Source organism: Blautia sp. MCC270, from assembly GCF_018785605.1.
Lineage (GTDB): Bacteria > Bacillota > Clostridia > Lachnospirales > Lachnospiraceae > Blautia_A > Blautia_A fusiformis.
The window spans coordinates 1-115,343 of sequence record NZ_WQQD01000003.1 but is presented as its reverse complement, the minus strand read 5'-3'; the positions used below and the strand labels follow the sequence as shown (position 1 = coordinate 115,343).

The 115,343-nt window shown below is 46.7% G+C and carries 95 protein-coding genes, 7 tRNA genes and 3 riboswitches (1 of these 105 running past the window's edge); of the genes, 13 read left to right on the top strand and 89 right to left on the bottom strand.

What is annotated here, in order from left to right; genetic code table 11:
- Together uvrC and ftsH are read right to left on the bottom strand one after the other, a co-directional pair.
- Positions 1 to 845: the 5' end (the start) of an excinuclease ABC subunit UvrC gene (gene uvrC, locus GPK58_RS01200; protein ID WP_118608074.1), read on the bottom strand. 1,003 nt of this gene lie to the left of the window's left edge; only the first 845 of its 1,848 coding nucleotides appear in the window; the start codon lies at positions 843 to 845; its stop codon lies off the left edge, out of view.
- A 72-nt stretch (positions 846 to 917) separates the two neighbouring features.
- Positions 918 to 3,056 carry an ATP-dependent zinc metalloprotease FtsH gene (gene ftsH / locus GPK58_RS01195; protein ID WP_021651517.1) on the bottom strand — a complete coding sequence of 713 codons (2,139 nt, stop codon included), beginning with the start codon at positions 3,054 to 3,056 and terminating at the stop codon, positions 918 to 920.
- Positions 3,057 to 3,231: 175 nt separating this feature from the next.
- Here ftsH and GPK58_RS01190 point away from each other — a divergent pair, with 175 nt between their 5' ends.
- Positions 3,232 to 4,716: a DUF1846 domain-containing protein gene (locus tag GPK58_RS01190; RefSeq protein ID WP_215638075.1), complete on the top strand. Its 1,485-nt coding sequence runs from the start codon at positions 3,232 to 3,234 to the stop codon at positions 4,714 to 4,716.
- A 121-nt stretch (positions 4,717 to 4,837) separates the two neighbouring features.
- Here GPK58_RS01190 and GPK58_RS01185 read toward each other — a convergent pair whose 3' ends face one another.
- The 4 genes from GPK58_RS01185 to GPK58_RS01170 form a co-directional block, all read right to left on the bottom strand.
- Positions 4,838 to 7,747: an AAA family ATPase gene (locus tag GPK58_RS01185; RefSeq protein ID WP_215638074.1), complete on the bottom strand. Its 2,910-nt coding sequence runs from the start codon at positions 7,745 to 7,747 to the stop codon at positions 4,838 to 4,840.
- Positions 7,744 to 8,892 (bottom strand): exonuclease SbcCD subunit D, encoded by a 1,149-nt coding sequence (locus GPK58_RS01180; protein WP_215638073.1) that lies wholly within the window; start codon positions 8,890 to 8,892, stop codon positions 7,744 to 7,746. Before GPK58_RS01180 ends, GPK58_RS01185 begins: the two co-directional genes overlap by 4 nt.
- Positions 8,889 to 9,929 carry an aldo/keto reductase gene (locus GPK58_RS01175; RefSeq protein ID WP_092070126.1) on the bottom strand — a complete coding sequence of 347 codons (1,041 nt, stop codon included), beginning with the start codon at positions 9,927 to 9,929 and terminating at the stop codon, positions 8,889 to 8,891. The genes GPK58_RS01180 and GPK58_RS01175 overlap by 4 nt, the downstream gene beginning before the upstream one ends.
- A 161-nt stretch (positions 9,930 to 10,090) precedes the next feature.
- On the bottom strand, positions 10,091 to 11,887 hold the full coding sequence (locus GPK58_RS01170; RefSeq protein WP_015525941.1) for an L-fucose isomerase: 1,797 nt from the start codon (positions 11,885 to 11,887) through the stop codon (positions 10,091 to 10,093).
- A gap of 205 nt (positions 11,888 to 12,092) precedes the next feature.
- On the opposite strand from GPK58_RS01170, the gene GPK58_RS01165 reads away from it, so the two are divergent.
- Entirely contained in the window at positions 12,093 to 12,941 is an 849-nt protein-coding gene (locus tag GPK58_RS01165) for an AraC family transcriptional regulator (protein ID WP_021651531.1), read from the top strand.
- A 615-nt stretch (positions 12,942 to 13,556) separates the two neighbouring features.
- Here the strand turns inward: GPK58_RS01165 and recQ are convergent.
- Positions 13,557 to 15,386, bottom strand: a complete 1,830-nt coding sequence (gene recQ / locus GPK58_RS01160; RefSeq protein ID WP_215638072.1) for a DNA helicase RecQ — start codon at positions 15,384 to 15,386, stop codon at positions 13,557 to 13,559.
- Positions 15,387 to 15,674: 288 nt separating this feature from the next.
- Here recQ and GPK58_RS01155 point away from each other — a divergent pair, with 288 nt between their 5' ends.
- A complete protein-coding gene (locus tag GPK58_RS01155) occupies positions 15,675 to 16,985 on the top strand; it encodes a hypothetical protein (protein WP_215638071.1) in 1,311 nt (436 codons plus the stop codon).
- Positions 16,986 to 17,095: 110 nt separating this feature from the next.
- Here GPK58_RS01155 and GPK58_RS01150 read toward each other — a convergent pair whose 3' ends face one another.
- From GPK58_RS01150 to GPK58_RS01075, 16 genes are all read right to left on the bottom strand, one after another.
- Positions 17,096 to 18,313: a cob(I)yrinic acid a,c-diamide adenosyltransferase gene (locus tag GPK58_RS01150; protein ID WP_215638070.1), complete on the bottom strand. Its 1,218-nt coding sequence runs from the start codon at positions 18,311 to 18,313 to the stop codon at positions 17,096 to 17,098.
- Positions 18,314 to 18,708: 395 nt separating this feature from the next.
- Complete coding sequence (locus tag GPK58_RS01145) at positions 18,709 to 19,860, bottom strand: 1-propanol dehydrogenase PduQ (RefSeq protein ID WP_118752780.1); 1,152 nt, start codon at positions 19,858 to 19,860, stop codon at positions 18,709 to 18,711.
- 136 nt (positions 19,861 to 19,996) lie between these two features.
- Positions 19,997 to 20,761 (bottom strand): DeoR/GlpR family DNA-binding transcription regulator, encoded by a 765-nt coding sequence (locus GPK58_RS01140; RefSeq protein ID WP_173723393.1) that lies wholly within the window; start codon positions 20,759 to 20,761, stop codon positions 19,997 to 19,999.
- A 72-nt stretch (positions 20,762 to 20,833) separates the two neighbouring features.
- On the bottom strand, positions 20,834 to 21,382 hold the full coding sequence (locus GPK58_RS01135) for a BMC domain-containing protein (protein WP_015525948.1): 549 nt from the start codon (positions 21,380 to 21,382) through the stop codon (positions 20,834 to 20,836).
- Between the two features lie 16 nt (positions 21,383 to 21,398).
- Positions 21,399 to 22,727, bottom strand: coding sequence for a 4Fe-4S dicluster domain-containing protein (locus tag GPK58_RS01130; protein ID WP_021977480.1), 1,329 nt, complete (start codon positions 22,725 to 22,727; stop codon positions 21,399 to 21,401).
- Between the two features lie 4 nt (positions 22,728 to 22,731).
- Positions 22,732 to 22,998 carry a EutN/CcmL family microcompartment protein gene (locus tag GPK58_RS01125; RefSeq protein ID WP_015525950.1) on the bottom strand — a complete coding sequence of 89 codons (267 nt, stop codon included), beginning with the start codon at positions 22,996 to 22,998 and terminating at the stop codon, positions 22,732 to 22,734.
- A gap of 69 nt (positions 22,999 to 23,067) precedes the next feature.
- Positions 23,068 to 23,679 carry a phosphate propanoyltransferase gene (locus GPK58_RS01120; protein ID WP_370816971.1) on the bottom strand — a complete coding sequence of 204 codons (612 nt, stop codon included), beginning with the start codon at positions 23,677 to 23,679 and terminating at the stop codon, positions 23,068 to 23,070.
- Between the two features lie 138 nt (positions 23,680 to 23,817).
- Positions 23,818 to 24,096 carry a BMC domain-containing protein gene (locus GPK58_RS01115; RefSeq protein WP_005427721.1) on the bottom strand — a complete coding sequence of 93 codons (279 nt, stop codon included), beginning with the start codon at positions 24,094 to 24,096 and terminating at the stop codon, positions 23,818 to 23,820.
- Positions 24,097 to 24,168: 72 nt separating this feature from the next.
- Positions 24,169 to 24,510: a BMC domain-containing protein gene (locus tag GPK58_RS01110; protein WP_021977483.1), complete on the bottom strand. Its 342-nt coding sequence runs from the start codon at positions 24,508 to 24,510 to the stop codon at positions 24,169 to 24,171.
- A gap of 43 nt (positions 24,511 to 24,553) precedes the next feature.
- Positions 24,554 to 24,829, bottom strand: a complete 276-nt coding sequence (gene pduA / locus GPK58_RS01105) for a propanediol utilization microcompartment protein PduA (protein WP_015525952.1) — start codon at positions 24,827 to 24,829, stop codon at positions 24,554 to 24,556.
- An 85-nt stretch (positions 24,830 to 24,914) separates the two neighbouring features.
- Positions 24,915 to 25,229 carry a BMC domain-containing protein gene (locus tag GPK58_RS01100; RefSeq protein WP_015525953.1) on the bottom strand — a complete coding sequence of 105 codons (315 nt, stop codon included), beginning with the start codon at positions 25,227 to 25,229 and terminating at the stop codon, positions 24,915 to 24,917.
- Between the two features lie 24 nt (positions 25,230 to 25,253).
- Positions 25,254 to 26,486: a zinc-binding dehydrogenase gene (locus GPK58_RS01095; protein WP_059086814.1), complete on the bottom strand. Its 1,233-nt coding sequence runs from the start codon at positions 26,484 to 26,486 to the stop codon at positions 25,254 to 25,256.
- Positions 26,487 to 26,504: 18 nt separating this feature from the next.
- Entirely contained in the window at positions 26,505 to 27,893 is a 1,389-nt protein-coding gene (locus tag GPK58_RS01090) for an aldehyde dehydrogenase family protein (RefSeq protein ID WP_118169838.1), read from the bottom strand.
- A 32-nt stretch (positions 27,894 to 27,925) separates the two neighbouring features.
- A complete protein-coding gene (locus tag GPK58_RS01085; protein ID WP_015525956.1) occupies positions 27,926 to 28,807 on the bottom strand; it encodes a class II aldolase/adducin family protein in 882 nt (293 codons plus the stop codon).
- Between the two features lie 186 nt (positions 28,808 to 28,993).
- Positions 28,994 to 29,785 carry a glycyl-radical enzyme activating protein gene (locus tag GPK58_RS01080; protein ID WP_215638069.1) on the bottom strand — a complete coding sequence of 264 codons (792 nt, stop codon included), beginning with the start codon at positions 29,783 to 29,785 and terminating at the stop codon, positions 28,994 to 28,996.
- A gap of 40 nt (positions 29,786 to 29,825) precedes the next feature.
- Entirely contained in the window at positions 29,826 to 32,351 is a 2,526-nt protein-coding gene (locus GPK58_RS01075; protein WP_021977488.1) for a glycyl radical protein, read from the bottom strand.
- Between the two features lie 354 nt (positions 32,352 to 32,705).
- Here GPK58_RS01075 and GPK58_RS01070 point away from each other — a divergent pair, with 354 nt between their 5' ends.
- The gene (locus GPK58_RS01070; protein ID WP_021651550.1) at positions 32,706 to 33,422 is read left to right on the top strand and encodes a phosphatase; all 717 of its coding nucleotides are present in this window, start codon (positions 32,706 to 32,708) and stop codon (positions 33,420 to 33,422) included.
- A gap of 107 nt (positions 33,423 to 33,529) precedes the next feature.
- Here GPK58_RS01070 and GPK58_RS01065 read toward each other — a convergent pair whose 3' ends face one another.
- The 43 genes from GPK58_RS01065 to argC all read right to left on the bottom strand — a co-directional run bounded on the left by GPK58_RS01065 (position 33,530) and on the right by argC (position 83,182).
- On the bottom strand, positions 33,530 to 33,817 hold the full coding sequence (locus tag GPK58_RS01065; protein WP_173723397.1) for a cysteine-rich small domain-containing protein: 288 nt from the start codon (positions 33,815 to 33,817) through the stop codon (positions 33,530 to 33,532).
- 267 nt (positions 33,818 to 34,084) lie between these two features.
- A riboswitch (cobalamin riboswitch) is annotated at positions 34,085 to 34,254 on the bottom strand.
- 232 nt (positions 34,255 to 34,486) lie between these two features.
- A complete protein-coding gene (locus tag GPK58_RS01060) occupies positions 34,487 to 35,947 on the bottom strand; it encodes a C40 family peptidase (protein ID WP_110104064.1) in 1,461 nt (486 codons plus the stop codon).
- Positions 35,948 to 36,230: 283 nt separating this feature from the next.
- Positions 36,231 to 37,721, bottom strand: a complete 1,491-nt coding sequence (locus GPK58_RS01055; RefSeq protein WP_227588551.1) for an N-acetylmuramoyl-L-alanine amidase family protein — start codon at positions 37,719 to 37,721, stop codon at positions 36,231 to 36,233.
- Between the two features lie 273 nt (positions 37,722 to 37,994).
- Positions 37,995 to 38,981: a diaminopimelate dehydrogenase gene (locus GPK58_RS01050; RefSeq protein WP_015525965.1), complete on the bottom strand. Its 987-nt coding sequence runs from the start codon at positions 38,979 to 38,981 to the stop codon at positions 37,995 to 37,997.
- 193 nt (positions 38,982 to 39,174) lie between these two features.
- Positions 39,175 to 39,822 (bottom strand): J domain-containing protein, encoded by a 648-nt coding sequence (locus GPK58_RS01045; protein ID WP_015525967.1) that lies wholly within the window; start codon positions 39,820 to 39,822, stop codon positions 39,175 to 39,177.
- Positions 39,816 to 40,664: a DUF5685 family protein gene (locus GPK58_RS01040; protein ID WP_015525968.1), complete on the bottom strand. Its 849-nt coding sequence runs from the start codon at positions 40,662 to 40,664 to the stop codon at positions 39,816 to 39,818. The genes GPK58_RS01045 and GPK58_RS01040 overlap by 7 nt, the downstream gene beginning before the upstream one ends.
- A gap of 1 nt (position 40,665) precedes the next feature.
- Positions 40,666 to 41,079 carry a hypothetical protein gene (locus GPK58_RS01035; RefSeq protein ID WP_015525969.1) on the bottom strand — a complete coding sequence of 138 codons (414 nt, stop codon included), beginning with the start codon at positions 41,077 to 41,079 and terminating at the stop codon, positions 40,666 to 40,668.
- A gap of 74 nt (positions 41,080 to 41,153) precedes the next feature.
- Positions 41,154 to 42,356 carry a class I SAM-dependent rRNA methyltransferase gene (locus tag GPK58_RS01030; RefSeq protein ID WP_059086808.1) on the bottom strand — a complete coding sequence of 401 codons (1,203 nt, stop codon included), beginning with the start codon at positions 42,354 to 42,356 and terminating at the stop codon, positions 41,154 to 41,156.
- Positions 42,357 to 42,588: 232 nt separating this feature from the next.
- A complete protein-coding gene (locus GPK58_RS01025) occupies positions 42,589 to 44,292 on the bottom strand; it encodes a DUF1002 domain-containing protein (protein ID WP_129974572.1) in 1,704 nt (567 codons plus the stop codon).
- Positions 44,293 to 44,537: 245 nt separating this feature from the next.
- Positions 44,538 to 45,641 (bottom strand): ABC transporter ATP-binding protein, encoded by a 1,104-nt coding sequence (locus tag GPK58_RS01020; protein WP_059086806.1) that lies wholly within the window; start codon positions 45,639 to 45,641, stop codon positions 44,538 to 44,540.
- Positions 45,642 to 45,644: 3 nt separating this feature from the next.
- Positions 45,645 to 46,664, bottom strand: a complete 1,020-nt coding sequence (locus tag GPK58_RS01015; RefSeq protein ID WP_044961544.1) for a FecCD family ABC transporter permease — start codon at positions 46,662 to 46,664, stop codon at positions 45,645 to 45,647.
- 96 nt (positions 46,665 to 46,760) lie between these two features.
- Positions 46,761 to 47,906: an ABC transporter substrate-binding protein gene (locus GPK58_RS01010; protein WP_195656109.1), complete on the bottom strand. Its 1,146-nt coding sequence runs from the start codon at positions 47,904 to 47,906 to the stop codon at positions 46,761 to 46,763.
- On the bottom strand, positions 47,903 to 48,802 hold the full coding sequence (locus GPK58_RS01005; RefSeq protein ID WP_173758558.1) for a hypothetical protein: 900 nt from the start codon (positions 48,800 to 48,802) through the stop codon (positions 47,903 to 47,905). Before GPK58_RS01005 ends, GPK58_RS01010 begins: the two co-directional genes overlap by 4 nt.
- Before the next feature lie 121 nt (positions 48,803 to 48,923).
- Positions 48,924 to 50,216 carry a sirohydrochlorin cobaltochelatase gene (locus GPK58_RS01000; protein WP_015525974.1) on the bottom strand — a complete coding sequence of 431 codons (1,293 nt, stop codon included), beginning with the start codon at positions 50,214 to 50,216 and terminating at the stop codon, positions 48,924 to 48,926.
- 162 nt (positions 50,217 to 50,378) lie between these two features.
- Positions 50,379 to 50,553, bottom strand: a riboswitch (cobalamin riboswitch).
- 319 nt (positions 50,554 to 50,872) lie between these two features.
- Positions 50,873 to 52,252 carry an NAD(P)/FAD-dependent oxidoreductase gene (locus tag GPK58_RS00995; protein ID WP_110103334.1) on the bottom strand — a complete coding sequence of 460 codons (1,380 nt, stop codon included), beginning with the start codon at positions 52,250 to 52,252 and terminating at the stop codon, positions 50,873 to 50,875.
- A gap of 89 nt (positions 52,253 to 52,341) precedes the next feature.
- A complete protein-coding gene (locus tag GPK58_RS00990; protein WP_252195735.1) occupies positions 52,342 to 54,621 on the bottom strand; it encodes a DNA internalization-related competence protein ComEC/Rec2 in 2,280 nt (759 codons plus the stop codon).
- Between the two features lie 44 nt (positions 54,622 to 54,665).
- The gene (locus GPK58_RS00985) at positions 54,666 to 55,613 is read right to left on the bottom strand and encodes a GerMN domain-containing protein (RefSeq protein WP_215638068.1); all 948 of its coding nucleotides are present in this window, start codon (positions 55,611 to 55,613) and stop codon (positions 54,666 to 54,668) included.
- 10 nt (positions 55,614 to 55,623) lie between these two features.
- Positions 55,624 to 57,054, bottom strand: a complete 1,431-nt coding sequence (locus tag GPK58_RS00980; RefSeq protein ID WP_022426407.1) for a sensor histidine kinase — start codon at positions 57,052 to 57,054, stop codon at positions 55,624 to 55,626.
- A 3-nt stretch (positions 57,055 to 57,057) separates the two neighbouring features.
- Positions 57,058 to 57,747: a response regulator transcription factor gene (locus GPK58_RS00975; RefSeq protein WP_015525979.1), complete on the bottom strand. Its 690-nt coding sequence runs from the start codon at positions 57,745 to 57,747 to the stop codon at positions 57,058 to 57,060.
- A 10-nt stretch (positions 57,748 to 57,757) separates the two neighbouring features.
- Positions 57,758 to 58,585: a ComEA family DNA-binding protein gene (locus GPK58_RS00970; RefSeq protein ID WP_129974578.1), complete on the bottom strand. Its 828-nt coding sequence runs from the start codon at positions 58,583 to 58,585 to the stop codon at positions 57,758 to 57,760.
- 110 nt (positions 58,586 to 58,695) lie between these two features.
- Entirely contained in the window at positions 58,696 to 59,127 is a 432-nt protein-coding gene (locus GPK58_RS00965; protein WP_021651570.1) for a DMT family transporter, read from the bottom strand.
- A gap of 180 nt (positions 59,128 to 59,307) precedes the next feature.
- The gene (locus GPK58_RS00960) at positions 59,308 to 60,624 is read right to left on the bottom strand and encodes a nitrogenase component 1 (protein WP_215638067.1); all 1,317 of its coding nucleotides are present in this window, start codon (positions 60,622 to 60,624) and stop codon (positions 59,308 to 59,310) included.
- Positions 60,621 to 61,964 (bottom strand): nitrogenase component 1, encoded by a 1,344-nt coding sequence (locus GPK58_RS00955; RefSeq protein ID WP_215638066.1) that lies wholly within the window; start codon positions 61,962 to 61,964, stop codon positions 60,621 to 60,623. The genes GPK58_RS00960 and GPK58_RS00955 overlap by 4 nt, the downstream gene beginning before the upstream one ends.
- Positions 61,958 to 62,725, bottom strand: a complete 768-nt coding sequence (locus GPK58_RS00950) for a nitrogenase iron protein NifH (RefSeq protein ID WP_215638065.1) — start codon at positions 62,723 to 62,725, stop codon at positions 61,958 to 61,960. The genes GPK58_RS00955 and GPK58_RS00950 overlap by 7 nt, the downstream gene beginning before the upstream one ends.
- Positions 62,722 to 62,991: a TM1266 family iron-only hydrogenase system putative regulator gene (locus GPK58_RS00945; RefSeq protein ID WP_015525986.1), complete on the bottom strand. Its 270-nt coding sequence runs from the start codon at positions 62,989 to 62,991 to the stop codon at positions 62,722 to 62,724. Before GPK58_RS00945 ends, GPK58_RS00950 begins: the two co-directional genes overlap by 4 nt.
- A 27-nt stretch (positions 62,992 to 63,018) precedes the next feature.
- Entirely contained in the window at positions 63,019 to 64,026 is a 1,008-nt protein-coding gene (gene hypE / locus GPK58_RS00940) for a hydrogenase expression/formation protein HypE (RefSeq protein ID WP_215638064.1), read from the bottom strand.
- A gap of 130 nt (positions 64,027 to 64,156) precedes the next feature.
- Positions 64,157 to 65,200 (bottom strand): hydrogenase formation protein HypD, encoded by a 1,044-nt coding sequence (gene hypD / locus GPK58_RS00935; protein ID WP_215638063.1) that lies wholly within the window; start codon positions 65,198 to 65,200, stop codon positions 64,157 to 64,159.
- Positions 65,200 to 65,409, bottom strand: a complete 210-nt coding sequence (locus tag GPK58_RS00930) for a HypC/HybG/HupF family hydrogenase formation chaperone (RefSeq protein ID WP_022426401.1) — start codon at positions 65,407 to 65,409, stop codon at positions 65,200 to 65,202. Before GPK58_RS00930 ends, hypD begins: the two co-directional genes overlap by 1 nt.
- A gap of 90 nt (positions 65,410 to 65,499) precedes the next feature.
- The gene (gene hypF / locus GPK58_RS00925; RefSeq protein ID WP_215638062.1) at positions 65,500 to 67,872 is read right to left on the bottom strand and encodes a carbamoyltransferase HypF; all 2,373 of its coding nucleotides are present in this window, start codon (positions 67,870 to 67,872) and stop codon (positions 65,500 to 65,502) included.
- 78 nt (positions 67,873 to 67,950) lie between these two features.
- Positions 67,951 to 68,988 (bottom strand): nitrogenase component 1, encoded by a 1,038-nt coding sequence (locus GPK58_RS00920; RefSeq protein WP_215638061.1) that lies wholly within the window; start codon positions 68,986 to 68,988, stop codon positions 67,951 to 67,953.
- The gene (locus GPK58_RS00915; protein WP_215638060.1) at positions 68,985 to 70,289 is read right to left on the bottom strand and encodes a nitrogenase component 1; all 1,305 of its coding nucleotides are present in this window, start codon (positions 70,287 to 70,289) and stop codon (positions 68,985 to 68,987) included. The genes GPK58_RS00920 and GPK58_RS00915 overlap by 4 nt, the downstream gene beginning before the upstream one ends.
- Complete coding sequence (locus GPK58_RS00910) at positions 70,286 to 71,059, bottom strand: nucleotide-binding protein (RefSeq protein WP_215638059.1); 774 nt, start codon at positions 71,057 to 71,059, stop codon at positions 70,286 to 70,288. Before GPK58_RS00910 ends, GPK58_RS00915 begins: the two co-directional genes overlap by 4 nt.
- Before the next feature lie 470 nt (positions 71,060 to 71,529).
- A complete protein-coding gene (locus GPK58_RS00905) occupies positions 71,530 to 71,886 on the bottom strand; it encodes a heavy-metal-associated domain-containing protein (protein WP_173740790.1) in 357 nt (118 codons plus the stop codon).
- Positions 71,887 to 71,904: 18 nt separating this feature from the next.
- Entirely contained in the window at positions 71,905 to 72,252 is a 348-nt protein-coding gene (locus GPK58_RS13015) for a FeoB-associated Cys-rich membrane protein (protein WP_015525996.1), read from the bottom strand.
- A gap of 72 nt (positions 72,253 to 72,324) precedes the next feature.
- On the bottom strand, positions 72,325 to 74,508 hold the full coding sequence (gene feoB / locus GPK58_RS00895) for a ferrous iron transport protein B (protein ID WP_215638058.1): 2,184 nt from the start codon (positions 74,506 to 74,508) through the stop codon (positions 72,325 to 72,327).
- A 58-nt stretch (positions 74,509 to 74,566) separates the two neighbouring features.
- Positions 74,567 to 74,785 (bottom strand): FeoA family protein, encoded by a 219-nt coding sequence (locus GPK58_RS00890; RefSeq protein WP_015525998.1) that lies wholly within the window; start codon positions 74,783 to 74,785, stop codon positions 74,567 to 74,569.
- 103 nt (positions 74,786 to 74,888) lie between these two features.
- Positions 74,889 to 75,101 carry a FeoA family protein gene (locus GPK58_RS00885; RefSeq protein WP_015525999.1) on the bottom strand — a complete coding sequence of 71 codons (213 nt, stop codon included), beginning with the start codon at positions 75,099 to 75,101 and terminating at the stop codon, positions 74,889 to 74,891.
- A 301-nt stretch (positions 75,102 to 75,402) separates the two neighbouring features.
- Positions 75,403 to 76,407: a cytidylate kinase-like family protein gene (locus GPK58_RS00880; RefSeq protein WP_021651586.1), complete on the bottom strand. Its 1,005-nt coding sequence runs from the start codon at positions 76,405 to 76,407 to the stop codon at positions 75,403 to 75,405.
- 15 nt (positions 76,408 to 76,422) lie between these two features.
- Entirely contained in the window at positions 76,423 to 77,862 is a 1,440-nt protein-coding gene (locus GPK58_RS00875; RefSeq protein ID WP_161209767.1) for a sodium:proton antiporter, read from the bottom strand.
- A 300-nt stretch (positions 77,863 to 78,162) separates the two neighbouring features.
- Positions 78,163 to 79,353, bottom strand: a complete 1,191-nt coding sequence (locus GPK58_RS00870; protein ID WP_114002194.1) for an aspartate aminotransferase family protein — start codon at positions 79,351 to 79,353, stop codon at positions 78,163 to 78,165.
- Complete coding sequence (gene argB, locus GPK58_RS00865; RefSeq protein WP_022426393.1) at positions 79,340 to 80,236, bottom strand: acetylglutamate kinase; 897 nt, start codon at positions 80,234 to 80,236, stop codon at positions 79,340 to 79,342. The genes GPK58_RS00870 and argB overlap by 14 nt, the downstream gene beginning before the upstream one ends.
- A 580-nt stretch (positions 80,237 to 80,816) precedes the next feature.
- Complete coding sequence (gene argJ / locus GPK58_RS00860) at positions 80,817 to 82,040, bottom strand: bifunctional glutamate N-acetyltransferase/amino-acid acetyltransferase ArgJ (protein WP_022426392.1); 1,224 nt, start codon at positions 82,038 to 82,040, stop codon at positions 80,817 to 80,819.
- Between the two features lie 101 nt (positions 82,041 to 82,141).
- The gene (argC, locus tag GPK58_RS00855; RefSeq protein WP_015526006.1) at positions 82,142 to 83,182 is read right to left on the bottom strand and encodes an N-acetyl-gamma-glutamyl-phosphate reductase; all 1,041 of its coding nucleotides are present in this window, start codon (positions 83,180 to 83,182) and stop codon (positions 82,142 to 82,144) included.
- Between the two features lie 529 nt (positions 83,183 to 83,711).
- Here argC and GPK58_RS00850 point away from each other — a divergent pair.
- Both GPK58_RS00850 and GPK58_RS00845 read left to right on the top strand, forming a co-directional pair.
- Complete coding sequence (locus tag GPK58_RS00850; protein WP_015526007.1) at positions 83,712 to 84,944, top strand: argininosuccinate synthase; 1,233 nt, start codon at positions 83,712 to 83,714, stop codon at positions 84,942 to 84,944.
- A gap of 124 nt (positions 84,945 to 85,068) precedes the next feature.
- Complete coding sequence (locus GPK58_RS00845) at positions 85,069 to 86,022, top strand: DMT family transporter (protein WP_215638057.1); 954 nt, start codon at positions 85,069 to 85,071, stop codon at positions 86,020 to 86,022.
- Between the two features lie 54 nt (positions 86,023 to 86,076).
- Here GPK58_RS00845 and GPK58_RS00840 read toward each other — a convergent pair whose 3' ends face one another.
- On the bottom strand, positions 86,077 to 86,466 hold the full coding sequence (locus tag GPK58_RS00840; RefSeq protein ID WP_015526009.1) for a metal-dependent transcriptional regulator: 390 nt from the start codon (positions 86,464 to 86,466) through the stop codon (positions 86,077 to 86,079).
- 262 nt (positions 86,467 to 86,728) lie between these two features.
- On the opposite strand from GPK58_RS00840, the gene GPK58_RS00835 reads away from it, so the two are divergent.
- The 3 genes from GPK58_RS00835 (at position 86,729) to GPK58_RS00825 (ending at position 91,572) form a co-directional block, all read left to right on the top strand.
- Positions 86,729 to 88,480, top strand: a complete 1,752-nt coding sequence (locus GPK58_RS00835; RefSeq protein WP_059086791.1) for an ABC transporter ATP-binding protein — start codon at positions 86,729 to 86,731, stop codon at positions 88,478 to 88,480.
- Positions 88,481 to 88,491: 11 nt separating this feature from the next.
- Complete coding sequence (locus tag GPK58_RS00830; protein WP_215638079.1) at positions 88,492 to 90,378, top strand: ABC transporter ATP-binding protein; 1,887 nt, start codon at positions 88,492 to 88,494, stop codon at positions 90,376 to 90,378.
- A gap of 147 nt (positions 90,379 to 90,525) precedes the next feature.
- Positions 90,526 to 91,572, top strand: coding sequence for a transglutaminase domain-containing protein (locus GPK58_RS00825; RefSeq protein WP_215638056.1), 1,047 nt, complete (start codon positions 90,526 to 90,528; stop codon positions 91,570 to 91,572).
- Between the two features lie 131 nt (positions 91,573 to 91,703).
- Here GPK58_RS00825 and GPK58_RS00820 read toward each other — a convergent pair.
- The 7 genes from GPK58_RS00820 to GPK58_RS00790 form a co-directional block, all read right to left on the bottom strand.
- Positions 91,704 to 91,783, bottom strand: a tRNA-Leu gene (locus GPK58_RS00820).
- Between the two features lie 67 nt (positions 91,784 to 91,850).
- Positions 91,851 to 91,923: transfer RNA gene (locus tag GPK58_RS00815), tRNA-Lys, on the bottom strand.
- A gap of 11 nt (positions 91,924 to 91,934) precedes the next feature.
- Positions 91,935 to 92,006, bottom strand: a tRNA-Gln gene (locus tag GPK58_RS00810).
- A 10-nt stretch (positions 92,007 to 92,016) separates the two neighbouring features.
- Positions 92,017 to 92,090, bottom strand: a tRNA-His gene (locus GPK58_RS00805).
- A gap of 5 nt (positions 92,091 to 92,095) precedes the next feature.
- Positions 92,096 to 92,169, bottom strand: a tRNA-Arg gene (locus tag GPK58_RS00800).
- Between the two features lie 18 nt (positions 92,170 to 92,187).
- A tRNA-Gly gene (locus GPK58_RS00795) sits at positions 92,188 to 92,258 on the bottom strand.
- 27 nt (positions 92,259 to 92,285) lie between these two features.
- A tRNA-Pro gene (locus GPK58_RS00790) sits at positions 92,286 to 92,360 on the bottom strand.
- Positions 92,361 to 92,616: 256 nt separating this feature from the next.
- Between GPK58_RS00790 and GPK58_RS00785 the strand changes: the two genes are divergently transcribed.
- On the top strand, positions 92,617 to 93,390 hold the full coding sequence (locus tag GPK58_RS00785; RefSeq protein ID WP_015526012.1) for a hypothetical protein: 774 nt from the start codon (positions 92,617 to 92,619) through the stop codon (positions 93,388 to 93,390).
- A gap of 68 nt (positions 93,391 to 93,458) precedes the next feature.
- Here the strand turns inward: GPK58_RS00785 and GPK58_RS00780 are convergent, their stop codons facing one another.
- The 11 genes from GPK58_RS00780 to pckA form a co-directional block, all read right to left on the bottom strand.
- The gene (locus GPK58_RS00780) at positions 93,459 to 96,002 is read right to left on the bottom strand and encodes a histidine kinase N-terminal 7TM domain-containing diguanylate cyclase/phosphohydrolase (RefSeq protein ID WP_114002197.1); all 2,544 of its coding nucleotides are present in this window, start codon (positions 96,000 to 96,002) and stop codon (positions 93,459 to 93,461) included.
- Positions 96,003 to 96,004: 2 nt separating this feature from the next.
- A complete protein-coding gene (locus tag GPK58_RS00775; RefSeq protein WP_114002198.1) occupies positions 96,005 to 97,636 on the bottom strand; it encodes a GH3 family domain-containing protein in 1,632 nt (543 codons plus the stop codon).
- The gene (locus GPK58_RS00770) at positions 97,633 to 98,214 is read right to left on the bottom strand and encodes a hypothetical protein (protein ID WP_118608104.1); all 582 of its coding nucleotides are present in this window, start codon (positions 98,212 to 98,214) and stop codon (positions 97,633 to 97,635) included. Before GPK58_RS00770 ends, GPK58_RS00775 begins: the two co-directional genes overlap by 4 nt.
- Before the next feature lie 237 nt (positions 98,215 to 98,451).
- Positions 98,452 to 98,931, bottom strand: coding sequence for a metallophosphoesterase family protein (locus GPK58_RS00765; RefSeq protein ID WP_021650292.1), 480 nt, complete (start codon positions 98,929 to 98,931; stop codon positions 98,452 to 98,454).
- Positions 98,928 to 99,512 (bottom strand): XTP/dITP diphosphatase, encoded by a 585-nt coding sequence (locus GPK58_RS00760; RefSeq protein ID WP_059086785.1) that lies wholly within the window; start codon positions 99,510 to 99,512, stop codon positions 98,928 to 98,930. The genes GPK58_RS00765 and GPK58_RS00760 overlap by 4 nt, the downstream gene beginning before the upstream one ends.
- Positions 99,509 to 100,666: a THUMP domain-containing class I SAM-dependent RNA methyltransferase gene (locus GPK58_RS00755; protein ID WP_015526018.1), complete on the bottom strand. Its 1,158-nt coding sequence runs from the start codon at positions 100,664 to 100,666 to the stop codon at positions 99,509 to 99,511. The genes GPK58_RS00760 and GPK58_RS00755 overlap by 4 nt, the downstream gene beginning before the upstream one ends.
- Entirely contained in the window at positions 100,663 to 101,205 is a 543-nt protein-coding gene (yfcE, locus tag GPK58_RS00750) for a phosphodiesterase (protein WP_022426532.1), read from the bottom strand. Before yfcE ends, GPK58_RS00755 begins: the two co-directional genes overlap by 4 nt.
- Before the next feature lie 126 nt (positions 101,206 to 101,331).
- A complete protein-coding gene (locus tag GPK58_RS00745; RefSeq protein ID WP_215638055.1) occupies positions 101,332 to 101,664 on the bottom strand; it encodes a rhodanese-like domain-containing protein in 333 nt (110 codons plus the stop codon).
- Positions 101,665 to 101,776: 112 nt separating this feature from the next.
- On the bottom strand, positions 101,777 to 101,980 hold the full coding sequence (locus GPK58_RS00740; RefSeq protein ID WP_215638054.1) for a hypothetical protein: 204 nt from the start codon (positions 101,978 to 101,980) through the stop codon (positions 101,777 to 101,779).
- A 305-nt stretch (positions 101,981 to 102,285) separates the two neighbouring features.
- Positions 102,286 to 103,215 carry a cation diffusion facilitator family transporter gene (locus tag GPK58_RS00735; RefSeq protein ID WP_059086782.1) on the bottom strand — a complete coding sequence of 310 codons (930 nt, stop codon included), beginning with the start codon at positions 103,213 to 103,215 and terminating at the stop codon, positions 102,286 to 102,288.
- Positions 103,216 to 103,415: 200 nt separating this feature from the next.
- A riboswitch (NiCo riboswitch) is annotated at positions 103,416 to 103,596 on the bottom strand.
- Positions 103,597 to 103,892: 296 nt separating this feature from the next.
- Positions 103,893 to 105,497: a phosphoenolpyruvate carboxykinase (ATP) gene (pckA, locus tag GPK58_RS00730; RefSeq protein WP_015526024.1), complete on the bottom strand. Its 1,605-nt coding sequence runs from the start codon at positions 105,495 to 105,497 to the stop codon at positions 103,893 to 103,895.
- Positions 105,498 to 105,826: 329 nt separating this feature from the next.
- Between pckA and GPK58_RS00725 the strand changes: the two genes are divergently transcribed.
- A complete protein-coding gene (locus GPK58_RS00725) occupies positions 105,827 to 107,155 on the top strand; it encodes a threonine/serine ThrE exporter family protein (protein ID WP_215638053.1) in 1,329 nt (442 codons plus the stop codon).
- A 95-nt stretch (positions 107,156 to 107,250) separates the two neighbouring features.
- On the opposite strand, the gene GPK58_RS00720 is transcribed toward GPK58_RS00725, so the two are convergent.
- Positions 107,251 to 108,006, bottom strand: coding sequence for a DUF4866 domain-containing protein (locus GPK58_RS00720; RefSeq protein ID WP_215638052.1), 756 nt, complete (start codon positions 108,004 to 108,006; stop codon positions 107,251 to 107,253).
- A 15-nt stretch (positions 108,007 to 108,021) separates the two neighbouring features.
- Complete coding sequence (locus tag GPK58_RS00715; RefSeq protein ID WP_173736935.1) at positions 108,022 to 108,669, bottom strand: YoaK family protein; 648 nt, start codon at positions 108,667 to 108,669, stop codon at positions 108,022 to 108,024.
- A gap of 166 nt (positions 108,670 to 108,835) precedes the next feature.
- On the opposite strand from GPK58_RS00715, the gene GPK58_RS00710 reads away from it, so the two are divergent.
- The gene (locus GPK58_RS00710; protein WP_129974591.1) at positions 108,836 to 109,714 is read left to right on the top strand and encodes a LysR family transcriptional regulator; all 879 of its coding nucleotides are present in this window, start codon (positions 108,836 to 108,838) and stop codon (positions 109,712 to 109,714) included.
- 28 nt (positions 109,715 to 109,742) lie between these two features.
- Here GPK58_RS00710 and GPK58_RS00705 read toward each other — a convergent pair whose 3' ends face one another.
- Positions 109,743 to 110,570: a PRD domain-containing protein gene (locus GPK58_RS00705; protein ID WP_215638078.1), complete on the bottom strand. Its 828-nt coding sequence runs from the start codon at positions 110,568 to 110,570 to the stop codon at positions 109,743 to 109,745.
- Positions 110,571 to 110,809: 239 nt separating this feature from the next.
- Positions 110,810 to 113,062, bottom strand: a complete 2,253-nt coding sequence (locus tag GPK58_RS00700) for a PTS transporter subunit IIABC (RefSeq protein ID WP_215638051.1) — start codon at positions 113,060 to 113,062, stop codon at positions 110,810 to 110,812.
- A 437-nt stretch (positions 113,063 to 113,499) separates the two neighbouring features.
- Here GPK58_RS00700 and GPK58_RS00695 point away from each other — a divergent pair, with 437 nt between their 5' ends.
- Entirely contained in the window at positions 113,500 to 115,221 is a 1,722-nt protein-coding gene (locus GPK58_RS00695) for an ABC transporter ATP-binding protein (protein ID WP_215638050.1), read from the top strand.
- Positions 115,222 to 115,343 lie beyond the last annotated feature (122 nt).

Here is a 115,343-nt window from a genome sequence, read left to right as displayed (position 1 = left end):
CTGCCATCCCGGATAAAAAATACCTGGACAACCGCATCCTGATCCCTGAGGTCTTCACTGTCATCCATGGCTACTGCAATGATGTCCCTGTCTTCCTGCCCGTAGCCGGTAATCTTCTGCCGTTCCCCGATCTTCCGGATACTGCTGATCAGGTCCCGGTATTCCATAGCATCTTCGTAGCGCATTTCCTCCGAAGCTTTCTGCATTTTTTCCATCAGCTCACTAATGGCGTCCTGAAAATCTCCATTCAGAAATTTGATCACCTTATTGATATTCTTCCGGTATTCTTCCTGGCTGACATATCCCTGGCAGGGTGCCTTGCACTGCTTCATATGATAGTACAGACAGGGCCGGTCCTTTCCGGTATCTCTCGGAAGACTGCGGTTGCAGGAGCGTACCTGATACAGCTTCCGCACCAGTTCGATCACGTCCTTTACTGCTCCGCCGCTTGTATAGGGGCCAAAATATCTTGCCTTGTCCTTTTTCATTCTCCTGGCAAAAAGCACTCTCGGGTATGGCTCATGAACTGTCACCTTAATAAACGGATAGCTCTTGTCATCTTTGAGCATGGTATTATATTTCGGACGATGTTCCTTGATAAGATTACACTCCAGCACAAGGGCTTCCAGCTCCGAATCCGTAATAATGTACTCAAATCTGGTAATATGTGTAACCATCCGTTCAATCTTGGCACCTTTATTACGACTGCTCTGGAAATACTGGCGCACACGATTCTTAAGGCTTATGGCTTTTCCCACATAGATGATCTCGTCTTTCTCGCCATGCATGATATAAACTCCCGGTTTTGCCGGAAGCTTCTTTAATTCTTCCTCGATTATAAACATAAATTATTCTCCTGTTTTACTATTACAGTAATAAGAAAACCGGGATTTCTCCCGGTTTTCTTATGATCTGTTTTATGCCTGTGATCCCGGCTTTTCTTCTGTTTCTGCATGATCGCTATCTGTTGTCTGAGCAGATTCTTCTGTTTTCTCCGGTGCCTGCATATCCTCTGTCAGTTCCTGTCCGGATATCTCCGGTCTGAACTGAACCGATTCTGTACTTTTTGCAGCCTCGTTATTTTCCGCGATCATTTCAATATCCTGTTTATTGGACACTTCTTTTTCATCCTCGGAAAGTACCAGATCATCCAGATTCTCCGGGATATCCAGGCCCTGCTGAACTGCACGGAGGATCTTCATGAACTCTTTACCTGTAATGGTTTCCTTGCGGATCAGATATTCTGCGATCTTATCCATCTCTGTTCTGTGACTTCCAAGGATCCTCTTGGCTTCCTCATAGGAATGGTGGAGAAGCTTCATCACCTCATGATCGATCTCTGTTGCGGTATCATCACCACAGTTTAAAACTGCTCTTCCGCTGAGATACTGGTTCTCCTGTGTGGCAAGTCCCATCAGTCCGAACTTCTCTGACATACCATACTGTGTGATCATGGCTCTGGCCACCTTGGTAGCCTGCTCAATATCATTGGCAGCACCTGTAGTGACTGTGTCAAAAACGATCTCCTCTGCAGCACGTCCGCCAAGATAGCCTACCAGCATAGCTTCCAGCTCTTTCTTGGTGTTGAGATATTTTTCTTCCTCAGGTACCTGCATAACGTAACCCAGTGCTCCCATGGTACGGGGTACGATGGTGATCTTCTGTACAGGCTCCGCATCCTTCTGGAGTGCATTTACCAGTGCGTGTCCGACTTCATGGTAGGATACGATCCGGCGTTCCTGTTTGCTTAAGATACGATCCTTCTTCTCTTTTCCCACCAGAACTACCTCTACGGATTCTTCCAGGTCCTTCTGTGATACAGCTTTACGTCCCTTCTTGACTGCAAGGATCGCAGCCTCATTGATCATATTGGCAAGATCAGAGCCTACCGCACCGGAAGTTGCAAGTGCAATAGCTTCAAAATCAACGGTGTCATCCAGAAGCACGTTCTTGGCATGTACCTTCAGGATATCCACCCTTCCTTTAAGATCCGGTCTGTCAACGATCACACGTCTGTCAAAACGTCCCGGACGGAGAAGAGCCGGATCAAGAACCTCCGGTCTGTTGGTCGCAGCAAGGATCAGAAGTCCCTTGGATGTATCAAAGCCATCCATCTCCGCAAGCAGCTGGTTCAATGTCTGCTCACGCTCATCATTTCCGCCGCCATAGCGGGAATCACGGCTTTTACCAATGGCATCGATCTCATCGATAAATACGATACACGGAGCATTCTTCTTGGCTTCCTCGAAAAGGTCACGGACACGTGAGGCACCCACGCCCACAAACATCTCCACAAATTCCGAGCCGGAAAGAGAGAAGAACGGTACCTGCGCTTCACCTGCAACTGCCTTGGCAAGTAATGTCTTACCGGTTCCCGGAGGGCCTACAAGAAGTGCGCCCTTAGGTAGCTTGGCTCCGATGGCTGTGTATTTTCCGGGGTTATGGAGAAAATCCACAACTTCCTGGAGAGATTCCTTGGCTTCATCCTGACCTGCCACATCCTTAAAGGAAACGCCCGTTTCCTGCTGCACATATGCCTTGGCTTTGCTCTTGCCTACGCCCATGCCCATGATCCCGCCGCCTTTGTTCATGCGGCGCATGGAGAACATCAGAAGTCCGAACAGAAGCAGTGTCGGCAGAACCACGCTCAGGATCATTGCAACAAATTCACCAAAAACATCTGGCGGATCGGTTTCAAACTTGATTCCCTTTCCTTCCAGTCTCTTGGTAAGTGCTGTACTGTCTTCGGTCTTCGTGGTGTAATAGCTCATATCCTCGTACTTGGAATTCTTTTTCTTGGGTACGATCGTCAATGTACTGGACTGGATCGTTACTTCCTTAACCTGGTCCTTATCCACCATATCGATAAATTTATCATAGGAGATCTCACTGCTGTTATCCTTCAGCATATTGGTAAACAACGCGAAGCACACCAGTGTGACCAGGAGGCATATCAGAAAAGCCAGAATCGACTGATGATTTTTACCTGATCCCTGCCTGGGATCTTTGTTGTCAGGTCGCTTCCCGTCCTGATCATTATTCAGTTGATTATTCATTTTTTTCCTCCTCTTGTCATTTCTTTATTATAAAGAGAAAAACCATATAAATCAACTGCGAGATTACAAAAATACCATCGAAAAAACACCGCATTGGATATTGCCAGTGAACGTAAAGTTGTAGTATACTGTTCCCAGTGAATTGGAAAATTAAAGAGGAGAGGAAATCAGACAAATGAAAATAGGTTTTGATAATGACAAATATCTGAAAATGCAGTCAGAACACATCCGTGAAAGAATCGGTCAGTTCGGCAACAAGCTTTATCTTGAATTCGGCGGCAAACTGTTTGACGACTACCATGCATCCCGTGTTCTTCCGGGTTTTGAACCGGACAGCAAGCTCCGCATGCTGATGCAGCTTTCTGATCAGGCGGAGATCGTTATTGTTATCAGTGCCAATGACATTGACAAGAATAAAATACGTGGCGATCTTGGAATCACCTATGACGAAGATGTGCTCCGTCTTATGGATGAGTTTTCAAGCCGTGGCCTGTATGTGGGAAGCGTATGCATCACACAGTACTCCGGCCAGGAAAGTGCCGATCTCTTCAAAAAACGTCTGGAGAAACTGGGAATCCGTGTCTACAAGCTTTACCTGATCCCCGGCTATCCAAGCAACACTTCCTTTATTGTAAGTGACGAGGGTTATGGAAAGAATGATTATATTGAAACTACCAGACCTCTGGTCGTGATCACAGCACCGGGACCAGGAAGTGGAAAGATGGCGACCTGCCTTTCCCAGCTTTACCACGAATACAAACGAGGAGTAAAAGCCGGCTATGCAAAATTTGAGACCTTCCCGATCTGGAACCTTCCTCTGAAACATCCGGTAAACCTTGCCTACGAAGCTGCCACTGCGGATCTGAACGATGTCAACATGATCGACCCGTTCCATCTGGAGGCTTACGGCAAAACTACCGTCAACTACAACCGTGACGTAGAAGTTTTCCCTGTTGTACAGGCCATGTTTGAGAAGATCATGGGCAGCTGTCCTTATAAATCTCCGACAGATATGGGTGTCAACATGGCAGGTAACTGCATCGTTGACGATGAAGTATGCCAGGAGGCTTCCCGCCAGGAGATCATCCGCCGTTATTATAAGAGCATGAACGCTCTGGTTTCCGGCTCCGGTACAGAGAATGAGGTACGTAAAATCGAGCTTCTTCTCCAGCAGGCTCATGCAGAGATCACTGACCGTAAGGTTGTTCCGGCTGCCCTCGAAAAAGAAAAAGCAACCAATGGCCCTGCTGCCGCTCTGGAGCTTCCTGACGGAAAGATCGTATGCGGAAAAACCTCCGATCTTCTCGGCGCATCCGCTGCCCTTCTTCTCAATGCTCTGAAAGAGCTGGCAGGAATCGATCACGAGCTTCATGTGATCTCCCCGGATGCCATCCATCCGATCCAGCAGCTGAAGACCAAATATCTGGGAAGCAGGAATCCACGTCTTCACATTGATGAGATCCTGATCGCCCTTTCCATAAGTGCCGCAACCAGCGATGCCGCACGCCTTGCCCTGGAACAGATCCCGAATCTCCGTGGATGCCAGGCTCATACTTCCGTAATGCTTTCCGATGTGGATGTGATCAGCTTCCGTAAGCTTGGTGTTGAGCTTACCTGCGAAGCCAAAAAGGAACAGAAGAAAAACTATCAGAAAGTCTGATTCTCTGATAACATACCTTCTGTATAAATAAAAAGCTATATAAGAAGCTCCGACCAGAACGATACATATATATGTCATCCCGGCCGGAGCTTTTTTATCTTATTCTTATTTTATTTCTGCGTTACTGTATCCGGATACTGCTTCCCACACCTTCTCCGCCACATTGCTTGGTAACGATGATCTTATTGTCAATTCGTTCCTTCAGCTCGGAAACATGGGAAATAATCCCTACCAGGCGTCTGCCATCTGCAAGGCTGTTCAGCGCTTTTAATGCCTGCTCCAGAGACTCCTCATCCAGAGAACCGAATCCTTCATCCACAAACATGGAATCCAGCCGGATTCCTCCGGCTGAGGCCTGGATCTCATCGGAAAGTCCCAGCGCCAGGGATAACGATGCCTGGAAGGATTCCCCACCGGACAATGTCTTTACGCTTCGTTCCGTTCCGTTATAGTGATCAATGACATTCAGATCAAGGCCTGCTTTTTCTTTCTGATTTTTGCTTTGTTCCTGGCGTTTCAGCTCGTACTGGCCGCTGCTCATGGTCATAAGACGGAGATTGGCTCTTCGCAGGATCCGGTCAAAATATGCCATCTGGATATAGGTTTCCAGCTCGATCTTTGCCTTTCCGTTCAGTTTTCCATTGGCTGTATCCGAAAGATTCCTGATCCATGCATATTCTTTTTCCGCTATTGTCATTTCCTCCCGGCCCTTTTGCACTTTCTGAAAAATATCCTGGTTTCCACTCTGAACGGAAAAAAGCTCTTTTCTTTTTTCTGTGAGATCTGCTTTCCTCGCAGTAGTCTGTGCATGCTGTTCTCTAATCTCCGCTTCCGGAATCTCTCCGATCTCTTTTTTCTGCGCTTCAAAAGTCTCTATAGAGGAAGCTATCCTTTCTTTTTCTGACTGAAATCTCTGCAGCGTTTCTTTCACTTTTTTGCTGTTTTCCTTCAGTTCCCCGTATTCCTGCTGCTTTTCCCTGATTTCTTTTTCCAGATCTTCTTTTCCTGCTTTCAAGGCTTCCGATTTCGTACTGTCCGCTTTACAGGACTTATCTTTTTCCGTTTCCAGACGGATCTGTCGGATCTCCTCTGCCGCATTTTGCTGCTGTTTCTGATTCTCGGATGCTTTCATACTCAGGCCGGCCTGCTCTCTGTCAAAGAAATTCTTTTTTTCCTGCAGCTCCTCTTTTTCTTTTTCAAGACGCTCCATGGCATTTTCCACTGTTTTCTTTCTTTTTGTATTTTCCTGGGCTTTCCTGATCTCTTTCTCACTTTCCATCAGAAGATCCTCACACTGTTCCTGCGCTCTGTTTACCATGGAAGTCAGCTGTTTCCACACAGTCAGAAAATCCTCTGCCTGTCCGTTCCCGTTTTTATTTTTCTTATGGAATTCCTGAAACTCTTCCAGAAGCTCTTCTGCACTGGCTACGATCTGCCTCCAGGATGCATTGCTCTGTTCCTTTAAGCTTCCGGCTTTCAGGCTTTGATCTACAGAATCCTTCTCCATTTTATCCAGCCTGCTTTTCTCGTTATCCAGTGTTTTCTGGTCAACTGTCTGTTCTTCTGAAAGCATTCTGGGATGTGGATGGCTCAGGGAACCGCACACAGGGCAGGGCATTTCATCCTTAAGCTCCCGGGCCAGAAGACCTGCCTGTGCATCCAGAAAAATGTGGAATATCTGCTGATAATATTCCCTCTGCTGCTGTGCATCTCTGTAAGCAGACTGATACTTTTTCTGCTGCTCTTTGGTTTCATCATAAAGGCCTCTGAATCTCCGGATCTCAGCAATAAGTCCATTCAGTTCTCTCTTTCTCCGCGTCTGTTTTTCTTTCTCTGTGAGCGCTTTCTGCAGGTCAAGCTCAGAATTTCCCAGCTGCTCCCGTTCCGTTTTCAGCTGCTCCATTTCTTTCTGCTGCTGTTCTTCCTGCCGGATGATTTTTTCCTTTTGCGTCTGACAATTTCCCAGCTGTCTTTCAATTTCTCTTCGTTCTTCTTGCAGTTGCTCCAGATCCTGGTATTTTTTCAGCTTTTCCTGTTTTTCCCGGATCAGAAGGCCAAGTTCCTCACATCTCTGATCTGCATCTTTATATTTTTCTGCCTCTTCTGACGCCTTCGCAAGTTCCGAAAGAATCTTTTCAAGCTGCTCCAGAGCAAGCGCTCGTTTCTCTTCCAGGCTTCGTTTCTGTGCAGAAAGATTCAGCATGGTTTCCATTGTCCGAAGCTTCTCTTCCAATTCCTTTTCCTGTTTCTGAAGTTCCTTTTCCCGGAGTTCTCCTCTGTCAATAAACAGTTTCAGAAGCTCAAGACTCCGTTCCAGCTTTCCTTCGAATTTCGCTTTTTTAAGCCTTGAAAATTCCTCTTCTTCCATCCCTGCATCCGGCTGGAACTTCACACCATCCAGATACTGGGCGATACTCCGGCGCATCTCATCATATTCTTTATATCTGGAAATAGCCGCATCCCGGAGCTTTATCTGGAGCTGCTGGTAAAGGCCCGTATGAAAAATCTGCCGGAAGATTTCCCCTCGCTGCAGAGTTCCTGCCAACAGCAGCTTCTGAAAGTCTCCCTGGGCGATCATTGCGATCTGCGTGAACTGATCGTAACTCAGTCCCAGAAGCTGTTCCACTGCCGCAGTAACATCTTTTGCCTTTGTCACCGGCTGACGTTCATCCGGATAGATCAGCTGTGCTTCAGCTTTTCTAAGAGTCTGTCCGGTGCCTCTTTTTTTCGGAGCCATATATTCCGGACTCCGGCGCACGTGATAATTTTTCCCCTGATAGGAAAAAACAAGCTCCACAAAGGTCTCTGTGGAAGGCTCTGCATATTTGCTCCGAAACATGGCCGGATCTCTTACCTCTCCACTGGCTCTTCCATATAACGCAAAGGTGATCGCATCAAAGATCGTAGTTTTTCCCGCTCCGGTGTCACCGGTGATCAGGTAGAGACCGCCCTCTCCAAGCTTTGAAAAATCAATCTCTGTTTTGTCTGCATAGGGCCCGAAGGCACTGATGGTCAGTTTTTCCGGTCTCATTGTTTCACCTCCTGGATCTTACGGATCAGATCTTCGGAATATTTCCGCTGTTCTTCATTCATGGGCTGGTTATTCTGCAGTTCAAAAAATTCCTCAAAATATTCCAGCTCGGATTTCCTTTTCACCGTTTCTGTACCTGCGATCTCCTGGTTTTCTCTTGTGCGTCGGTTATCATATTCCAGCCTCATCAGATTCGGATAAACAGTACGGAGCTTCTGCATTCCATCTACGATATCTTCTTCATCTGTCAGCGTGATCTGCACATAATCCTCTGTGTTTGTGTCCTGATAACTGGACAGTGATGTGATCTCCATGTATGTGCCTTTCAGTTTTCGCATATCCCGAAGAGGCTTCAGCGGAATCTCCCTGATCCTGAGATTTCCTTTTTCCAGAAGCTCCACAACTGTCACGGATTTCTGCTGTCCTGCCTCGGAAAAAGAATATTTCAAAGGAGTTCCGCAGTAGCGGATGTGCTCGCTTCCCACATTCTGAGGACTGTGGATATGGCCAAGTGCCACATAGTCAAAATCCCGGAACACATCTGCCTCCACCTGGTCGATACCTCCAACGGAGATCTCTTCAGAATCGCAGCGCATGGCACCGACCACAAACTGATGGGCGATCAATACATTGCGATAACGTTTATCAATCTCCATATGTGCAACTGCCGCCTGCACTGCCTCCTGGTAGGTACGGATCTCATCCACCTCTTCTTCTCCTTCCAGTCCGTGCCTCACAGTTGCCGGACGCACAAATGGAAGCAGATGGATCCAAACTTCTCCATAGCTGTCCGTTAAACAGTACTTTTCTGTTTTTCCATCGTATACCGGGGACATACAGATCCCGCTGCTGCTCATGATCTGTGAACCGAAAGCGATCCTTTCCGCACTGTCATGATTTCCGCTGATGGCATACACCGGGAGCTTCCGCTTTGCAAGCCTGGTAAGAAACCGGTCAAAAAGCTGCACTGCCTCCGCAGAAGGAACCGGCCTGTCATAAAGATCTCCCGCAAGAAGAATTCCATCCGGTTCTTCTTTATCAATGATTCTCAGAATTTCATTCAAAATATATTTCTGATCTTCGATCATGGAAAACTCATTGACACGTTTTCCTAGGTGAAGGTCTGATAAATGGATCAGTTTCATCGATCACCTCCTGCGCTCACCCAGCCTCCGAACAGTTCCGGTGCAAGGTCGATCTCACAGGCATCCAGCACATCTTTTAGCTGTGAAGGATTGCTGACACCGGTTACAGGCACAGTCTGGAATGGCTGATTGAAAAAGTATGCCAAAGACAGGGCCTGCAGGCTGTGGCCGGTTTCTTTCTGCAACTTTAACAGCTTCTGATAGGTGCGAAAGTTTGTCTCGTTCCAGTAGGATCTTTTCATACTTTCGGAAAGACCTGTGATCTGTGTTTCCTTCTCCCGCATCCAGGATGCATCCACCTCTGCATCTGTACAGGAAAGCCCCATTTTCTGAAGTTTTGAAAAAAATCCCATTGCAGTGGAAGAAAACGGAACGGCAGCAGCGCCTGTCTCACAGTGCCACTGATATTCTTCTCTGGAAAACTCCACAAGTGTAGGATCCGGATTTGTATTTCCTCCGGGATTGATTCCTGCAAGACTCCACTGATTGGATACTGCTGTGATCCCTGAAAGATTTCGTTCCCTCAGACATTGAGCAATTTCTTTCAGCCTCTCTGTGCGGTAATTGGAAAATCCATAATAACGGATCCGGCCTTCTTTTTTCAATTCTTCCAGAATATCCACGATTTCCTCCGCCGGTTTCTCCGGATCATCTCTGTGAAGCCAGTAAAAATCCATCTCATCTTTTCCCAGTGTGCGGCAGCTCTCATCCAGGTCCATGCGGATATCTTCTTTGTTCACTCTGCTGCGGCTCGGATCCTCAAAGGAATAGTGCGCGCCCTTCGTTGCCACAATAACTTTTCCCTGCATGCCACTCTCTTTCAGCCATTTTCCTATGATCTGCTCACTGCAGTTTCCATGTCCTTTTAGCCATTTGCAATAGACATTTGCCGTATCAATAAAATTTCCACCTGCGCGTACAAATGCGTTCAGAATCTCAAAGCTTTTTTCCAGGTCTGATTTATCTCCAAATCCTGCTGTTCCGAGGCAAATAGAACTGATGTTCAGATCTGTATTGTTCAGCTGTATATATTTCATCTACGTAACCTCCCGTATTCATATATATCTTTTTCTATTATAACTTTTTTCCGTAGATCCGAACAGTATATTTCCCAACTATCCATATACCACGGCACAAAAAAATCCTCCGGCACATGCATGCCGGAGGATTTGATATTCCGTTATCTTAACAATATGATTTATTTGTAAAGTGGTCCATAGTTCTTGCAAGCGCGGAAGTCTGCACCCTCTTTTTCCATACCGAATGCGTTCCAAGCTGCCGGACGATAGATATCCTTCTCAGGAACGTTGTGCATGGATACCGGGATTCTCAGCATAGAGCACATTGTGATCAGGTCTGCACCGATGTGTCCGTAGGAAATCGCACCGTGGTTAGCACCCCAGTTGTTCATTACATCGTAAGCTGTTTTGAACGGTCCCTCTTTGCCATCGCATCTTGGAGCGAACCATGTACATGGCCATGTGTAGTCTGTACGTTTCCAGAGCTTGTCAGATACCTCTTCCGGAAGGGCTACTGTCCATCCCTCTGCGATCTGAAGAACCGGTCCAAGTCCTTTTACAAGATTCAGACGGATCATAGTTGCAGGCATCTGAGCACGTGTTTCATAACGGCTGGAGTATCCGCCTCCACGGAAGTATCCGTTGTCGGCCATACACCACTCTGTATTGTCCATGATTGCTTTCTGGTCTGCCTCTGTAACATCCCACCACTGTTTCATAACTGGTGTTCCGTCAGCCTCTTTAGCCTGTCCGTTAGCATCCAGGCAAGCAGCACCGGAGTTGATCAGATGAAGGAATCCGCCAGCTTCTTTGGCAACACCCTCAAGGTCATATCCTGTAGCTTTCTTAACTGCCTCCGGGCTCCAGTATGTACGAACATCAGCGAAGATCTGAGCACGTCCTGTAAGAAGTTTCATGAACAGCATTCCAAGTCCGTTGAGAACGTCGTTCTCTGTAGCAAGGATGTACGGCTCACGAGCGCCATTCCAGTCGAAGGATGTGTTCAGCATAGCCTCTGCGAAGTCACCGTTCGGATAGAAGTCTGTCCACTGTCTCTGGCCCTGGAATCCAGCTGCAAGAGCATTGTGTCCGATCGCTTCCTCGGAGAATTCCGGAGCAAGATTATCACAGCCGTTCATCAGCTCTTTGATGATAACTGCCATCTTAACAACAAACTCGAACTGCTCCTCTTTCTTCTCTGGTGAGAACTGAAGCTCTTCCGGGTTCTTGTCCCAACCGATCTTGCAGGTCTCTTTTGCCCATTTGAGAGCTTTCTCAAACTCTTCGTGATCGTAGATACCCTCTGTCATACGACGGATGATCTCTACCTCATCAACAGACTCAACTCTCATTCCGAGATAGGACTCGATGAAATCAGAATCGATGATAGATCCGCCGATACCCATTGTTACAGAACCGATCTGCAGGTAGGATTTACCTCTCATGGATGCAGCTGCAACTGCTGCACGACCGAATCTTAACAGTTTCTCTTTAACGTCTTCCGGAATGGATGTGTCGTCAGCTTCCTGAACGTCATGTCCGTAGATACCGAATGCCGGAAGGCCCTTCTGTGCATGTGTAGCAAGAACGGATGCCAGATATACAGCACCAGGTCTCTCTGTTCCGTTGAATCCCCATACAGCCTTGATGGTCTGTGGATCCATATCCATGGTCTCAGCTCCGTAGCACCAGCATGGTGTAACTGTAAGAGTGATATCTACACCCTCTTTACGGAATTTATCCGCACATGCAGCGCTCTCACCAACACGTCCGATGGTGGTATCAGCAATAACAACTTTTACAGGCTCACCATTTGAATATTTCAGGTTCTCCTCGAAAAGCTTTGCTGCGGATTTGGCCATGTTCATAGTCTGATCTTCCAGAGATCCTCTTACATCGAGGGCTCCTCTACGTCCGTCGATGGTTGGTCTGATACCGATAACCGGATAGCTGCCTACTAATCTGCTCTTTGCCATAGTAACAATTACCTCCTAAATTTATATTCACTATTATAACTTACAGTTTTTTCACGTTCTGACAACTCCTGTCCGAACTATGCTTTTATTATACGATTGCATCTTTTAAATTACTTGTGTTATAATAGCAAAAAACAGTACAATATTCACTTTTTCATATGAGTTCCTAAAAAATCTATAAAATTTAAGAAAGAAGGGTTGTATTTTGCACGATCTTGGAAGAAATGAGGACAGACTTCGAGGTACCTATGAATTTCCTTTTGAATTCCACCACATTGACAGCAGCCATCCACGCTATGTCATGTCCTACCACTGGCATGTAGAATGTGAAATCATGCGTGTATTACAGGGCACTCTCACCGTCACTTTAGACGAAAAAAGTTTTACAGCAAAAGCCGGAGATGTGATTTTTGTCAATAGTGGAGTTCTGCATTCCGGAATTCCTCAGGATTGTATCTATCAGTGCATTGTTTTTGATATGAACATGTTTCTGAAATTTAATTCCGTCTGCACAGAATATATGCAGAAGATCAGCCACCAGGAGCTGCTGATCTATCACCATTTCACCGAAAAGCAGCCTGATATCCAGAGAGCGGTGAACTCTCTTTTTGATTCTTTCTGGCAGAGGAAGCCAGGATATGAGCTGGTTGTGTTTGGACAATTTTACCACTTTTTCGGATTGGTTTTTGGTAATCATTACTACCTGGAAAGCCTGCGGAAAACCAGACGAGATTACAAGCGCATTGTCCAGCTGAAGCAGGTCGTGGAATTTATTGAAAAGAACTATGCCAGCCCCATTACCCTGCAGGAGCTTTCCGCTTCGGTTTCCATGTCTCCCAAATATTTCTGCCGGTTCTTTTCCGAGATGACGCATCAGACACCAATGGATTACCTCAACCGCCAGAGGATCGAGCAGGCCTGCTGCCAGCTGGCTACCACCGATGATTCCATCACGGAGATTGCCTATCGGAATGGCTTTAATGATCTGAGCTACTTTATCCGTACCTTCAAAAAGTACAAGGGGATCACCCCCGGCAAATATAAAAGACGCTGAAATATTTTTCCACGTCTTAATGGCACATACCAGAGTATTACATGACAAAAAGCAGGATTTCGCACATATTGCGGATATCCTGCTTTTTGAGGAATTGGGCTGTTTTATGTAAATACAGCTTTTTCGGCCTGGCGGAGAACAGTCATGCCGGAACGGATTCCCGTTTTGCAGACGGGCTATGTTCATGTCTTTATGAATACATGCTACTCTTCTGTATGAGAAAAAAAGCCGGCAGGGCAGATTTTCTGCATGAAAAAGCCGACGCAGATCGTGAAGGAGCCTGATCTCTGTTCACGCAGTGACCAGCACCAGATTATGTCTTAATTGAAAGCGGATACGATCATCCACCTCACTGCTTGCTTCTGACCAACGGATATCTCACACAGTCGGTCCATCTACTCGAAGGGATTCCACTGCTGCATAGAACTCTGCTTGCGAAATGCCTGTACGCTGCACCGGAACATGCAGCAGAAATATGATACAGTTAAAAACGATCCGGCCGCATTATAGCCGCCGGATGTTTCCTGCTTGTCTTATTCTAACAAATGCCTCTTTAAAATGCAAGAAATTTCAGAACATTTCGCTCTTCATTTTCCGACGGCAAAAGTCTACTTCCTACAGATTTTTCACCGCGTCTATAAACCTTTTTCCGTATTTTTCGTACTTGTGCCTGCCGACTCCTGTCACATTCAGCATTTCCTCCTCGTTTCCGGGCTTCAGAATGCACATATGGATAAGGGTTTTGTCGGAAAAGACCATATAAGGGGGGATTTTTTCCTCTCTGGCGATTTCCAGACGAAGAGCACGGAGCTTCTGAAAAAGGGGCTCATCCTGTTCTCCCAGCTCCCCGACTGCAGATTTCGGAAGTCTGCTCCGTTTCTCTTTTTTCTTCGTCTCCAGCTCTTTTGACATTTTCATTGTGAGGATATGCTCCTCCTCCAGAAGTGACCTGGAAGCGGCGGTCAGCTTCACAATCGTATATCCGTCATCCGTCAGATGAAGATATTCCTTCAGTACCAGATAATTAAAGATCTGCCGTAGCCGGTGTGCCGGAATCTTTGCACAGACTCCATATTCCGGATTTCCATCCATCTCATACTGCCGGATCTTCGCCGTAGATGCGCCGCGCAGAGTATCCAGGATCACGTTCACTCCGTATCTCTGACCACTGCTTTCCACGCACCGGATCATTGCCCTGGCCTCCTGGCTCACATCCTGCTCTTCAAACTCGGTCTGGCAGTTCAGGCAGTTTCCGCAGTAGCTTTTTCCGTATTCCCCAAAATATTTCAGGATGTACTCACGCAGACAATCATGGGTAAAGCAGTAAAAGGTCATCTGCTTCAGCCTCTCCTGATCACGCTCCCGGACAAGGCGCCAGGCTGCCGCTTCCATTTCCTGGTTATCCTGTCCTCTCTCGATAAGATACTGATTGGTAACCACATCCTTCCCGCTGTAAAGCAGGATACATTCCGCAGGATCGCCGTCACGGCCCGCACGTCCTGCTTCCTGATAATAGCCTTCCATGTTCTTCGGCATATTATAATGAATGACATAACGCACATCGGACTTGTCGATTCCCATTCCAAATGCATTGGTGGCTACCATCACACGACAGCGGTCATAAATAAAATCATCCTGATTGTTCCGGCGTTCCTCATCGGAAAGTCCTGCATGATATCTGGTGGCCGTGATGCCGTCACGGATCAGCTTTCCGCAGACCTCCTCCACCAGCTTTCTGGTAAGACAGTAGATGATTCCACTGTCGTCCGGATGCTCCAGTATGTAATCGTGTACTTCCTTATATTTATCTTTCGGTGTTTTCACTGCAAAATAAAGGTTTTCCCGGTCAAATCCTGTGGTTGTGCAAAAGGGATCCTGAAGCCCCAGAAGTCTTGCAATATCCTCCCTGACCTCCTTCGTGGCTGTAGCTGTAAATGCACCGATCACCGGTCTTTTTGGAAGCTGTGCCACAAACTCTGCGATCTTCAGATAGCTTGGCCGAAAATCCTGTCCCCACTGTGATACACAGTGTGACTCATCCACTGCGATCATGGAAATATCCGCGCTCAGCGCAAAATCCAGAAACGCCTCTGTGGTAAGCCTCTCCGGTGCTACATAGATGATCGGATATCGTCCTGCCTTTGCATAGCGCAAGGCTGTGAAATACTGCCCCTGCGTCAGAGAGCTGTTGAGGTATGCTGCTGAGATACCGACCTGGTTCAGGCTTCTCACCTGATCCTTCATAAGGGAGATCAACGGTGATATTACCAGTGTGATCCCCTTCATCATCAGTGCCGGTACCTGATAGCAGATGGATTTTCCTGCGCCGGTTGGCATCACTGCCAGAACATCTTTTCCTGCAAGAAGCGCATCGATCACCGCTTCCTGCCCTTCTCTGAATGTATCATACCCGAAGTGGGTCTTTAAAAGTTCCTGTTTCGTCATAAATCGACATGATCCTTTCTGTTACGTTCCCACCGGAACTGTAACGCTTCTCTTTTTCATTGTCGAATCGCTGCTGTTTTCCGAATATTTTATTTTAACATATTTACAGATAAATTGCCAATTGATACAAAAAAATCACAAAGCACTTCCTCCCTGGTTTCCTGTTATAATGATATAAGAGAAAGAGTCTGTTTATACTGTTCCGCAGCAGAGGACCATGAATTCATGGAGTACCCGGGCCTCTGTTCAGTAACAGCCGGTATGCTCATAAAAAAAGGAGGGTTCGTTATGTGTAAAAGAAAAATAAAAACCATCGAAGCAATTTTTTTCCTGTTTCTTTTTTCCGTTATTGTGCTCCTGCTTCCCCAGGATGCCCACGCCAGAGTCCGGGTCGTGACCAAAGGAACCACTTCCACTATCCGTGATACCGACGGTGTGATCGAAGATGAGTCTTCAGACATTAATTTCCCGATCAACATCAAAAATGCAAACTGCCAAAAACGGATCTATGCCGTGACAGTCCGTGTAAGCTTTTATTCACCCAAGGGAGTCATCCCAAAAAGCACCACATTTTCCATCGATGGGATCAATGTGGTTAAGCTGAACACTTCAAATTATACACCGCTGGCATACAAGGAAACCTTTTTCACCTACGATGACAACATAGAGGATGGCTACCTGGAGTTCGATTTCGGCAATAAAGAATGTCCGGTACCGGTAGACTGTGACTATGAGGTTACCATCAAACAGGCAGTACCGGAAATTTTTATCACCAACAACAATTATCTGAACCAGAGCATCCGAACCGGAAAAACCACTTCCATCGGAATTGAGATTTCTGATCCTTACGTAAAAACCATCAGCAAATCAAAATTCAAGGTTACTTCTTCCAACAGCTCTGTTCTCAAGGTACAGAGCATCACTCAGAACTCCAAAAAATGCAGCCGTTTCACAGTTACCCTGAAGGCTCTCAAAGCCGGATCCGCAAAGATCACTTTATCCTACCCAAAGGCCACAGCCTGTAAGCTGACCGGAAAAGTAACCTCGCCTTCAAAAACTGTAGCAACCTTCCGCGCTTCCAAAACTACACTCAAGGTTGGTTCCAAGGTCAGCATGCGTTCCCTTATCAATCTGAAGGGCGGTACCAGTCTGACCATCAAAAATGCAAAATCCAGCAAGCCTTCCGTACTTGCCATTTCCGGAAATTATCTTGTCCCAAAGCAAAAAGGGTCAGCCACAGTTACCGCGAATTTAAACGGTGTCAATCGTAAGATCACTATTACCGTATCCGCACCGGCCGCCAAACCTACCGTCAAAAATCTGAAGATCAGTGTTGCCCGTATCAAGTATGGCCCCAATGACATGAAGACCTATTATACCTTAAAATTCACCAATACTTCTGCGAAAACCATCACTACCGCAAAAGTAAAGATCACCACCGGTTCCGGTATCTATGACCAGATGTACTGGACCAAGAACCTGACACTGAACCTAAAGCCCGGAAAAACCATGACAAAGACCTATTTCATCCAGAACATGGTCCAGGCACCGGAAAAAAGTGATATTTCCGTTAAATGTCTGAAGATTAGCTGGAAGTAAATAATTCAAAAGGGACGTGCCGCAGTATTGATTTAAAAATCATCACTGCAACACGTCCCTTTTATTTATTCTCTCTGAGCTGTCTATACGTTTTGTTTTTATCCTGTATCCTACAGTACCTCATTCAGTACCTGCAGTCCATACTCTGCAAGGCTGTTATCCTCTTCGCCGGTACCGCCGCTGATACCGAGACCGCCGATGATGGTGTCTCCAACCTTCAGGGGTACACCGCCTCCGAATATCACAATATTGTCACTCATTTTTCCAAGACCATAAAATGTCTGGCCCGGTTGTGTCAGTCTGGAAAGCTCCATGGTGGACATCTTCACTGCAACCGATGTATAAGCCTTCTTCAAAGCCACCTCAAAGCTTACAAGAAAAGATCCATCCATCACATGAACCGCAACCGGATTTCCATCCGGGCTGCATATCGCAATTACAGAAGGCTTGTTTCTTCTCAAAGCTTCCTGCTCGATCTTCTCAATAAGCCTCTTGGCAGAATCTAATGTGATACGCCCCTGGATACCCATACGCTTCAGCACTTCCTGGATCATCGCCGTATTTGCTGCCATACTGTCATTCTGTGCCATTGCCGTATTTCCTCCCACTGCAGTCGTCACAGTCCCATTCTGCACATCAAAAGCCTGTACATCCCTTTTCTGCACCATCTGCGAATCCTGTGCTCTTACATCCACCGCTGATGTACCCGCTGCAACATCCGCACTACTTCCAACAGCCTCTGCCCCAACATTAGCTACAATCCCAGCAGTTTCTGCTTTCACAGATTCCTGAACACTTTCAGAAATATCTGTCTTCTTCTCTTCGATCTTCGCTGCATCCACATACCTTGCCAACACATAAAAATAATCCGACAATCGATTCATATATTTCTTGGCTCCGGTATCCGATCCAAACTTCACGCTGACCAGCGCAAGCTCTCTCTCAGCCCTCCGTGCCACAGCTCTTGTCACATCGATCTCAGCCGCAACTCGGGAATCCCCCGGAAGAATCGGAAGCCTCTCTCCGGAAAAAATCTCTTTCATCCGGCCAATCTCCTCCTCCAGAAGCTCCGTCCGGTCTTCACTGACCTTAAACTCCCGATTATAAGGATCAGAAACCCCATCTACGATCTTCTTCAAAGTCTCCGAGATCTTCTCCAACATCCGGACAACATCCACATCATCAACCAGAACCCGCACAAGCCCAATATGACTCATCAGCTCCTCAACTGACCCCATCAGACAAATCCGATCATCCGACTTTGAAACATTCTTCGTATGGGAAAGATCCGTCATCCCCTTATCACCATACCCGGTATAAACCTCCATCCCAGCTCAACCTCCCAGCAACTCCTGATAAATAATCCCACCCATATCAGACCAATTTTACAATCCTCGAAATGCTACGCATACCACAATCATCCCGGCAAACCAGGCGCGGCGTCCACAAACGCGCCCACGTATTCCACGCAAACGTAACACACACCACAACCATCCCAGCAAACCAGGCGCGGCGTTCACAAACGCGCCAGCCTCCGCCAAAACGTCACACATTCAAGGCGCCCACGGCGCCCCATCGGCACAACGTTCAACCCGGAACAACCGCAGCATACAGGCACAAGTCAATACCCTTCCGCCCGCCACAGTCAAGCACTCTAAAAAAAGCCCGAGGGGTGTGCAGAGGGGCCGCGGCTTTGCGGCCCCTTTGCGGTTTTACTGTCTTTTTAAAAAGACCAAAGTTTAGTATAAATCTTAATAATATCCTCTTTCTTCGGTACACGCGGATTTGCCGCTGTGCAGGCATCCGCAAGTGCCATATCCGCCATCTTATCAACCGCCGCAAAATAAGCATCCGGTGTGATCGTCTTCATCTCTTCGATGGTAAGCGGGATATTCATCTCTTTCTGCATAAACTGAATCCAGTTTACAAGAGATCTTACGCTCATAACTTCGTTATAATTGCTCAGTCCAAGAAGATGTGCAATATTGGAATATCTCTTTACTGCCGGAAGATATTCTTTCTGGCTTCTGCTGCGTTTGTTGATATTTGCATTATATTCAACAATATGCGGCAACAGCATCGCATTAGCTCTTCCGTGAGGAATATGGAAAATAGCACCCAGCTGATGCGCCATACTGTGAGTAATTCCAAGACCTGCTGCATTGAAGGAAAGTCCTGCCAGACAGGACGCTACATGCATCTTCTGTCTTGCATGCATATCATTACCGTCAACATATGCACGATAAAGATATACGCCACAGATCTCGATTGCTTTCTCTGCAAGTGCAGATGTAAACTCATTATGGTTGATGCTGACATAAGACTCAATTGCATGAGTCAGAACATCCATACCTGTATCTGCTGTAATCGCAGGCGGAACACTACGTACAAGCTCCGCATCCAGAATTGCCTCATCAGCGGTCAGGCTGTCTGAGATCAGCGGATACTTCACATGTGCTTCTGTATCATTTACAACTGCAAAAGAAGTAACCTCGGAACCGGTACCACTTGTTGTAGGAATGGCAACCAGTCCGACTTTTCCGTAATTGTTGATCTTCAGGGCAAACTCACGGATTGCCTTGGAGGAGTCGATGGCAGAACCACCACCTACTGCAACAATAGCTTCCGGCTGATACTGAAGGAATTTCTTAACTCCTTCGGCAATTTTTCCAACCGGTGCATCCGGAACAACATCACAGAAAATATCAAATTCTTTTCCACCTGCCTGAAGCGGTTTTGTGATCATATCGATCATTCCGCTTTTTACAACAAACGGGTCTGTGATAACAAGGACTCTTTTGTATGGAATTTCTTTCAGTCTTCCCAGGGCATCAGCTCCAAAATGGATGGCTGTTTTCATTTCAAATGTATTCATAGAAACTGCTCCCTCTCGTCATACCGGAACACAGGTCTCTTTTGTCTGCCTGTGGCCGGATAAAGTAAAGCGGATCTCCGCATTCCGCATACACTGCATGCTCATGAACACAATCGTTTTCCGATATATGTCCAACCTATTTCGGGTAGATGCATTCGATCTTATGCGCGCTGAAATGCTTCAGCCACTTTTCAGACGGTTTTTTGTCTGTGATGACCGTCTCGATATCCCGCAGCTGTCCTGCCACGGAAAAAGCAGTCTGATCAAATTTCGTGCTGTCTACCACCAGAATACGCATTTTTCCGGAATTGATCATGGCTTTTTTGGTTGTTCCAAAGGCTTCTTTGGATTCCATGATCCCCATATCCTCGTTTAATGCCTTACAGGAAAAGATCACCTTGTCCACATAATAAGAACGGATCACTTCCTCGGTTCTGGCACCAAGAAATGCAAGATACCCTTCCTTCATCACTCCACCGGTGGAAATAATATTCCAGCCGGATACATCCGAGAGCTCCAGAAGGATCTCCATAGAATTGGTAACAACGGTGAGACGTTCTTTTTCTTTCAGCGCCTTGGCCACAAAAACTGCCGTTGTGCTGGCATCCAGAAAAATGTGATCTCCGTCATTCACCATGGAAGCAGCAATCTCCGCCATTTTCTGCTTTCCCTGTACATTCTGGTTTTTACGAACATTAAATGGTAAATCAATACCGACATCTTCGTTGATCACCGCACCGCCATAACTCTTTGTGGCAAGTCCCTCTTTTTCCAGCTTGTCCAGATCACGGCGGATAGTTTCTTCTGAGACATTGTAAAGCTGGCTTAGTTCACTTACAACAACCCTTTTCTCTTCCTGTAATTTCTCGAGAATCAGATTTCTTCTCTCTAACGCTAGCATAAGATGCCTCCTTTTCAGATGTCATTGCAGGGATATCCTTCAAAAGGATATCCCTCAGATATAAAGACAATATTAAAGGATCGTATCGATCATTCTCTTGTCCGGATGAGCGATCACTGAGGAATCCATATACATTCCTTTTTCAGCTACCAGCTCTTTTGCTCTCTCAATGGAAGCCTCTACTGCAGAAACCTCACCTGTAAGAAGCATGTAGGATTTACCGCACATACCTTTTGCGATACGAAGCTCGATCAGATCAACGATTGCTGTCTTTGCAGCCTGATCTGCTGCTTCGATGATGGATGCCGCATCATAGGTCTCCAGGATTCCCAGGGCACTGATCTCCTCAACCTGTGTGGTTCCGTAGATTGCCGGGAAAATGGACTCATGCGGATTGCCCAGTACAAAACTGTCAATGCATTTATCCTCGTATGTTGTTACTGCTGTGTCTACAGCAGCTTTCACTGCGCTTAAATCTCCGGTGATAATTGCAATATATTTTCCCGGACATACTGTCTGCGCCTCCACGATCTCTACTTCAGATGTCTTAACCATGGCATCTGCTGCAGTGATACCAGCTGGTGTGGTTTTAAACTCAATCATTCCGATTGCTCTACTCATTTTGTGCACGTCCTTTCTAATTTCTTGCAATTACAACATGGCGGTCTGTTACTTCTGTAACTTTTCCGCTGATGGTTGCATGGATTCCGACACTTAATCCCTGTGCAGGCTGTGCGATCATCTGACCTTCTGTTACCATATCGCCTACATTTACGATTGCCTGTGCCGGTGCACCAATATGCTGGCTTAAGAGAACTTTTACCTTGGATACATTTACAAGCTCTTCCTGAAGCGGTGCATCCTTGTCATATCTGGTAAGTCCCAGACGTGCCATCAGGCGCTCCTCAGGAACCTTGCGGTATTCTCTTGACTCCTGTACCGGTTTCGGCTGAACACCCTGAGGTGGTCTGATTCCGGCTTTACGAAGTCCGCCTTTCATATCTGCAAGCAGTGTTCTCGGAGCCAGGCTCTGCGGACACGCATACATCTCGCAGACACCACAGGAGCTGCAGAATGCAGAATTGATATAAGGATTTACATTTCTGAAATCCTGGTTTGATGCTGCCATCATGAACATTGCCGGATCGATCGGATGTCCCAGATTATGTCTCGGGCAAAGATCTGTACATGTGTGGCAGTGGCAGCAGATGGATGCTGCTCTCTTTAAATCTATGGAAGAAGTCCGCTGCTTCTTCATGACAATAACATGGTCCTTTGGAAGAACCAGGATTGCGTTCGTTGTTTTGGTAACCGGATCAGAACCATTTCCGATACGTCCCATCATCGGGCCGCCTACGAAATATACTGGATCTTTCACAGTTGTTCCGCCTGCCTGGGCAACAACCTCTTCCAGTGTACATCCTAACGGAACTTTCACTGTAACAGGGTTCTCAACCTCTGCAACAACGGAAACATATTTGCTTGTGACCGGTTTGTGTTCTTCTACCGCGCGATATACATTGTAAAGTGTCTCTACATTAAATACGGCTACTCCCTGCTCAATAGGCAGTCCTCCTGGCCGTACCACGCGTCCGGTTGCCTCATAAATAAGAACAACCTCATCACCCATCGGATAAACCTCATCCAGAAGATGGATCTTAACCCTTGGGAATTCTTCGATATGCTGATTTAAGGCATTGATTGTCTGTACATAAGATTTTTTGATTCCGATGATGGCCTGGGAAGCTCCTACCGTCTCCGCAACCATATCGAATGTTTTCATGATCTCATATGCGTGCTTTTCCAACAACTGTCTGTGAAGTTTCAGTAATGGTTCGCACTCTGCACAGTTCATAAGAATGGTATCCGCTTTGTCTGTCAGTTTCATGTATGTAGGGAAACCTGCACCACCTGCTCCGACAACACCATTCTCCTGCATAATTTTCTGTAATTCTTTGATATCCATGGCGTTACTCCAATCCTGCACCGTCATCTACGATTCCGACGATTGCGGCATCTACCGGTGCTGTTTCTACGCCGCAGCCTATTCTTGCTGCGCTTCCTTGTGCCACCAATACATACTCGCCGATTCCCGCACCGATGATATCGATGGCAACAATCTGGCTGTGCTCGGCTTTCATATGATGCACCGGCTCTACAATCATGAATTTATTTCCTATCAGTTTTTCACTTTTTCGTGTGGAAACAATGCTTCCAACTACTTTGCCTACGATCATATGAGCCTCCGTTTTTCTCCATATCCTCTGTTAGGGATGCCAGAAAGTGGCATCCCCAAAGGAGGAATATTATTTGATTATGGTAACTGTATTGCCTGTGGCAATTCTTGCTGCATTTGCTTCATCTGTATCAATATGCATTTCCAGTGTAAAGCTGTCATCTACACGGATCTTAACCTGATTAAAGATTGTTCCGCGCTCATTGTCCGCTTTAACAGAAACAATATCACCATCATGTACACCCGCAGCCTGGGCATCCTTCGGAGCCATATGAATGTGACGCATGGCCACAATACATCCCTCTTTCAGATAAATAGCACCTTTCGGTCCGACAATGGCGATCGGCGCGCTTCCGGCAAGGTCACCGGACATACGTACCGGAACCTTCATTCCCAGCTTGATCGCATCTGTTGCGGAAACCTCAACCTGAGATTTGCTGCGGACAGGTCCGAGGATTCTTACATTCTCGATCGCACGGAGCTTCAGTCCTACGATGGTAACTGTTTCATTGGATGCAAACTGTCCGCCCATCAGATCTTTTTTCTTGGTAAGCTGATAGCCTTCTCCGAACAGTGCCTCCACATGCTCCTGTGTCAGGTGAATATGTCTTGCGGAAACTCCGATAGGTACAACAAAACCATTGCCCTTGTCTTCGTTTTTGTTGATCGCATCGATCACCATTTTTGTGATCATTTCAATATTATTCGTTTCCAAGAGTACACCTGCTTTCTTTCGGTCTCATAACTGAAAACTGAAAAGCACCGGCCAGAAGCCTTAATGGCCCTTCGGCCGGTGCGTATCAGTAAGAATCAGTTGAAATTATTTAAGAACCGGAAGGATTTTCTCAACATCTGTATGAGGTCTCGGGATTACGTGTGTAGCTACAAGCTCTCCAAGTCTGGATGCTGCTGCGCTTCCGCTCTCTACTGCAGATTTAACTGCTCCTACATCTCCACGAACCATAACAGTTACAAGACCGGAACCGATCTTCTCTGTTCCTACAAGTGCAACGTTAGCTGCCTTGCACATCTGGTCAGCTGCCTCGATAGCTGCTGTAAGTCCTCTTGTCTCAACCATTCCTAATGCTTCCTGTGTCATGATTATATCCTCCTTATGGATTGCTAATGCTTTATTTGTTCTGTTTACTTCTGACTTTTTTGGTGCAGCAGTTTATTTTTCGCTGCTGTTTTTGCTTTCCAGTGCTGTTTCCGGATTCTCTTGCTGTTTCTTTTTCCACCGGCTTGCACTCAGCTCAACCAGTTTGACGATTTCCTCGTGAGGATTGGCAATTACCGCATAACTGGCAGGTTTCTTGATTGCCTGCTCTACTGCCGCATTGACAGCTGCTGTAACTGCTGATACATCGCCTTGTACGATCAGGGTCACCAGTCGTCCGCCCAGCTTACGCTCCCATGACGCCAGCTCAACGTCTGCCGTTTTGCACATGATGTCCAGGGCATTGATCGCCGCAACCACACCTGTGATTTCTATAAATCCATATGATTTTCCCATGAGCGAACTCCTTAATTAATTTCTGTTCCTCTCAAAGCCTGAATTAGAGCTTCGGAAGAATTTTTTCTACATCTGTATGAGGTCTCGGGATCACGTGTGTAGCTACGAGCTCTCCAAGTCTGGATGCTGCTGCGCTTCCGCTCTCTACTGCTGCTTTTACAGCGCCTACGTCTCCACGAACCATAACAGTTACAAGACCGGAACCGATCTTCTCTGTTCCTACAAGCGCAACCTCAGCTGCTTTTGTCATTGCATCTGCTGCCTCGATTGCAGCTGTGAGGCCTCTTGTCTCAACCATTCCTAATGCTTCCTGTGCCATGATTCTATCCTCCTGAATCTTATCTTCGTTACAATTTTATCATATATGATTCCGCCACTTTTGTAAAGTAAACTTCGGAATCCGCTTAATCTTTATCCAGGGCGCTGATCTTCAGCATTTTCTGTGTACCTGGTTCCGGGTTGGGGATTATGTAATGCTGTACCACACCTGTCATGCTCTCTGCGACTTTCATGCCGGCTTCTACCGCTGCCGTGACATCTGACACGCTTCCGCGGTACTTGATGCAGACAAGAAGCGGTACTGGCAGGCTGTCCGCATTCGCCGGTTTATTCTTATCGAATACCTCCAGGTGGACATTTGCAGCCTTGCACCCGGCGTCAGCTGCCACAAAGGCTGTCGCAAGTCCGAAGACCTCCAGAATTCCTACAGCTTCTGCCATGTTGCTTCTCCTTTCCCGTTAAGGTTATTTGTTAACAATCGCGATCTTAAGACCTGTCATTGCCAGGTTTGTCTCAAGTGCCTCGTTGATCTCCTCAAGCGGGAACTTGTGTGTGATCAGCTCAGACATCGGAAGTCCGATTGCTTTTGCTCTCTTAAGGAAATCAAATGTTGTTGCATAGTCTCTCAGGTTGTATACCCAGGAACCAACAAGGTTGATCTCTTTGGAGCAGAGGTCGAAGTGCGGGTTAATAGTTGCGTCTCCACCGTTGATGAAGAAACCAAGCTCGCAAAGACCGCCGCCGTTGCGGATGAATTTATAAATGTTGGAATGTGCATGAGGATTTCCAGTACACTGGAAAGCGAAATCTGCAAGATGTCCGCCCTGAGCCTCTTTAACAGCCTCAGTAAGTGCCTCAATGCCTTTGAAATTCATAAAGTTTACAGTTGTGTTTGCGCCCATTCTCTTGGCAAACTCAAGACGTTTCTCATTTCCGTCTACTGCACAGATATTGTGAACGCCCATTGTATGGAGAACAGCGATGCAGATCAGACCGATCGGTCCGCAGCCCTGAACAACAACTCTGCTGTTGAATTTCAGGATTCCTGTTGTTTTTGCTCTCTCTACTGCATGTACAAGTACTGCACATGGCTCGATGAGGATACGGGAATCAAGATCCAGGTCGCTTACATTGAAGAATGTGGAACCGAATTTTCCGCCTCTGATGAAGATGTAATCAGCGAACCATCCGTTGAATTTTACATCGTCATCTGGAAGAAGTCCGTATACATCAGCGCCGCCTACGTTCTTCTTGTTAAGGTCGAACATTGTGATTTCCGGATCATCTTTGAAGATCATACATGTAACGATCTTGTCGCCGACTTTAACCGGTTTACCAGCTGTATCAACTTTAACGTTTTTACCCATTTTTACGATCTCACCGGTTCCCTCATGTCCGAGAACTACCGGGATAAGACCGAACGGGTCATTTTTGTACTCATGAGCATCTGTTCCACAGACACCGCATCCCTCAACTTTAACAAGGATGTCGTCGTCGCCAACTTCCGGAAGATCATACTCCTGAAGCTCAAAATGTTTCTTCTCTGTCATCATTGCTACTCTTGCTTTTTTCGGAATTGTGTTTCCTGCCGGAGCAGCCGGAGCGCTTGGTGCAGCAGCTGCTGCCGGAGCGTTTCCTGTCATGCCGGAGAGAACCTGTTTAACGATTTCTTCGATATTTACATTGTTCATATCCATGATTTATGTTCCTCCTGATCAACGAATGCAAAGGCTGTCTGTCATTACGCAGCGTCTTCTCTTTGTGAATGTGCTTGCGCTTGTAAGTCCCTCACCTGTACGGCTTGCGATGGTAAATGTACAGAAACCTTCTCCTCCGAATCCAAGTGCGGAATAAGACGGGCCGTTCTTTACAAGGATCGCGGTATCGATTGCTTTCGCATATTTTGTAATGTTATCGATATTCTTGGAATGAATATGTGCGGAATGACGGTTGCCATGCTCAAGCCATACAGCCTGCTCTACAGCATCGTCGAAATCCTTTGCTCTTACGATTCCGAGGATTGGCATCATAAGCTCTGTTGTGATAAGCGGATGTTCCTTCGGTCCCTCGAAGATGATGCAGCGGGTATTGGCCGGTGCCTGAACTCCGATCATGGAAAGAAGGGTCTTCGCATCACGTCCTACACATTTACGGTTCAGCTTGCCGCCTGCAAGTACAGTCTCAACAAGTTTGTCCTGCTCTTCCTTGGATGCAAGGTAGCAGTCATTCTCTGTAAGCATGTAGTGCATTAACTCATCAACTACGGAAGATACTGCAACAACTTCCTTCTCTGCGATACATGGAAGGTTGTTATCGAAGGTACATCCGTTTACGATATCCTGTGCAGCCTTGCGGATATCAGCAGTATCATCAACCAGTGCCGGCGGGTTACCTGCTCCTGCACCGATGCCTCTCTTACCGGAGGAAAGAACTGCTGTTACAACACCAGGGCCGCCTGTTGCTGCGATCAGATGGATATCTTTATGTTTCATCATAATATTGCTGGTCTCAAGAGTTGGTTTCTCAACTGTGACAGCAATATTGTCCGGGCCGCCTGATTCCAGGGAAGCCTCGTTCAGAAGATTGATTGCATAAATAGAAGTTTTCACTGCTGCCGGATGCGGATTGAATACTACTGTATTTCCTCCTGCCAGCATACCCATTGTGTTGCAGAGAACTGTTTCACTTGGGTTTGTACAAGGTGTGATCGCACCGATCACGCCAAACGGTCCCATCTCGATCAGAGTCAGTCCTCTGTCTCCGGACCATGCAGTTGTTGTGATGTCTTCGGTACCAGGAGTCTTATCTGCTACCAGGTGATGTTTGAGGATCTTATCTCCTACATTACCCATACCAGTTTCCTCAACACCCATACGTGCCAGTACTTCCGCATTCTCTTTGATCTTCTTGCGGATGCAGGTGATGATCTTCTCTCTCTGGTCCATAGACATTGTCTTAACTACCTGCTGAGCCTTTTTGGCTGCCTCGATAGCATCATTCATATCCTTGAAAACGCCATGTTTTCCGGCCGGAGCATCTGCAATCTGCATCTTTGCCATAACTTCCTGTACAATTTCCTGTACCATATTCTCACTTATTGGCATGAGATTGTCCTCCTTAATATTCCGTCAAAAAATTATTTCAGGCCAAGCTGAGCCATAACCTGTTTTGTGATCTGAGCAACAAGCTCTGCGTCATTCTTTGCTGTATCTGCTGCAGGAGCTGCATCTTTATCACAATCACAGTCTTTTCCAACGAAATCATACTGATATCCTGGGAACTGTTTGTAGTCCTCGCTGTGGCATGCACCGCCGCAGTTGTGGCAGTTCTTGCCGTCTTTGTTCAGGCAGAGGCTTGCCGGATGTTTTCCAGGCATACCGAATTTACGACGGATCGCATAGAGCTTCTCGATGTTCTCTTTGTCGAATTCCTTCGGTCCGCCAAGGAGCTTGGTCTGATACAGAAGCTGTGCATAGAACTCTACAGACTCCATCTTCATATATGCAGCGTTAAGGTCTGTGCTCCATGTAAGTGCTCCATGGTTCTCAAGAAGTACTGCATCGAAGTATGGAAGGTATTTCTCAAGGTTGTCCGGAATCTCCATTGTGGAAGGTGTGCCGTACTCAGCGATCGGAACACATCCAAGAGCGATAACTGCCTCAGGCATGATCGGCTGTGTAAGCGGGATACCTGCGATTGCGAAAGATGTAGCATAGATTGGATGAGCATGTACAACAGATCCTACGTCCGGTCTCTTCTCATATACTCTCATATGCATCTTGATCTCAGATGATGGTTTGAATCCCGGGTTAGCCTGGATCACATTACCCTTGCCATCTACTTTACAGATGAACTCTGGTGTCATGAATCCTTTGGATACACCAGTTGGTGTGCAAAGATATTCATTCTCAGCTATCTTAACAGAAAAGTTTCCGTCGTTAGCTGCAACCATGTTACGGTTGTAGATTCTCTTACCGATGTCACAAAGCTGTTTTTTGATTTCAAACTCGTTTACCATGCTTAATTTCCTCCTTGAGCATTGGATTGCACTATTTTGTTTCTGAGAACATTTTACCCCATACCACAAAATAAGTCAAGGACAATCCGTTGTTTTATGTTGGTTTCTTGTTGTATTTTGTGTTGTTTTTATTGTTTTTTATATTTTCTGTTTGTAAAGGATCTTTTTTCTGTAATCCTGTATCTCTCAGCCGCCGATCTGGCAGTCCAGGCTGCATACCGCATGCACTGCATTCTTTAACATCTGCATATGTTCTGCTGTAGGCGGAAGGATTCCTTCCATTAAATAGGGTCTGCCAAGTCCTTCATATTTATCCTGCCCCAGTCTGTGGTACGGAAGAAGATGGATCTTGTTTACGCCCGGAAGGGATGCTGCAAATCTTGCGATCGCCTGGATCTCTTCCACAGAATCATTAAATGTGGGGATCACCGGAACGCGGATCACCAATCTGGTTTTTCCGTAGAGCGCAACCCTTCTTGCATTCTCCAGCATCAGTCCGTTGGCCCGTCCTGTGAATTCTTTATGTTTTTCCTGATCCATATGCTTGATATCCATCAGATATACATCCAGGTAAGGAAGAACCTGTTCGATCTTTTCCCAGGGAGCACATGCCATGCTCTCTATTGCGGTATTAATACCACGTTCTTTTGCCGCGCGGAGAAGATCTCTGGAAAAATCCGCCTGACACATACATTCACCACCGGAAAGGGTAATTCCTCCTCCGGAGCGATAATAATATGCGCGGTCTTTCTCCACTTCCTCGATCATCTCGCGAACTGTCACATCACGGCCGATCACCTTGTCCTCACCCAGAACTTTCATGTTCTGGATCCGGTACTCCTGTGATTCCGGATTGCAGCACCAGCGGCAGCGAAGAACACATCCTTTCAGGAACACGATGGTACGGATACCCGGACCATCGTGTACTGAATATTTCTGAATATCAAAGATCCTGCCCTTTGTATCCAAATAGTCCATAATTACCTCTTAATTCCTTGCGTCTGCTGCGCATCCCCGGTTAAAATCCCTGCTCTGTTCTTCGGATGATATCATCCTGCAGAGATCTGGAAAGCGTAGTGAACAGTGCACTGTATCCGGCAACACGTACAACCAGATGTTTGTATTTTTCCGGATGTTTCTGAGCATCCAGAAGTGTCTCTCTGTCGACAACATTGAACTGCATGTGCATACCCTTCTGATCAAAGTATCCACGGATCAGTGCTACAAATTTCTCCAGGCCCTCTCTTCCTGCAAGTGCAGACGGATGGAATTTCTGATTGAACAGTGTTCCGTTAGATACGATAAAGTGATCCAGACGGGATACGGAAGTTGCTGCTGCTGTCGGGCCCTTCACATCCTTGCCTGCTGACGGAGAAACACCATCTGCAACTGGTGTATGTGCATAACGGCCATCCGGTGTAGCACCGGTCTGTCCGCCAAGGGGAACATTTGCGGATACCGGATAAAGTCCGGCCTGATAATGTCCGCCTCTCGGGTTTTTGTATTTCTGAAGTGGTTTTGTGTAAGTATAGGCAACATCTCTTGCAAAATAATCCACATCCGGAATATCGTTTCCGTATTTCGGAACTTCATCGATCAGTTTGTGGATTTCTTCAAATCTTGCCTTTTTCTCCGGAGATGGTTCTGCTCCAAGCGCTGCTGTCATAACAGCCTTGGCTGTCTGCTCATTTACACCGATGCCATTTTCCTGAAGCTTCTGCATTACAATTGTAGTAATATCTGCTGCAGACTGTGCATCAATACCCTTGCCATAGTTCCATGCCAGAGCTTCCTTCATCTCTTCCATGGTAACTTTCTTTTCTTCATAAACAAGTTTACGGATCGCATACAGAGAATCTGCCATGTTTGCAATACCAAATCCCTGAGGGCCGGTAAAGTTATAAACAGCGCCTCCCTCCTGAACGGATTTACCACGTTTCATGCAGTCATCCACCATACAGGAAAGGAATGGAAGCGGACACCTCTCAGCATGTGCCACGTCAATGGCATTGTCTGCATTTACAAGCAGGGAAATAAAATATTCCATCTGTTTCTTATATGCGTCATAAAACTCATCAAAGGTCTTCATCTCTGTGACATCGCCTGTCCTGACACCGATCTGGACTCCTTTATCCATACCATTGGAGAAAACCATCTCCAGCGGGCGGCACATATTGAAGAATGCCGCATCATGCCAGCCGTCTGTCTTACCGGCTTTCTGCGGTTCTACGCATCCAATGATGTTATATTCCCTGGCATCTGCAAGAGAAAGTCCTCTGTTCTGCAGCGCCGGAATGATAACCTCATCATTATAATAAGCCGGAAGTCCGATTCCTGTTCTTGTAAGCTCTGCAGCTTTGATCAGGAATTCATGTGGAGATCCGTTCCATACTCTTACAGAAAGAGACGGTGCCGGAAGATGCACATGCATGGATGCCTGAATACACATAAAGGAAAGATCGTTGGTCACATCCTCACCGTCTTTATTCTGGCCGCCTGCGATCAGGTTCTGGAAAAGGCTGTAGCCTGCAAAACCTTCTGCTGATGCAGCATCACGGCATTTGTTCAGATCGTTTAATTTTACCCAGATACAGTCCATCAGTTCCTGAGCAAACTCTCTGGTAAGATTACCTGCCTCCATATCACTCTTGTAATACGGATACATGTACTGGTCAAAACGTCCCGGTGAAATGGAATGTCCGCTGCTCTCCATCTGGATCAGCTGCTGTACGAACCAGAAAGACTGGCAGGCTTCATAGAAATTACGGGCACCTTTCTCCGGCACACGTGTACAGTTGGACGCAATCTGGAGAAGCTCCTGTTTTCTGGTCGGATCCTGACACTGATATGCCATCTGCTCTGCAAGCTCTGCATAACGATGCGCATAATCAATAACAGCCTGGCAGCTTAAGATCACTGCTTCCAGGAAACGTGACTTCTTCGCATAATCACCATCTCCCACATTACTTTCATCCAGTTCTTTCTGTGCTTTGGCAATGATACCCTCATAACCAATTGCCAGAACTTCCTCATATTTAACCGTTACATGTCCTACACCATTGTAGAAATAATTTCCCGGTGTAAAAATGTTGTGGTCAATGGCAAGGATCGCTTCCGGAGCCATATAGGAAGTCGCAAGCTCGCTGGTAGTCTTACCCTTCCAGTATTTATGTACCTCCCGAAGATCCGCCTTGGTCTCCTCCGAAATATAAAATGGATCAGCAGTTCTGGTAGCCACCGTATCCAGTTCATCCTCCAGCCACTGGAAAGAATACTCCGGGAATGTCTGACATCCTCTTGGTGCCAGGGTGCTGCTTCCGACGATCAGTTCCTCATCACGGATGATGATCGGAATGTTATGCAGGATATGGGCAAAAGCCTTCGCTCTGCGTGTGATGATCGGCTCGTCTTCAGTTTCCTTGTAGGACTCTGTGACCAGTTTCGCTCTGGCAGATTCGATCACCGGCATCTTGGCATAAAGATTATCCACAAGATGTGTGATCCTGTCTGTTTTCGGGATATCTGCTATATGAAATTTCTCCATGATTCTCCTTTCTCATAACCGGTTGTTTCTGGTGATCTGTCTGCCTCCACGCTTCCAGAACCGCTCCTGTCCGGCTATGTGCTCATGTAGTTTTATTATACCTTACCCCTACTTCGATGTCAACGAAATCCAACATGTGTTTCTAGCTGTTTTTGTGGTTTTTATCGGTTGTTCCCTGTTGATTTTATTTGTTTTTTGTATTTTTATGTTTTTCTCTATTGACTTTGTTTTTCTGCTCTGCCATACTTAGATTTATATAGGAATTCCTTTGTTTTTCAGAAAAAATTTATGCAAAGCGGACATTCGTATTCCGCTCTGTCACATGTTCTCAAACAGTAAAAGAGGTGTATTTTTATGTATCTTTCTGATATGCATACCCACTCCATCGCCAGTGGTCACGGCACGGAATGTACCATCACAAACATGGCACGCGCAGCTGCCGAGAAAGGTCTCCGGCTTCTCGGGATCACTGATCACGGTCCCGGCACTCTGGCAGCCGGAACTTCCTCCTATTTCCGCAGCCTTACCTATTCTCCCAAAAAACATTTCGGTGTAGAATTACTCTACGGAATTGAACTGAATATCCTTGACCGCAGCGGAACGGTAGATTTAGATCAGGAATTATTATGTAAACTTGATTACGCCATTGCCAGCATGCATGCCTGGAATTACCGCTGCGGTACCAGAGCCGAAAACACAGAAGCTTTTATCAATGTAATGAAAAACCCCTGTGTAAAGATCCTCGGACATAGTGATAACACTCATTACCCGGTTAATTATGATGCGCTTGCAAGGGCTGCCAGGGAAACCGGCACGATCTTTGAGATCAACGAAGCTTCTCTTGCACCTTATGGCTATCGTGGCGACACAAGAGAAAACTGTTTCGAGATCCTTCGATGCTGCCGCAAATATGATCTGCCGCTGCTTCTTTCCAGTGACAGCCATGGCCCGGAGCATATCGGAGATTTTACCTGTGCTGCTGAGTTTGTTCATCAGGCCATGTTTCCGGAACAGCTGATCCTCAACAACCAGATTCCCAGACTCAAGGTTTTTCTCCAAACCAGAGAATGATCTTCTGTATCTTTTCCGACAGATAACAGATATTGTCCACTCCAAACAAAACAGGCCAGTTCAAACACAGGAATATACATTTTCCTGTATCTGAACTGGCCTGTTTTTTATTTTTCCCGCTGCTTCCGTACAATTTCCGCAAGCTCGCTATATTTACCTGTAACATATCCGAAATTTTCTCTTCTGTGAGGAAGCTTGCATTCGGTGCAGTCTTTAATCCCGCTTTCCGTAAAGCGGAAATTACCACCACATTTATCTCCCAGTGCATATAAAGGACAATAGCAGAACAGACAATTGAAGTTCTCCGGATCTGCTCCTTTATGGCACGGAAAATACTCACAGTTTTTGTGGCTGAAGTAAGAGTATTCTTTGCCTTCCCAGTATGGTTTCTCCATGGCTCTTTTCTCCTCTCCTGACATAACCACACATAACTTTTTCCTATAAAAAAGAGGTAGCGATGCCACCCCGGGGTAGAAATATAATCCGTTCATGAGTGCGCGGAGGGAACGAATGTATCCGGAGTAGTATCGCCTGCCATTTAATCATGTATAATTCATATGAACAGGCGCATTCCATAAAAAAATGCCTACTCTCGTAAAAAAGTAGACAACGTCCCAGGGGTGCGGAGTCCCTGAAATGGTTGTTACACTTTACACGGAAGTTTAACCTCGCCATAACAAGCAGGTTTCCTGGCTCCGGGATCATGGCTCCTCTCTCCTTCTCATACATACGTACAATGGACTATGAAATTCGCTCCTCCGTTACAGTGACCGGATCGCTCAGGTTTCACACCTGATTCCCTTTTCTGTGGACTTCTGATAATCAATATATAACTGTCAGCTATCCTCAGCACTTGCTATGTTCAATATGGAATTATACTGACATTATAATAACATCCTGTTAATTATATGTCAATACTGTTTTCAATATTTATACATTTTTGAGCATATTTTGTTGCTGTTCACTCCGTTCCATGGGTTTTTCAGTATTTTTTCCGACGTTAAAAACAGCCCGACAAACTGCTGTCGGGCTGCTGTATTTTTATTTTCTGTTGTACGTTTTTATTATACAAGACGTCTTACAGATACAATTGTTCTGTATGTAGCATCATTGCTGATCTTGATCCCGTCCTGAGAGTTCGATGCATGAACGATCTGGCCATTACCCATGTAAATAGCCACGTGTCCGCCATAGCAGATCAGATCTCCCGGCTGTGCATCTGCGTAGGATACTTCTGTACCTGCATTCTGCTGCTCATAGGAGGTTCTCGGAAGGCTGACTCCGAAGTTCGCATAGACACTCTGTACAAATCCGGAGCAGTCTGCACCATTGGTAAGGCTTGTTCCACCCCATACGTAAGGATTTCCCACAAACTGTGTAGCATAATTCACAACAGAAGATCCGGAACCGCTACTGTAAGAAGAACTGTCACTGTCTGAAGATGTATCCTCTGCATTAGATGTGTCCTCTGCACTTTCTTCAGATGCGTCTGTGCTGTTATCGTAATCTGCGTCTGCATTATCCTCTGTATTCTCAGTATCCTCGGACGCATCATCATTCTCACCATTGTCTGCATCTTCATCCACATCCTCGGTGTCATCTTCTGCAGTATCCTCATCTGCATTCTCGATCACGTCGCCGTCCTCATCGTACTGTCCGTCTTCGCTCTCGTCTGCCTCATCCTGCTGTGCTTCCTGCTCTGCCTGGCGTCTTGCTTCCTCTTCTGCCTCAGCCTGTGCTCTCGCTGCTGCTTCAGCCTCGGCCTGACGTCTTGCCTCTTCCTCTGCTGCAATACGCTCAGCCTCTAATCTCTGAAGCTCTGCAGTCTGCTCTGCAAGAAGGTTTGCATAATCTGTAGCCTGCTGCTGTGCGTAGGCGATCTCATTATCATAATCTGCGGATGTGGCACGCTTCTCATCCAGCTGTGCCTGCAGGTTCTGGGACTCTGCCTCATATTCCTGCTTCATTCCCTCCAGCTCTGCCTTCTCCTGTGTGTACTGTGCCTCCAGGTTTGCCACCTGCTGGATCGTATTGGAATATTTTTCAAGACTCTTACGGTCCTGCTCATAAGTCTTCTGTGTGTACTCTGCTCTTGTAAGAAGGTCAGACAGGTTCTCTGCATTCAGCATCATCTGGAACCATGCATCGTCTCCACCCTTCTCATAGAGATACTGGATACGTTTCTTCATTGCCTCATACTGTTTCTGCTTGGCATTTTTGGCCTTCTCAAGGTTGGTCTGTGTAGATGCAATGTCGGCTTCCTTATTGGAGATATCTCCCTCCAGTGTCTGGATCGAAACCATCACGTTTACAAGATTGGCATCAAGAGTTGAAATCTCGCCTTCAATCTGTGACTTCTGTGAGGAAAGCTCATCCAATCTGGAATAAGTCGCATTCAGCTGTTCGTTAGTCGCATCCATCTCCTGCTGAAGTGCTGCCTCATCTTCTCTTGTTGCGCTTACGCTGACTACCTGTGCTCCGCTGATGATGAGCGCCAGTGTCAGACATAATATCCTTTTCTTCATGACTGTTCACCCTCGCAATCTGATTCTAATTTAATACAGCGGATCTGACCATCCGCTTCGTTGGTTTTCTTTGTAATACTTTTGCAATATCTTGTTTCAATCTTTTTATATATTAACACAGTGTTATTTGGATTGCAAGGATTTTCTATTAATTAGTTTAAAACTTTGTAACATTTATTAATGATTTTGACATTAAAAAAGGAGAACCCGGGTTATCTCAGATTCTCCTCTCGCGTTTCTTATTGCTATTTGTTACATATAAATTTCTTTCAGCATATCCTGATCAGAAAAGATCTGCAAGGATCTGATTGGCTGTCTTGTTCAGATATCCGTTGGGATCGGAAAGAGTGCTTCTGTTCCATCTGAAGTATGCACCGTTTCGGATATAGTTACCACTGGATTCATGATAGTCATATTTGCTGGCTCCAGGATACCTGGACATGTAAGTTTCTGCCAGCTTGATCGCCTGGCTTCCGTAAGTTCCGCTTGGTGTCGGTGTTCCGGAAATCTGTACGCCGGCATTCGGTGTACAGTGGAGGATCACGACACTCTTATCGGAACACTGTCCGAGAACGATCCAGGTATGTCCGCTGTTGTATCCGATATCCCCAGGATAAAGCTTCCAGTTTGAGCTTGCCAGCTGAGCCTGGGAAACAACGGTACCCATTCCCTTGCCGGAATACAAAGATCCAAGATTTCCGGAAACATCCGTGTACATAGGTCCACCGGATCTGCTCTGCATGATCTGATATACAGACCATCCTACAAAGCCGGAGCAGTCAAGGCCCTTCTGTTCTGTAGCTTCACTGAGATCCATATAATATCTGTAATTATAGGAGCTGGAATTGCTGTCATACCATTGTTTCCATTTTGGACTGATGCCCTTTCTGGTCGCATCCGACCAGTTGTGGCCGCCGCCCCATACGTAAAGAGTCTTTCCTACCGGAAGTAATGCATTGGCAAGGAAATTCTTGATAGTCCTGGAGCTTGTCGCTGTAGTAGTGCTTGGGTTGGTATCCAAGACACCATTGCTGCCAAATGTATACTTCTTGCCATCGATCGTCTTCGTTCCCGTAGCCATGACACCGGTTGACGGATCGAAATAATATTTATATCCTTTTTTGGAATTTGTGACCCAACCGGTAGCCATCACGCCGCTCTTGCTGTAAAAATAATAGGTATCGCTGCCGATCTTCTTGAAGCCCTTATACATAGCTCCCGTGTTTGGATCAAAATAACGCTTCTGCTGTTTCTTATTCGTTGCCCAGCCCTTTGCCATAAAGCATTTGCTGGTAAAATATCTGGTCACATTCTTCTTGTCTGTAAGGAATACACTTCTGGCTGCAGCACCACTGCCTCTGTAAAAATAATATTTCTTATTACTGATCGTGGCCCATTTCGTTGTCATATATCCGCTGGTGGGATTAAAATAGCGGGTATTGTTCTTACTGTCTGTAAGCCAGCCTGTTGCCATATAGCCCTTGGCACCGTTGACATTATAAAAATATCGTTTGCCCTTGGAATCCTTAGCCCAACGCTTCATCTGCACGCCTGTGGATTTATTAAAAAAATATTTCTTCCCGTTCAGTGTAAGCCAGCCTTTTACCTTCTGTCCATTCTGATAATAATAGGACTTTCCTTTTTCTGTTTTAAAGCCGTTTTTGGTCGCAGCCTGTACATCTGTTGCCGTTGTATGTACAGTTGCTCCGGCTGCAAAGAACATCAGAACAAAAAAAAGTCCCCAGAGTTTCCATTTTCTGCTTAATTTTCGCATACATACCTTCCTTTGATAGATAGATCATTGATATTTACTATTTCTTAAGTCCGACTGATCGTAAACGTTACAATTTTGTTACAATTTTACGTCCATATTATATAACATTCTTTACGGTCCGTCAACTCTTTCCTTTTCTTTCAGAAAAATCATCATCCAGGTATTACCAATGTTGATTTTATGCAGAAAAAAGCCCCGAAACATCAGAAATATTCACCGATGCTCCGGGGATATAATCTTTTATGCAGTTTTGCTCCTGTCTGTTACAGATCCTTACAGGAATTTTTTGCGAAGCTCTGCTCCGTCAAGGGCACTTAAATATGCAGGTGCAACATCAAATACGGTCTTGCAGCCCTTCTGTCCTTCCTGGTTCATGCGGTATGCAGCTCTTGCATAGGCAACGATCACAGAAGATGTGAACTCAGGATTGGAATCCAGCTTCAGGCTGTACTCGATCACATGGCTGTTCTCATTGTTCCAGCCTGTTTTTCCGCTGCGGATCACAAAACCGCCGTGCGGGATACCGCTGTGGTCACGGTCCAGCTCTTCCTGGGAAATGAAATGTACCGTTGTATCATACTCGTCAAAGTAGTTCGGCATGGTCTTGATCTCTTCCTCGATGCGTGCAAGATCAGCACCTTCCTCAGCAACTACGAAGCACTCTCTTGTATGTTTCTGGCGTGTGGTAAGCTCCGGATTTTCTCCGTTTCTTACTGCCTCAAGTGCAGCTTCTACCGGAATAGTGTACTGCTTTGCATCCTTTACGCCTTTGATGCGGCGGACTGCATCAGAATGTCCCTGGCTGACACCCTTGCCCCAGAATGTGTAGTCGTTTCCATTTGTAAGGATCGCATTTGCATACATACGGTTCAGAGAAAACATTCCTGGATCCCAGCCTACGGAAATGATTCCTACATGTCCACTCTCTGCTGCTGCCTTGTCAACATTTGCAAAATGCTCCGGGATTTTCTTATGTGTATCAAAGCTGTCCACAACATTGAAATATTTTACATACTCCGGTGTCTGAACAGGAAGATCTGTAGCACTTCCTCCACAGATGATCAGGACATCGATCTCATCCTTCAGCTTCTCCGCATCTTTTACAGAATAAACCTTTGCGGTCTCTGTAAGGATCTTTACAGTCTCTGGATCACGTCTGGTAAATACTGCAACCAGCTCTGTATCCGGATTATGCTTGATGGCGCACTCCACGCCGCGTCCCAGGTTTCCGTAACCTAAAATACCAATTCTTATACTCATAACGATTTCCTCCTCTTTTTCTCTGCAGTATGACATTTTCCGGACAGCATTGTGAATTTCTGTCAGAAAAATCCCTCTGCGATCTATATCGCAAAACGGATCTGCAGGATCCGCCTTACAAACATATGGATATGCTGCCTCAGGATATTCCGATTCTCAATTCCGGGATATCGATGACCGCTTTGTTCCTGCATCAGCAGCAGAAAAAGCCGCCCGGCCAGCACATGAAACAGGCCATGGTCCTGCAGCAGGCATCACACATATCCCCTTCTGCAGTCGGCATTCCCCCAAAGGGATCCTGCCGCTGCTGATACCAGCCGCCACCGCCTTCCATTCTCTGGAGCAGCATACGGTACTGCATATTATCCGGTTCCTGACGGACTGCTTCACGAATCTGATCCAGAGCTGTTACATTATTTCCCATTCCCATATTTGCCATAGCAGCCAGGTAATACCATTCCCCATTTTTCTGACCAAGAGAATCCAGTACATTCATAGCTTCCTGAAAATGACCGCTCTGCACATAATTGGCGGCCGCCCTTCTGCGCATACTTTCCTCATCCTGATAGGCACTGGAACCGGCATTTCCGTAATTTCCAAAACCACCGTAATTTCCGTAGCCGCCATAGCCATTCTGGGAACTACTTCCGTACTCACGCTCTTTCATGATCTGCTCGTAAGCCTGCTGCACTTCTTTGAATTTTTCTTCGGCCTGATCCTTATTCGGATTATTGATATTGGCATCCGGGTGATACTTTCGGCTCAGCTTCCGGTATGCCTTTTTTATTTCATCATCAGATGCGTTTCTGGGAACTCCCAGCACGCTGTATGGATCTAACATTTTTTCTCTTTCTCCCGTTCTTCCCTGCGCTTCTGTCCGATCGCCGCAAAGCGGCACCAGACGCCGGAATATAAAATATTTCGAAGGATATCTCCGTATCGGAGGATCGGCAGCTTTTCAAATTCTCTGCAGCATTCTGCAAGCATCATCATAAGAAGCCGACGTACCTCTTCCTCGAACCCTTCTATCTTATATTTTTCAAGGAAAGGATTGTAATTTCCGTTTTCTGCATCTTTTTCCACATCGTCATAAGCATCCAGGATGTAGATAAATTTTCCGAGATAAAATCCCAGACGGCGCAGGGACGATTCCCAGACATCCTTACGGAAGGCCAGAATCTCTTCCATGATACGTCCGGAACATCCGGCTACACGGTCCACATCGGTTTCCCCCTGTTTTTCCAGGGAAGAAAGCTCCTCTAGTGCGTTTCGGATCCTTTGGATCTTCTCCGGATAAGCGGACATATGCATATTTCCGCAATTCTTCAGAATTCCTGCATATGCATAGCGCAGTGGTTTGTGTTCATCCTGCCAGTCATCCATACATTTGTAATAGGTAAGGATCACATTCATATCCGCACAGTACTCAGTTACTGTATTTTTGCGCACCGGCTGGGGCTTCAGCGGATGGACCACACACCTGGAGGTTCCCTTCTTCGTTGGCGGTTCATAAAGAGCGCTTAAAAGAAGGACCACAAATGTCATATCATAAGTCAGTGAGATCTGTCCCGGTATCCCGTATCTCTCCCGCAATTCTCTGCAAAGACCGCAGTAAAAAGAACGGTACACATCAAAATCCTTGAATTTTATTTCCGGTTTATTAACGGTCACATATCCGAACATGTCAGCTCCTTTTTACGAATTTTGTGTGGCATTTCGGACATTCGATCTCGATCTTGCCCTTTCCCTTTGGAATACGTATCTTCTGTCCGCAGCCCGGACAGCTGTAGATGTGATGGGTCTTTCTCTGCTTCATCAGATCCTTTTCTTTATTAAAGCGAAAACGGAACTTTGACGTCATCTGAAGGAATTTCTGATTTTCGGCATAACGCTGCTGGATATTTCTGGAAAAAATACGTATATATGCATATACGATTGCTGCGACCCCGAGAATGTCAAGGGTGCTGCCGACAGTTCTGCTGAATATATTAGCAAACATTGCCAGAATGATCAGAACCAGTGCGACTCCCATGGTGAACCTGGAAAGATCATCCACTCCATAACGTCCCTGCATAAATTTATTGAATTTGTCTCTCATATGATCTGCATCTCCTTTTCACTGCCAGACGGCACTGCCCAAAAATTTCCGTAAAAAAATCCGGATGGCAGTTCCTAACGGTCATTGCATACCTGGAAAATGTAGAATTTCAGATAATAGGACTCATCTGCTGACCAGAGGATCGGATGATCCGGTGCCTGTGTACGGTACTCTACCTGGCGCAGTCTCTTATGGACATTCTTCGCTGCCTGACCGATGGTCTGTGTAAACAGCTCATACGTCATAAAATGAGAGCAGGAACAGGTTGCAAGAAATCCGCCGTCCTTTACAAGACGCATTGCACGGAGATTGATCTCACGGTATCCCTTGATGGCATTTTTTACAGAGCTTCTGGATTTCGTAAATGCCGGAGGATCCAGTACCACAACATCAAATTTCTCTCCCTTCTCCTCAAGCTCGGGAAGAAGTTCAAAAACATCCTCACAGAGGAATTTCACTGTTCCGTCCAGGCCGTTCAGACTGGCGTTTCGTCTTGCCTGCAGGACTGCAGTTTCCGACGCATCCACACCGAGAACACTCTGTGCCCCTGCAATTCCCGCATTCAGGGCAAAAGAGCCGGTATGTGTAAAGCAGTCCAGAACCTTCGCCCCCTTGCAGAGCTTCTGGATAGCAAGACGGTTATATTTCTGATCCAGGAAAAATCCGGTCTTCTGCCCGTCCCTGATATCTACTTCATATTTCACACCGTTCTCTTCAATCTGAACAAGTGTCGGAAATTCTTCTCCGATAAATCCCTTGGTAAGTTCCATTCCTTCCTGGCGGCGTACCTTTGCATCACTCCGCTCATAGACTCCACGGATCCGGATCCCATCCTCAGCAAGGACTTCCTTCAGTGCATCTAGGATCGTTTCTTTAAGACGGTCGATTCCCAGTGCAAGAGACTGTACAACAAGCACATCTGAAAACTTATCCACAACAAGACCCGGAAGAAAGTCTGCTTCTCCGAAGATCACACGGCAGCTTCCGGTATCTACTACCTTCTTACGATACTCCCATGCGTCGCGGACACGTTGTTTCAAAAATTCCGGACTGATCTCTGTACGCTCATCTCTGGTAAGCATACGGACTGTGATCTTGGAATTGGTGTTGATAAATCCTCTTCCCATTGGATATCCGTCAAAGTCCCGGACCAGAACGATATCTCCGTTCACAAAGCTTCCCATGATGCTTGCGATCTCATTGTCATATACCCAGAGGCCTCCTGATTTCAGGAATCTGCCTTCGCCTTTTTTTAATGTTACTACTGCCAGGCTCATAAATTCTACCTTTTCCCTTTCTCGTTTCCCTATCACGGTTTGCGATGTATGAGTCCACAAAACCGATTTACGGTCAATTTTATCACAGAAAAATCCATTTTTCCAGTGCTTACACAAATCCTTGTCGTAAATCACAAAATTTTCATGATATCTTTCCGGCACGACAAAAAATACCGCAGCAGAGGTTGTTTTCTCTGCTGCGGTATTTTTTATCTCTTTTTCTGTAAATCTTTTATTCTGCTGCGGATTCCTCAGAAGAGTCCGTGTTCTCGCCGTAAAGACCTGCCAGATATTTCATGGTTTCTTTATAAAGTGTCTGCTTATCTTCCTGGGGAACATCTGCAAGAATAGCTGCTGTCACGTCTGTGGCCTCTGTGTCCTCCTGGGAACTGTCAATACTGAACAGCTTCTTCAGCTTCTGATCCATCATATTCAGCTCTGTACTCTGATATTTTTCTGTACCATCTGCCTCATAGGATTCTGTACCATCCTTCAGGATATCATAATAATCCTTCTCAACAGTTTCTGCCACACTCTTCGCTGTCTGCTCATCCAGTGTTACCGTTGCCACTGCCTCTGTATCCTCCGTTGCAGCGAGAAGGGAATCTGCATCTCCCTCATACTCGCCTTTTACAAAGAGGACAAATTTGTCATAATTGTTCTTTGCTTCTTCGCTGAGCACGGAAGTATCGTTTTCTGCACTGTCTGCCTGGTCTGAGCCCTCTGTACTTTCTGAAGATTCTGTATCTTCTGTTGCCTCCGGGATTCCGGTCTCATCGGATGCAGCCTCGTCAGAAGTGCTTTCATCTGTGCTGCTCTCGTCAGATGCACTATCCTCTGTGCTGTTCTCGTCAGATGCACTTTCGTCTGTACTGCTCTCGTCGGATGCACTTTCATCTGTACTGCTTTCGTCCGAGCTTTCCTCATTGCTATAGGTTCCGTCGTCGGTAGCATCCGGGATTCCGGTCTCATTGCTTGTATCCTGAGAATCTGCTCCTGTTTCTTCCTCAAGACCCGGATCCTCTGTGGAGCTCTGGATCACATCGTCACCAAGAATGCTGTCATTTACATTGTTGACGATATCATCAGAAGAATCTGCATCCACATCTACGGTTTCATCACTGCTCTCGCCATCCAACGTATCATCAGAGGAAGAGGTCTGGCCTGTGGTATTGGCATCTACCTGCTCCAGTGTTTCCTTCACATCATCATAATTGTAATCCTGCTGTGAGATCTGCTTCAGAAGAGACACGATCCTGTCAATATCGTCCTGGCTTACGGAAATATTGTTCTGCTCAGCCACATTGATTACAATATTCTGAATCTCATCTGCATTCTGTACTCCGTTCTGGATCACATCCATCTTGGACTGGTTTACAACTGTTGTCGCCTCATTTTTACCAACCTTATCTGCAAGCTCACCGGTGGTTACGATCTCCTGGTTGGCAAGCTTCGTCTTGGTCTCATCCAGCTTCTCTCCACTGGCCTTCTCATATGCCATCTGGATGCCGGTAAGTGCGCCTGTTCCGGATACTTCCATCGGGCAGGCAGCAACTACTTCACAGTTCTTCACACCGGATGTGGAAAGTGTCGTTGCGATCATATTACCTGTCACCCAGTTCAGATTTGCTGTGCGGACCTTAATCCCGCCGGACTGTGTAGGCTTCACATAGGCACAGCTCAAAGTTCTGGAACCGATCTGGGACTGTGGTGCGATATTATCCAGGTGTTTATGCTCATCCTCATTTGTAATGGTCATCACCTGCACCTGATCGGAACTTACATTAAAATATTTCATCATTGTCTGCTTCTGAGCATCCGTAAGATCTGCTCCAAGTGTTACTACCTTCGATGCATCTGCAAATACGGGATTTACACTTCCTGCCACAAGGCATGCACTGCAGAGCAGAGCTGCGATCATGTTTCTTTTTTTCATTGATCTTCCCTCCATATATTTTTTCGGATCGATTGTATCTACTTAACTTTTGCGGTGTAAAGCGGACATTCCTCTTCGTTACTTACATCTCCACGAATGCGAGCGCTTCACGATCTGTCGTTCTTGTCACATTATAACACAGCTGCTGAAATATTTGTAATTTATATTATATAAAAAACGCTGCCGGAAATTATATCACTCATTTCTGACAGCGTTTTATTGCTTTTCTCATTTTCCCAGAGAACTTATCTGATCTGGTTTAATTTTCCGGTTTCTTTTGCTTTTTTCAACAATTCCCGGTTTTTTTCATTCATGATACCAAAATCCTTCAGCGGACAGTACACTTTTTCACATTTTCCCATGAACTCCAGTGCTTCTTCAAAGGCAGACTCCGAAATGCATTCAAAAGGCTTCTCCGTGATCACTTTTGCAGCCAGTTCTTTTGCCACCTGATAATCTGCATCATTGGTATGGAGAACTCCGGTCACAAAAGGAATCCCCTGTCGCTGCAGCTTCCGATATACCGGAATCCCACTTCCATTTCCTCCGATCACAAACACCTCCGGTTTTCCGGCCGGAGGTTCCATTTCCACGCAGCCGAATTCTGCATTATAGCTTCCACGGGTGATGCCATAAAGCTTCCGAATATAATCGGAAGTAAAGATTTCCTCCGGTGCACCATATTTCTCAATGTGATCTCCATGAACACAGATCACCTGGTCAGAAATCTTCTGGGCAAGATCCAGCTCGTGAAGGGACATGATCACCGTCATCTGTTTTTCCAATACCATCTTCTTCAAAATGGCAAGAAGCTCCAGCTTATGCCGGATATCCAGGAAGGAGGTCGGTTCATCCAGGATAATGATCTCCGGTTCCTGGCAGATGGCGCGTGCCAGAAGGATACGCTGTCTCTGTCCGTCACTGATAGCTGTAAAATCCCGGTCCTTCAGATCCCAGGCGTGAACCATCTCCATGGCACTTTTAACTTTTTCCTTGTCCTCTGCGGAAAGGATCCCGAGAGTTCCGGTATAGGGATATCGTCCGGTGGATACCACATCCTCACAGGTCATAAGCTCCGGTCGCATGCGCTCGGTAAGTACTACAGCCAGTTTTTTTGACACTTCCCTGTTGGTCATCCGGCTCATCTGTTCCTGTTCCAGATATACCGTTCCGCTGATCAGGGAAAGCTGTCTTGTGATACTCTTCAAAATAGTAGATTTTCCGGCACCGTTGGGACCGATCAGTGTCAGGATTTCTCCTTTATTCAGCTGAATATTGATTTCTTTGATCAGCGGTTTTCCATCATAGCCTACGGTCAGCTGATCTGTATAAAAAAAATATGATTTCATCGTTTATATCCTCTGCTGTCTGCGAATCATGATATAGATAACTACCGGTGCTCCGAAAACTGCTGTCACAGAACTGATGCTCAGCTCCGTCGGTGCAAATACAGTTCTTGCGATCAGGTCACAGAACAGGCAGAACACTGCACCGCCCAGAAAACAGGCCGGGATCACAAGCAGCGGTTTGGCAGTCTTCAGGAGACTTTTTGCAATATGAGGCACAGCGATCCCCACGAAGGAGATCGGCCCTGCAAAAGCAGTCACACAGGCAGAAAGAATACTGGAAAGCAGGATCAGAAGTATCCGGAAAGCCTTGATATTAACTCCCATATTCTGCGCGTAAGTCTCCCCCAGCTGATAGGCGCTGATCGGTTTTGACATAAAAAATACGATCACCATAGTAAGAAGTACCACAGCAGCCATAGTCTGCACATTCCCCCAGGTCATACCGGAAAAGCTACCCAGTGACCAATTATGAAGATTGACTATATTGGAATCATCTGCAAAGGTCACCACAAAGTCTGTGATGGCCGAACAGATATAGCCGATCATAACACCACTGATGACCAGCATGGACATGTTGTGGACTTTTTTTGCCACAAGGAGCACAAAGCCCATGGAGATCATTGAGCCTGCAAAAGCAGCCAGGATCATGGCGCCGGAACCGATGGACACCGATCTGCTTAAAAAAAAGATCATCAGAAGCGCCACGATCAGCTTGGCACCGGAAGAGATTCCCAGTACAAAGGGTCCCGCGATAGGATTGTTAAAAAAGGTCTGCAGCAAAAATCCGGAAACAGAAAGTGCTCCGCCAAGGATGATCACTGCCAGTATCCTGGGAAGACGGATCTCCCAGACGATATTATAAGAAGTTTCATCTCCCTGATGCCGGAATATGATATTCAGGATCTCCTTCACAGAGAGGTGGATACTTCCGGAATTTACATTCCATATAAATAAAAAGATTAAAAGTACCGCAAGGATCACAAAAGAGATCCCGTATCGGACTGCGCGTTTTCTGTCATTCATTTTTCTGGTACACTCCTCTTCTGTTTTGTTATCCTGTCCTTTCGTTTCCTGCTCACAGGTGGAAACCGGCAAAGGAGTTAAAAAGAACACTGGAATTTATTTCAGTTTATGCATATAGGTCAGATCATCCAGAGAATCATCATCTGTAGTCAGCATGGTGTGGATATCCTCGATCATGGTTCCAAGTCCGGTAGTTTCCTGGAAGAGATTTTTGCCTGTGCACCAGACATTTCCGTTCTTCACTGCCTTGAAATCTGCAAGAAGCTTACTTTTGGAAAGAAGCTCATCAATGGTCTTAAGTTCCCCGTCAATCGTACTGTTATAGATGATATAGTCTGCATCCTTCGCCTTGGCGTAAAACTCTTCCATCTGCATATTCATGGTGGAAAGAGCATTGTCATTTACTCCCGTATCCTCCGGAACATAATTTCCTCCTGCGAGAGAGATCATTTCTGAAACATAGTCGCCGCTTTTTCTTATATTTACCGCACCTACGGAGTTGATATAAAAGAACGCCACGGTCTTATCTGTTTTATCTGCTGTGAGAACCTTATCCAGCTTGTCCGTCTGCTCTTTGAAAACCTTTTCTGCTACATCTTCTTTTCCCAGAAGAACTGCGTAAAGCTTCATCCACTCGGTCCTTCCAAGAGGATGACTCTCATAGCTGGAACGCTCTACCATTACAGGGATCCCGAACTGCTCCAGCTTCTCCTGTACCTCCGGATTGTGATGGATCATGGTGGATTCAATGGCAAGGTCACAGCCCTCGTTCAGGATCAGCTCGTAATCCGGAGCACTGTACTTGCCGGCATAGATCATCTTTTTCTGTTCCATGGCGTCCTTTGCTTCCTGGATATACCATCCGTCTTCCTTGGTTCCGGAAAGCTTGATGCTGTCAATCCCGTCGATAGCGCGGAAAAGATCCATGGCCGAGGTTGCTACCAGATAGATATTGTTTATGGGCTGCTGCAGAACCGCAATGTCAGGATCCAGCCCCTCCGGTGCTTTCTTGCCTTCGGGAACTACAAGAAACTGTCCTTCCTGATCAATGGTGAGCAGCGCATAGCCATCGTTGTAGTAATCCACATTAAATTCCTTTGCGTAGGAAAGATCCATACTGTGGTCAAAGGTAAGGCCTGGAATATCCGCAGGCTTATGTTCTGTCTCTGCTGCCTGCACTGCAAAAGCACACCCCAGGATCAGGGTCAGCGTCAGAAATATGTATGAAATTATTTTTTTCATTTTTCTTCCTTTTTCATGCTTGAAGAATCAAAATTCAGGGTATACTCAATCTCGTGAGGAGTACTCATGGCTACAGTATCTGCAGTCACTTCCATTTCTGCGTCAAAGACTGTGACCGGGATCTCAAATGTGGAGTTTCCGTCTTTGTTCACCGGCTCATATTTTTCGCCGTCCACGATCATGTAATCATAATTCGGACTGCTCCAGATGATGGTTGCCGTAGCTTCTTTGCCCTTGATCTCTACTTTAGCTGGAGATTCTACAGATGCTCTTCCTGTTCCGCCTGTAAGGGTTACATCCGTCTCATAGGTTCCGTCCTCCAGCTTCAGCTCTTCCGGTTTTTTCCCTTCGGATTTTTTGTCGTCAGAGGTTTTTACAGGATTCTTTACGCTGACTTTATGGTCGTACCATTTGCCTTTTTCTCCCAGGATCGCCACGTTAAATTCCTCACCAATGGCCGGTACCGGGATATCAAATCCGTAAACCTCCTCTGTATAACCATCGCTGTACTTCACTGTATCTGTGGTCGGCTCAATGATCTCTGCTCCGTCCTTCTGGGCATCCTCGGCAGTTCCCGCAAACAGGTTAACGATCTTCTTGGAAACCAGACTTACGTGGATGGTCATTTTACCATCTTTGACCGTGAGCTCTCCTTTTTTGTCATTGGCCTCATTTACATGAAACATGCTACTGTCTGTCTCAAACTCTGCTGTATAAACGCCATCTTCCAGGGTATCTGCTTTGGCTGCATCTGTATCCTTTTCTTCGGAAGCTTCTGCTTCCTCACCGGACTCTGTTTTTGTTTCATCTGTTTTTGCCATCGCAGGCACAGAGCCCAGCACCAGGACTGATGCACTTGCCATTGCAAGAATTAAGTTTACATAGCGTTTTTTCATGATAATCTTCTCCCTTCCATAGATACAGCAATCTGCCCGGAAAACAGTCTTCCTGATCTTTCCGGGCAGTTACATTGATTTCTTATAGGTATCTGAACTCACTCAGATATTTTTATATTTATTATTCTGCGGACTCCTCAGCAGAATCAGCCTCTGTATCTGCTGCTGCATCAGAATCTGCGGACTCCTCAGTGCTTCCCAGAGAATCGATGGCTGCCTTTGTATGCTCTACATAAAGCTTCTCAACTGCTTCGATTCTTCCAAGACCCTCGATCTGGCAGTCAACCTTATCGAAGTTTCCGGATGCTACAAACTGGCTCTTCCAGGAATCCTCCTCATCACCGGCCATATCGTTATTTGCATGGTCTCCGGCAACAACCATCAGCGGACGAAGAACAACGTTCTTGTATCCTGCTTCTTTTACCTTCTCGATAACCTTGTCGCAGGCTGTATCTTCCGGCTTACCCTCTACAGTACCGATGAATGCGTTCTTCAATCCAAGGTTTTCCATCTGTGTCTGCATCTGATCGTATGTAACGTTAGCTGTATGAGATGTTCCATGTCCCATGAATACGAATGCTGTGCCAGCCTCAGCTGCTGCATCCATGCTGTCAAATCCGGCCTCTTTGCAAGCCGTATCTGTGATTGCCTGAGCAACGGCTTTCTTGTCATCATTGATCACAGTTGCATCGTCTCCAACCTCACCGAGCATTGGCTCTGCGATAGCTACAGACTCGAATTTATCTTTATAGCCATTGATCGCTTCTGTCATCTCATCGTACTCAGCACCATGCATCAGATGAGTAGGCTGTACAACCAGATTCTTAACACCATTCTCTACTGCACGGTCAAGAGCCTGCTGCATGTTATCGATCACTTCATCATCTCTTGCCTCTACATGGTTGATGATGATCTGTGCTGTAAATGCTCTTCTTACAGACCAGTCCGGATAAGCTTCTGCAAGAGCATCCTCGATTCCCTTGACATCCTCTGCACGGCTGTCATTGAAGGAAGTACCAAAGCTTACAACAAGAAGTTCATTCTCGCCGATCTCATCCTGGTTACGCGGATCGTCCTTGGAAGCATCTCCTGTGTCACGTCCGAAATAATCCGGATCTGCATTCTCACCCTCTACCAGTTCTTTCTGAGCATCTGTCAGAGCATCCCATGCTTCTTTGGCTGCCTTGCAGTCCTCATCTGTTGTGTCGTTTCTTTCCTGTACATAGATCTTGTCGATCAGAGCTGCTACATTATCTGCTGCTTCCTGATCTGCATCAGAAGCCTCTGTGGTATCAGCTGCCTCAGCGTTCTCTTCTGTAGCAGAATCCTCTGCTGCCATTGCTGTTGTAGCCGCACCCATAGAGCATGTCATGGAAACTGCGAGCATCAGAGCTAACATTGTTTTTCTTTTCATTTCTCATTGTCCTCTTTTCATGTATTTCCAGAATACTGATATGTACAAAAAAGCAGCAGCTCTCTGCGGCCGCCTGCTCACACATGATTCTCTGCGCAATACAAATACATAAAAAGAAGTTCTGTATTGTTATGGAGAATACCGATTCGTAAACCGCGAATCCCTGAATCTCACAATAAGGCAGTTCTCCTGACTTGGTTCCACGCTGCTTTCCCTTCCCGGTCTCCCAGTGGTTGTAAAAGCAGCTCCCCTTTCACAGTGACGGTATCGTTCCGGATTCTCACCGGATTCTCTTTTGCACATCCGACTGGATGCAACCTTATCATTATAACATTTGCACATATTTTCTTTTACCTGGTTATCTAACTTTTACCACAAACTCACAAATTTGTCAAGATTGATGTCAGACGATTCACGGTTTTCTGTGATCTTCGCTCACAAAAAACACCTCACGAAATATTACCAGTGAACAGTAACCGGTTTTCTCCCTGTATCTGTCAGTTATTATCAGAATACTTTCTCCAATATTCATGCATATCCTGCATAAAAAACAGCCCCTTTCTGTCATCACCCTGATATCAGAAAAGGACTGTCTTACATCAGATATTCGCAATCCGCTTTGCTACTTGCTCATAACAGATAAACTGCTCTGCAGTTTATCTGTTAAAATACTCCTGCTCCAGGTATCTGGCTACGTAGATTCCGCTGGCAGATGCATGGGACAGAGAATGGGTCACGCCGCTGCAGTCTCCGATAACAAAGAGACCCTTGTGGCAGGTTTCCAGATTTTCGTCGATCTCGACCTCCATGTTGTAGAATTTAACCTCAACGCCATAAAGCAAAGTATCATCATCTGCGGTTCCCGGTGCGATCTTATCCAGAGCATAGATCATCTCGATGATGCCATCCAGGATACGTTTCGGCATAACAAGACTTAAATCTCCCGGTGTCGCAGAAAGTGTAGGTGTTACGAAACTTTCCTCAATACGGGCTTTTGTGCTTCGTCTTCCGCGGATCAGATCTCCAAACCGCTGTACCATAACACCACCGCCAAGCATATTGGAAAGTCTTGCAATGCTCTCACCGTATCCGTTGCTGTCATGGAACGGCTCTGAGAAATGCTTGGATACCAGAAGGGCAAAGTTTGTATTGTTGGTATGCTTTGCCGGATCTTCGTAGCTGTGACCGTTTACTGTGATGATACCGTTGGTATTTTCATTCACGACAACACCTCGCGGGTTCATACAGAAGGTACGGACCATATCCTCAAACTTCTCAGTTCTGTAAACGATCTTGCTCTCATAAAGCTCATCTGTCAGACGGCTGAAAACCTCTGCCGGAAGCTCCACACGGACTCCGATGTCCACACGGTTGGAAAGAGTCGGGATCTTAAGCTCTGTACATACCGTCTCCATCCATTTACTTCCGCTTCGTCCTGCGGAGATGATACAGTAAGTTCCCTCGTAACGCTCATCTCCTACAAAAACTGCATAACCGTCTTCAGTTTTTTCTACTTTGTCAACAGATGCGTCAAAATAGAAGTCCACATGGTCTTTCATTTTTTCATAGAGGTTCTGAAGCACCACATAGTTGATATCTGTTCCCAGATGACGGACTGATGCATCCAAAAGATGCAGGCCGTTCTGAAGGCAGAGCTTACGGATCTCGCTGTTTGTGGTAGAATAAAGTTTGGTTCCTTCACCGCCATGCATCAGGTTCAGTTTATCTACATATTCCATCAGCTCTGTGGCTGTATCCTTGCCGATATGCTGGTACAGAGTTCCGCCAAACTGATTGGTGATATTATATTTTCCGTCGGAGAAAGCGCCTGCACCGCCAAATCCCTTCATGATCGCACAGGTTTTGCAGTGGATACAGGATTTTACTTTCTTTCCGTCGATGGGACATTTTCTTTTTTCCAGAGGATGACCAGCTTCAAAAACCGCGATCTTTTTCTCCGGATCATTATTCATCAGTTCATAGGCCGCAAAGATTCCACCGGGACCTGCTCCTACGATCAGTACATCATATTTCATAAATAAAAACTCCTTATCTTGTATTGCACATTTTCAGTACTTTGTTTTTGCACAAACCCTGTCTATTTTACAACAAACGTGTTCAAAAGTCACCGTTTTTTTCGGAACCTTCCGATCTTAAGCTTTTTTCCATCTGTTTCCACGGTAATAGCACCGTTTTTCATGGTGTATTCCACCTGACTTCCGGCCTCTTTAAGCCGCTCTACGGTTTCCGGTGACGGATGTCCGTAGGTGTTGGTGGAAGAACAGGAAATGATCGCCACTTCCGGCTTTATTTTCTCAAGAAATGCTTCTGTGGTAGAATAACGGGAACCGTGATGTCCCACCTTCAGACAGTCAACATCCTCAAGCCCCTCGGCTGCCAGAAGCTTTTTCTCCGTATCTGCACCGATATCTCCGGTAAAAAGCATTTGAAAATCTCCAAAAGACAACTCCATCACCATAGCTTCCTCATTCACATCTTTTCCTGTGGCATTTTTCTCCGGCCACAGAACAGAAAAAGATACTTTGCCGCAAGGCAATTCATCCCCTTTTCCTGCTGTCACGACCTTAACTCCGGCTGTTTTTGCTGCCTCTGCAAGCTCCCGCCATGCATCTGGTCTTTCCGCCCAGGCAGGCAGGATCAGATATCCGGCCCGGATGGTTGTAAGACCTTTTCCCATATATTCCAGAAGCTCCTTCACACCGTTGATATGATCCTGATCTGTATGGGAAATAAAAATCCCATCCAGCCAGGAAATCCCCTGGCTTTTCAATGCCGGCAAAAGGCAGTATCTTCCAAGATCCGACTGGCTGCTGCTTCCTCCGTCGATCAGAAAATGATGATCCTCCGGGGTCTCCACAAGAATACCGTCACCTTGTCCTACATCCAGGCAGATCACCTTCAGACTTCCTGCTGGATGAAATCCCAGTATCAGGATTCCGACTGCCAGAAAAATACCGGCTGTTATCCGGATAGCATATAGCTTCCAACAACCTGCTTCCGCCCGCTCCTCTGATAACTCCATTTCCTCACTGACTGCTTTTTTCTTCCGGAGCTGTTCTTTTATATACTGTCCCATAAACAGGACTATGATCAAAAAGCCATAATATACCACAATCTGCCATATTTCCGGCTCCCCTCCGATCCAGGTACTCCATCCTGATCTTCCTGCCAGACTGCAGAGATATTCATAAAAAAGCAGCAGTACCCTTGCCGGCAGGATTACCAGTTTTGCCGCAGGAATACTGAGAATTCCCAGCAGCAGCGCCGCCATTCCTCCAGTCAGCACTACCCCCACACTTGGAAGCACCAACAGATTCAGGATAAATCCGGCAATAGAGACTTCTCCGAAAAACTTCAGCATCACCGGCAGAGTCACAAGCTGAAGAGCTATAGGACTTACCAGTGCCTTTGTCCATTTTTTCTCCGCTCCTGCAAGGGCACAGATCTTTTCCGCAGCGAGCCCCATTCCCAGAACACAGCCAAAGGACAGAAGAAATCCACTATCCAGGAGATAGACCGGAGATTCCACAAGAATCATCATGGCAGTTACGGAAAGAGCACTCATCATATCATAGATCCGTCCGGTGATCCTGGCTCCCATGGCGATCAGAAACATAGTTACTGCACGCATGGTGGAAACACTCCCTCCGGTCATGATCCCATACTGCAGCATCACTCCCAGAGAAAAAATCCCGGCAGGCCAGATTCCCAGTCCCATCTTCTTTAGAAGGTTGTAAAGCCCCATTCCCAGAATACTGATATGAAGTCCGCTGATGGCAAGGATATGTATGATTCCGGCCAGCTGATATCGCATCTGTGTTTCCGGATCCAGTTCCTGTTTGTCTCCAAGCGTTATGGCACAAAAAACAGGCGCATCTTTTCCTGCAGTTTCCTTCAGGATCTGTCTGCAGCTTTCTTTTATCTCCAAAAGGAGCTGCCTGTAGCCGGAATACACTGCTGTTTTCTTTTGGAGCACAGCGTTCTTCATAAAATAATAAATATGACGACAGGCGTAAAAGTGTTGGCTGTCAAAGCCCCCCGGATTCGCAGGACCTTCCACTCTTTTCAGCGTTCCCTTGACCCGGATCCGCATTCCCGGTTTCAGATCTTCTTCTTTTTTGAGAAATATTCTTACATTTTCAATTGGAAATTTTTTTGACTGATGGATAAGATATGTTTTTTTCAGATAAACAGACTGGGAAAATTCTGTGTTTTCATACTGTTCCACCTCCCCGCAGATCATGGAACCAGGGTGCGCTTCAATCTGCTCCTGCACATTTAACGGAAGGGGATTCCCCCTGATCAGAGGAATCCCCATAAGCTCCAGTGCGCCAAGACTCAGCACCATAAGAAAACACAAAAGACACATCGGCCTTTTCGCCATAAATGTTCTCCCGTTTTCTGATATTTTGAAATGTTTTATTTTTTCTATTCTTTTTTAGCCTTTGTGTGTGCCAGCAGGCTGTCGTTCCATTCATAGAACTTATAAAGCTGCATATTCTGGCCAAAGGTCACTTCCTTGTTTCCTTCGATGGAAATCTCAACTTTGTCCACATCTGTTGCCGCGATCAGCGTATTTACCACCGAATACACGGCAACCTGTTCCGAAACATCCAGCGCATAATCCTGAAATACGGAATTATAATCCACATAGCAGATTCCGTTTGCTCTCGTCAGGGAAAGTACCTCTGAATTCTCCGGTATTGTAGGATAATGTCCTTTTTCCAGCGGACCTCTTGCAAGCTGCTCCAGAACCACCGTAGCTTTCGGAAGATTTCGTCTGTAGCGGACACTTCTCTGTTCCGCTACCAGTTTATCTCCGTTTTTATTTGTGAAATACAGAGTAAAGGTGTCATAGCTGTACACATCCCCATCGGACCCGGAAAACTCCACAAAGGTGTCGTTGTTCATGGCTCCCACTTCTTCACCCCTGGTATCTGTCAGCGGCTTTTTACCCACATAGATTTCCACAGAATCTACTCCTGGAACCTGTAAAAAGATCTTCACTATACCTGCCCGCACCAGAAGTTCCCTGGTACGTGACATTTTATCATAGGCCTCATTGAATTCTACGTTCAGGACTCCATCCTGTATGGAATAAGAAGAAATCTTTACCCCATCCGGAAAAAGTGAGATTCCGTCTTCCCGGGTCTCACGGTTATTCAGACTCTCGGAAAAATTGCGCAGCATCACTTCTGTTGTTTCCTTCTCCGGAGTATATTTTTCTTCTTTCAGTCTCGTTTCATCGCTGTTGATATAATAAAATCTATACTGTTGCTCTTCGTTTTTATTTCTTCCCGACAATCCTATGAAAGCAACCAGACCAAAAAGGATGCAGGCAGCGGCCACACAGATGATCAAAATCGTTTTTTTCATGCTGTACCTCCTAGGACGGGATATAGGACAGCGGGATCTTCACGGTAAATGTGGTTCCCTCGCCCTCTTTGCTGGATACCTTGATGATCCCATGATGCATGGCTATAGAACTTCTTGTAATAGCAAGTCCAAGACCGGTTCCGCCGATCTCTCTGGAATGGGATTTATCCACACGATAAAAACGCTCAAAGATCCGTTCAATGGAATCTTCCGGTATTCCCAGGCCGGAATCTGCAACTGTCACATAGAAATCCTTATGATCCGCATCCAGTGTTACGCGGACCCATCCCTCATCTACATTGTATTTGATACCATTTTCGACCAGGTTACTGATGGCAAGGGTAAATTTCACCTCATCCACATCTGCGGTTACCGGTCGGAACGAATCCAGGATCAGGTCAATCCTTCTCTGATCTGCAATAGGACGGAGACGCTTTAGAATATTCTCCAGCAGCTCATTGATATTCATATTACTGATATTCATATCTGCTGCTTTTTTGTCCATTTTTACCAGGGAGAGCAGATCGGTGATGATCTTGTTCTCTCTGTCAATCTCTTCTGTGATATCAGAAAGAAATTCCTGATACAGTTCCTCCGGAACCCCCTGCTGTCCTACCAGCGAATCCGCCAGAACCTTCATTGAAGTCATAGGTGTCTTCAACTCATGAGACACATTGGATACAAACTCCTGTCTGGATTCATCCAACGTCTTCATTCTAGAAAGCATCTTGTTAAATGCATCTGTGATCAAAGCTGTCTCTGTATAATCCGGTACCGAGATCTCCTCATTCTGATATCCGTCTGTAAGGTCCTCGATTGCTTTCGTTACCCTAGCAAATGGCTTCACCAGGATCGTGGAAAGAATATAACCCAGAAAAATGGCCAGCACTACAATGATACCGATGATCAGAATCCCTTTCTGCTCCAGTTCATGGATGGTTGCTGTCACCTCACTGGAAGATGCCATGATCATCATGGCACCCTGCACCTGTTTTACATCCGGACTTTTTACCGGAACTGCCAGGATCAGCTTCTGGCTGTCAGAATCATATTGGTAGGCATCTTCTCCTTTAAAACAGTTCAATACTTTCTGGGAAACCAGAGTCCTGCCCTCATCCACGCCATAGGTATCCTTGATGATCCTGAAATCCCTGTCTACAATGAGAATCCTGCCACCATAGCTGTTGGACAGTAATTCCAGCTTGCTGTTCACCGTCTGAGAGCTGGTGTCATTCAGATAATTCTCCTTGATCAGCAGGTCGCACATGATGTCACAGATGTTCTCCATGCTCTGCACACGGTTGGCAATGGCACGATCTTCATAGTTGGCAATGACCATTTCCGTTACGATGACACTCGGTACGATTCCCAGTATGATCAGGATGATCAGAATACGAAAGCGGAGACTTTTGAAAAATTTGCCGTTCTTTTTGAACTTCACAGGTTATGCCTGGAAATAGTAGCCCACACCCCATTTGGTGTGTACATATTTCGGCTCACTGGGATTGGCCTCGATCTTTTCTCTCAGGCGGCGGATATGTACATCTACGGTACGGACATCTCCCGGATATTCATAGCCCCATACGATATTCAGAAGATTTTCTCTGCTGTATACCTTGTTCGGATTGAATACCAGCAGTTCCAGCACATCAAATTCCTTGGCTGTGAGGTTGATCTCTTTTCCGGAGATAAATACGCGGCGTCCTTCGCAGTCCAGCTTCAGTTCTCCGACTTCCACAGTCTTGGCCTTCTCCTGCTTGTCCTGTTTGCTGCCTGCACGGCGGATGATCGCCTTGATGCGGGCTTTGACTTCCAGGATGTTGAAAGGCTTGGTGACATAATCATCAGCTCCGTATTCCAGACCCAGGATCTTATCCATATCTTCTCCTTTTGCTGTAAGCATGATGATCGGAACATTGGAAAATTCACGGATCTGCTGGCATACCTCAAGACCGTCCATTTTTGGAAGCATCAGGTCAAGAAGGATGATATCGTACTCTCCTGCTTTTGCTTTTTCCAGTGCTTCCTCTCCGTCATAGGCACAGTCCACTTCCATTCCGTCCTGCTCCAGACTGAAGCGAAGTCCCTTGACAATCAGTTTCTCATCATCTACTACCAATACTTTCCTGCTCATTTAGCGCTCCTTACTTTATTGCTATTTTATCCTTTATCTTCTCATAGGTTCCTTCTTTGATGCCTGGTACATTCATGATATCCTCTGCTGAAGTAAAGGGACCGTTCTCTTCCCTGTAAGCGATGATCGCCAGGGCCTTGGACTCCCCTACACCTGTGAGAGTAGTAAGCTGGGATACATCAGCGGTGTTCAGATCGATCTTCTGCTCTGTGGAAGATGCAGTCTCAGCTTCACCGGAATCCTCTCCGGCGGATTTCTGTCCGCTCGCCGTTTCGGTACTGTTTTCTGCTGTGACTTCCGATCCATCTTGGGTAGCTGCGATCCGCTGGCTGTCCACCTCCGCCTGGGTAGGCACATAAACCTGCTGTCCATCGGAAAGTCCCTTAGCACGGTTGAGATAGCTTGCCGCAGCTTCCGGAAGATATCCTCCGGCCTGCTCGATAGCCTGAAAAACACGGCTGCCATATGGAAGCTCATAGACTCCCGGGCTGGTCACTGCTCCACATATATCTACATAAATGGTCTGAGGGGTGTCTGAGATCTCCGGCAGCTGTTTTTCAACCTCCGAAGCCGGTTCCTCCGCAGACTCATTCTGTTTCTTCTGTGATATATCTGCCGCAGCCCCTGCGGATGCCTTCCCGGATACTTCACTTTCCGTATCCTTCGGTTCTTCCTGCTCTGCATCCATTTCGGATGCTTCCGTACTTTCTTCCTGCACCAGTTCTTTCTCCAGAAATTCTGTTCCGTCATCCTTACAGCCTGTCAGCCCTGCCAGGATCTGTAACAAAAATATGGAAAAAACAAACCGAACACTTCTGATATGTGATCTTATTTTCATAGGTAGGCGGTTCACTCCTTTCCGCCGATGTGGCGGCAGGTGCCCCATTACTCATGCAAAACCATACCTTATTTTAACGAAGTATTACAAATATTACAATACTTTTATTTCTATTTCCATTTGAAAATAACCACACCTGCAATACAGATCAGCATTCCCAACAGCTTTCTCCACTGAAAATCTGCTCTTTCCACACCGAAAATCCCCAACAATTCTATAAGATAAGCCACCGCAAGCTGAGAAATGACAATAAGCATAACCGCCCGCGCAGGCCCCAGACTTCCCATACTCCGGATCACTGTGATAGTGATAAATGCACCGATCACTCCTCCGAGTAAATTATATTTAGCCTCTACCTGCCACAGCATGCCGATACTTTCTCTGCCTGTAAAAAACCATGCTGCCACACAGACCAGAAATGCAGAAAACTGTACCCAGCCGGTTGAAACCCACAGACTGGTCTGTTTTGTTACATTTGTGTTAAATACCCCTTGAATACTCATCAGTGCACCTGAGATCAGTGCTGACAAAAATCCCCACATAAAAATCCCTCCATATATACTCCATTTCCGGTATTACTGCCGGAAAAAGGCGCTGCATATTTCTGCAACGCCTTTACGGTTTCTTATAATTTAGTTTATGTGATTTTCCTGCAATTATACACACTGCTGCCCTGTTTTCTCATCCGCATAATATTTATATACATGATCACGAAACGCTCTTTATTCCGAAAAATATTTTCTGAGATATATCCTTCCGGAAAACGCAATATGCGGCATCTCATAAAAAATGGCTGTTTTCGGACAAATCGGACGATAGAGTGGGTCTGCCACAATGATCCTGGCTGTTTTCAGCTTTTCTTCCATGGCTTCCTCGCCACAGATGGCCTCATCTCCCTTGCGCAAAAGTCCCTCTGTGATCTCCAGCGGACAGAGCAGCTGAACCTTTTTTCCGTATTTCTGCTCTATGACTGCTGCCAGGGAGCCCATGGTAACCGGTTCTCCGATGATGGTAATGTCCGGTACGGAAAAAAATACCTCATCTTTGTCGGGCATTTCCCTGCTTTCTCCTGAAGGGTCAGATACTGCTGACAGACTGTTCCTTCCCTGAAAATAGATTACCTGCTCCGGAGTTACTTTCCACAGTTCCTCCTGTTTCCCTAAGATCTGCCCTCCGCTTTCCTCCGCGGAGTCATCCTTTTTATTTACCCACTCTCCACAGGATCTATCCGCGATCCGCTCAAGTGCATCTGAAATCTCTTCCTCATAGCCTTCCACAGGAGTCCCCACGAGAAATGGCGTACCGAATTTTTCTTTCAGCACATTGGCCGCCGGAATTCCCACAGAGGATACCACAAGGTTTACCGCTGCTTCACCGGCACGGGACAAAGCTTCCAGCGTATCCCCCATAGCCCAGGTGGAAAGTATCTCCCAGCCATAGTTTTTCAGACGTTTTTTCATGGCATCTACTGCAGACTGCGGGCCAAAATCAAGGGGTGTTGCTCCAAGAAGATTTAATTTTCTGCTTCTCTTCTCTGTAGATCTTTCCGCAGATCCTGTGGGTGCTTCTGAACACCTTCCGGTTTTCTCTGCAGCTCCTGTGAAATGTCCGGCGATCTCTGCCAGCGCCAGCCCTGCTCCGTATACATAGTCATGCATGCCGCTGGTCGGAACCGAAAATGCCGGGATTCCGGTTCTTGCCGTAAGTGCACGGGCCAGTCCCTGAAAATCTGTTCCGTTCATAAAGGGGATCGGTGAACTTGCAAGTGCAATAAATTTCGGTTTCAGCTCCTTTTCCGCCTCTTCGATATCCTGAAGAAATTTCTCATCATTTCCCATAATGGCATCGATATCCGTAAGACCTGAGATAAAGATCAGACTGTCCTGGTCGTACCACCGGATCTCATCATGGGTATTATAGGTAGAATTACAGCCGGAGGGATCATGCATCACTGTCATTCCTCCAAGCTCATACAACGCGGAGCAGACACCCGACACGTCTGCCGTGTAGATTGGTATGATCCGATATGCCTGTCTCATATGCAGCTTTCGCACCCCCATCCCTTTCGAACGAGCAGATCCTTCGGAGCTTTTTCCTCATTAAATGCCTCCAGCATCAGCTGTGCAGTACGTCTGATCCCGTCAAAGCCCCAGAGCCCGCCGCCCTGTACCATATTGACAAAATTCCGGCTTCCGGTAAACCAGGCTGCTTTTTGTCCGACGGCAAGGATTTTTCCGAAATGCTGCCGTGGCCGCACTCTCATCTCCGGGCGAACAGTCGAAATCAGCCTGAGTTCCGGATAATTCTCCTTCAGCCAGAAAAATACTTCTTTTTCTTCCGGGCTGATACTGTCCAGAAAAACGGACTGTACCTGAAATCCATGCGTAAGGAGAAGCTTTGCAAGTCCCAGAGGTCTTGGATGAAAAAGATAATCCACAGCTACGGGAGTGTCACCGATGATCTGGTGTGCATGGAAAAGAGCTTCCTCGCATTTTCGGATCTCCGTTTCGATATCCAGACCATTTTTACCGCCACTTTGCTGATCCAGCAGCTCCAGCAAGTACTTTTCCTGCGTCTCTATCTCCTCATAGTCAAAGCTTCCGGGCAGGTATAAAAACGGCCTTCCAAGTCTCTCCGCCTGCTGCTGTACTCCGAATTTTCCTGCCGGATAACAGTTAAGGATCAGGCTTCCCTCTCCCAGACTCTGATAATCCTCCCAGTTCTTACAGGCCGGTGCTTCACGGAGACGGATTCCGTTCTTTTTCAGGATCCGGCAGATATCTGCACTCTCATCCAACACAAAATCACTGCCCAGGACTGTGACACATTCCGGATCAGCTTTCCTCTCCGGTACTGCATCATACATGGCACGGCGCAGCTTCTGATCCGGAGTCGGGCCTGTTTTCTGCATGATAGGATCCATAAAGCACCGCATAAAAAAGATCTCCGGAAATCTTTCTTCCAGTTCTCCGTAGATGCGTTCCAGATCACTTCCCAGAAAATGATGAAGACACACAGTAAAAAGCAATACTGCCTTTGGCTTCTCATCCAGCCGGTTCAGAATGTCCGTCACTCCTTCAATGGTCACATCCTCCAGATTTCCGCCCAGAAGATCCTTTTCCTCCACGATCACAAAGGAAAAACGGTCTGCCGCATTCATCTCTGCGGCAGTCAGCACAACGCCACGCATGCAGTTATCCGCACAGACGTAGATCTGCCTTGCTTCCGGAACCAGCATTCCCGTATGTACGATATTCCAGTTTCCATGGACCGGTGAATTAAATTCCAGTCCCGGCTGAAAGGGAACCGGAAAAGAGGCTTCCTTTATAAATATTTCTGTTTTTCCCGAAAGCTCTCTGTTACCAACTCTTTTTAACATGAGCCTTCCTCCCTGCATGCACTCAGGATCTGCTCGGCCAGTGTCCGGTACTCCTCTGCCATCTCACAATCCGGATAAGCTTCCAGAAGAGTTTTTCCTCGATTCTCTGCTTCCAGGACCAGTTCACTTCTGGAAAGCGTTCCCACTACCCGCGTATGAAAATCCTCTGCCAGCTCCCGGACTTTTTCTTCCTCTCCCGGCACGTTCCGCCGGTTCAGGATCACGCCGCCAAGAGATGCATATCCTCTGTTTCTAAAATTATCCACTGCCATGGCAATATTTGCCCCTGCATGGATGGCCATGTTTTCTCCGGAGGTGATGATAAATACCTTATCTGCATACCCATTTCGCATGGGCATGGAAAATCCACCGCAGACAACATCTCCCAGTACGTCATAAAAAACAATGTCCGGTTTATAGGTCTCATAGGCTCCGTTTTCCTTAAGCTTCTCGAGAGCAGTAATGATACCTCTTCCCGCACATCCAAGCCCCGGTGCAGGACCGCCGGCTTCCACACAGACTACACCCCCATATCCGATCTGCACCATATCCGTAAGCTTCAGCTCCTGGCGTTTTTCGTTATACAGCTCCAGCACAGTGGGAACCTTTTTTCCATGCCTGAGAAGGATCGTGGAATCTGCCTTGGGATCACAGCCGATCTGCATCACTTTCATTCCTTTTTCCGCAAGGGCTACTGCCACATTGGAAACCGTAGTAGATTTTCCGATGCCGCCCTTTCCGTATACCGCAACTTTTATCATTTTCTGTCCTCCGCTTTTGTGATCACATTGGAATATGCCGTTTTGGCGGAAACTCCACTGAGGCGTCCGATCTTTCCGGATAAGGAGCTGATCACATCCTGTGGTGCGTCAATGGCAATACTGATGATATTGATGCCTTTTTCCCGGTAAGGGATCCCCATTCTCCCGATAATATATTTTCCCGCTTCATGAAGAAAACGGTTGATATCATCGATCACGTCATTGTTTTCCACAATGATCGAGATCAATGCCACTCTTGTCTCCATAAGATCTGACTCTCCTTTCCGATATTATCAGCAGATCCTCGGCAGAAGCTCTCCTCCCGGCTGCGGAAGAAGTGCCTGAGTTCCGATCTCCGTAGTCATGACAACCTTTCCTGGCTGGTCTTCCGTAACTTCACCGATAATGGCTGCGTCCCTGGAATAAGGACATTTACGCAGTGCTTCCACGATCCTTCCTGCCTCTTCCTTTGGTGCCATGATCACCATTCGTCCCTCACATGCCAGATAAAGAGGCTCCAGGCCAAGCATGCCGCAGACACCCTTTACCTCCGGAGCTACCGGAACAGCTGCTGCATCCAGGCGGATCCCTACGTTACTCTGTCCTGCGATCTCGTAAAGAACCGTTCCGACCCCACCTCTTGTGGCATCACGGATCACATGAATGTTATGGGTAGCATCCAGCACCTCTTTTACAGCTCCCCACAGCGGTGCGCAGTCACTTGTCACATCTGCGTCAATGCCGAAATCCTCTCTTGCCAGAAGAATGGTGCATCCATGTCTTCCCACATCACCGGTTATAATAATGGCATCTCCCGGTTTTGCCAGCTCACCGCCTACCTGAACGCCCTCCTGGATCTCACCCATTCCAGTTGTTGTGATAAACACACCGTCAACCTGACCTTTTCCTGCCACCTTAGTATCTCCGGAAACAATACGCACTCCGGCTTCTTTTGCTGTTTTTTCCATGGCTGCGGCGATCTCCTCCAGCTTCTCCATGGGAAAACCCTCCTCAATGACAAAAGCGCAGGTAAGATACATCGGTTTTGCTCCCATACAGGCAAGGTCATTAACGGTTCCGCAGATGGAAAGCTTGCCGATATTCCCCCCCGGAAAAAATGCCGGAGAAACAATAAATCCATCGGTGGATACTGCCATTTTTCCTGCAGGCGGAACCAGCACGGCCGCATCATCGGCTGTGAGATCCGGGTTTGCAAAATGCGCTTTGAATACTTCATCGATCAGTTCTGAGGTCTGACGGCCTCCGGCACCGTGTGCCATGGTCACTGTTTTATTTTCCATAATATTATCTTCTTTCTATGCTGGGTCAAAGGAATTTCATATCGGTTTCATCCTGTCAGATCTTCCGGATACGATCCTTCATTTGTACTATATGTAATGTATCATATTTCGCAGTCCATTAAAGCGGACATCAGTTTCCGTACATAAAATATGCGGAACATGCTCCTTCATTGGATACCATACAGGCACCTACCGGATGCTGCGGGGTACAGACCTTTCCGAATACCTTACAATCTGATGGCCTGCATTTTCCCTGAAGCACATCCCCACAGCGACAGGCCGGATTTGGCCTGCCCTGGATCGGCGGCACTGCATATTTTTTTCTGGCATCAAAGGCTTCCCACTCCTTCCGGAGCACCAGGCCGGACCCCGGGATCACACCCAGACCGCGCCATTCAGAATCGCAGGGCTCCATCAGTTCATCGATCAGCTTCTGTGCCTCCGGGCTTCCCTCACTTTTTACCACACGGGGATAGCAATTCACAAAGAACGGTTTTCCTTCCTGAAAACGTACCAGTGCAACAGCCAGTGCCGTAAGCAGCTCCTTCGCTGTAAAGCCTGCCACCACACCACTGATGCCTTCCTCTGCCAGATGCTCGCAGAGCGCAGTTCCTGTGATCGCATTGACATGTCCGGGATAAAGGAACACATCCGCACTGCCCTTTAATGCCTGATAAGCCTGGGGCATGGTCTTGTTTGCCACAAGGAGCGAATAATTGGAAAGTCCGTCCTCTCCGGCCTTTTTCACGGAAAGACAGCCGGCAGGCGTGGTGGTCTCAAAGCCAACGGAAAGAAATACCACCTGCTCTTTTGGATGCTCTTTCGCATATTTTTCTGCATCTGCCGGTGAATAGACGATCCGTATCCTGGCGCCTTCTGCCCTGGCATCTGCAAGGCTTTTCTTTGTTCCCGGTACGCGGACAAGATCACCGAATGTGCAGATCGTCACCTGTTTTTCCAGAGCAAGATAAACGGCCTCGTCAATAAATCCTACCGGTGTTACACAGACCGGACATCCCGGTCCTGAGATCAGCTCCACCTGCGGCGGCAGAAGCCTGCGGATCCCCAGACGGAAGATCTCGTGGGTGTGTGTTCCGCAGACCTCCATGATCCGCACCGGCGGTCCCTGATATCCTTCTATGATCTCTCTTGCTGTTTTTTTCCTCTCTTCCATCACAGCAGTTCCTCCATCAGCTGGTCTGTCTCTTCCTCGTCATCATCGGTGATCTTTGCAATGGCAACACCTGCATGCACCATCACATAATCCCCCGGCTCCAGGTCTCCCAGGAGCTGGGCGGAAACCTCTCTCTTTGCGCCGCCTGCATCCACCACTGCTGTTCCGTCACTGATCTTTACTACTTTTGCTGATAATCCTACACACATATCTGTGCCTCCCATCCTGCATTTCTGCTGTATGCTCCATGCGTTATCATAAAACATTTTTGATCCGTATCTGCATGATCTCGTCTATATTTATCTGTGCCGCTGCACATAAGCCATCCCATACACCGCCTGTCCCAGTGCGATCCCTCCGTCATTCGGCGGGATCAGGCTGTGCTTCAGAACTTTAAACCCCATTTCCGTAAGGCCGTCATCTACCAGCTCCAGAAGCAGCCGGTTCTGAAAGACACCGCCACTTAATGCCACTTTCCGGATTCCGGTCTGCCGCTCTGCTTCCTCACAGGCTACAAGGATCTCATCTGCCAGTGCCCGGTGAAATCCATAAGCCAGCTTCCCGGGATCCTCTCCTGCAAGCCTTGCCCGGACCAGATATGCAACGATCTCACCTGTATTTAAAATAAATTTTCGTTCATCTTCAGACGCTTCTGAGATGCCTGTGCCTTCCGGAATGTCTTCCTTTTCTGACATCCGTATCTTCAGATTTTCTTCCGGATTTTTCTTCTGCATCTCCCGCTGCTTTCTCCAGGCCTCCGCCGCAAATTCCAGTGCTGTGGACGCTTCTCCCTCAAAGGTGGACGCTCTCCGGATCCCCAGGATCGCACTGACTCCGTCAAAAAGTCTTCCTGCACTGGTGGAAGTCACGGCATTGATCTTCCGCTGTGCCATAGTCACCAGTACCTTTGCTTCCTGACCTGTGCAAAGTCCCAGTTTACGGACAGTATCCAGGGTTTTTTCCAGGTTTCCCATATTCTGCCAGATCAGGGAAACGGCGATCCGCCAGCCTTCTTTTGCGGAAATATCTCCGCCAACCTGGACAAAGGGTTCTATACTTCCAAGCCTTGTAAATCCCTGACAGTCTGCAACCAGGAGCTCTCCGCCCCAGATGGTTCCATCGGTTCCATAGCCTGTTCCGTCAAAGGAAACCCCTATCACCTTTTCTTCGCAGTCATTTTCTGCCATGCAGGATAAAATGTGTGCATAATGATGCTGCACCCTCAGAACCGGAAGCCCTAGCTCCTCTGCCACCACTGTGGAATTATATTTAGGGTGAAGATCACAGACCACTACCTCCGGCTTCACCTCCAGAAGTGTTTCCAACCGCCCGATCGTTTCCTTCAGGGCTTTTACCGTTCGAAGATCCTCCAGATCTCCCACATAAGGGGAAGGATAAAAACGGTTATCCACACCAATGCAGAAGGTGTTCTTAAGTTCTCCACCTGCTGCGATCACCTGGCCCTTCCAGGGTGTGGAGACCATAAACGGAAGAGGCGCATACCCGCGGGAACGGCGGATCATATAGGGTTCACCCTTATAGAAATCCATCACCGAATCGTCGGCCCGGATACGTATCTTCCTGTTGTGGGAAAGAATGCAGTCACAGAGATGGGAAAGCTCCTCTGCCGCCTCCTCATCATCTCTGCAGATCGGCGCCCCGGAAGTATTTCCGCTGGTCATTACCAGAAGCCCGGGCATCCGGATCCCATCATCGTAATGAAAAAGAAGCAGCTGAACCGGTGCATAGGGAAGCATGACACCCACCTTGGGATTCCCGGGTGCAATGCTCTCACAAAGCCCCGTTTCTCCCGGCAGCTTATCCAACAGCAGGATCGGCTTCTGATGACCGGTAAGGATCTTCTCCTGTTCCTCGCTGACCTTACAGATCTTCTTCACAGCTTCCATATCCTGTGCCATCACTGCAAAAGGCTTCACCGGACGCCGTTTCCGCTGCCGCAGCCGCTGTACTGCCTCCTCACTGGTAGCATCACAGCAAAGGTGAAAACCACCGATCCCTTTGATGGCCACGATCCCGCCGGAAGCAATGATCTTCCTTGTATAAGTGATAGCCTCCCGTCCCCGTTCCTCTCTTCCCGCCAGGTATACCTCCGGGCCGCAGTCATTGCAGCACACCGGCTGGGCATCATAACGTCTGGTATCCGGGTTATGGTACTCATCTGCACAGGAGGGACACATGGGAAATTCCTTCATACTGGTCCGTTCACGGTCATAAGGAAGTGAATCCAGGATCGTCAGTCTCGGACCGCAGCAGGTACAGTTGATAAAGGGATGCAGATACCGCCTGTTTTCCGGATCAAACATCTCCGCCTTACATTCATCGCAGAGCGCGATATCCGGGGAGACAAAGATCTCCCCCTTTGTCTTCTCACTTTCGATGATATCAAACTGTGTAAATTTCTCCGGCTCCTCCACCGGTTCTTCGAGAAGCTTCAGGATAGCTGCACGCTTCGGTGGCTTATTCCCGATATCTGCGATAAAGGCATCCACATCCTGCTGCTTACCCTGAGCAAAAATCTCCACATAGGGTCCTTTATTGGACACACTGCCACGGATTCCTCTTGCCATAGCATGACGACTCACCGTAGGGCGAAATCCCACTCCCTGTACGATCCCGTAAACACGGATCATTTTCGTAATTTCCCGCTCCATATGTTTCTCCATTCCCTGCAGCTGTTTCCACTGATCCGGCTGCAGCATGCATGTAACTTTATGTCCTGCCCTTATGGTCTACCTGCATTTTCCGGATACCGCAAAATGCACTGTATCCACAAACACTCCTGAAAAAGCCTTTGTCATCCGCTTCATACATGGATCTGCAAAGATCACGTCATATCCGCCCTTCTCTGCCAGTTCCATGTAATCTTCCTCATCCCTTAATGACACATCGCCCTCCTCCAGGAGATCTTTTTCCATGGAAAACCAGCTTGCCACGGTGAGCTCTCCGTCCGCACCACGTTTCCGTAGCTCCTCTCTTATGGAACCGGCCATCACCTGCTGCTGCACGATGAGAATCTTTTTTCCTGTATAATCCATATCAGGAACCAGCTCTTCCGCCAGAGGATATCCCACCTCATAAGGTGTTCCGAAGGTTTTCTCCAGATATCTGGCACATTCCAGTGCCGCAGGAGAAACCACGATATTTTTTTCCGCCGAGGAGGCTTTTTTTACCTCATCAAGCCCGTCTCCCATTCCGTAGCAGACTGCTCTCTGTCCTCTGGCACGGAATTTTTCACGGATCTTGTCTGCTGCTTTCAGGTCACTGACATCCTGAGGTGTCATTCCGAGAACTCCTGTCTTACCAGCCTCCACAGGCAGCTTTTCCCCGGCAAAGGCTTTAAAAAGCTCCAGATAAGCCTTCCGCTCTCCCGCATCATAAAGCTCCATTCCGTTGGTATTTACTGCAAGCACCGGAAAATCTGTTTTCTTCTCGCACATCCGCCGCAGTGCCTGATGATCCGTTCCGATCACAGCAGGTACCGGTGTTCCGATAATGGCTGCAAAGCCTGCCTCCACCTTTACTGCTGCATCCACAAGCTTGGCAACCAGGCGGTCATCCCGTCCCAGGATGGCATCCATATCCCGAAGTCCTGCGCTGAATACCGCACTTTTCTGTTCAAACCATCTTGGTTCATCAAAGCCGCAGACATTTCCCGCACATCCTCCTGCATCACAGATCACGATGATCCCGCCAAGCTCATACAGCACTGACACAGCTCCGGACTGATCCGGTGCAAAGGGTGTCAGATATTTCCGAAGTCCTCTCATACCTTTTCTCCCTTCTGCAAAACTTTCTCTGTCAGTGTTTCAAACAGCCTGCGTACCCCCGCATAGCCATAGGGCTGCCGGTCCTGATTCCACACGGCATTTGGCTGATCCCGGTGATAATATCCTGCATCCTTTCCTATAGTAAGGTTCACTCCGCTCCCGGACGGATCGTAATACAGCATGGTGGGTTCCATATTGGAAAAAACCTTTGTATCCGGACTCAATTCCGCAAGATGCCGTATGTATACAAAATTCTCGGCTGTGATAGTTCCGTAGATCTCCGGCACCCGGAAACCATACCGCACCAGGGCAAGGGCCAGCTCAAAGGAATCTCCGTTCATGCACTCCCCTACAGCAAAAGACACATCCGGACAGACCTCCCGGAATCGCTCCACTGCCTCTTCTGCTGCTTTTTTATACACTTCCTGATCAAAAGAGACTCCAAGAACCTGTCCCAAGGCACGATACTGATTTTCGATCTTATCTGTCTGGTAGAGCCTCCGAAGCTCAATAAAAGGAATCTTCAGCCGGTCATGAAAATCCTCCGCTGCAAACCTTGCTTCCGGATGAAGCACCAGATTAAAATTGGCCTGTGACATGGTCTGATATTCTTCATAATCCTTACATCTTGAGATTTCATGGATGGTCTTTACGCCTGCCTGCTGCAGCAGCTCATACATCTCGCAGTCATCAACCAGCGGCGAAAAAAATCCCAGAAGATTGACCACATTTCCCTTTTTCTTCTGTGGCTCAAGGAGGGAGTATAAGGACTGGCGCACATGGACCATAGGCGGCTTTCTGCCCTCACGTGTCAGTGCGTACATGTAACAGGGGCGCACCGGAATATCCACCTTTTCCTCTGCCTTCCGGCAGACACGTTCCATATCCGTTCCCAGAAGTGCATCCACACAGGTGATACAGATCATCACCACAGACGGCTTCTTCTCACAGCAGTCGCAGATCTCTTTTACCGCTTTCGGGATCTTTTTCAGGTGACGGCCTGTAACAATATCCGTCTCGTCCATCATCAGATAAAAAAATCGATCATTGTACTCCGGCATGGAGCTGATAAGAGAAGTATTTCTTCCGCAGCATCCCGGTGCCACGATCAGCATAATGGAATCCGGCACTGCAAGCCCGGCCCGCTTTACGCCAAAGCCCTCCGCTCCCGGAGAGTTAAATGCCAGAGTTGCCGGAGAGCTGTAGATCAGATGCTTCCCGGAGATCATCTGCGGAGGGATCGCTTCCAGCCCGCCCCGGGCCAGTTCTTCTGCAGTTGCAAAATATGCTTCCTTTTTCATATATCCTCCTTCTCCGCTTCTTCACTTTCCAATAGCTTCCTCGCCAGTGCAAAAAATTTCTCACTGATCTCAGAATTCTCGTCTCCCTCGATTACCGTTTTGCCCTGATCCTCCCATCGGATGATCTCGTCACTTCTCGGGATCTCACCCACGATCGGGATATTATTTTTTTCTGCAAAAGCATTTACTTTTTCCGTTTCATTCTCCACATTCCTGTGATTCAGCACGATCCCGAAGATTCTCGCATAGCTTCGATCCTCAAAATTCCGCACAGCACTGGAAATATTATTGGCTGCATAGAGTGCCATTTTCTCTCCGGATGTGACAATGAGTACTTTTTCCGCATAGCCCTCCCGGATCGGTGCCGCAAAACCGCCGCATACTACATCTCCAAGAACATCGTAAAGCACTACATCCGGCTTCCAGGTCTCAAAAAGCTTCAGATCCTCCAGAAGCTGAAAGGTTGCGATGATACCTCTGCCTGCACAGCCAAGTCCCGGCGTGGGGCCGCCGGTCTCAATGCAGAGGACTCCACCAAAACCCTCCTTTGAAATATCCTCCAGCTTTTCCGGCTCCTCATCCTCTTCCCGCATATAATTCATTACCGGCCGCAGAGGTTCTCCACCAAGAAGATTGATGGTGGAATCCGCCTTGGGATCACAACCGATCTGGATCACTCTCTTCCCCATGGCTGCAAAAGTCGCCGCCAGGTTGGACGTCACTGTAGACTTTCCGATACCGCCCTTTCCGTATACTGCTACCTTCAGCATAAAATCCTCCCTAATTCATTCTGTCCGCTCCCGCAGGTATTTTTCATAAAAAAAGCTCTTTCACGCACAAGGTGAAAGAGTCCCGTATTCCGCTCACAAAACAAAGTCAAGCGGATATTCGCGATCCGCATTTGCTGCTTGTTCATAACCGAATAACTGCTTCGCAGCTGATTCGGTTAAGCTGTGCCGGATGAACAACGATTCCTGCTCGGATATTCCTTGCCGTCAAAGTCTGTTTCCTGCTGTATTTTGTTTTAATGCCTCATCCGGATAGAAAGAAAATATTTCGCTCCGTCTGAATTTTTCTGTTTTTATTATACAATGGTGTACATTAGTGAGTCAATTGCAACTCTGACTTTTTATACAAAAAAAGACCCCAAGGCGAAATATTTTTAAGCATTTCGCCGAGAAGTCTCTTCTCTGATCTGCCGGCTCAGAAGCCGCGGCAAAGTTATTCTTATGATAAAGCTTTACTGGATAGAAACTACGTGATATCCTCTGTCTTCCACTACCTTCTTAAGCTCTTCGTCGGAAATCTCTCTGTCGTAGGAAACCACTGCCTCACCTTTTTTCAGGCTTACTTTTGCTGCCGCACCGTCAATGCGGTTGATCGCTCTTGTGACGCTGGCCACACAGTTCTCACAGTGCATGCCTGTGATCTTCATGGTTTTCTCACCCAGCTTGGTTCCATCCAGCTTCTTCTTCGGGATCTCCGGCTTGCTGCCGCCTCCGCAGCAGGCGCCTTCGCCCTTCAGATGTTTATATGCGCCTTTTCCGGCAAACAGCATAATGATGATAACAACGATGACAACAATTGCATTTGCCATGATTTCTTTCCCTCCTGGTTACTTATGCATTCCACTGCAGCCGGAGCAGCCGGAACAATGACCGGAGCAGCTACCACCACAGCCACCTGTACGTGTGTTACCGGCACAGCCGACACAGCTGAGCCCCTGTTTCTTTCTTGAATAGAGATAACTGACCACAAATACGCCATATGCGATCACCAGTGCCAGTACAATAATATCCGCTATCATACTCATATCTGTCACCCTTTCTTTCGCTGTACAGCCTGTGAACTGCTGCCAGCCTCTGATGAATACTTTTGTAAAAAAACTTCCATATTTCTTCAGGCTTATTATAGCACAGAAGACCAGGTATTTACATCCCCGGTCTCCTGCATTTCTTATCATTTCAGCTGTTCTTACAGCATCATTTCAAAGCTATCATATGTACCGGATCGTTACTGTATGACCGGTTTTCAATTACTCTGCTGCCTGTACAGATCTCTTTGTAACATCGTTCTGGTTCTTGTACGGATCTGGTCTGAACAGAAGGAAGAGCAGGATCGCTGCAAGGATCAGCGCTACGATCGTTCCAATTCCGAAGGAACCGGCACCTGTGACAACAAGACCGATCTGGTATACACAAAGTGTTACAACATAAGCAAAAATGTTCTGGAAGAGAATTGCAAACCAGAACCATTTTCTGGACTGCATCTCATGTGCCATTGTAGAAATAGCTGCAAGGCACGGAGAGTCAAGCAGGTTGAACAGCAGGAAAGAAAATGCTGCTACTGCTGTCGGGAACCATGCTTTGATCGCTGCACCAACGATCATGGTATCCTCTGCATCATCACCAGCTACATTTGCAAGAACACCCATTGTACTTACGATGGACTCTTTTGCGGAGAATCCGGAGATGGAGGCTGCAACCGGCTGCCATTTGCCGAATCCAAGAGGAGCAAAGATCGGAGCAAGGATACCGCCAAGGATAGCCATGATACTGTCGTTGCTGTCCTCAACAAATCCGATTCCGCTTCCTGTATTTCCGATGCTGGAAAGGATCCACATGATAACGGTTGCAAGGAAAAGAATGGTACCGGCTTTGATGATGAAGCCTTTCAGTCTCTCCCAAACGTGAAGCAGAACTGTCTTTGCAGACGGAATGTGATACTGTGGAAGCTCCATTACGAACGGGGCAGGTTTACCGGAGAACGGTTTTGTTTTCTTCAGGATGATCGCAGATACAAGAACTGCTACAACACCGATAAAGTACATCAGTGGTGTGATGAAACCAGCAGCTACGTAGTCACCGGTTACATAAGCTGTCATGATACCACCCATAAGAGCGATAACAGGAAGCTTGGCACCACATGGAATAAATGTTGCTGTCATGATCGTCAGACGACGGTCATTATCTGCCTCAATCGTTTTGGAAGCCATGATTCCAGGGATTCCACAGCCGGAGGAGATAAGAAGCGGGATAAAGCTCTTTCCGGAAAGTCCGAAATGACGGAATACACGGTCCATGACGAACGCGATACGAACCATGTAACCGCAATCCTCAAGGATGGAAAGGAACAGGAACAGGATCGCCATCTGCGGAACGAATCCAAGCACTGCACCAAGACCACCGATGATACCATCTGATACAAGGCTTACCAGCCAGTCAGCAACACCGGCATTGCCGAGTCCATCCGATACAACACTCTGGATGGTTCCCACAAAGCTGTCGTTTGTCCAGTCTGTTACCATGGTACCAACTGTTGTTACCGATACATAATAAACGATAAACATGGTAAGGATAAAGATCGGAAGACCGAGAATACGGTTTGTTACGATACGGTCGATCTTATCGGAAACTGTCATCTTATTTCCGCTTCTCTTAACGTTTGCAGAAACAACCTTCTGGATGTACTGATATCTTCCATCCGTTACGATACTCTCTGTATCATCATCCTCTGCCTTCTCAAGGCCAGAAGCAATCTCCTCGATCCTGGACTGTGCAGAAGCCGGAAGGTTCAGACCTTCTTTTACCTTGCTGTCTCTCTCAAGAAGCTTTACTGCATACCATCTCTTGTTCTCCTCAGCGATGTTTGCAGGAACAAATCCCTCGATCTCATTTACAGCTTTTTCTACTGCTTTCGGAAATTCCATCTGCTTAGATGGTACTCTGTGCTGGTTCGCACATTTGATTGCCTCATCAACAACCTCTTTAAGGCCTGTTCCTTTAAGAGCAGAGGTCTCAACGATCGGGCATCCAAGCGCGGAGCTTAAGCCTTTTACATTGATATGGATGTTGTTCTTTTTCAGAAGATCCACCATATTAAGAGCGATAACAACCGGGATACCGATCTCAAGAAGCTGGGTTGCAAGATACAGGTTTCTCTCGATGTTTGTTGCATCCACAAGATCGATGATCACATCCGGTTTCTCTTTCAGAAGGTAATCACGGCTGACAACCTCCTCAAGTGTATACGGGGAAAGTGAATAGATACCCGGAAGGTCTGTTACCGTTACATCCTTCTGGTTTTTCAGCTTACCCTCTTTTTTCTCTACAGTAACACCTGGCCAGTTACCAACGTACTGGTTTGCGCCTGTAAGAGCATTGAACATTGTAGTCTTACCACAGTTCGGGTTTCCGGCAAGAGCTATTGTTACAGACATTTTGCATCCTCCTTTTTTCAGGTCAGAGCCTGACGCTCTGTCATTTTTCGAAGCGTATTTACTTTACTTCCACACATGCTGCGTCATGCTTACGCAGGGAAAGCTCATAACCTCTGATGGTGATCTCAACCGGATCTCCAAGAGGAGCTACCTTTCGGATATAAACCTCGCTGCCTTTTGTGATTCCCATATCCATGATACGACGCTTGTAAGCCGGGTCGCCGGTGATCTTGGAAACAACTACTGTAGAACCTACTGCTGCATCACGTAAAGTCATTTCTCTTTTCCTCCCTGTTCATATTCCAATTCCTAATCTATCCTCAACTGCGCCTTCCGCAGTTTGGGGCAAATCCACTACCGGTCACTGCCGCACAGTCCGGTCACACCATAATGTGTCTGGCCATTTCTTTATTGACTGCTACTCTGGAATCCTTGACATTTACGATCAGATTGCCGTCAAACTGGGAAATAACTGTCACTTCCGCATTTTCAACAAAACCAAGGCCTGCAAGAAATCTTCTTGTATCCTCCGCTCCGGAAATACGCTTGATCGTACCAGTATCGCCTGACTGTAAAAATAAAATCGGCTGCATGGAATCCCTCCGTTTCTTTCTATTAATTAACTTGGTCTAATTAGTCAACCCTAACTCATAGGTTAGTTTATACTAAGTTTTTTCGAATGTCAATCCCCTAAATGAAAAAAGTTAATCAAGATTAAGTTTTTATAAACAAAATATAAAAAAAGTTCCTGCATTCTGAGGTATTTCTGTCTGGCAGAAGGTTACCTCAGAATGCAGGAACTCTGTTCTGATTCTTTTTCTGTTTGCAGCCTGTTAAGCTAAAAACCCCTTCCGGAACTTTTTCTTTCTTCCGTGCTGCTCATATTTTTATCTCTTAGTGGATCTGATCATTCAAAAGCTTCAGGATCAGATTCTCCGTTTCATTGATTCCGTAGCTTGCACTGTTGATACAAAGATCGTAGTTATCCGGCTTGCCCCACTGAGCTCCGCCGTAAAAATTGTAATACCGTCTGTGCTGGCTGTCCATCTTCTTCAGGAAACGGACTGCCTGCTTCATATTCATCTTCCGTACATCCATAACATGCTGCACACGGATAGCAAAAGGGGCTGTGATAAACAGACTGATATGCGGAATGTGATTGTTCTTGAGGATCGCATCCGCACACCTTCCCATAATGATGCAGTCCTCTTTTGAGGCCAGATCGCAGATCAGGTCACTCATGTTAAAGAATACCGCATCCTGTTTCGGAAGACCATGGTAACGGTTGAATTCCCGGAACCAGCCCTTGGGATCAAATTTATGCTTCTTCTCATATTTATTGAAATCCGCAAAATATTCCGCATCGTTGACCGCGCCCTTTTCCGCCTCAAGACGCCTTAATACCTGATCAAAGATCTCCACATCATAATAGTTGATCCGAAGCTTGTCTGCCAGTCCGAAACCGATATCATTACCGGCACTTCCCTGTGTACGGCTGATGCAGATGACCAGATGGTCATTCTCAGAGATTTTTTCCCTGTGCTTGATCATATGATTCAGCGCCACACGTTCCTTATCCATGATATCCGTAGCAACAAAAGTCTCCGGCAGCGTCAGGATCTCCTGAAAGATCTCATCATATTTCTTCATGAGACGGCTTTTTTCTTCTTTATCCTTGATGGTCCTGGCCATGTTGCTGATCAGTGCCATCTCGCTTCGAAGAAGATGTCCGTCCGGTTTGGTATACATCAGAGCACTTAAGTTCCGGATAGTGCCTTCTCTGTCACCGGTGAAGGTACGTCCAAGGGAAGATCCTACGCTTTCATAAACCTCGCCATCCAGTTCATAAAGCCTGGTGGCAAGCTCTCTGCATTTCTCTCGAATGTTATTATCCTGCATATTGATCCTCCTCCCTTATAAAAAGAATACCAGCATATCGATGATGAACACCGGTACCAGGAAACAAATGGACCATGCCATATATCCGAAGAAGGACGGCATGTTGATACCATTTTCGTCAGAAAGTGTCTTGACCATAAAGTTCGGAGCATTGCCGATATATGTATTGGCGCCCATAAATACAGCACCGCAGGAAATCGCAGAAAGCAGCTTTACAGGAACCGTTCCCAGCGTTGTTGCGATTCCGTTTGTAAATCCAAGAGTTCCTGCTGTTGTCAGAAATACCAGATAGGTCGGCGTATTATCCAGGAAGCTGGACAAAGCTCCGGTCGCCCAGAACATCTGGTACGGCTCGGTGATACCAAGATTCGGTCCTACTGCTTTCAGAAGCATCAGGGCCGGCTGCATGGTGATAAAAATACCGATGAAAAGTACTGCAACCTCCTTGATCGCACCCCAGGTAAAATGGTTCCGCACACGGATCCTCTTATCCGTTGTCTTAAAGGACAAAAATGCAGCTGCCAGGATCAGGACGATCTCAATGATCGACGGGAAACTTAAAGTAACCTCACCGAAAATATGAATCCCCTTTACATTTCCGGCTGCATCCTGGAATACAGGCATACCTGGAAGCATTCCGCTTAAGATAACACCCACAACGATCATCACAAGGAAGATGATATTATGAAGACCCTCGATCTTAAACTCGGTACCCGGTTTGCTGATATCCGGTTTACGTCCCTCTGCGATATCCTTCTTGTAAGAGCGCATATCCAGATGATAGAACACAAACAGAAGAATCACCATATTAAGGATCAGTACCGGAAAAAGATGAAGACTCCAGAAGAACGGAACTCCTCGCATGAAGCCCATCAGAAGCGGCGGATCACCGATCGGTGTCAGGCAGCCCCCCATGTTGGATACCATAAAGATGAAAAAGATCATAATATGACCTTTTCTTTTTCTCCAGGAATTCATTTTGATCACCGGACGGACCATCAGCATGCTGGCTCCGGTAGTTCCGATGCAGCTGGAAAGCAGGGTTCCCAGTGCAAGAAGTCCTACATTTACTCTTGGTGAGCCCGCAAAATCACCCTCAACTGTAATGTTACCGGATACACAGAACAGTCCGAATAACAGGATGATAAATGTAAGATAGTCATTGATCACGCACTCCAGTACTGTTTCCGCAGTTTTTCCGGCACCGTAAACAACTGCAAACGGAATGATCATAAGAACGATCCAGAATGCAACTACAACGGGCTGATGTGACTCCCACCACTCACCCTTTATCAGCGGCATCACTGCAACACACAGAAGAAGACCCGCAAAAGGGATACAAAGCCACACCGGCACACCAGATCCTGTCCCACCGTTTCCGGCTGCCCATACACCCACAGGACATGCCAGAAATACTGTCAGAAAAGTACACATGACGGTTAATAATTTTTTCAAAATTCTCACCCCTCACATAAATTTTTTTACCAGTGAAATTATAACATATGGCGTTCTAAAATCAACTGTGTAGATGTGCAATTTATACTCGAACCCTCTCTCTTTTTTGTGCATTTTGTCGGTGTATCATAGCAGTTTTTGTTTGTTTTCAAACACACGACCAGATTTTCGAATACTGTTTTCTATATCTGTTATATAATTTATATACATTGTCTCTCTGACAAAAAAGCAGCCGTATTCTCCATCGGCACACTACCCTTTCCGGAAAATACTGCTGCTTTTGTATCTGTTATTTTTTTATTATTCCATACACTCGTCAAGGATCTCTGCCATCTTGTCGATATCCTCTTTTGTGATCACAAGAGGTGGAACAAGGCGGAGAACATCACTTCCTGCTGAGATCACCAGAAGACCCTTTGCAAGAGCTTTTTTCACCACGTCTCCTACCGGACGCCCCTTGATCACGATACCCTGCATGAAGCCTTTGCCTCTTCTTGTTTCTGCACAGTCATGCTTTGCAACCAGTTCGTCCAGCTTCTCCTCAAAATACGGAGTAAGTCCCTGCACATGGGAAAGGATCTGATCTTTTTCAAAAATGTCAAATACCTTGCTGACTGCTGCACATACGAAGGGATTTCCACCGTAAGTGGTTCCGTGGTCGCCTGGCTTCAGGGAAGCTGCAGCTGCTTTTTTATTCAGCACAAAAGCACCTACCGGAACTCCACAGCCAAGTGCTTTGGCACAGGTCATGATATCCGGCTGTACTCCATATGCCTGCCATGCAAAATAATGTCCGGTACGTCCCATACCGCACTGGATCTCGTCCAGGATCAGGATGATATCCTTCTCATCACAAAGCTTACGTAAGCCTTCCAGGAACTCTTTTGTAGCCGGATAAATACCTCCTTCTCCCTGTACGGTCTCGGTGATGATGGCACAGGTCTTATCTGTGATCTGAGCCTTTACACTCTCAAGATCATTGAAATCTGCAAATTTCACCCCACCCATCAGAGGCTCAAAGGGTTCTCTGTAATGTGCATTGCCTGTCACGGAAAGAGCGCCGATGCTGCGGCCGTGGAAGGAATGGTTCATGGCAATGATCTCATGGTCTGCATGGCCATCTCTTTCGTAGGCATATTTCTTGGCAGCCTTCAGAGCACCCTCAATGGCCTCTGTACCACTGTTTGTGAAGAAGGCCTTTTCCATATGGCTTGCCTGTACAAGTTTGGCACCCGCCTCAATGATCGGCTCATTGTAGTACAGGTTGGAAATATGCATCAGCTTGTCGATCTGGGATTTCAGTGCTTCGTCATAGCCCGGATAATGATAGCCCAGGGCATTTACTGCGATACCTGCCGCAAAATCCAGATATTCCTTTCCTTCGGAATCATAGAGGTAACAGCCATCGCCTTTTTCAAAAACTACTGGAAAACGGTTATATGTATGAAGAATACTGGCTTCAGATTCTTCCATCTGTTCATTCATGCTCATTGTAATATTTCTCCCCATCATCTTTTAGAATTGCAGTACCAATACCTTTGTTTGTAAAGATCTCAAGCAGTAAGCTGTGCGGGATCCTTCCATCCAGGATATGGACTCTGTTTACACCATGCTCGATAGCGTCGATACAGTTTTTCAGCTTCGGGATCATACCGCCGCCCACAGTACCATCTGAGATCAGATTCTCAGCCTCATCTACACGAAGCTCGGAGATCAGAGTGGAGGGATCATCTGCATCCCTGTAAACGCCCTCAATATCGGACAGGAAGGCAAGCTTCTCTGCCTCAACTGCCTCTGCAATGGCGCAGGCTGCATCGTCCGCATTGATATTGTAGGAATCAAAATTTTCATCAAAGCCGATCGGGAATACGATCGGAAGGAAATCTCTTTCCAGAAGGTCATGAAGAATCTTCGGATTAACCTTTGTAACCTCACCTACGTAGCCGATGTCTTCGCCTTTGGAAAGCTTCTTTTTGCACTGGAGAAGGCCGCCATCCTTACCGCTGACACCTACAGCCTGTACGCCGAGAGATTCTACCAGAGTAACAAGCTCCTTGTTTACTTTTGCAAGAACCATCTCTGCAATCTCCATGGTATCTTTGTCCGTTACACGGAGACCGTTTACAAAATGCGGCTCCATGCCGACTTTACCGACCCAGCGGCTGATTTCCTTGCCGCCGCCGTGAACAATGATCGGTTTGAAACCGACTAATTTCAGAAGGACTGCGTCCTTGATGACGTTACGCTTTAATTCTTCATCAAGCATGGCGCTTCCGCCGTATTTGATGACTACGATCTTGCGGTTGAACCGCTGGATGTATGGCAGGGCTTCTATGAGAACCTCTGCTTTGTCAAGATATTTCTGATTTACCATGTGGGTGTCTCCTTTTTTTGAAAAATGATATGGATTGAAAAAGGTTTTGTTGTTGTATGTTGGAGGGATTTCTTTTTTATTATAATTTTGTCTCAGCTGACAGCTGTGGATTTGCGAGGAGGGGAGGCACTCGGAGTTCCGAAGGCCGTTTCCCCTCCTCGCGCTCCTCCCCTCCGGCCACGGGAGGACGGGCTGTCGCAGACAGCCGCTTCCGACGCGCTTTCGCCGAAGGCGAACAGCTCGTCAGTCTGCCTTCGGCGACTGACGTTTAACCCGACATAACTTCCGGGCTCCCGCTCTGAGGTTCCTCACGTTCGTCACTCAGTTTTCATCGACTGAAGTTCTACACGCCTCAACTTCCAGGCTCCCGCACTACGGGTTCTCACGTTCGTCACTCAGTTTTCGTCGACTGAAGTTCTACATGCCACAGCCAAGCGTGCCCAACGGAGGGGGTTCTTAGGGGGAGCGTGCGGGCTTCGCAACTTTGAGCTCGCTCCCCCTAAGGGTTTTCTCAGCTTACAAACTGAAACAAAACTACAACTAAAATCCACCATAAAAAACATTCTACAAAGCTCTTACATCAAGAACGATAATCCGCATTGATCTTTATGTAATCATAGGTGAGGTCGCATCCCCACGCAGTTGCGGATGCATCTCCCATCTTCATATCCGCGATGGCTGTCACTGCCTCTTCTGAGAGGATCTTAGTTGCTTCCTCTTCGCTGTAGCCTGTAGAAACTCCATTTTCAATGATCTTGATCTTTCCTGCTTTGCTCTCAAAGTAGAGATCTACCTTTTCCGGATCGAACTGGACGCCGGAGTAGCCGAGGGCGCAGAGGATTCTTCCCCAGTTTGCATCGTGGCCGTAAATGGCTGCCTTTGTTAAGGAAGAGGTTACTACGGATTTACTTAAGGTTACGGCTTCTGCCTTGGTGGCTGCGCCGATGACCTTGACCTCGAAGAGTGCAGTTGCGCCTTCTCCGTCACCTGCGATCTTTTTGGCAAGGGTTGTGTTTACGTAGTTAAGAGCTTTTTTGAACTCTTCATAATCTGCGTTTTTCTCTGTGATCTTCGGATTGCCGGCCTGTCCGTTTGCAAGGAGAAGGACAGTATCGTTTGTGGAGGTATCGCCGTCAACGGATACCATGTTGTAGGTGTCCTTGATATCCTCGCTGAGTGCTTCCTGAAGAAGTTCCTTTGAGATATCCACATCACTGGTGATAAATCCAAGCATCGTGCACATGTTGGGGTGGATCATTCCGGAGCCCTTGCACATACCGCCTACCGTTACGGTTTTTCCACCGATCTCGATCTCTACCGCTGCCTCTTTCTTCTCGGTATCTGTTGTCATGATGGCTTTTGCTGCCTCAAGGCCTGCCTCGCGGCTTCCCGCAAGCTTCGGTGCCATGGCTTTTACTCCGTTTGCGATACGGTCGATGGGAAGCTGCATTCCGATGACACCTGTGGATGCTACCAGTACGCTGTCTTCCGGGATCCCAAGGCTTTCGGATGCTGCCTTGGCGGTTTCCCTGCAATAGCCGAATCCTTCCTCACCGGTACATGCGTTGGCGATTCCGCTGTTGCAGATCACAGCTCTTGCACCCGGGTGGTTGTATACAATGTCCTGATCCCATCTTACAGGAGCTGCTTTTACCACATTGGTCGTGAAGGTTCCTGCAGCCACACAGGGAACCTCACTGAATACCATGGCCATATCGGTACGGCCTTTATATTTGATCTCTGCTGCAGTTGACGCTGCCTTAAAACCTTTTGCGGCTGTAACGCCGCCGTCGATGATCTTCATATTATATATCTCCTCTCAATGGTGATGCCAAATCGAATATCGCAGTTCATTCGTTTAAAGTCCTTCTGCATCCCCCATATTTTATTTGTGATCTGCCTGTTTTACGGGCACATCGGAATCTGTTTCAGTCCTTCGTTCTCGTCAAATCCAAACATCAGGTTCATGTTCTGAACAGCCTGTCCTGCTGCACCCTTTACCAGGTTGTCGATAGCGCCCATCATGATGACTCTCTTTGTTCTCGGATCGATCTTGAAGTTCACGTCCACAAAATTGCTGCCTTCTACATTTCTTGTCTGCGGGCATACATCCTTGTTCAGGACACGTACAAAGAACTCGTCTTTATAATATTTGTCATAGGCTGCTTTTACTTCCTCATAGGTAACATCCTTGGTCAGGGAGGCATATGCTGTTACCAGGATTCCACGGTTCATCGGAACAAGATGCGGGGTAAAATTGATCATCACTTCCTGTCCGCATGCATATCCAAGCTGATCCTCGATCTCCGGTGTATGTCTGTGTGTGGCAACACCGTAAGCTTTGATGCTCTCGTTTACCTCACAGTAGAGATTCGGAACCTTGGCTCCTCTTCCTGCTCCGGAGGTTCCGGACTTGGCATCAATGATAATGGTATTCGGATCAATGAGGCCTTCCTTTAACAGCGGATAAATAGACAGTGTGGAGCATGTCGGATAGCATCCCGGGTTGGCGATCAGCCTTGCATTCTTAATATCCTCACGGTTGATCTCGCAGAGGCCATAAACAGCTTCCTCGATAAACTGCGGAGCCTTATGCTCGATTCCGTACCACTTCTCATATTTTTTCACATCTTTAATACGGAAATCTGCGCTTAAGTCGATCACCTTACATTTGGAAAGGATTTCTTCATTAATAAGGGATGCACAAAGGCCCTGTGGTGTTGCGGTAAAGATTACATCCACCTCATCTGCAAGTGCAGCCATGTTGTCATCCATACATTTGGCATCCACCAGCCTGAAAAAATTCTGATAAATATCTGCATACTGCTGATCTATGTAGCTTCGGGAGCCGAACCATTTGATCTCAACGTCCTTGTGTCCAAGAAGAAGTCTTACGATCTCATTTCCTGCGTATCCTGTCGCACCGATAATTCCTGCTTTAATCATCTTTCACATTCCTCCTCTGCCGTTTTTTCTACGGCTTAATACACCCTGCAGAAGCGCTTGCTATTCTTATTTATGCCTCTTTTTTATGTCTTCTGATATCTGAATCTTCTGCACAGGTCAGACGGACATCTTAAACCTGTCTGTACTGCCAGCTCATATGTCCATCTTATCAATGGATAGATTATACATCTTCCCTGTATATTATGCAATAGTCATTTTCTTTGATTTTTCACGATCTTTTCTGTTTTTCCTGTATTTTCTCATAATACCACCTACTTTTAGATGTATTTTTATGCAAATTTTTTTTCATATTTTTCAAATTATCTCTTGCATATTTATAAAATCTGGTGTATATTAAGCCATGTCGACAGGACAGCCGAAAATTTTGTTTTGTTGTACATGAATATTTATTCACTCTGGTAAAGTTATAAAACAGCATAATTTTTTTCCAGATAACGTAAAAAAATTCACCGTCCCGGAAATGTCCGGAGCGATACAAAATCAAAAAAATCCCAGGAGGACATATATTATGAAAGAAAAAGTTGTTTTAGCGTATTCCGGTGGTCTTGATACCACAGCCCTTATCCCGTGGCTGAAAGAAACCTTTGATTATGATGTTGTCTGCTGCTGTGTAAACTGCGGACAGGGAAACGAGCTGGACGGTCTTGAAGAGAGAGCAAAAATGTCCGGTGCTTCCAAATTATATATCGAGGATATCGTCGATGAGTTCTGCGATGATTTCATCATGCCGTGTGTAGAGGCTGGTGCTGTATACGAGCATTCCTATCTTCTCGGAACTTCCATGGCTCGTCCGGTCATTGCCAAGAAGCTGGTTGAGATTGCACGTAAAGAGGGTGCCGTTGCTATCTGCCATGGTGCTACCGGTAAAGGAAATGACCAGATCCGTTTCGAGCTTGGCATCAAGGCTCTCGCTCCGGACATCAAGATCATTGCTCCATGGCGTATGACAGATCTGTGGACCATGCAGTCCCGTGAAGATGAAATCGAGTTCTGTAAGGCTCATGGCATCACTCTTCCATTTGATGCAAGTCACAGCTACAGCCGTGACAGAAACCTCTGGCACATCAGCCATGAGGGACTTGAGCTTGAGGATCCATCCCAGGCTCCGAACTATGATGACATGCTTGTATTAAGTGTAACACCTGAGAAGGCTCCGGATAAAGAAACTGAGATCACCATGACATTCGAGCAGGGTGTTCCGAAAACACTCAACGGAAAAGCAATGAAGGTTTCCGAGATCATCACAGAGCTGAACAAGCTTGGCGGTGAGAACGGCATCGGTATCGTTGATATTGTTGAGAACCGTGTTGTTGGTATGAAATCCCGTGGCGTTTATGAAACTCCTGGCGGAACGATCCTGATGGCAGCACATGACCAGCTTGAGGAGCTGATCCTTGACCGTGAGACAATGGAAGCCAAGAAAAAGCTTGGCAGCCAGTTTGCACAGGTTGTTTACGAAGGAAAATGGTACACACCTCTCCGTGAGGCTATTCAGGCATTTGTTGAGTCCACTCAGAAATATGTTACCGGTGAGGTTAAATTCAAGCTTTACAAAGGAAACATCATCAAGAATGGTACAACCTCTCCGTACAGCCTTTACAATGAGTCTCTTGCTTCCTTCACAACCGGTGATATGTATGATCATCATGATGCAGACGGATTCATCACTCTGTTCGGTCTGCCGCTGAAGGTTCGTGCCATGAAGCTTGCAGAAGTTAAGAATAACCAGAATCAGAACTAATTTTGTTGGACATTGTTCCGACAGATCATAAGAATGCCCCGGGAAGCTATATAAGTTCCCCGGGGTCTTTTGTTATATACTGCTTTGATCACATAATACCTAATAAACGAAAGGATTTTTTATCATGAACTCACAGAAAATGCCTCTGAAAAATTCTCTCTGCCTGCTTCTGGCCGCAACGATCTGGGGAATCGCCTTTGTTGCCCAGAGTGTGGGCATGGAATATGTCGGCCCCTTCACCTTCAACGGCGTCCGTTCCCTGATCGGCGCCGCTGTCCTGGTTCCGGTGCTCTTTATCCTGAACCGTTCCGGAAATAAATCCTCTGCTGCCACAGACTCCGCAATACCGGAATCCTCATCAACACCTTCAGAAAAAGCTGTATCCCCCACGCCATATAACAGCCGTGACCTGTGGCTGGGCGGCATTGCCTGCGGATTTGCTCTTTTTGCTGCCAGCAACTTCCAGCAGTTTGGCATCCAGTACACAACAGTAGGAAAAGCCGGCTTCATCACCGCCTGTTACATTGTCATCGTCCCGATCATTGGAATTTTCCTGAAAAAGAAATGCAGTCCCTTTATATGGGCAGCCGTTGTCATGGCACTGGTCGGACTTTATCTTCTCTGCATCACAGACGGATTTTCCATTGGCCTCGGAGATATTCTGGTGCTGGTATGTGCTTTTCTCTTTTCCCTGCACATTCTGGTGATTGACTATTTTTCCCCGAAGGCAGACGGTGTAAAGCTTTCCTGTATCCAGTTTCTGGTCTGCGGGATCCTGTCCATGATCCCGGCACTTATTCTGGAACATCCGCAGATTTCTTCCATTCTCACTGCCTGGCTGCCGATTCTGTATGCTGGTGTGATGTCCTGCGGTATTGCCTACACCCTGCAGGTCGTAGGCCAGAAAAATGTGAATCCCACCGTTGCTTCTCTGATCCTTTCTCTTGAATCCTGCATCTCCGTGCTTGCAGGCTGGGTGCTCCTAAATCAGAAGCTTTCCATAAAAGAGCTCCTTGGATGTGTCATCATGTTTGCAGCCATCATCCTGGCACAGCTGCCAGAAAAAGAAAATAAATAAAAAACAGGCAGCCGGTTTGGTATTTTACCTTCCGGCTGCCTGTCTGCATGTTTCTTATTCTGCTGCTTCTTCTTTCTTAATGAAATTATTATAATGTGCCTTGATCTTCTCAAAGCTCTCCTGACTGATGTCGTGCTCCATCTTGCAGGCATCCTCCATTGCGATCTCTGCCGGAACCCCAAGTCCCTCCAGCATCCTGGCAAGAACAATGTGACGCTCATAAATCTGATTGGCGATCTCCGCCCCCTTCTCCAGAAGTGTCACGGTACCGTAACGGTCCATGGCAATATAACCATCCTCACGAAGAAGCTTCATTGCGTGACTGACGCTTGGCTTGGAAACACCAAGTCTGGTCGCAATATCAATAGAACGAACTCCTCCGCCTTTTTTGGATAAAACCAGAATTGACTCAAGATAATCCTCCGCTGACTGTCTGATCTCCATATAAAATCCTCCCTGCAAAAATTTAACTCTATATAGACCCTCTAAAGGGATCTGAATCCCATTCCTTCCCTGTTCTACAGGCGAATATTAACTTTTAATATACCGCTTAAAGGATGTTGTGTCAAGCATTTCGCACATGTTTATCTTGACATTAAAAATAATTTCCCCGATAATAGTAGCTGAACAATATATCTGTTCTATAGCAGCCCGGAATCCTTTCCAGTAGTGCTGTCTTTTGAACAGTAAAGAAAGGAGATTTTTTATGCTCAAAACCCTTCTGGCCCAGGTCAGGGAGTTTAAAAAGGCATCGTTTCTCACGCCTTTTTTCATGATCCTGGAAGTTCTCTTTGAGACTCTGATCCCCCTGGCCATGGCTTCCATCATTGATAAGGGTGTGGAAGCCGGAAATATCGGCCATATCTATCGGATGGGTGCAGTTATGGTAGCTCTTGCCCTGTGCGGACTCTGGTCCGGCGTCATGGGAGGAAAATACGGAGCACTGGCCTCCACAGGCTTTGCCAGAAACCTCCGAAAAGCCATGTACACCAACATCCAGACCTTTTCTTTTTCCAACATCGACAAATACAGCACTGCCGGCCTGATCACCCGTCTTACCACCGATGTGACCAACCTGCAGAACGCCTATCAGATGATCCTTCGTATGTGTACCCGTGCACCGGCCAGTCTGATCTGTGCCATGGTCATGGCATTTCTTATCAACGCAAAGCTTGCAAGCATCTACCTTGTCGCTGTTATCTTCCTGGGAGGCTGTCTGATCTTTATCATGCAGAAGGCCACTGTATACTTCCAGGCCGTATTCCGTAAATACGACGACCTGAACGCAAGTGTCCAGGAAAACATCGGCGCTGTACGCGTTGTCAAGGCCTATGTCCGCGAAGACTACGAGATCAGCAAATTCCAGAAAGCCTGCAACAAAGTATACGAAATGTTCTTAAGTGCTGAGAAGATCGTTGTCATGAACATGCCCCTGATGCAGTTTACCGTTTATGCCTGTATCCTGGGGATCAGCTGGCTCGGCGCCAAAATGATCGTAGGCAGCTCCCTTACTACCGGTGAGCTTATGAGCCTTCTCACCTACTGCATGAACATTCTCATGAGCCTTATGATGCTTTCCATGGTTTTTGTTATGGTGACAATGAGTATTGCCAGCGCAGAGCGTGTTACGGAAGTCATCAATGATACTGCTGACATCACAGATCCGGAGGATCCGGTAACAGATGTCCCGGACGGAAGTATCGTCTTCGATCATGTGAATTTCAGCTATAAGAAAGACAGTCAGGAACCCGTTCTGAAGGATATCAATCTCTCGATCCGTTCCGGCGAGACCATAGGGATCATCGGCGGTACCGGAAGTGCAAAATCCAGCCTTGTCAACCTGATCAGCCGTCTTTATGACGTAACGGATGGTTCTGTTTCCGTAGGAGGCATTGATGTCCGTAAATACCATCTGGAATCTCTAAGAAATCAGGTTTCCGTTGTTCTTCAGAAGAATGTACTCTTCTCAGGAACCATTCTGGAAAATCTCCGCTGGGGTGACAAAAATGCCACAGAGGAGGAATGCCGCCGCGCATGCCAGCTTGCCTGTGCCGATGATTTCATCGAAAAAATGCCGGACAAATACAATACCTTCATTGAACAGGGCGGCTCCAATGTTTCCGGAGGCCAGAAGCAGCGTCTCTGTATTGCCCGTGCTCTTCTGAAGAAGCCGAAGATACTGATCCTGGATGACTCCACCAGTGCGGTAGATACTGCCACAGATGCAAGGATCCGCCGTGCCTTTGCCGAGGAGATCCCGGATACCACCAAGCTGATCATCGCACAGCGTGTTTCCAGCATCCAGAACGCGGACCGGATCATCGTTATGGACAACGGTGAGATCAACGGTTTTGGTACCCACGAGGAGCTTCTTAAGACCAACGCCATTTATCAGGAAGTATTTCATTCACAGACCGGCGGCGCCGGTGATTTTGACGAGGGAGGTGAACCGGCTTGAAAAAACAGAACATGAAAGGCCCGGGCGGTCCTGGCCCAAGGGGTATGGGAACACCGGAGCAGCCGGGAAAGCTTCTGGGACGCCTTGCCCGTTATATCTTTAAAAACTACAGTATCCATATCGTGATCGTGGTGATCTGCATTTTTGTCAGTGTTCTTGCCAATGTACAGGGAACCATGTTCATGAAAACCCTGATCGACCAGTATATCACACCGCTTCTCTCAGCAGATACACCGGATTTCGGGCCTCTGGCTGTAGCCATCGCACGTGTGGCATGCTTTTACGCCATTGGTGTTATTGCCACCTATACTTATAACCGTATCATGATCAATGTTTCCCAGGGAACCTTACGTAACCTCCGAAACGATATGTTTGCAACGATGGAAACGCTTCCCATCAAATATTTTGATACTCACGCACACGGCGATATCATGTCCATCTACACCAACGACATTGATACCCTGCGCCAGATGATCAGCCAGAGCTTTCCGCAGCTGCTTTCCAGTGTGATCACCATCGTCAGTGTTCTTGTAAGTATGCTGATCCTGAATGTTCCGCTTACTGTAGTTACCCTGCTTATGGTTGCCATTATGATGACTGCCAGCCGGAAGCTTGCAGGCTTAAGCGGAAAATATTTCCTGGAGCAGCAGACCAACCTTGGTATTGTCAATGGTTATATCGAAGAGATGATGGAGGGTCAGAAGGTTGTCAAGGTCTTCTGCCATGAGGACGAAAGCATCCGGAAATTCGATGAACTGAACGATCAGCTTTTCACCAGCGCAGACAATGCAAACCGTTTTGCCAACATCCTGATGCCTGTGGTCGCACAGCTTGGAAATGTCAGCTATGTGATCTGCGCCATGGTGGGCGGTATCCTTGCTATCAACGGCATCGGCAGCTTCACACTTGGCGAGCTTGCCAGCTTCCTGACCTTCAATAAGAGCTTCAACATGCCTATCAACCAGGTCAGCCAGCAGTTCAACAGTATTGTTATGGCTCTTGCAGGTGCAAAACGTATCTTTGATCTTCTGGATGAAAAACCGGAAGTGGATGAAGGCTACGTTACTCTCGTCAATGCAAAAGAGGAAAACGGTGTTCTTACCGAATCCGACAAACGTACCGGCCGCTGGGCATGGAAGCATTTCCACAAAGCTGAGGGTACCACTGATTATATCGAGCTGAAGGGTGATATGGTCCTGGAGGATGTAGACTTTGGTTATAATTCCAACAAGATCGTTCTCCATGACATCAACATGTATGCACAGCCAGGCCAGAAGATCGCTTTTGTAGGCTCTACCGGCGCCGGAAAAACCACCATCACCAATCTTCTGAACCGTTTTTACGACATTCAGAAGGGTAAGATCCGTTATGACGGCATCAACATCACCAAGATCAAAAAAGACGATCTCAGACGCTCCATGGGCATCGTTCTTCAGGATACCAACCTGTTCACAGCAACCGTTATGGAAAATATCCGCTACGGAAAGCTGGATGCCACAGATGAGGAGGTTATCGCAGCAGCAAAGCTTGCCAACGCCGACGGTTTCATCCGCAGGCTTCCGCAGGGTTATAATACCCTTCTCCGCGGAAACGGTGCAAACTTAAGTCAGGGCCAGCGACAGCTTCTCTCCATTGCCCGTGCAGCCGTTGCAGACCCGCCCGTCCTGATCCTGGACGAGGCCACCAGCTCCATTGATACCCGTACCGAAAAGCTTGTACAGGATGGTATGGATAAGCTGATGGAAGGCAGGACGACCTTTGTGATCGCCCACAGACTTTCCACAGTACGCAACAGTGACTGCATCATGGTCCTGGAGCAGGGACACATCATCGAGCGTGGTTCCCACGAGGAGCTGCTTGCACAGAAGGGCCGGTATTATCAGCTGTATAACGGCTGATCCAGGCTCACAGTTATTTTCGATCTAAAATATTCAATACCAAAAACATGCAGGGTGTATCTTTTCTGATAGTCCTGCATGTTTTTTTATGCTATAATCTTTGATTGAAATCTATTTTTCCGGAAAGGAGTCTCCGTATTTTTATATATGAAACAAACTGAAGAATATTACTACGGCAAAATGTCGAAAGATAAACAAAACGTGTACCGTGCAATGCTTCACGGGCTTATGGAGCTTTCCGACGAGTTCCTGATCCCGCAGGTACCAACCACCGATGGAAACTGGCTCTATGATGTATTTTTCCAGCTTCGTCTGGATCACCCGGAGATTTTCTGGGCTGTGGGGTTTAAATACCGTTATTACAAGGACTCGCCAAATCTGATACTGATTCCTGAATATATCTTCGACAAAAATAAAATCCGGGAGCATCAGAAAGCCCTGGGAGCCCGCGTAGACAAGCTTGTGCGCACCGCCATGAAGTTTTCCGAGTGGGATAAGGAAAAATATGTCCATGACTTCATCTGCGAAAATATCCGCTACGACAAACTGAAAAAGCCATATTCCCACGAGATCATCGGGCCTCTGGGCCATGGTGTCGGTGTCTGCGAGGGAATCGCCAAATCCGTAAAGGTCCTCTGTGATGCCCTTGGTGTATGGTGTATTATCGCCATCTGCGGGAACAATCCGGAAAAAGGGATCAAATACCGTCATACCTGGAACATCGTCCGGATCAACGGACAGTACTATCATCTGGATGCCACCTTCGATAATACTCTGGGCAAAAACGAAGACGGCTTAACCAGTATCCGTTACGATTATTTTAATCTGGATGACAAAAACATCTTCCGTGACCATGAACCACTGATCGCTCCGGCACCTCCCTGCCCGGATGGAAACCACTTTTATTACCGTGAGAAAAAGCTATCCTTCACCAAATTGGAAGACGTATACAAACGTGCCCTCCAGGCCGCAAAAAAAGGCCGCGAATTCACCTTCCACTGGCGAGGCGGATATCTCACCCGTGAAGTCCTCGCATACCTTGTAGATCAGATCCAGGCCGCAGGAAAGACACGGGACAAAAAAGCCATCATCACACTCAACTGGCCTCAGGCTGTACTTCGATTTCATTTTGTGGAACAGCAGGCGGAAGGGAAGGTGTTTATTGAGGAAGTGAATGAAGGGGAGAAACTGTAACGTCATTTAAGAAATTCGATAGAGTCAAAATGCCACATATCATTATGCATATGTGGCATTTTTCTGTGAATATAATTCTAAAAATTAAAAGACTTTCCATAAATCAGATTTATAGAAAGCCTCTTAAGCACTGCGGATAACAGGACTTGAACCTGCACGGTTGCCCACTGGTACCTAAAACCAGCGCGTCTGCCAATTCCGCCATATCCGCATATTCAATTATATTTTCATCCTGTCTGATGATAAAAAAATAACGGAAAGCAAATGCTTTCCGCTAATGAGGCATCGGGGATTCGAACCCCGGACAACTTGATTAAAAGTCAAGTGCTCTACCGACTGAGCTAATACCCCATAAAAAAGGACTGGGCTAGCTGGATTCGAACCAGCGAATGCAGCAGTCAAAGTGCTGTGCCTTACCGCTTGGCGATAGCCCAATGGGCGAAGGGTGGATACAGGGATTCGAACCCTGGGCCTCCAGAGCCACAATCTGGCGCGCTAACCAACTGCGCTATACCCACCACAACGTGCCTGAAGGGATTCGAACCCCCGACCCACGGCTTAGAAGGCCGTTGCTCTATCCAGCTGAGCTACAGACACATGCTCTCTTCTCAGAGAAGCGGGTGATGGGAATCGAACCCACGTATCCAGCTTGGAAGGCTGGTGTTCTACCATTGAACTACACCCGCATGCTTGCGGTAATAAGTTTACAGCAGTCGGGGTGACAGGATTCGAACCTGCGGCCTCCTGGTCCCAAACCAGGCGCTCTAGCCAAGCTGAGCCACACCCCGATGTACCATTTACTTATGGTTTTTATTAAGTTGTTGTCGTCTTCGTTTGTGTTTCGTTTCCTGCCTGACGACAAGTGATATTATATTATAGCAATCTACAAATGTCAACACCTTTTTTGAATTTTTTTAAAAAAACTTTTTTTCACGTTTTTTCCGCCTATTTAAAGGTTTTCTTGTCATTTGCGACTGGCTTATGGTATCATGAAACCATAATTAAAGTCAAGAAAAAAAGCAAATAATAAGGAGATGTTTTTACATGGATATAAAATTATTTCAGCAGAAGCTTAATGACATCTGTGCCATCGCTGAGGAAAACAATAAGCAGCTCTCCCAGCAGCAGATCCGTGATCATTTCGATGAATCGGATCTGAGCACTTCACAGCTTGTAAAGATCCTGCAGTATCTCAAATTAAAGGGGATCACCATCGAAGGCGCCGATGAAGCTGCCGGCGCTGCCAGAGCAGATGCTGTTTCATCCGAATCCAGCGACAAGGACGAGCTTCCGGGTACCCGTGCTGCTCTTACTGCCGAAGAACAGGCTTATCTCAGTGACTATATGGAAAGCTTTTCCCCGGAAGGACTTGATCCGGATGATCTTGCGTCCCTCTTTCATGCCTTTGCAAAGGGTGACACTGCTGCCGAAGGTGCACTGACACAGTTCTACATGGCTCAGGCAGCCCAGATGGCCGCTGAACTGAACTGTGAGGAAATCCACCTGGCCGATCTCATTCAGGAGGCAAATCTGGCCCTTCTGGCGTCTCTCAAAGAAACTGCCCCACAGGAGAAAAACGACACCTGGATGCGTGGTCGTATCCGCAGTGGGATCCTTCATGCCATTGAGGAACAGACACAACAGAAATTCCGTGACGACTATCTGGTATCCAAGGTAGAAAACCTGGAGGCTGCGGTTAAAGAACTCACAGACGATGATGACGCCACCAAATTCACCATTGATGAGCTTGCCGTGATCCTGGATATGAATGTGGATGAGATCCGGGATGTACTTCGCCTTACTGGAGATGATAAATAAAGCTTTCTTCATATTCTTCACAAAAACGGGTCTGACATAGCTTGTCAGACCCGTAATCTTAATATTCTTTATGCTTTTTCTTCCCGTTTCAGCTCCGCCGGTTCTGCCAGATGGATCTTTCCTTCCCGAAATATGTGGATAAATACCTCCGCCATATCCGGATCGAACTGTTTTCCTTCCTCTTCTCTTATGATCCGAAGAGCTTTTTCCACTGGCATCAGTTCCTTATAACAACGTTTGGATGTCATGGCATCAAAGGAATCTGCGATGCAAAGGATCCTTGCAGATGCCGGGATATCTTCTCCCGCGATCCTCCTTGGATAGCCGTTTCCGTCATAACGTTCGTGATGACCGATAACCGCAGGGATAACATAATCCAGCGACGGAAGGTGACGGATGATCCCGATGGACGCCTCCACATGACCTTTCATGATCTCATACTCTTCATCCGTAAGCTTGCCTTCCTTGTTCAGGATATGCTCCGGGATCCCGATCTTTCCAACATCATGAAGAAGCGCCGCCTGACGGATGATCTCCACCATTTCCGTTGTATAGTTCAGCGCCTTCGCAAGACTTGTTGCGTAATAAGCCACATTGTTGGAATGTCCGAAGGTATAATGATCTTTGGTATCAATGGCTGCAGTCAGCGCATAGATCGTGGATTCATAGGACTGATAAATATGTTCATGATCGGATTTCTTACCCGCATTTTCTTCATCCAGGCTTTCCTTCAGCATGGTGTCAAAAATCTCGATGCCGTTTTTACCGCTGCGCTTTACATGATATACTGCCAGGTCCGCATTATCCAAGAGCTCCTTTGCTGAGCGTGCCGCATAAGGCGCCGCACTGATCCCCACGCTTACCGTAAGGATCTTCAGCTTGTAGTCTGCAGAATCGTTGCGCATATGCAGGATCTGCTTCTGTATGGATTCTGCCAGATTTCTGGCGGAAAAAATATCGTAATTTGGCATCAGGACCGCAAATTCCTTGGCACTGTGACGTGCCACATATCCCTGTTCTCCCACACTTGCCTGGATGATATCTGCCACCTTTCGAAGTGCAACATCTCCCTGCTGATTTCCGTACAGCTGATTGTACAGCTTGAAATCATCAATATTGAACAGGATCAGTGCAAGCGAACCCTCTTTATTTTTTTCGTATTCCTCATCCAGGATCTCATAAAAATATTTCCGGTTCAGAAGGCCCGTCAGTTCATCGGTCCTTGCCTCAGTCCATGCCGCCTCATAAAGTCTGGCATTTTTGATGGCAATGGAAGCTACCGAACTGACCGAAGACAGCATGGCCAGATCATTATGGTTCAGATTTCTGTGTCCGTCACCGGAAATCGCAATAATCCCGGCCAGATCATCATTCTGGCGAAGACCTGCACAGTATTCGATACCCAGCTCTGAAAACATATGTTTTTCCGACTCCCACATGGATTTGTAGGCTGTGGAAGAACGAAAATCCCGGATCACCACACAGTCCTCATTTCTGGTAAGCCAGGTGACCACCGGATTATCCGCTTTCAGTGAAAAGGTCAGATCGTTCAACGGACGGTTGCTGTAAACAGCCTGATATTCCCCTGATTTTTTGTCTCTCAGACAAATATAGATCCGTCCTGCATTGGTAGTTTCCTTCAACACATTTACCGTATTGCGCAGGATCTCTCCTACCCGGAGTGTCCTGGATACTGACTGGCTAAAATCTTTCAGCTCCTGAGACTGCTGGATCTCTTTTTTGATAAAAACATTGTTCATCAGACATTTCCACAGCACTGTGACCAGCCATGCAGATATAAGAAAAACGAAAGAAAAGATCAGCACATGATACTCACTGGCTGCAGGGAGCAGCATTCGGATATAACTCATCAGGTACGGTGAAAGATTGATAAACAGTACTACCGTCAGGACCACGCCCACACCAAAGCAAACCCCATCTGACGCAAGACGGCGCATCTGGAACAGCCGTCTTCTGGTCAGTGCATAAAGCATCAGGACAGCATTGATCAGACCGCTGACAATATCGATGGGGAATCCGGAAAATACCGGCACTGCCAGCGCAAGGTTTCCCACAAAAATGATCAGTATCCCCACAAGGATCGGTTCGATCTGTTTGCGGTATCCGGGATGTCTCCGGCATCCGCGGTACATGGTGATAAAGATCTGAATAATGGTGATTCCTGCCACCACAAAGAACAGAAGGAACCAGGGTGTGATCTTATAAACAAAATGCGCACCACCGTTTTTACGGATCAGATCCGGCCAGCGCAGGATGATCCCGCCCGGGATGTTGATTGCAAAAAGCAGCAGCATCAAAAGCAATGGGATCTTGCTTTTTCTGCCCATACGCACTCCCATGAATTCACTGATGAACACATAGTAAAAATATGGCAGAAACAGGATTCCGGCCAGAGACACATAATACCACAGGATGTAAGAGGGTCCTGCCTCCATACGCATCAGAAAAGAGCCCAACGTCCAGCAGAGCATTCCTCCCAGCACACACATGAAACTGTTGATGATCCGGCTGCGCTTACCAGCCAGAAGAGTCAGTATCATAAATGTATAGAAAAAAACTGAAATGATTGAAAATGATATATAGCTTTCCATAGTTACTTCCTCATATTCCCGAATCCGATTTCATCCTGCAGTCTCAAAAGTTCCGCCACCTCATAATAAGGAGTGCTCATATGCCGTGGTTTCCGTCCTTTTCTGGACTCATACAGATGAAAGGTACCACAGCGCAGGATGGTCACCACAAGGGGATCCATTCCCAGGATTTTCTTCAGATCCCGGTAATCCTGATCGATATATTTGAAATACGTGGTCAGAAGTTCTTTCAGAATATCCGTGCTCATAGCCTGATACATCAGCGCTTCTTTTTTTACTTCTATATAAAGATGCAGATATGGGCGTTTTTTCTCATTATATTCTTTCACTGCGATCCAATCCGTAACCGGCTGCCCGGACAGCTGGATCACACTTTTGATACCATTTTCCGAAATCCTGGTAAAGCCTGCGATATCAATGATCCACGGAACACGGTCTATGTACTCAAATCTTGGGATCTGTGTCCGATCCTCCTGGTTGGTAAGACCCACGCATCGATACATATCTCCCACACGGTACCTGGCAAAGGCTCCGCCCTTCAACACAGTGATCACAAGCTCATATTTCTCCCCGGGAACAACCTCATCCATAAGATAGGTCGGAGGAGTGAACGTGGGATCCTCATAATTATGGAGCATATCCTTTTCGGTGATAAATTCATAAAAGCAGGTATCCGGGAAAAAGTACATTCCGTTCCTGGTCCAGGTCTCGGTTCCTATAATGGAAGGTTCCGTTCCTGCAAAAAGCTCCATGGGCCGAACTCCCCACATTTCCTCCAGATCATCCTTATAGCACTGGTTGTCGGTTCCTGCCACCATAAATCCCTTCAGGTGAAAAAGGTCTTTCGGAAGAAGCTCCCGTTTCTCCTTCTTACAGATCTTTTTGGCATTCAGGATCCTTTTCAGCATCTTTGGTTTATACTGCAGAAGTTCCGAAAAGGAGGTTTTGCTTTTTCCTGATGATACGCTTCCGGTGAGGCTCTGGCTTACTGCATAGGCCACACTTCCAAGTCCGAAGAAAAATTCCACGTCCTGTTTCATGGCCATCTTGAAGCCCTCTTTGTTCCGCTCACCAAAGCTCATATTTACCGCATCTTCCACTTCCGGAAGAAAACGGATGTCGATATCTTCTTTCAGCGCCAGTGGAAAAAGGCCGGTAGCAAAAGGCAACGGTGCCAGTCCGTAAAGGATCTTGTCCGTTTCCTCCACATCAAATTTGCCCTTTTCACGGCTTGTAGCTAATATGAGGCAGGCAACTACATTGTTCCTGTAGGTATCCAGCATACTTCTTGTGTATGGTGCTACCTTTATCGGATGGCGTCCGCCTTCCCAGGTCGTCTGTATCCAGATGATCGGATTCCCCGGAAGAGTTTCACTTCTCTTCTGGAGGAGCATATCCGCATAATCCTCATAAGTGGTAAGAGGTACCAGCCGACGGAACTCGTCGATCCCGGACGGTCTCCTGCCCTTCAGAATGCTTTTGCCCAGTTCACAGTCTGACCAGAGCTGGATCTGCTCTTCCATCAGACGATTCTGGATCTTCATGTAATCCTGCATTGTCAGATCAAGAAATCCGCAATATTCTTTCCAGATAGCATCATACTGCTGTTTTCGAAGCTTTTCGCCAAGACTCACCGCCTTTTCCCCCCTTTTCGCCATGTTTTTATGCAGGCAGCTGTACTGTTTCGGTCTGGGATCAGAAAGGGAGTTGTCTGCTGATACGCTCCGTAATTACTGAATGTTTCCGGAAACACGATCCTGTCCTGGTAAAAAATGTACAATATATTCCACACAATAAGGACCCCAAAAGCCCCCATTGCCTTCCCGGATCCCAGAAATCCGGCCAGGCAAAAATAAAATCCGGCGAACCACAGAACGCCAGGATGTCGGCAGAGTGCATAAACACCCTCTGTATAGGCCAGCCTTTCATGATTTTCTTTGACATATGTCTCATCAAAGGGCAGCGCAAAAAACAATGTATAGATCAACAGTCCCAGAAACAGGATCGCTGCTGTCAGAAAAACAGCAGAAATAAAAAAAGAACTTCCCCGCCGCGGCCAGCAGCTCCGGATCACCAGACCTGTTGACACTGCGATCAGGAAACATCCTATGCTAAAAAACGGATGAAGAAAGCTTTTTTTCAATCGGATACTGTTATGATCATACAGGAAGCAGCATAAAAAGCCGATACTCCCTATAATAACCGCAGTCATGCGTATTTTCCCCCTTCATTTATGTAAAGCGGACCTTCTCATTCCGCTCTGCTGCATTCTCAGGAACGAGACCCATTCATGGTCAGTACCCTAAAGAATGCTCTATATTACTAAAAAAAACTACTTGTTCATTATATAGCACATAGCTGACTTTCGCAATCGTTTTTGACTAATATATGCTGAATATTGGCACAAATTTTATCAATTATGACAGTTTATTTGTTTTTTCTGCCGGAATCAGAGGTAACGGATCTCTACGTGCATTTCGCCCTTTCCATCTGTCTCCATTACTGCATAGCTTGGACGGCGTCCCCGTTGTCTGGGATAAGCCAGACTTCCGGGATTTACCAGAAGCACACCTGCTTCCTTTTCAACAACCGGTACGTGGATATGTCCGAAAAAAGCCGCATTGCATCCCCTTGAGCGGGCAGCTTCTGCCAGCTGATCAAAGGCCATGGATACACCGTAGTAATGACCGTGAGTTACCAGAATCTTATTTCCCTCGACCTCGATCACATCTTCTCTCGGAAGATCCGAGAAAAAATCATTATTTCCGGACACAATACTGCAGGGACATTCTGCAAGGGCTTCGATATAAAATTCTCTGCCTTCCACATCTCCGCAATGTACCAGCATGTCAAAAGGAGCCTCCCGATTTATCGCGATCTCCAGGTTTTCATCTCTTCCGTGAGTATCGCTTACGATCAGCACCTTCATACAAGCTCTTCCTTTATAAGGCAAAGAGCTTTTCCACGATGGCTGATCCTGTTCTTTTCTTCCATGGAAAGCTCTGCGGAAGTACAACCATATTCCGGAAGATAAAAGATCGGGTCATAGCCAAAGCCATTCTCCCCTTTTTCCTCGTAGCCGATGCGGCCTTCCATGGCAGCACGGACTGTCTTTCTTCTGCCATCCGGGAAAGCTGCCGCAATAGCACATACAAAACGTGCAGTACGTTTCTCATCAGGTACACCTTCCAGACGCTGGATCAGGTTTGCGTTTTTAATATGATAAGAAGTATCCTCACCCATATAGCGTGCGGAATAGATTCCCGGCTCTTTGTTCAGATAGTCGATCTCCAGACCGGAATCATCTGCCAGAACGATCTCGCCGGTCATTTTACTGATTGCTTCTGCCTTGATCATGGCATTTTCTTCAAAGCTTTTTCCATTTTCATCAATATCCGCATGGATCCCGGCATCCTTCAGGGAAAGGATCTCCAGAGAAGGATCCGCAAGTATCTTTCGGATCTCCTTCATTTTATCCTCATTTCCGGTAGCAAAAATGATCTTTTTCATTCTTTAATACTTCCTTTCTTCGGCGGACGTGGTCCAAGAAACTGGTAATAGTAGGTTTTCATCATTCCGTTATAGATCTTACGGTTTTTATCTGCCTTTCGGCCGATGTCATTCTCTGCCTTGTCATAGGCAGTGATCAGATACATGGACCAGCGATCCAGCCCCTTATAGCTTTCACCGATCTCACGGTACAGTGCAGGGAGATTGGATTTTTCTTCGATCCGCTCACCATATGGCGGATTTGTCACGATAAAACCAAAGGGTTTGGAATGGCGGAGTTCACTGACCGGGCGCTGCTGGAAATGGATCAGTCTGTCCACTCCTGCCATTTTTGCGTTGGCGCGTGCTGCCTTGATGGCAGCTGCATCGATATCAAAGCCCTGGATATCGGTTTCAATATCAAGATTTACACGTTCTCTGGCTTCTTCTCTTGCATCCTCCCAGCATTCCTTCGGGATCAGATGCTCCCAGCTCTCGGCCAGAAAATGACGGTTCAGTCCCGGCGCCATATCCGCTGCCATCATTGCCGCCTCAATAGGAAAGGTGCCGCTTCCGCAGAACGGATCGACAAGAATACGGTCCTTTTTCCAGGGAGTGAGCATCAAAAGAGCACTGGCAAGCGTCTCGGTGATAGGTGCCTTGACAGTCATCTGGCGATACCCTCTCTTATGGAGGGATACTCCTGAAGTGTCGATTCCGATCAGAGCTACGTCTTTCATAAAGGCCACACGGATAGGAAATTCCGGACCGTCTTCCGGAAACCAGGAAATCCCGTAGATGCCTTTGAGACGCTCTACAATGGCTTTTTTCATAATGGACTGGATATCAGATGGACTGAAAAGCTTACTTTTGATGGAGTTTGCCTTGGCTACCCAGAATTTACCGTTTTTCGGTATGTAATTCTCCCATGGGAGAGCCTTGGTCTTTTCAAAAAGCTCATCAAAAGTCTCGGCCTTTACTTCGCCTATTTTCAGAAGCACACGTTCTGTGGTACGAAGGAACAGATTGGCGTCTGCCACACCCTGGGCATCAGCCTCAAAGGTTACTCTTCCGTCTTCCACCCTGGTCACTTCATAGCCAAGATCCAGTATTTCACGCTTCAGCACCGCCTCTGTTCCAAAATGACAGGGCGCCGTTAATTCCCACAGATTCATAAAGTGATCTCCCGTACTGTATTTCCTTCAAAATCTTTAATGGTAAAAATTCCGTTCTCAAGAATTGCATAGGTCGGCGGGTTACCTTCCTTTGGAATGGATACGGAACCTGGGTTCAGAAGGATATAATTCCCCATATTTTCTGCCTTCAGCACATGTGTATGGCCGTGGATCAGAATGTCTCCGTCCATCATCGGCGGAAGATTATCCTTATTATAGATATGACCGTGTGTGGCGTACATCGTTTTTCCTTCGATGGCAAGGATACAGTAATCTGCCATAACCGGGAAGTCCAGGACCATCTGATCCACCTCTGCCTCACAGTTTCCGCGTACTGCATAGATCTGGTTTTTTCTCTCATTTAAAAGGCGGATGACTTCCTTTGGTGCGTATTCCTTCGGAAGGTCATTTCTTGGTCCGTGATAAAGCAGATCTCCCAGAAGCACCAGTCTCTCCGCCTTCTCCTTGTCATATGCTTCCAGCATTTTCCGGCAGTAATATGCCGAACCATGTACATCGGACGCAAACATATATTTCATAATCTTTTCTCCTTGTAATTTGTGTTGGTTTTTATCTCTGTTCTTTACATTATCATGATTTCCTTTAAAATACAAGATTTGTTACAGATATGCATTCGCAATCTGATTTGATATTGTCCGCTTTTTTTATCCGCGCACAAGATTTCTCCCTCTGTAGGCTGCAAATCCACCAATCACGGACCTGGTACGACAGCCCTGTCTTGCCAGGCTCCGGGCAGCCTGCATGCTGGCGCCGCCGCGGTCGCAGTAAAATATCAGCAGCTTATCTTTGGGAAAACGATATTTCTGATCCTGTTTTTTCTCAAGATATTCCTCCAGCTCTCTGTATGGAATATTTACCGCGTTCCGGACATGTCCCTTTCTGTAGGCGGCAGGATCCCGGAGATCTATGATAACAGCGTCGCTGCGCTCCACATAATAATCCAGCATTTTTGCAGAGATAGTTTCGATCTGAAACATGGAAAAAATCTCCTCTTTTTGGTATATTATATGGAAGCTTCCGGGTGAATGTTCCCTTATATGTATTTAAGCGGGAAAAGCCATCTCTGACTTTTCCCGCTTTTCTTATCCTTTAATATCTGTCAAAGCCTCTGTCCTTCTCAGAATCATATTCATCGGAAATTTTGTTTCCGTAGCTGCTTTTGGAACTGTTTCTGGAAGAATTTCCCGAACTGTTCTTAGAGCTGTTTTTTCCGCAGTTTCTGGAAGCACTTTCCCCGTGATTTTTTCCTGCATAATTAGACTCATTTCTGTCTGTTTCGTAATTTTTCGCCATTTGAATTACCTCCTGATGAAGTTGATTTTACGGCTTTCCCAAGCTTTCTGCCGCTTTTTATTACAGGAAATAGTATCCCAAAAAGTTTGGAGATTATTCGCCAAAATCATATTGCTTTTTTTTCCAGTTTATATTATAATCATTCTTGTAAAAAGAATTTACCCTTCAAAAATTTTTTTTACATAACCCCTTATTTAATTATTTATACTCCCCTCGAAACACCCGGTAGCTCCCCTACCGGGTGTTTCTCTATACAAAAAACAAGCCGCCGGATGACGATCACAGTCGCTCCGGCAGCTTGTTTTTTATCCGTTGATCGGATTTACATGCACCATACAGTGCTTTACATCTTTGAATTTATTCTCGATCGTATGATGTACATTTTCCGCAATATCATGTGCATCAAAAAGGGAAATATTTCCATCTGCTGCGATCTCGATATCCACATACATCTTGGATCCGAAAAGACGGGTTTTAAGAAGGTCTACTCTTCTGACGCCCGGTACCTTGAGTATCTCTCTCTTCATGGATTCCTCAGTTTTTGCATCACAGGAATGATCTACCATCTTGTCAATGGCATCCCTGAAAATGTCGATCGATGCCTTGGCGATCATAACGCAGATCACGATACTGGCGATCGGATCCAGGATCGGGTATCCCAGTCTTGCTCCTAAAATACCGACAAAAGCTCCGATAGAGGAAAGTGCATCTGAACGATGGTGCCATGCATCTGCCATCAGGGCTCCTGAATTGATCTTCTTTGCAGCACCTCTTGTATACCAGAACATCCACTCTTTTACCACAATGGATACCACTGCTGCAATCAGTGCAAGTGTTCCCGGAATGGCAATGGTTCCACCGGATGTGCTTTTTACGATATCACGAGCACCGGTAATTCCAATCCCGAGGCCAGTGACAAGCAGCATTCCTGCAAGGACAATGGAAGAAACACACTCCATTCTTTCATGTCCGTACTGGTGCTCTTTGTCTGATTTCTTTGTAGAAAGACGAACACCGATGATTACGATGAAGGTGCTTCCCACATCTGATGCAGAATGAATGGCATCCGAGATCATCGCTCCTGAATGTGCCACAATACCTGCGATCAGTTTAAATACAGATAATAAAAGGTTTACCAGAATACTGATCCCGGATACCTTCATTGCTGTCTGCTGTTCCCATGAAGCTGTTTTTTCTGTATCATGTATAATTGTTTTGTTTTCTGTGTGTTCCATAAACAGAATCTCCTTTTAAATATATGATCAGGTTCTTCTTATGGCACAACATTTTCCGTGAAAAAACCGGCGGTTCCTTCACTACTCGCTGCAGTGCGATTTTCCGCCGGTGTTCTTTCTTTTCTGTATAGGGATATCCCAGCTTCTACCTTCTGTTCCATCCATATTTTGCAGTAAAAAAGACATACCTGCGAAACATACACTGTCCCGCAGATATGTCTGAAAGCAAAGTCACATTCTGCTTCACCTCATATTCCGTGAATGCAGGTTCTTTGCAATTACGTTTAAATCCATATCCGCTGCCGCTTCCTGCGGCCCGGCCCCATGCCTTCGATAAATATTTTCGATTCCGAAAAGCATCGCCTGCTCAGTTTGTACTGTTGATCTCGCATCCTGTTCGAATGTAATGCAGTGCAAAGAGAATTTTTGCAGTCTTACGGGTCTCCCGCTTAACTTCTCAGAAAGGATACACCATGTGCCCTCTGTTAGTCAAGCCAAAGTTTTTTATTTTACAGGTAGATATCTTCAACTTTCTGTTTATTCCATGTCTGGAAACATGCTTCGCACTGCACAGTTCTATATCAAATAATAAATCCTCAGTTGTTTGTCAAAAAACCGGGAGCGGATAAATCCGCTCCCGGTTAAGTCTACGATCTGTATTCAGTTGGAATGACTGATTATGCCTGCGGGCCGGCTGCAACGAGTGCTTTACCAGCTGCATTTCCTTCATATTTAGCAAAGTTCTTAACGAATCTTGCAGCAAGATCTTTAGCCTTTGTCTCCCACTCTGCAGCATCTGCATATGTGTCACGTGGGTCAAGGATTGCAGGATCTACGCCCGGAAGCTCTGTCGGAACCTCGAAGTTGAAGAATGGAATCTTCTTTGTCGGAGCTTTAAGGATAGATCCGTCAAGGATAGCATCGATGATACCACGAGTATCTTTGATGGAGATACGTTTTCCAGTTCCATTCCATCCTGTGTTAACGAGGTATGCTTTCGCACCGCTCTTCTCCATTCTCTTAACGAGCTCCTCAGCATATTTTGTCGGATGAAGCTCAAGGAATGCCTGTCCGAAGCATGCGGAGAATGTAGGAGTAGGCTCTGTGATTCCACGCTCTGTACCAGCAAGTTTAGCTGTGAATCCGGAAAGGAAGTAGTACTGTGTCTGCTCCGGTGTCAGGATAGATACTGGAGGAAGTACGCCGAATGCATCTGCGGACAGGAAGATAACCTCTTTCGCTGCCGGTGCAGAAGATACAGGGCGAACAATGTTCTCGATGTGGTTGATCGGGTAGGAAACACGTGTGTTCTCTGTTACGCTCTTGTCAGCGAAGTCGATCTTGCCCTCAGCATCAAGTGTTACGTTCTCAAGAAGAGCGTTTCTCTTGATCGCATTGTAGATGTCCGGCTCAGACTCTTTGTCAAGGTTGATAACCTTAGCGTAGCATCCACCCTCGAAGTTGAATACTCCGTTGTCATCCCAGCCATGCTCGTCATCACCGATCAGAAGACGCTTAGGATCTGTGGAAAGTGTTGTCTTACCTGTTCCGGAAAGACCGAAGAAGATTGCTGTGTTCTCTCCGTTAAGGTCTGTGTTTGCAGAGCAGTGCATGGAAGCGATGCCCTTCAGCGGCAGATAGTAGTTCATCATGGAGAACATACCTTTCTTCATCTCTCCGCCGTACCATGTATTAACGATAACCTGCTCACGGCTTGTAATGTTGAACATTACAGCTGTCTCAGAGTTAAGTCCTAATTCTTTGTAGTTCTCAACTTTAGCCTTGGATGCGTTGTAAACAACGAAATCCGGTTCAAAGTTCTCAAGCTCCTCAGCTGTCGGCTGAATGAACATGTTTGTTACGAAGTGTGCCTGCCATGCAACCTCAACGATGAAACGGATAGCCATACGTGTGTCTTTGTTAGCTCCGCAGAATGCATCTACTACGAAAAGTTTCTTGTTGGAAAGCTCCTTCTTGGCAAGATCTTTAACTGCATTCCATGCTTCCTGAGTTGCCGGATGGTTATCGTTCTTGTACTCATCGGATGTCCACCAAACTGTGTCCTTGGAGTTCTCATCCATAACGATGTATTTGTCTTTAGGGGAACGTCCTGTGTAGATACCTGTCATTACATTGACAGCACCAAGCTCACTGACCTGACCCTTCTCAAATCCTTCAAGCTCCGGTTTGGTCTCTTCCTCAAATAATGTCTCGTAGGAAGGATTGTACACGATCTCAGTTGTTCCGGTAATACCATACTTTGTTAAATCGATTTTTGCCATCTTAACATTTACCTCTCTTCTTTAATAGTAATTATGATAGCCACCTACTATTGCAGGTTTTCGTCATCCTGCCACAGGAATGGAATTATTGGGCATTCCTATTTCCTTACCCACAATTATACATAAATTGTACGTAAAAGCAACCAAAAAAATTCATTTTCCGCAAAAAAATGATAAATCTTTAACAGTGACGTTTTAGTACTGTCAGATTCTATTTCATCTACACTTGACTTTTTCAGAATAATGGCTACAATATATCTGATTATAGTTATTATATATATTTATAATAGCAACTATATGATTTTAATATATAGAAAGAAGTGATTTCTATGTCAGATATTCTAATCAAACGTAATCATATGGAAATCCCCTGGCACAACTACGTAAGTACCAGGAACAGCCAGCCCATCACCGAAGCTTCTCTTTCCGAAAAAGCTTCCCTGATCGGCCGTACAGGCATGATGCTTCTCTCCTGTGGGACCGGTGCCTGGCGGGTACGGAGTTCCATGAATACATTGTCAGAAGCACTTGGTATCACCTGTTCCGCAGATATCGGACTGATGTCTATAAGCTACACCTGCTTTGACGGTGAGAGCAGTTTTTCCCATGCACTTAGTCTGACTACCACCGGCGTAAATACTTCCAGACTGAACAGGCTGGAACATTTTGTCAGTGATTTTCCTGCGGAGGGTATCCATATGAGCGGCGAAGCACTGCACAGTCAGTTAGATGAGATCGAGCGGATCCACGGGCTTTATTCCCCTGCCGCCCTGGGACTGGCTTCTGCACTGGCCTGTGGTGCATTTACTTTTCTTCTGGGCGGTGGCCCGCTGGAAATGATCCTGGCTTTTGCAGGCGCAGGCATCGGAAACGCCATCCGCTGCAAGCTTGGCAAGCATCATTTTACTCTGTTTATGTGCATTGCAGTTTCTGTTTCCTCAGCCTGTCTTGTATATGCAGGCTTCCTGAAGCTGGCAGAGCTTCTGTTCCACATTTCCGTCCAGCATGAGGCCGGATACATCTGTTCCATGCTGTTTATCATTCCGGGCTTTCCGTTTATCACAAGTGGGATCGACCTTGCCAAGCTGGATATGCGTTCCGGTCTGGAACGACTGGCCTACGCCATTATTGTTGTAATGGTGGCTGCTGTCTCTGCCTGGCTAATGGCACTGCTTCTTCATCTGAAACCTGTGGATTTCCTGCCTCTGGAGCTTTCGGCAGCTCAGAGGATCCTGTTCCGGCTTCTGGCAAGCTTCTGCGGGGTATTCGGCTTTTCGGTCATGTTCAACAGCCCTGTCCGTCTAGCCGCAGCTGCCGCCTTCATCGGCGCACTGTCCAACACTTTACGTCTGGAGCTTGTTGATCTTGCCGGTTTCCCACCTGCTGCCGCGGCTTTTTTCGGAGCACTGACAGCCGGACTTCTGGCCTCCCTCCTCAAAACAAAAGTGGGATATCCCAGGATTTCCATTACCGTACCATCCATTGTGATCATGGTTCCCGGACTTTATCTCTACCGGGCGATCTACAATCTGGGGATCATGTCCCTGAATGTTTCCGCCTCCTGGTTTGCAGCTGCGATCCTGATCATCGTTGCTCTTCCCCTGGGCCTTATTTTCGCCAGGATCCTTACGGACAAAATGTTCCGCTACTGCACCTGACGGGCATACAAAAAGGACTGCTTTCTATAGTTTCCGGTCATCAGCTATCCTTCTGATAACCGGAGCAATACAAAAGCAGTCCTTTTTTGTACATTCTATTTCATTACGATCTCATCCGCGATCCCGATCATTTTTTCCAGGCGGTCCGCAAATTTATGGATGGGGAGAAAAACGCCCAGTCCGTCATAACGTTTGCCACCATCCTCCACAGAATCCTGCCCATAATACACAAAAGCTCTTGGAAGCTTCTTCTGAATTGCCATCATGATATCCCATACAGCCGCATAGGCCTGTGCCTCCGTTTCCTTTTCCCTTACGCTGTCCGGAAGCTCATACACCAGCAGCACACCGATATGTTCGCCCATTTTGTACTCTTCTACTTCCATGGTATCTTCATCATAGGCATGGCGCTTCCGGTAGCCATACGCCAGATACATCTTTACGCCCTGCTTCTCCCTGTATATCCTGCGGAACCGGTCGTAATCCCTGTCACTTACATGAATTCCCTTTTCCCGCAGAAAATTTCCGTTTTCATCTGTGAGAAACACCGGATTCTCCTGTCCATCTGCATTGAACCTGAACGGTGCCAGAAAAGAATTTCGCAGAAGATCAAACATACTGTTCTGGCAGATCGCCATAAGGAGAGCTGTCAGATCACGGTTTTTATATGCGTCCAGCAATGCATAGGCGAATTTTTCCGGAGGAAGATATCCGCATTCTATGTCTGTATCCGCATCCATGGATTCATAGAAGGTCTCCGTCAGCCGTCTGCACGCCTCCGGATCCTTCAGGATCTTTTCAAATAAAAACTCCGCCTTTTCCTCTCTTGGGAATAATGTGCTGTTTTCCACAATTCCTCACCCTTTCTAATCTCTATGTTTACTGGAAAACATCAGAATAAAGCTGAGCAGAAGCAAAACATCCGATACCCAGATTGCCGGGATCCCCAGCCTCATGGACAGATTTCCTCCGCCACCGGCTCCAATGGCAAAAAAGAAAATTATCCCGAAATAATAAAGAGCCTGCTTCAGCTGTTCCGGACGTTTTTCACGACAATACACGGACAACGCCGCCGTGCCGCTTCGTAAATTTCCGATGCACATGGTGCTTGCATAGGAATAACCGCCCACCTTCCGGAAGGTCTGTACCTGCATAGCGCAGGAAAAGGATACCAGTACGGTTGCCAGCATATCCAATTCTCCCGGCATAAATCCCACAACAAAAAGGATCAGGATCTCGATCAGCAGGATCATCTGCCTCCAGTGAAGTTTTTTTGCATATTTAAAGGTACTCTGGATCCTCTCCGCCGCTACAACACCAATGGCAAAGGCTAAAACAGGGAACAGGTACCTTAAGCCCTCTCCCCACTGTCCTGTCATAAAATTTTGGCTCATCAGAACCACGTTGCCTGTCTGGGCGTTGGAAAACACCTCATCTCTTGTAAAGTATGTGTAGGCATCCTGAAATCCGCCGGACATTGCCAGAAATACACTTGTGATAAAAGCTTCTGACATCTGCCGGTCTGCGCTCTGCAGCTTTCTGCCTCCTGAAACCACTCTAAATCACTCCTGTCATTGATTTTTTTCCTCGGGTGTATTATAGTTTGCTCAGAAGCAAATGTAAAAAGTATTATTAATATCGTAAACATATTAAAATCATATCACAGGATGGAGACAATACATGATCACTTACGACTACTACCGGATCTTTTATTATGTAGCCCAGTATAAGAGCTTTACCAAGGCAGCAAGAGCTCTTCACAACAACCAGCCAAATATCACCCGCTGCATGAACAACCTGGAGCAGGAGCTGAAATGTACGCTCTTTCTCCGCTCCAACAAGGGAATCGCACTTACACCGGAAGGCCGCCAGCTTTATGAACACGTTGCCCTGGCTTTTGAGCAGCTGTCCATCGGCGAGGAGGAAATCCGCCAGAACGGAGAGCTGGAGCATGGTCTGGTTTCCATCGGCGCCAGCGAAAATGCCCTGCGTCTGATCCTTCTGGAAAAGCTGGAGCTGTTCCGCGAGCAATATCCCCATGTTCGCCTGCGCCTCTTTAACCATTCTACTCCTCAGGCAGTACAGGCACTGAAAAATTATGCGGTGGATTTCGCTATTGTCACCACTCCGATCTCCATCCGCAAGCCTTTACAGAAAAAAAGTCTCCTGCGTTACCGGGAGATCCTTGCATGCGGAAGCAAATATAAGGATCTGGCTACTGCCCCTATCAGCATCCATGAGCTTCAGGATCTGCCCTTTGTAGGTCTTGCGGAAGGGACCAGCACCAGAGAAATGTATATGAATTACTTTATGGAAAACCGTGTTTCTTTTCATCCTGACATCGAGGCAGCAACTACAGACCAGGTCCTTCCCATGATCGTCCACAATCTGGGAATCGGCTTTTACCCCGAGCCCCTTGCCCGGGAAGTGATCAATGACGGGAAGATTTTTGCCCTTCAGCTTAAGGAACCGCTCCCTCAGAGAGAGGTCTGCTTAGTCACAAACAGCAGTACTGCCATGAGTACTGCTGTCAAAAAAGCTATTGAATTTATTGTGTAAATCCCTGAGGCGGATCAGCCATTTATATTTATTGCTCTACTGTCCGCTCAATATGCATGGCAAGATAACCGATCTCGATAGGGTCCAGCTTTTTCCCAAGGCTTTTGCCCAGGCTCTCGCAGACATCCTCTGCGATCCTGTAGGATTCCGGATATTTTTCTTCTATATATTCATTCATATCCAGCTTCAGTGTCTCCCCTGTGGAGACACGGGCTACCATATATTTGATATGGTTCATCATACGGTTGTAGGACAGGGAGATCACATCGATCTTTCTTCCTGTGGCCATCTCGATCATGGCGATACATTCCCGTACCGTTCTTGCTGTCTGCATGGCAACAGACACCTTTTCATCTCCAAGTGCTGAGTGAATATGAAGTGCCACATATCCCACCTCATGCTCGTCGATCTCAATATCCATCCGCTCCTTCAGGATCTTCTTCAATACCTCCGCCACCTTGAATTCGCTGTAAAAAAGCACCTTGATATCCTCAGTCAGAGGATTGCTGATCTGCTCATGATTCCGGATACGTCCCACAGCAAAGGAAATATGATCGGCAAGGGGAAACAGGATCCTTCTGTCTATGGTATTCCCAAAGGTCTTCTCAGCTTCTCTCAATATCTCATCTGCGATCTCCAGAAATTCCGGTGCTACGCTCTTTGCCAGTTCTTTTGCTGAGCCACGTTCTGTCTCCTGAGCCAGCCTGTAAATGGTACAGTCTGCCGGAGCCTCAAAACGCTGGCTGACCTTCTTTCCAAATCCCACACCTTTTCCCAGAAGTACATATTCCTGGTTTTCTTCCATATTTATGGCAATGATGCCGTTATTGTTCAATACCTTGCTCACTCTGTACATCTTTTTCCCCACCATTTTTATATATCCTGCTGCTTTTCCACATTCCACCACTGTCTGCCCCGGATTTTCAGTCAACATTTTTGTCTGCAGCTGTCGATTTTCTTTATCGTAACAGAATCTTTCTTTTGTGTAAAGCCCTTCTGATAGACAGTTATTTTCTTTGCCACAAGAAAAGCGCGCCCGGGCATTAGGCGCGCTTTTCACAAAACCAATCCTCTATATTATTGCTGAAAAATTTCCTATTCTTCCACAGTCTCTACTGCGAACAGCGGCTCTCCTGCCTTGATCTCTCCATTGGCAAGAAGGCGTACTCTCTGATTATCCTCGATCTCTGTGCAAAGGATCGGAGAACATAAGGACGGAGCGTTTTCTGTAAGATACGGGATGTCAATCTTCATCAACGGCTCGCCTTTTTTTACATGCTGTCCCTGCTCTACCAGAATCTCGAAGCCTTTTCCTTCCAGCTTTACAGTGTCAATGCCGATATGGAGGAGCATAGGAAGATCTGTATCTGTCTGGAATCCGATGGCATGCTTTGTGTCAAAAATAAACTCTACCTCGCCGTCTTCCGGAGCACAGATCACCGGGTCCTTCGGTGTGACTACAACACCCTCTCCCATCATTCCTTCCGCAAAGCCTTCATCCGGCGCTGTGGAAAGGTCTGCAGCGATACCGGTTACCGGGCTGTAGACAATCGCTGTTCTGAGAACCTTTTTCTCCGGCTGCGTGCTGGCTTCGGATGTCGGAGCTGTGTTCTGAACAGCCTCACCTGTACTTTCTGCTGTACGCTCTGTATCAGACTGAGCCTGATTTTCCGCATTGTCTGTTTCTTTCTCATTTGCACCTTCAAAATATTCATTCGGCGCTGTCTCCAGATAATCCTCCAGCTTGGATTTGATCACAGTTACCTGCGGGCCGTAGATGATCTGCACGCCCTGGCCTTTTTTCACGATTCCTCTGGAGCCTGTTGTTTTCAGAATGTCGTCGTTGACTCTTGCTGCATCATGGACGGTGATACGGAGTCTTGTTGCACAGCAATCCACATCACTGATGTTTTTCTTTCCGCCAAGGCCGGCTGTGATGGCTTCACTTACCGGGTCTGCAGATGTACTTCCTGCTGCTTCACCGGCTTTTCCGGCTTCTTTTCTCGCGTTTACATCTGCTTTTGTATAAAGCTTTGTTTCTGTGTCGTCATCCTCACGTCCCGGAGTCTTGAAGTTGAACTTTTTGATCAGGAAGGTGAAGATCACATAATAGAGAATAAAGTAAATGATACCTACCGGGATAATCCTGAGCCAGCTTGTCTTTGCATTTCCCTGAAGGATCCCGAACAGGAACAGATCAAGGAAACCGCCGGAAAAGGTAAGTCCTACTGCAATGTTCAGCATATGTGCGATCATATAAGCCGCGCCTGCAAGAACAACCTGTACCGCAAACAATGCAGGAGCTACAAACAGGAAAGAGAACTCCAGTGGCTCTGTGATTCCTGTAAGCATACATGCAAGGGCTGCGGAAAGAAGAAGTCCGCCTGCTGCTTTTTTCTTCTCAGGCTTTGCACAGCGGTACATGGCAAGAGCTGCTCCCGGAAGACCGAAGATCATGAAAATGAACTCTCCGGAAAAATATCTTGTTGCATCTGCGCTGAAATGCGCTACATTTGCGGAATCTGCAAGCTGGGCGAAAAAGATGTTCTGTCCGCCCTGTACCATCTGGCCTGCAACCTCCATAGTCCCGCCAACGGCTGTCTGCCAGAATGGCATATAAAATACGTGATGAAGTCCGAAGGGGATCAGCGCACGTTTGATAATACCGAAGATCAGAGTTCCGATATAGCCGCTGCCTGTTACAAGACCGCCCAGAGCATAAATACCGTTCTGGACTGCCGGCCATACGAAATACATCAGGATTCCCACAAACATATATACAATGGTGGAAATGATGGGCACAAATCTGGAACCACCGAAGAAGGAAAGTGCGTTTGGAAGCACGATCTTATGAAAACGGTTGTGCAAAGCCGCAACACCAAGGCCGACGATGATACCGCCAAACACACCCATCTGTAAGGACTGGATGCCGCAGACAGAGGTTACAGTACCTTCCAGAACGCTTTTTGCGATCTGTCCGTCTGCTGTGATCTTACCATTTACTACCAGCATACCATTGATGGCTACATTCATAACGAAGTAAGCGATCAGTGCAGAAAGAGCTGCCACCTCTTTCTCTTTTTTTGCCATACCGATGGCCACACCTACTGCAAAGATCAGCGGCAGGTTATCAAATACCGCGCTTCCGACTTTGTTCATAATGATCAGGAGTGCATGTAAAATCGTTCCGTCTCCCAGAATCTTCTGAAGTCCGTAGGTTGCAATGGTTGTTTCATTTGTGAAGGAACTGCCGAATCCAAGAAGCAGGCCTGCCACAGGAAGGATTGCTATGGGAAGCATAAAGGAACGTCCCACTCGCTGCAAAACTCCGAAAATCTTGTCTTTCATGTTTTCTCTCCTTTTCTTTCGACGTTTTGGAGCGGGAGTCTTTTAAGTGGGCAACAAAAAAAGACACCAACCCCCATAAACGTCAAATAATAACATTTATGACTGGTTAATGCCTGCTTATCAGTTACACGCCAAATCTGAAATACACTATACGGGTTTTGTTCTTCTGTGTCAAGGAGTAATTTGATTTTTTCCCAAAAATATATCTCCTCATATCACTATCCGCTCCGTTGCCAGCAATCCCTCGTGGAATATTCCCTGTGAACAGCAGCCATATAGCTTCTATTCTCAGAAAGTATGCAGAAACGAAACAGACCGGAAATTCACTTATCTTGACTTTATTCTTACTTATGATAAGATGAACATAGAATGTCCGGCAGCAATGTTTTTTGCCCAGACCACACTATACATTTCATAAAAACGGAGGTACTTTTCCGATGAATACCATCAAGAAATTCATCCACTACTACGGCCCGTACAAAGCGGTCTTTTTTATTGACCTGATCTGTGCAGCCGTTATCAGTCTGGTAGATCTTGCTTATCCCCAGATTCTTCGTACTATGACAAAAACTCTCTTTACACAGGATAAGGATATTATTCTTCATGCCCTCCCTGTGATTGCAGCTTCTCTTTTTGTTATGTACATTGTGCAGAGTCTTTGCAAATATTATGTAACCTATCAGGGACATATGATGGGTGCAAAGATGGAACGTGATATGCGCCGGGAGCTTTTTGACCATTACCAGGAGCTGTCTTTTTCCTATTACAGCAGGAATAATTCCGGTCAGATGATGAGCAAGCTGGTCAGTGACCTTTTTGACATTTCCGAGTTTGCACATCATGGTCCTGAGAATCTTTTTATCTCTCTGGTAAAGATCGTCGGTGCTTTTATCTTCCTGTTCTTTATCAACAAGAAGCTTGCACTGCCGCTGATCCTCCTGGTGATCGTGATGTTTGTGTTTTCCTTCCGCCAGAATGCAAAAATGCAGGAAACCTTCATGGAAAACCGTCGTAAGATCGGAGATGTAAATGCCAGTCTTCAGGATACGCTTTCCGGAATCCGCGTAGTACAGTCCTTCGCAAACGAGGACATCGAACGTGCCAAATTTAAGAAAAGCAATGAAGCGTTCCTTGTTTCCAAAAGAGATAATTATCACTGCATGGGAAGCTTCATGAGTTCCAATCTTTTCTTCCAGGGCATGATGTACCTGGTAACTCTTGTTTACGGCGGCTATCTGATCGCTCAGGGTGAAATGCAGACTGCAGATCTTGCCATGTATGCCCTGTATATCGGAATCTTTATCAGCCCCATCCAGATCCTGGTGGAACTTGTGGAAATGATGCAGAAGGGTCTTTCCGGTTTCCGCCGTTTCCTGGATGTAATGGAAACAGAATCCGAGATCAGGGATGCAGACAACGCTGCGGAGCTTACGGACGTGAAAGGACATGTGCGTTACGACCATGTTTCTTTTCATTACAGCGATGATGAAACTCCTGTGCTTTCCGATATCTCTATTGATATCCCGGCAGGAAAATCCATTGCCCTGGTGGGACCTTCCGGAAGCGGAAAAACCACGATCTGCTCTCTCCTGCCCAGATTTTATGATGTGACCGGCGGTTCCATTACTGTAGACGGAAAGGATATCCGCGGGCTGACTCTTAAGAGCCTTCGAAGCCAGATCGGTATGGTACAGCAGGATGTCTATCTTTTTGATGGAACCATCAAGGATAATATTGCCTACGGAAAGCCCGGAGCTTCCGATGAAGAGATCATCAAAGCCGCCAAATGTGCGAGTATCCATGACTTTATCATGGAGCTTCCGGATAAATACGACACTTATGTCGGAGAACGTGGCACACGCCTTTCCGGCGGACAGAAGCAGCGGATCTCCATTGCACGTGTATTCCTTAAGAATCCTCCGATCCTGATCCTGGATGAGGCCACCAGCGCTCTGGATAACGAAAGCGAACGTTGGATCCAGAAGAGTCTGGAGGAGCTTTCAAAAAATCGTACTACCATTACGATCGCGCACCGGCTTTCTACGATTCGTGATGCGGATGAGATCATTGTGATCACAGAGGAGGGTATCGCTGAACGCGGTACACATGCTGAGCTGCTTGAGAAGAATGGATTGTATGCTACGTATTACAATATGTAAATATACGAGGGAGGGTCATCTCAGAGTTGCGAAGCCCGAAGACAATGCCATTTAGTTAGAACATAGTATTCCAAAAGATTGCAATGTATGGTAAAAAAGAATTATACATTGCAATCTTTTTT

Bases quoted from the DNA above. Each gene is read 5' to 3' on its own strand.
- ftsH (WP_021651517.1), bottom strand. From the start codon at position 3,056: ATGAATAATCAACTGAATAATGATCAGGACGGGAAGCGACCTGACAAC.
- GPK58_RS01190 (WP_215638075.1), top strand. From the start codon at position 3,232: ATGAAAATAGGTTTTGATAATGACAAATATCTGAAAATGCAGTCAGAA.
- GPK58_RS01185 (WP_215638074.1), bottom strand. From the start codon at position 7,747: ATGAGACCGGAAAAACTGACCATCAGTGCCTTCGGGCCCTATGCAGAC.
- GPK58_RS01180 (WP_215638073.1), bottom strand. From the start codon at position 8,892: ATGAAACTGATCCATTTATCAGACCTTCACCTAGGAAAACGTGTCAAT.
- GPK58_RS01175 (WP_092070126.1), bottom strand. From the start codon at position 9,929: ATGAAATATATACAGCTGAACAATACAGATCTGAACATCAGTTCTATT.
- GPK58_RS01170 (WP_015525941.1), bottom strand. From the start codon at position 11,887: ATGGCAAAGAGCAGATTAGTAGGCAGCTATCCGGTTATCGGTATCAGA.
- recQ (WP_215638072.1), bottom strand. From the start codon at position 15,386: ATGACGAAACAGGAACTTTTAAAGACCCACTTCGGGTATGATACATTC.
- GPK58_RS01155 (WP_215638071.1), top strand. From the start codon at position 15,675: ATGTGTAAAAGAAAAATAAAAACCATCGAAGCAATTTTTTTCCTGTTT.
- GPK58_RS01150 (WP_215638070.1), bottom strand. From the start codon at position 18,313: ATGGAGGTTTATACCGGGTATGGTGATAAGGGGATGACGGATCTTTCC.
- GPK58_RS01145 (WP_118752780.1), bottom strand. From the start codon at position 19,860: ATGAATACATTTGAAATGAAAACAGCCATCCATTTTGGAGCTGATGCC.
- GPK58_RS01140 (WP_173723393.1), bottom strand. From the start codon at position 20,761: ATGCTAGCGTTAGAGAGAAGAAATCTGATTCTCGAGAAATTACAGGAA.
- GPK58_RS01135 (WP_015525948.1), bottom strand. From the start codon at position 21,382: ATGAGTAGAGCAATCGGAATGATTGAGTTTAAAACCACACCAGCTGGT.
- GPK58_RS01130 (WP_021977480.1), bottom strand. From the start codon at position 22,727: ATGGATATCAAAGAATTACAGAAAATTATGCAGGAGAATGGTGTTGTC.
- GPK58_RS01125 (WP_015525950.1), bottom strand. From the start codon at position 22,998: ATGATCGTAGGCAAAGTAGTTGGAAGCATTGTTTCCACACGAAAAAGT.
- GPK58_RS01120 (WP_370816971.1), bottom strand. From the start codon at position 23,679: ATGGTGATCGATGCGATCAACAAAAACGAAGACAAGGGCAATGGTTTT.
- GPK58_RS01115 (WP_005427721.1), bottom strand. From the start codon at position 24,096: ATGACACAGGAAGCATTAGGAATGGTTGAGACAAGAGGACTTACAGCA.
- GPK58_RS01110 (WP_021977483.1), bottom strand. From the start codon at position 24,510: ATGGGAAAATCATATGGATTTATAGAAATCACAGGTGTGGTTGCGGCG.
- pduA (WP_015525952.1), bottom strand. From the start codon at position 24,829: ATGGCACAGGAAGCATTAGGAATGGTTGAGACAAGAGGCCTCACAGCT.
- GPK58_RS01100 (WP_015525953.1), bottom strand. From the start codon at position 25,229: ATGGCAGAAGCTGTAGGAATTCTGGAGGTCTTCGGACTTGCGACAGCC.
- GPK58_RS01095 (WP_059086814.1), bottom strand. From the start codon at position 26,486: ATGGATATGAACAATGTAAATATCGAAGAAATCGTTAAACAGGTTCTC.
- GPK58_RS01090 (WP_118169838.1), bottom strand. From the start codon at position 27,893: ATGCCAATAAGTGAGAATATGGTACAGGAAATTGTACAGGAAGTTATG.
- GPK58_RS01085 (WP_015525956.1), bottom strand. From the start codon at position 28,807: ATGGTAAACGAGTTTGAAATCAAAAAACAGCTTTGTGACATCGGTAAG.
- GPK58_RS01080 (WP_215638069.1), bottom strand. From the start codon at position 29,785: ATGGACTATTTGGATACAAAGGGCAGGATCTTTGATATTCAGAAATAT.
- GPK58_RS01075 (WP_021977488.1), bottom strand. From the start codon at position 32,351: ATGGAGAAATTTCATATAGCAGATATCCCGAAAACAGACAGGATCACA.
- GPK58_RS01070 (WP_021651550.1), top strand. From the start codon at position 32,706: ATGTATCTTTCTGATATGCATACCCACTCCATCGCCAGTGGTCACGGC.
- GPK58_RS01065 (WP_173723397.1), bottom strand. From the start codon at position 33,817: ATGGAGAAACCATACTGGGAAGGCAAAGAATACTCTTACTTCAGCCAC.
- GPK58_RS01060 (WP_110104064.1), bottom strand. From the start codon at position 35,947: ATGAAGAAAAGGATATTATGTCTGACACTGGCGCTCATCATCAGCGGA.
- GPK58_RS01055 (WP_227588551.1), bottom strand. From the start codon at position 37,721: ATGCGAAAATTAAGCAGAAAATGGAAACTCTGGGGACTTTTTTTTGTT.
- GPK58_RS01050 (WP_015525965.1), bottom strand. From the start codon at position 38,981: ATGAGTATAAGAATTGGTATTTTAGGTTACGGAAACCTGGGACGCGGC.
- GPK58_RS01045 (WP_015525967.1), bottom strand. From the start codon at position 39,822: ATGTTAGATCCATACAGCGTGCTGGGAGTTCCCAGAAACGCATCTGAT.
- GPK58_RS01040 (WP_015525968.1), bottom strand. From the start codon at position 40,664: ATGTTCGGATATGTGACCGTTAATAAACCGGAAATAAAATTCAAGGAT.
- GPK58_RS01035 (WP_015525969.1), bottom strand. From the start codon at position 41,079: ATGAGAGACAAATTCAATAAATTTATGCAGGGACGTTATGGAGTGGAT.
- GPK58_RS01030 (WP_059086808.1), bottom strand. From the start codon at position 42,356: ATGAGCCTGGCAGTAGTAACATTAAAAAAAGGCGAAGGCAGATTCCTG.
- GPK58_RS01025 (WP_129974572.1), bottom strand. From the start codon at position 44,292: ATGAAAAAAAGAAACATGATCGCAGCTCTGCTCTGCAGTGCATGCCTT.
- GPK58_RS01020 (WP_059086806.1), bottom strand. From the start codon at position 45,641: ATGAAATCATATTTTTTTTATACAGATCAGCTGACCGTAGGCTATGAT.
- GPK58_RS01015 (WP_044961544.1), bottom strand. From the start codon at position 46,664: ATGAATGACAGAAAACGCGCAGTCCGATACGGGATCTCTTTTGTGATC.
- GPK58_RS01010 (WP_195656109.1), bottom strand. From the start codon at position 47,906: ATGAAAAAAATAATTTCATACATATTTCTGACGCTGACCCTGATCCTG.
- GPK58_RS01005 (WP_173758558.1), bottom strand. From the start codon at position 48,802: ATGAAAAAACGCTATGTAAACTTAATTCTTGCAATGGCAAGTGCATCA.
- GPK58_RS01000 (WP_015525974.1), bottom strand. From the start codon at position 50,216: ATGAAAAGAAAAACAATGTTAGCTCTGATGCTCGCAGTTTCCATGACA.
- GPK58_RS00995 (WP_110103334.1), bottom strand. From the start codon at position 52,252: ATGAAATATGATGTACTGATCGTAGGAGCAGGTCCCGGTGGAATCTTT.
- GPK58_RS00990 (WP_252195735.1), bottom strand. From the start codon at position 54,621: ATGGCGAAAAGGCCGATGTGTCTTTTGTGTTTTCTTATGGTGCTGAGT.
- GPK58_RS00985 (WP_215638068.1), bottom strand. From the start codon at position 55,613: ATGAAAAAAACGATTTTGATCATCTGTGTGGCCGCTGCCTGCATCCTT.
- GPK58_RS00975 (WP_015525979.1), bottom strand. From the start codon at position 57,747: ATGAGCAGGAAAGTATTGGTAGTAGATGATGAGAAACTGATTGTCAAG.
- GPK58_RS00970 (WP_129974578.1), bottom strand. From the start codon at position 58,585: ATGAAAATAAGATCACATATCAGAAGTGTTCGGTTTGTTTTTTCCATA.
- GPK58_RS00965 (WP_021651570.1), bottom strand. From the start codon at position 59,127: ATGTGGGGATTTTTGTCAGCACTGATCTCAGGTGCACTGATGAGTATT.
- GPK58_RS00960 (WP_215638067.1), bottom strand. From the start codon at position 60,624: ATGAGACAGGCATATCGGATCATACCAATCTACACGGCAGACGTGTCG.
- GPK58_RS00955 (WP_215638066.1), bottom strand. From the start codon at position 61,964: ATGTTAAAAAGAGTTGGTAACAGAGAGCTTTCGGGAAAAACAGAAATA.
- GPK58_RS00950 (WP_215638065.1), bottom strand. From the start codon at position 62,725: ATGATAAAAGTTGCGGTATACGGAAAGGGCGGCATCGGAAAATCTACT.
- GPK58_RS00945 (WP_015525986.1), bottom strand. From the start codon at position 62,991: ATGGAGACAAGAGTGGCATTGATCTCGATCATTGTGGAAAACAATGAC.
- hypE (WP_215638064.1), bottom strand. From the start codon at position 64,026: ATGGAAAATAAAACAGTGACCATGGCACACGGTGCCGGAGGCCGTCAG.
- hypD (WP_215638063.1), bottom strand. From the start codon at position 65,200: ATGGAAGAGAGGAAAAAAACAGCAAGAGAGATCATAGAAGGATATCAG.
- GPK58_RS00930 (WP_022426401.1), bottom strand. From the start codon at position 65,409: ATGTGTGTAGGATTATCAGCAAAAGTAGTAAAGATCAGTGACGGAACA.
- hypF (WP_215638062.1), bottom strand. From the start codon at position 67,872: ATGGAGCGGGAAATTACGAAAATGATCCGTGTTTACGGGATCGTACAG.
- GPK58_RS00920 (WP_215638061.1), bottom strand. From the start codon at position 68,988: ATGAGAGGACTTCGGAAATATCTGACACCCTTTGCACCGGATCAGTCC.
- GPK58_RS00915 (WP_215638060.1), bottom strand. From the start codon at position 70,289: ATGAAAAAGGAAGCATATTTTGCAACTGCAGAAGAACTGGCCCGGGGC.
- GPK58_RS00910 (WP_215638059.1), bottom strand. From the start codon at position 71,059: ATGCTGAAGGTAGCAGTATACGGAAAGGGCGGTATCGGAAAGTCTACA.
- GPK58_RS00905 (WP_173740790.1), bottom strand. From the start codon at position 71,886: ATGGCAAATGCAATTGTTGTCATCGTTGTTATCATCATTATGCTGTTT.
- GPK58_RS13015 (WP_015525996.1), bottom strand. From the start codon at position 72,252: ATGATAAGAAATGCAGGAGACCGGGGATGTAAATACCTGGTCTTCTGT.
- feoB (WP_215638058.1), bottom strand. From the start codon at position 74,508: ATGTCTGTAACAATAGCTCTTGCCGGAAACCCGAACTGTGGTAAGACT.
- GPK58_RS00890 (WP_015525998.1), bottom strand. From the start codon at position 74,785: ATGACTTTACGTGATGCAGCAGTAGGTTCTACAGTAGTTGTTTCCAAG.
- GPK58_RS00885 (WP_015525999.1), bottom strand. From the start codon at position 75,101: ATGCAGCCGATTTTATTTTTACAGTCAGGCGATACTGGTACGATCAAG.
- GPK58_RS00880 (WP_021651586.1), bottom strand. From the start codon at position 76,407: ATGCAGGATAATAACATTCGAGAGAAATGCAGAGAGCTTGCCACCAGG.
- GPK58_RS00870 (WP_114002194.1), bottom strand. From the start codon at position 79,353: ATGAGCATGAATGAACAGATGGAAGAATCTGAAGCCAGTATTCTTCAT.
- argB (WP_022426393.1), bottom strand. From the start codon at position 80,236: ATGGTAAATCAGAAATATCTTGACAAAGCAGAGGTTCTCATAGAAGCC.
- argJ (WP_022426392.1), bottom strand. From the start codon at position 82,040: ATGAAGATCATCGACGGCGGCGTTACAGCCGCAAAAGGTTTTAAGGCA.
- argC (WP_015526006.1), bottom strand. From the start codon at position 83,182: ATGATTAAAGCAGGAATTATCGGTGCGACAGGATACGCAGGAAATGAG.
- GPK58_RS00850 (WP_015526007.1), top strand. From the start codon at position 83,712: ATGAAAGAAAAAGTTGTTTTAGCGTATTCCGGTGGTCTTGATACCACA.
- GPK58_RS00845 (WP_215638057.1), top strand. From the start codon at position 85,069: ATGAACTCACAGAAAATGCCTCTGAAAAATTCTCTCTGCCTGCTTCTG.
- GPK58_RS00840 (WP_015526009.1), bottom strand. From the start codon at position 86,466: ATGGAGATCAGACAGTCAGCGGAGGATTATCTTGAGTCAATTCTGGTT.
- GPK58_RS00835 (WP_059086791.1), top strand. From the start codon at position 86,729: ATGCTCAAAACCCTTCTGGCCCAGGTCAGGGAGTTTAAAAAGGCATCG.
- GPK58_RS00830 (WP_215638079.1), top strand. From the start codon at position 88,492: ATGAAAGGCCCGGGCGGTCCTGGCCCAAGGGGTATGGGAACACCGGAG.
- GPK58_RS00825 (WP_215638056.1), top strand. From the start codon at position 90,526: ATGAAACAAACTGAAGAATATTACTACGGCAAAATGTCGAAAGATAAA.
- GPK58_RS00785 (WP_015526012.1), top strand. From the start codon at position 92,617: ATGGATATAAAATTATTTCAGCAGAAGCTTAATGACATCTGTGCCATC.
- GPK58_RS00780 (WP_114002197.1), bottom strand. From the start codon at position 96,002: ATGGAAAGCTATATATCATTTTCAATCATTTCAGTTTTTTTCTATACA.
- GPK58_RS00770 (WP_118608104.1), bottom strand. From the start codon at position 98,214: ATGACTGCGGTTATTATAGGGAGTATCGGCTTTTTATGCTGCTTCCTG.
- GPK58_RS00765 (WP_021650292.1), bottom strand. From the start codon at position 98,931: ATGAAGGTGCTGATCGTAAGCGATACTCACGGAAGAGATGAAAACCTG.
- GPK58_RS00760 (WP_059086785.1), bottom strand. From the start codon at position 99,512: ATGAAAAAGATCATTTTTGCTACCGGAAATGAGGATAAAATGAAGGAG.
- GPK58_RS00755 (WP_015526018.1), bottom strand. From the start codon at position 100,666: ATGAATCTGTGGGAATTAACGGCGCCCTGTCATTTTGGAACAGAGGCG.
- yfcE (WP_022426532.1), bottom strand. From the start codon at position 101,205: ATGAAATATATGTTTGCGTCCGATGTACATGGTTCGGCATATTACTGC.
- GPK58_RS00745 (WP_215638055.1), bottom strand. From the start codon at position 101,664: ATGTTTCAGATCGAAACTATCTCTGCAAAAATGCTGGATTATTATGTG.
- GPK58_RS00740 (WP_215638054.1), bottom strand. From the start codon at position 101,980: ATGGCGAAAAATTACGAAACAGACAGAAATGAGTCTAATTATGCAGGA.
- GPK58_RS00735 (WP_059086782.1), bottom strand. From the start codon at position 103,215: ATGGAACACACAGAAAACAAAACAATTATACATGATACAGAAAAAACA.
- pckA (WP_015526024.1), bottom strand. From the start codon at position 105,497: ATGGCAAAAATCGATTTAACAAAGTATGGTATTACCGGAACAACTGAG.
- GPK58_RS00725 (WP_215638053.1), top strand. From the start codon at position 105,827: ATGTCAGATATTCTAATCAAACGTAATCATATGGAAATCCCCTGGCAC.
- GPK58_RS00715 (WP_173736935.1), bottom strand. From the start codon at position 108,669: ATGTCAGAAGCTTTTATCACAAGTGTATTTCTGGCAATGTCCGGCGGA.
- GPK58_RS00710 (WP_129974591.1), top strand. From the start codon at position 108,836: ATGATCACTTACGACTACTACCGGATCTTTTATTATGTAGCCCAGTAT.
- GPK58_RS00705 (WP_215638078.1), bottom strand. From the start codon at position 110,570: ATGTACAGAGTGAGCAAGGTATTGAACAATAACGGCATCATTGCCATA.
- GPK58_RS00700 (WP_215638051.1), bottom strand. From the start codon at position 113,062: ATGAAAGACAAGATTTTCGGAGTTTTGCAGCGAGTGGGACGTTCCTTT.
- GPK58_RS00695 (WP_215638050.1), top strand. From the start codon at position 113,500: ATGAATACCATCAAGAAATTCATCCACTACTACGGCCCGTACAAAGCG.